Raw genomic sequence first — 110,474 nt, 5'->3', positions numbered from 1 at the left:
GACCGAGGCCGACGAGCGGCCGAACGCCGCCGATGTGCTGTTCCTGACCGACGGCGCCACCTCGACGCATCTGGACGACTACGCGCTGGTGGTCGAGCTGTTCGACGGCCGCAGCGACGAGGCCGTCACCGCCGCGCGCGGCCGCTGGAGCGCCTACAAGGGCGCCGGCCACACGCTGACCTATTGGCGCCAGGACGACCGCGGCCGCTGGAGCCAGCAGGGTTGAGGCGCGCCGTGCGGCACACGCCGGAATCGCAACGGCCCCCGTTTTGAGCGGGGGCCGTTTTGCCGAGCGGAGGCCGCGTTGTCTGACGGGTTGCGGTTCAGCGCTATTCGGCGGCGGGGAGGACGCCGTCGATGGAGGAGGAGGCGGTGTCGAAGACGGCGGCGAGGCTGTCGCCCATGGCGCCGAGTGCGGTGATGGCGGCGACGGAGACCATGGCGCCGATCAGGCCGTATTCGATGGCGGTGGCGCCGCAGTCGTCGGCGATGAAGCGGCGGGGAAGGCGGTGGCGAAGCGGGTCATGGGGTGGATCTCCTGCCTGGAGGGGGTTTCGGACCTGTTCCTGCCTGTCCGGCCCCGGTTTTGGGTTCGTCGGGGGTTTGTGTTGTCCCGTGGCAAAACCTTCGCAAAAGCGGCGGAGTTTGCAAGACAAAAGCGGAGAACCCGCTGTGAATACTATTCGATATCGAGATTTGTTTGTGGTTAATACTATGTTTCTTTACGACGCCTGCCGGCACCCCGCCTGCCCCCATAACGGCGAAGGGGGACGCCGGCATCGGCGTCCCCCTCCAGGGCAGTGAAGCGCGCGATGGAAGGCGGCGGAGGCGCCTGGCCGGGCGCCCCCGCCATCCGGTCGGGTCTACTCGCCGCCGGCAGGCAGGGCGCCGTCGACCGAGTCCGACACGGTGGTGAACAGGCTGTCCAGGCTGTCGCCCATCGCGCTCAGCGCGGTGATGGCGGCGACCGAGACCAGGGCGGCGATCAGGCCATACTCGATGGCGGTGGCGCCGTCCTCGTTGGAAAGGAAACGCTTGAAGCTGGCGAAGGCGGTCATGGTTTCAACTCCTGCCTGGTGTTGCGCCGGCCTTTGCGGCCGGTCCGGGTGAGTGAGGGTCCGTACCTCGAACCCGCCCCAAAGACATCGCAAATCCCGCCGACATTTGCAAGAGAAACCGCGCAAACAACGCTCAGTTATTGTTCGAAATCGAGCCAATTACTTCAAACATTTAGTCCCGACTTCCCATCAAACTCTTCGCAATTCCAATCCTTCCCCCAACAGACCGCAACGAAAACGGCCCGCGTTCAGGAAGCCGCCTCCAGCTCGGCCGCGATCTGCAGCCAGTGTTCCTCGGCGGCGGCGAGCGCCCGCGCCACCTCGGCCAGGGTGATCTGCAGCCGGGTCACCTTCTCCGCGTCCGCCCGGTACAGTGCGGGGTCGGCGAGCTCCTGCTCGATCGCCGCCTTGCGCGCGTGCAGCTTGTCGACCTCCTTCTCCGCGTCGCGGGCCGCCCGCCGCAGCGGCGCCACCGAGGCGCGGGCGTCGGCCGCGGCCTTGCGGGCGGCCTTGCGGTCGGCGCCGCCGTCGCCCGCAGGCTCGACCCTGGCGTCCGCCCCGCCGCGGCGCTGCGCGATCACCCGCTGGCGATAGTCGTCGAGGTCGCCGTCGAACGGCAGGCAGCGGCCGCCCTCGACCAGCCAGAAGCGGTCGACGCAGCGGTCGAGCAGCGCCGGGTCGTGGCTGACCAGGATGATCGCGCCGTCATATTGCGTCACCGCGTCGACCAGCGCCTCGCGCGCATCCATGTCGAGGTGGTTGGTCGGCTCGTCGAGCAGCAGGATGTGCGGGCTGGCCGTGCACATCAGCGCGAACAGCAGCCGGGCGCGCTCGCCGCCGGACAGGCCGGCGATTTTCGAATCGGCCAGGTTGGCGCCGATGCCGAAGCGGCCGAGGTGGCTGCGCCGCCGGGTCTCGGTCGCCATCGGCATCAGGGCGGCGACATGGTCGAGCGGGGTGCGGCCGACGTCCAGCGCCTCGGTCTGCGCCTGGGCGTAGACGCCGACCGCCAGCTTCGACGACTTGACCACGCGGCCGCCGCGCGCGGCGAGCTCGCCGCACAGCAACCGCACCAGCGTGGTCTTGCCGTTGCCATTCGCCCCCAACAGCCCGATGCGGTCGTCCATGTCGACGCGCAGGTTGAGCCGGCTGAGCACCGGCGGCCCGTCGCCGTAGCCGACGCTGGCGTCCTCGAGCGTCAGCAGCGGCGGCGACAGCGGCTCCGGCTGCGGAAAGGCGAATTCGACGCCCGCCGCCTCGCTGACCGGCGCGATCGGCTCCATCCGCTCCAGCGCCTTGATCCGGCTCTGCGCCTGGCGGGCCTTGCTGGCCTTGTAGCGGAACCGGTCGATGAACTTCTGGATGTGGGCGCGTTCGCGCTGCTGCTTGGCATAGGCGGCCGCCAGCACCGCCAGCTTCTCGCGGCGGGTGCGGTCGAAGGTGGCGAAGTTGCCGCGATACAGCGTCAGCTTCTGCCGGTCCAGGTGCAGGATGTGCGTGCACACCGCATCGAGCAGGCCGCGATCGTGGCTGATCAGCAGGAACCCGCTGCGATAGCGGGCCAGAAAGCCCTCGAGCCACAGCCGCGCCTCGAGGTCGAGGTGGTTCGACGGCTCGTCGAGCATCATCAGGTCGGACGGCGCGAACAGCGCCGCGGCGAGCGCGACGCGCATGCGCCAGCCGCCCGAATAGGCGCTGCACGGCCGCTGCTGGGCCGCGTCGTCGAAGCCGAGGCCGGCCAGGATCGCCGCCGCGCGCGCCGGCGCGCTGTACGCCTCGATGTCCTCCAGCCGGGTGTGGATCTCGGCCAGCCGGTGGCCGTCCTGGCAGCGGTCGAGCTCGGCCAGCAGCGCGGCACGCTCGCCGTCCGCGGCCAGCACCGAGTCGAGCAGACTGTCGTCGCCGTCGGGCGGGTCCTGGGCCATCGCCACCACCCGCGTGCGCGGCCCGAGCCCGACGGAACCGGCCTCCGGCGGCAGCTCGCCCCGAATCAGCCGGAACAGCGTGGACTTGCCGCTGCCATTGGCGCCGACCACGCCGACTTTCCAGCCGGCCGCGATCGACGCCGTCGCCTGCTCATAGAGCAGCCGGCCGCCCACTCGATAGCTGAGGTCGTTGATCTGCAGCATGGCGCCACCGCATAGAGCATCTCGCGCCGTTGCGGAAGGCGCTCACTGGCGGCACGCGCCCGACCGCAAGGCCCGGCCGGGGCCCCTTGCGCCGCCCCAAAGGCGCGTCTATAACGCCGCGTCCCCGCAGGAACCGGAGAATTGGAACAATGGCGGTTGAGCGCACCCTGTCGATCATCAAGCCCGATGCGACGCGCCGCAACGTGACCGGCGGCATCGTCGCGATGCTGGAAGAGGCAGGGCTTCGCGTGGTCGCCCAGCGCCGGATGAAGCTGACCCGCGAGCAGGCGGAGCAGTTCTATGCCGTGCACAGCGAGCGGTCGTTCTTCAAGGACCTGTGCGGCTACATGTGCTCCGGCCCGGTCGTGGTGCAGGTGCTGGAGGGCGAGGACGCCATCGCCCGCAACCGCGAGGTGATGGGCGCGACCAACCCGGCCAATGCGGCCGACGGCACGATCCGCGCCAAATACGGCGAGTCGATCGAGGCCAACTCGGTGCACGGCTCGGACGCGCCGGAGACGGCGGCGCAGGAAATCGCGTTCTTCTTCAGCCGGATGGAGATCGTCGGCTGATCGCCGACGTCGGGGCGGCCGGCACGGCCGACCGCCGGCAGGGACGGATCAGAGCAGGAAGATCGCCATCAGGATCAGCAGCAACGCGATCCCGATGATCGAGTTGCGGGCCACCTTGACCGTCGAATGCCACGTGTGGCGGTGGCCCTCGTCCAGCTGATTCAGATCGACCATCGTTCCGGTTCTCCGTTCGGATTTGCCGCACCTCGGCCGAGTTGTATCGCGCCCGCGGCCGCCGTCAAGACCGCGGGCGCCCGCGCGCCCAACGGTCGCAACGAAACCGCGGCGGCGACACCGTCGGAGGGACGACGATGGATCGCGTGTTCCTGTCCAACATGGCGTTCTTCGCCCGGCACGGCGTGCACGACGCCGAACGCAGCCTGGGCCAGCGATTCTTCGTCGACGTCGACTGCCTGCTCGACACGCGCCCGGCCGCGGCGAGCGACCGGCTCGCCGACGCCGTGTGCTACGACGCCGTGCACGCCGCGGTGGCTGCGGTCATGGACGGCCCCGCCGTGCGGCTGCTGGAGACGCTGGCGTCGCGGATCGCCGCAGCGGTGCTGGACGGATTCCCCACGGTCGACGGTGTCCGCGTCGCGGTGCGCAAGCCTGCGGCGCCGGTGGCCGGCGTCCTCGACCACGCCGGGGTGGAGATCGTGCGCCGGCGCGGCGGCGGCACCGATTGACCGGGCGCGCAGGCCGCCGCTAGGGTCGGTTTCCCTGATCCGCACGGCCGACCGGCATGACCGCTGACCCGCATCCCGACAGCATCGGCGCTTTCGACTACGTCATCGTCGGTGCCGGCTCGGCCGGCTGCGTGCTGGCCAACCGGCTCAGCGCCGATCCGACCGTTTCCGTTCTGCTGCTGGAGGCCGGCGGCCGCGACAACTACATCTGGATCCGGATTCCGGTCGGCTATCTCTACTGCATGGGCAACCCGCGCACCGACTGGCGGTTCAGGACCGCGGCGGAGCCGGGCCTGAACGGGCGTAGCCTGAACTACCCGCGCGGCCGCGTGCTCGGCGGCTGCTCGTCGATCAACGGCATGATCTACATGCGCGGCCAGGCCCGCGACTACGACGGCTGGCGCCAGATGGGCAACACCGGCTGGGGCTGGGACGACGTGCTGCCCTATTTCCGCAAGTCGGAGGACTTCGCCTGGGGCGAAAGCGCGTTCCACGGCGCCGGCGGCGAATGGCGGGTGGAGGCCAGCGGCTGTCGTGGGAGATCCTCGACGCCTTCCGCGAGGCCTGCGCCGAGGTCGGCATCCCGAAGACCGACGACTTCAACACCGGCGACAACCACGGCGCCGGCTATTTTCACGTCAACCAGCGCAACGGCTGGCGCTGGAACACCGTGTCGGCGTTTCTGAGGCCGGTGCGCAACCGTCCGAACCTGACCGTGCTGACCGACGCCCAGGCCCGGCGGCTGACCTTCGACGGGCAGCGCTGCAACGGGCTGGTCGTGCGGCACAACGGCGCCGACCGGCGGATCGATGCGCGCGGCGAGGTGGTGCCGCCTCCGGCGCGATCGGCTCGCCGCAGATCCTGCAGCTCTCCGGGATCGGGCCCGGCGCGCTGCTGCAGCGCCACGGCATCGCCGTGGTCCGCGACCGTGCCGGCGTCGGCGCCAACCTGCAGGACCACTTGCAGATCCGCACCGTGTTCAAGGTCTCCGGCACGCGCACGCTGAACGATCGCGCCCGCACACTGTTCGGCAAGGCCGGGATCGCGCTGGAATACGCGCTGAAGCGCAGCGGCCCGATGTCGATGGCGCCGAGCCAGCTTGGCGTGTTCGCCCGCTCGGACGCGTCCTATGACACGCCCAACATCGAGTATCACGTCCAGCCGCTGTCGCTGGACGCCTTCGGCGAGCCGCTGCACCCGTTCTCGGCCTTCACCGCCAGCGTGTGCAACCTGCGGCCGGAGAGCCGCGGCACGGTGGCCATCGCCGGCCCCGATCCGTCGACGCCGCCGGAGATCCGCCCGAACTACCTGGCGACCGCCGCCGACCGCCGGGTCGCGGCCCAGTCGATCCTGCTGACCCGGCGCATCTGTGCCGCACCGGCACTGGCCCGCTTCCGGCCGCAGGAGTTCAAGCCGGGCACCCACCTGGACAGCGAGGACGACCTCGCCCGTGCCGCCGGCGACATCGCCACCACCATCTTCCACCCGGTCGGCACCGCGCGCATGGGCATCGACGCCGACGCGGTGGTCGACCCCCGGCTCCGAGTCAACGGCGTCGAAGGCCTGCGCGTGGTCGACGCCTCGGTAATGCCGACGATCACCTCCGGCAACACCAACTCGCCGGTGATCATGATCGCCGAGAAGGCGAGCGAGATGATCCGCGAGGACGCCCGCGCCTGACCGCTTCCGCCGTCACTGCGCGGCGCGGTGCGGCAATCCGGGGCCATCGGCCAAATGGTCGAACCGGATTGCCGCGCCGCCTGTCGGCGGCTCGCAATGACGCCTTGGGGATTGCGCGCTTCGATTGGCTTGGGACGTGGTCGCGGCAGCCGGCCACGGCGCCGGTGGCAGACACTGCAGCGCCTCGTCCGGTTCCCGACGAAGGACTTGGTCGGGGGCACCAATGCGCGGTGGCGCGGAAAGCGCGCGCGTCAGGCCGGCCGTGCCGCCACCGCCTCCACTTCCAGCTTGAACTGCGGGCCGGCGAAGCCGGGGACCAGCAGCAGCGTGCTGGCCGGCGGCGGGCTGGCGACGTGGCGGTCGCGCACGGCCATGTAGGCGGCCAGGTCGGCGCGGTCGACCACATAGGCATTCAGCCGGACGACGTCCGCCATCGCCATGCCGGCTTCCGCCAGGATGCGGGCGATCGCCCGGAAGATCAGCTCGGCCTGCTCGGCGGTGTCCTCCGGCACACGGCCCGCGGCGTCGATGCCGAGCTGGCCGGAGACGAAGACCATCCGGCTGCCGGCTTCGACCTCGGCGGCATGGCTGTAGTTGGCGAATGGCGGGTGGACGCCGTCGGCATCCGCGATCTTGCGCATGGCGCCTCCGCTTGGCAAAGCGCAGGCGAGTCTGGGCGGATCGCACGCGCGGGTCAACGGCCGGTCAGAAGGCGAAGACGCCGACCAGCAGCGCAGCGTACATCAGGATGCCGCTGACAAGTTCCCAGCGCCGCGACCGATAGGTCGCGGGGTCGTAGTGCAGGTCGAATGGCATGGTGCGAACCCTTCCGGGCTGAACGACACGGCCGGCCGCAACCGGCGCGGCGCGTCTTGCATGTGCTGAAGATGGGGACGATCACGCCGCGATCAACTTAACCTTACCGCCGCGTTGTGGCGGCGGTCACTCGCCTGCGGCGCCGCTCAGTCCGGATCGAACGTCGTGCGCACCGGCTGGTGGTCGGACCCGGCAGCCTCGGCCAGCACCTCGACCCGGCGAAGGCGCGCGCCGAGGCCCGCCGTGACGAAGCAATAGTCGATGCGAATGCCGCGGCGCGTCGCGGCATCGCTGTACAGGGTGGCGCCGTCGCCGCCGACACCCGCACGGGTCCAGGCATCGGCAAAGGCGTCGGCGACCAGCCGGCCGTATTCGGGCGAATCCGGCTGCATGTTGAAGTCGCCCAGCAGCATGGCGTCGGCCGGCGGCGGCGGCGGGCTGACCGTCTCGTCCGCCCAGGCGTCCGGCGTGCGGCCGCTGTGCACCGCTCCGTCGGCATCGGCGCGCCCGTGAATGGCGAGGATGGTTTCGACCTGGCGCAGGCGCTGGGCGGCGGACAGGTGGCACAGGTGGGTCGAGTAGACGCGGATCGGACCGAACGGCGCGTCGATGGTCGCCTCCAGCGCGCCGCGCTGGATGGTGAACTTCTCCGGGTCGGTGTACTTCGGCAGCAGGTGGTTGCGCGAAGACAGGATCGGGAAGCGCGACAGGATCATGTTGCCGAACTGGCGGCGCCGGTTGTCGACCGCGGCATCGGCGCCGCGCCCGGTGCTCTTCAGCACGTCGATGGTCGGGCCGAACATCCAATAGTGGCTGGGCAAGGCATCGGCGATCACCCGGCACTGGTCCATGTCGTCGGACCGCGTCCAGAACCGCTCCACCTCCTGCAAGGCGACGACGTCGGCGTCGCGGATCGTCTCGACGATACGACCGGCGTCGAAGCGACCGTCGCGGCCCAGGCAGTACTGGATGTTGTAGGTGATCACCTCCACGGCGAAGCCCCGGCTGCGTCGCGGATCGCCAGCGCCCGGTCGGGCCAGTCGGTGGTGACGTCGTCGACGGCGTCGTTGCCGAGCCAGGCGCGCAGGTCGTCGACAGCGTTCACGGTCCACACCGCGGCGCGCAGCCCGGCGGCGCGCGCGCGCGCGATCAGCGCGGCACGCGCGGCCAGCTGGCCGGCGGCATCGTCCGGCGGCTTGCTGCCGACGCCGATCGCCGCCGCATGGGCGGCCAGCGCCTCGTCGACCAGCGCGGCCATCCGCGCTTCGGCCTCGTCGGCCTTCCAGCTGGTCAGCACGCTGTAGGCGAGCCTACGGCCGAGGCGGCCCAGCGCCGCGATCGCCGGGCGGTCGAAGCTCATGAACAGGGTGCGCCCGGTCATGCCGTGCGCGTCGGTCGCCGCAACGCTGCGGGCCACCATGTCGTCGGCGTCGGCCCCGTCCGCCACCTTGATCTCGAGCTTCAGTTCCAGCCGGGTCGGCACCAGCAGCGCCAGCACCTCGTCCAGCGTCGGCGGCGGCTCGCCGCCGGTACCGGTCAAACGGCTGCGGCGAACCGTTTCGAAGTCGAGCTCGACCAGCCGGCCGCTGCCGTCGCTGGTGCGTTCGAGCGTGTCGTCGTGGAACACCACCAGGCGGCCGTCACGGCAGGCCTGCACGTCGAGCTCGACCGCGTTCAGGCCGCGCAGTCCGACGGCGCCGCGGAACGCGGTCAGGCTGTTCTCGGGCCACAGGCCAGCACCGCCGCGATGCGCGGTGATCAGGGTCATGATTCGGGCGTCCTCCTCGCGTCGGCGCACCGGGGGCTGCGCCGATCCGCCGCCAACCTATCGCCCGCACGCATGGTGGTATAGTGACGATGCGAGCACATTCGGCCGCGCCGCCGGCGCGGGGAGGAGACCGCCATGGCCCGAGCGCCGTCGGCCCGGCGCAGCCTGTTCGTCGGCGCGCTGACCTGCGCGCTGGTGTTCGCCATCGCCGTGGTCGTCGGCCTGATCGGCTGGAGCCGCAGCGGCGCACCGGCGATCATGCTGGTCGTCCTCGGCGCCTGCGCCGCAGTCGGCCTGGCCGGCTTCTGGATCGTGATCGGGCTGCTCGACGACCATTTCGACGGGCTGGAGCGGCTGCGCGGCCGCCTGGTGATGATGCGCGCCGAGGCGGCCGGCCACGCCCGCCGCGACGCCGCCGCCGAGCCGTGGCGGCAGGATGCCGAGGGCGGGCGGCTGGCGGACGCCGCGCTGGCCCTGGCGCAGGTGTGGCAGGAAGCCCGCGCCGCACCCGACTCCCGGCTGACCGCCATGGTCGCGGCCATCCCGGACGGCATCGTCTCGGTGACGGAAACGGGACTGGTCAGCCTGGCCAACGCGCCGGCCCGGCGCCTGCTCGGCGGCGCGCGCGCCGCGCTCGGCACCAGCATCTACGCCGCGCTCGACGACCGCGATCTCGGCGAGGCCTGGCGCAGCGCCCGCGCGGACGGGCTAGCGGTCGCCCGCCGCCTGCGGCACGTCGACGGCCACACGGTGTCGGCACGGGTGATCGATCTCGGCCCGGGCCAGGGCGCCCTGATCATGATGGAACCGCCGCCGCCGCACGGCGGGGCGGCAGCGGACGACGAAGGCCTGCTCTGCGACCCGAGCCTGCACGAGGAGCCGCCGGCGCCGCTGCCGATCGGCGACGACACCCCGCTCGATGCCCTGCCCGCCTGGGTGCTGGACCTGGAGACCACCGGGCTGGACGTGCGGGCCGACCGCATCGTCTCGATCGGCGCGATCCGGCAGCACGGCGCCCGGCTGTTCCGCGGCACGGTGATCGACCAGCTGGTCAATCCCGGCCGCGCCATCCCGGCCGCATCCAGCGCCGTGCACGGCATCACCGACCGCATGGTCGAGGCCGCTCCCGGCTTCGCCGAGGCCTACGCGCGCATTGGGCCGCGGCTGGCCGGCTGCGCCCTGGTCGGGCACAACATCGGCTTCGACCTGACCGTGCTGCGCAGCGAGGCGGCGCGCTGCGGCATCGAATGGGCGGCGCCCCCCGCGCTGGATACCTTTCTGCTGGTCGCGGCGCTGGAACCGAAGCGCACCGACCTCAACCTGGAAGCGCTGGCCAGGGCCTACGCGGTGCCGCTGACCGCGCGGCACACCGCGCTGGGCGACTGCCTGACCACCGGCGAGCTCTATCTACGGCTGCTGCCGCTGCTGGCCGAACGCGGGGTGGTCACCTTTGGCGCGGCGCGCGCGTTCGCCCGGGGCGCCCGGCACGCGCTGGCCCACCAGCGCGCCGCCGGCTGGATCGAGCCATGAGCGACAGCCCATCGGCGCCCGATCACGTGCTCGACGGTTTCGCCTATCGCCGGCGCGTCGCCGACGTGATGGTCGGGCCCGTGGTCACCATCGCGCTCGGCGCAACGCTGCGCGAGGCCGCCGCCGCGTTGGGCGCGCACCGGGTCAGCGCGCTGGCGGTCACCGGCGGCGACGGACCGGTCAGCGGGATCCTCACCGAACGCGATCTCGTCCGCGCCATCGCCCGCGGCGTCGACCTCGACCGCGCGACCGTGCTGCAGGCGATGACCGCCGACGTGGCCACCATCGCACCCGACGCCTTCGTCTATGTCGCCATCGGCCGGATGCAGCGCCTCGGCATCCGCCACCTGCCGGTCGTCGACGACGGCCGGCTGGCCGGCATGGTCAGCGCCCGCGCCCTGCTCAAGCTGCGCGCCGGCCAGGCGCCGGTGATCGGCGACGCCATCGGCGCCGCGGAAACCCCACAGGAGATGGCGGAGAGCCTGGCCCAGCTGCCGGCCCTGGCCCGGGCGATGCTGGCCGACGGGTGCGGCGGCCACGAGATCGCGGCGGTCGTCGCCGGCGTGTTCCGCGACGCCACCGCGCGCGCCGTCGCCCTGGCCGAAGCGCGACTCAGCGATTCGCATCTTGGACCGCCGCCGGCCGCCTATGCCTTTCTGGTGCTCGGCTCGGCCGGACGCGGCGAAAGCCTGCTGCGCCCCGACCAGGACAACGCCATCGTCCATGCCGGCACAGTCGCGGACGACGGCTGGTTCGCCGAGCTGGGCCGCATGGCCAGCGACTTCCTCGATGCCGCCGGCATCCCCTACTGCATCGGCCACGTGATGGCGTCGGAGCCGCACTGGCGGCGGACCCTGGCGGGCTGGCGCGACGAGATCGGCCGCTGGATCGCGCGGGCCGAGGGCGAGAGCCTGCTCAACGTCGACATCTTCTTCGACTTCCAGCCGGTGCATGGCGACCGCGGCCTGGCCGGCGCGCTGCGCGCCCAGTCGCTGGCCGCCGCGGCACGCGCCCCGCTGTTCCTGCGCATGATGGCCGGCCAGCTCGACAGCCTGTCGCCGCCGTTCAACCTGTTCGGGCGGTTGCGCACCGACCCCGACAGCGGCCGCTTCGATGCCAAGATCGGTGCGTTGCTTCCCGCCGTCGCGGCGGCGCGGATCATGGCGCTGGCGACCGAGACGCCGGAGACCGGCACGGTCGGTCGGCTGCGCGCCGCGGCCGCCATCGGCGGGGCGGAGAGCGGGGCGGTGGCGGAGATCGTCGAGGCGCACGGACTGGTGCTGCGCATGCTCGCGGCCCAGCAGGTCGCCGACCGCGCCGCCGGCCAGCCGGCGACGAACTGGCTGGCAGCCCGCGAACTGCCGCGCCATGAACGCGAGGCGCTGATCGAGGCGCTGCATGCCATCGACGGCGCCAAGCTGCTCGTCCGCGACGTGCTAACCGCCCCGCGCAACGGCTCAACGCCCGCCGCGCGCTAGCAACATCGGCAGACGCCGGACCGGTGCGTCAGTCGTCGTCGGCCCGCCGACCGATGCGCAAGTCGCGGCTGACGTAGACGTTCATCACCAGTCCGATGCCGATCATCGCGGTCAGCATCGCCGTGCCGCCGTAGGAGATCAGCGGCAACGGCACGCCCACCACCGGCATCAGGCCCGAAACCATGGCGACGTTGATGAAGACATAGAGGAACAGGGTGAAGCCGACGCCGAAGCTGAGGATGCGGCCGAACTGGTTGCGCGCTCGCAGGCCGATCGCGATGCAGAAGCCGATCACCATCAGATAGAGGGTGAGCAGCGCAAGCCCGCCGACCAGCCCGAATTCCTCCGCCAGCATGGTGAAGACGAAGTCGGTCTGCTTCTCGGGCAGGAAGCTGCCGTGGCTCTGGCTGCCCTGCAGGAAACCGCGGCCGAACAGGCCGCCGGAGCCGAGCGCGATCTTGGATTGCAGGATGTGGTAGCCGGCGCCGAGCGGGTCGCTCTCCGGGTCGAGGAAGGTCATCACGCGCTGGCGCTGATAGTCGTGCAGCATGTTCCACGCCAGCGGCGCCGCCCCGGCCAGCGCGACGCCGACCACCGCGAACATCCACAGCCTGACCCCGGCGACGAAGAACACGGCGGTGGCGCCGAGCCCGAGCGTCACCGCGGTGCCGAGGTCGGGCTGCTTCATCACCAGCGCGATCGGCATCAGCGTCAGCAGCACCGGCGGCACCATCATTGTCACCCGACGCAGGTCCAGGTGGGTGCAGCCGTGAAAATAGCGGGCCAGCGCCAGCACCAGCGCCAGCTTCATCAGTTCCGACGGCTGCAGCTTGATGATGCCGAGGTCGATCCAGCGCTGGGCGCCCATGCCGATGCTGCCCATCACCTCCACGCCTATCAGCAGGGCCAGCGTCAGGAAATAGAAGACATAGGCCATGCGCAGCAGCAGGCGCAGGTCGATCACCGCCACCACCAGCATGATCGCGGTGCAGACGGCATAGCGCAGCGCATGGGCCGAAGCCCACGGATGGAAGCTGCCGTTGCCGGCGGAATAGAGCATCGCGACGCCGGTGGCGGCCAGGCCGGTGACCAGGACCAGCAGCATCCAGTTGATGCCGAGCAGCCGGCGGGTCAGGGTCAACCGTTCGACGGGCAGGGTCGAGGTCAGCGCCATCGCCGGCCGGCCTCAGCGCTGCAGCGGACCGATGTCCGCCACCTCGGCGGCACCGAACCGGCGCTGCACGTCGAGCAGCGTATCGCGCGCGATCGGCGCGGCGGTGGACGAACCGCCGCCGCCATGCTCCACGACCACGCCGCACACGAAACGCGGTGCATAGACCGGCGCATAGGCGACGAACAGCGCATGGTTGCGGTGGTGCCAGGGCCGGTCCTCGTCGCTGATGATGCCGGCCGCGCGCTCCGCCGCCGTGATGCGGCGGACCTGCACGGTGCCGGACTTGCCGCCCATCGCCAGCCGCTCGTCCTCGATCCGCGCGCGGTAGGCGGTGCCGCTCGGCGAATTGACCACCAGGCTCATGGCGTCGCGGATCCAGCCCTGCCAGATGTCGGGTATGCCCATCGACGGGAAGGTCGGCGCCGGTTCGCCCTCCAGCCGCTTGGTCAGGCGCGGGGTCACCGCATAGCCGCCGTTGACCAGCCGCGCGGTCATCACCGCCAGCTGCAGCGGCGTGCAGTTGACATAGCCCTGGCCGATGCCGGCGTTGATGGTATCGCCCGGCACCCACGGGTTGCCCAGCGTGGCCTCCTTCCAGCCCTTCGTCGGCATCAGGCCGGTGCGCTCGCCGACCAGGTCGACCCCGGTCAGGTCGCCGAAGCCATAGCGCCGCGCGAATGCGCTGAGCTTGTCGATGCCCAGTTCCAGCGCGGTCTCGTAGAAATAGACGTCGCACGACTGCTCGATCGCACTGGCCAGGTTGACGTGGCCGTGGCCGAAATGCTTCCAGCAGTGGAAGCGGTTGACGCCGTAGTCGAGGAAGCCCGGGCACCAGACCTCGCTGTTGGCGTCGATGATGCCCGCCTCCAGCGCGGCGAGCCCGACCACCATCTTGAAGGTGGAGCCGGGCGAGTAGGTGCCGGCGATCGCCTTGTCGCGCAGCGGCGCGCGCGGGTTGTCGGTCAGCGCGTTCCAGTTGGCGACCGAGATGCCGCCGATGAACTGGTTGGGGTCGTAGGCCGGCGCCGACACCATCGCCAGCACGTCGCCGGTGTGGGCGTCCATGACCACCGCGGCGCCGCTCTCCTCGCCGAAGCGCTCGACCGTGGCGCGCTGCAGGCCGGCATCGATGGTCAGCGTCAGGTCGCGGCCCGGCTGGCCTTCCTCGCGCGTCAGCTCGCGGATCACGCGGCCCAGGGCGTTGACCTCGACCTGGCTGACGCCGGCGCGCCCGCGCAGCACCTCGTCGTAGCGCCGCTCCAGTCCGCTGCGGCCCATCTGGAAATCGGGCAACTCGAGCAGCGGGTCGCCGTTCAAGTCCTCCTCCCGCGGCGGGGCGATGTAGCCGGTCAGGTGGCCCATCGCGGCGGCATTCGGATAGATGCGGCGATAGCCGAGGTCGATCGACACGCCCGGCAGGTCCGGTGCGTTGACCTCGACGCTGGCGACCTGGTTCCAGGTCAGGTTCTCCGCCACCATCACCGGCAGGAACGAGCGGCGGCGGCCGACCTCCTCCAGGATGCGCTCGATCTCGTCGGGCGCCAGCGCAACGATGCGTGCCAGCCGCGCCAGCACCACCTCCATCTCGCCGGCCTGCTCGGGCACCATCTGGACCCGGTAGTTCAGCTCGTTGACCGCGACCGGTTCGCCGTTGCGGTCGAAGATCTCGCCGCGCGGCGGCGGCAGCAGGCGCATATTGACCCGGTTGTCCTCCGCCAGCAGCGCATAGCGGTCGGCCTCCACCACCTGCAGCCCGTAAAGCCGGGCGCCGAGCACGCCGAACAGCCCGACCTGCAGGCCGCCGATCGTCAACGCGCGGCGACTGAAGCCGCGCATGCGGTCCTCGTCGCGGCGGAAGCCCGCCATGACGCGCTCGGCCGCCGCCTGCTTCTTCCGGCGCAGCCTAAGCATGGGTCAGCAACCCGCGCTGCAGCCTGGTCAGCAGCCAGGAGACGAGCGGAAAGACGCCGACGGTCAGCAGCAGTTCGAACAGCGCCGGCACCGGATCCAGCACCCGCTCCAGCCAGACGGTCATGATCAGGTAGCGCAGCAGGCCGGCGCCGGCCGCGGCACCCGCGAACATGATCCACAGGTTGACGAAGCCGCGGCCCGCGGTCAGTTGCGCGATGCGCCCGGCCACGCCGCGCAGCACCACGTAGATCAGCGCGCTGCTGCCCGGCGGCAGGCCGAGCAGCAGGTCCTGCAACAGGCCGATGACGAAGGCCGCCTGCACCGGCATCAGCTCCGGCCGCTGGACCGACCAATGGAACACGGCGATAAGCACCCAGGCCGGCGCCGCCTCGCGGAACACCGGCAGCACCGGCGGCAGCGCGGAGATCAGCACCAGCAGCAGCGTCAGCGCCACCGGCACCGACTGGCGGGCGACGGCATCGATGCGCAGCAGCAGCCGGTTCATCGCCGCGCCCCGCTCACTGCTGGTGCACCGCGGTGCCGTCGGACACCGGCGTGACCATGTTGGCCGGGCCCGGCGCCTCCGGCACGTCGGCCTCGGGCCCCGCCGGCTGGTCGGCCATCTCACCGTCGTTGTGGAAGTCGTCGATCAGGCCGGGCAGCGCGAAGTCCACCACCCGCACCAGTTCCAGCCGGTCCCAGTCGACGAACGGCTGTACGCGCACGGTGCCGTCGGTCACCGCCACCACCTCGCCGACCGCGAGGCCCGGCGGGAACACCCCGGCGTCGCCGGACGTCACCACCCGATCGCCGGGCGCCACCGAGTCGGCGCTGGGCAGGTATTGCAGCAATGGCAGGTCGGTGTTGTCGCCCAGCAGGATGGCGCGGCCCCGCGTCCGCTCCACGCGCACCGGGATGCGGGAATTGAGATCGGTGATCAGCAACACCCGCGCGGCCCGCTGGCCGACCTCGGTGATGCGCCCGACCAGCCCCTCGCCGGTCATCACCGCCTGGCCCTTGGCGACGCCGTCGACGCTGCCGACGGCCACCAGCAGGCTGCGCACGTAGACGCCGCTGCTGTCGCCGATCACTCGCGCGGCGATCTGGGCCGCCGCCGGCACGTCGACGAAGTTGGTCAGCGCGCGCAGCGCGTGGTTCTGCGCCTGCATGGCGCGCGCCGCCCGTTCCCACTCCAGCAGGCGAGCGTTCTCCTCGCGCAGCCGCGCGTTCTCCTCGCGCAGCACCGCCAGCTCGGTCAGCGAATCCATGAAGTCGGACACCGACTGCGCCGGTTCGGACGCCGCGTCGACGATGGGCGACATCATGTCGGCGACCGCGACCCGCACCCGCTCCATGAACCGGGAGTCGGCCTTGGCCAGCAGCATCAGCCCGAATGCGAGCAGCACGGTCGTCGCCAGCGCGAAGCGCTGCAACAGGACCTTCAACGGAATCGCATAGCGGACAATCGTGCTGGCCGGGGGTCGTGCCATCTGGCGTCCTTCGCCCTGTCGTCTCGGCAGCAGGCCGGCGGAACCGCGCCTCGCGCATCCGCCGCAGGGGGAATCCTACCGCAATTCGCCGGCCGGCCCAACGGCGCGTCGACGAACGTTCATCTTTGCCTGTTCCGTTCGCGTGCTACCAGTCCCGCGTTACTGGTTGATCAAGACGTGCCGCAGCGTCTTCAGCTCCTCCAGCGCCCGGCCGGTGCCCAGCGCCACGCACGACAGCGCGTCGTCGCCGATCGACACCGGCAGGCCGGTGGCGTGGCGCAGCACATAGTCCAGGTTGCCGAGCAGCGCGCCGCCCCCGGTCAGCACGATGCCCTTGTCGACGATGTCGGCCGCCAGTTCCGGCGCGGTGTGCTCCAGCGCCACCTTGACCGCCTCGACGATGGCGCTGACCGGCTCGGCCAGGCTTTCCGCCACCTGCCGCTCGGAGATGACCAGTTCCTTCGGCACGCCGTTCATCAGGTCGCGGCCCTTTATCTCCATCACCGCGCCCTCGCCGTCCTCCGGCGGGCAGGCCGAACCGATCTGCTTCTTGATCCGCTCCGCGGTGCCCTCGCCGATCAGCAGGTTATGGGTGCGGCGGATATAGCCGATGATCGCCTCGTCCATCTTGTCGCCGCCGACCCGGACCGAGCGCGAATAGACGATGCCGCCCAGCGACAGCACCGCCACCTCGGTGGTGCCGCCGCCGATGTCGACCACCATCGAGCCGGTCGGCTCGGTCACCGGCAGACCGGCGCCGATCGCCGCGGCCATAGGCTCCTCGATCAGGAACACGCGCCGCGCGCCCGCGCTCTCGGCCGATTCCTGGATCGCGCGGCGTTCCACCGCCGTCGAGCCCGACGGCACGCAGATGATCACCTGCGGGCTGGCGAAGCTGCGCCGGTTGTGCACCTTGCGGATGAAGTGCTTGATCATCTCCTCGGCGACCTCGAAGTCCGCGATGACGCCATCGCGCAGCGGCCGGATCGCCTGGATGTTGCCGGGCGTGCGGCCCAGCATCTGCTTGGCCTCCTCGCCCACCGCCAGCACCTGCTGGCGGCCGCGGACATTGGCGATGGCCACCACCGAGGGCTCGTTCAGCACGATGCCGCGACCCTTGACGTAGACCAGCGTGTTGGCCGTGCCCAGGTCGATGGCCATGTCGGCCGACATCATACCGAGGAGTTTGGACAACATGGTCCGGCTCAGGCTCCACCAATCCGTCGAGTCATGGGACGGCGCACACGCTGCCCTCTGGGCAAATCCACCGGGCCCGCCGAAAACGAACCGTCGGCGTTCAAGCCTTGGATTTTCAAGCCGTTGTCAACCGCTCTTCACAGGAAATAGCACCCGACAGGCATCGCCAGCAACTTGATTCTGCCGCCCGGCGGGGCCGCCCGGACCGCGCGGTGCCGCGGCCCGGTGCCCGTGCGTCGCCGGCTCAGTTCTTGGTCTTGTCGACCAGCCGGTGCTCCTTCAGCCACGGCATCATGCCGCGCAGCCGCTCGCCGACCTCCTCGATCGGATGCTCGGCCTCGCGGCGACGGACCGCCTTGAAGCTGGTCTGGCCGACCTGGTTTTCCAGCATCCATTCGCGCGAGAACTGGCCGGTCTGGATTTCGTTCAGGATACGCTTCATCTCGGCCTTGGTCTCGTCGGTGACGATGCGCGGGCCGCGCGTGTAGTCGCCGTATTCGGCCGTGTTCGAGATCGAATAGCGCATGTTGGCGATGCCGCCCTCGTAGATCAGGTCGACGATCAGCTTCACCTCGTGCAGCGTCTCGAAATAGGCCATTTCCGGCGCGTAGCCGGCGTCGACCAGCGTCTCGAAACCCGCCTTGATCAGCGCGGTCAGGCCGCCGCACAGCACAACCTGCTCGCCGAACAGGTCGGTCTCGACCTCCTCGCGGAAGCTGGTCTCGATGATGCCGGCGCGGCCGCCGCCGACGCCGCAGCCGTAGGACAGGCCGAGGTCGTGCACCGCGCCGGACGCGTCCTGGGCGATCGCCAGCAGGCAGGGCACGCCGCCGCCGCGCAGATACTCGGAGCGCACGGTGTGGCCCGGCCCCTTCGGTGCGATCATGAACACGTCGAGGTCGGACCGCGGTTCGATCAGGTTGAAATGGATGTTGAGGCCGTGGGCGAAGGCCAGCGCCGCGTTCTCGCGCATGTTGCCGGCCAGGTGCTCGCGGTAGATCTGGCCCTGCAGCTCGTCCGGGGCCAGCACCATCACCACGTCGGCCCACTTGGCCGCGTCCGCCGGACTCATCACCTTGAAATTGGCGCCCTCGGCCTTCTTCGCGCTCGGCGACCCCGGCCGCAGCGCGATGACGACATCCGGAACGCCGCTGTCGCGCAGGTTCATGGCATGGGCATGGCCCTGGCTGCCATAGCCGACGATGGCCACTTTTTTCGACTTGATCAGGTTCAGATCGGCGTCACGATCGTAATAGACCCGCATTACTCTCCCCTCTTCCTGGCGGTCACGCCCGCCTGGCGTTCGTTCGAATTTCGTCCTGCCGGATGACGGTGATGTCCGTGGACCGCGCAGCCGCGACCGAGGCGGCGGGCGCTTGGCGGCCGGGCGCTTCCCTGCAGGCGCGCCTTGTTACAGCCAAGCGCTGCGCAACGCAAACCCCGCAGCCTGTCACCCGTTGTGGCCGCAGTCGATGACCTGCGGGCCGCGCGCGATGGCGACGACGCCGGAGCGCACCACCTCGACCTTGCCCAGCCCGCCCATCAGTTCGACGAAGCTGTCGACCTTGTCGGGGCTGCCGGTCATCACGAAGACGAAGGATTCCAGCGTGGTGTCGGCGACGGTGGCCCGGAAGATGTCGGCGATGCGCAGCGCCTCGCGCCGCGCGGCGCCGTCGTTGGCGACCTTGACCAGCGCCAGCTCCTTGGCGACGAACGGCCCCTCGCCGGTCAGGTCGTGCACCGCGCGCACCGGCACCAGGCGCAACAGCTGCGCCTTGATCTGCTCGATCACCATCCGGGTGCCGTTGGTGACCAGGGTGATGCGCGACACGTTGTCCGCATGCTGGACCTCGGCGACGGTCAGGCTGTCGATGTTGTAGCCGCGGCCGGAAAACAGGCCGACCACGCGGGCGAGGATGCCGGGCTCGTTGTCGACGATGACGGCAAAGGTATGGCGTTCGATGGTATCGGTCACACGGATGGCTCCAGAAGAAGGCGGCGCGGGCGGATCGCGGAAGCGGCGGGATTTCCCCGCCGCCCGGCATCAGACGAGGACCATGCCCTCCACCGACACAGTCTGCTCGCTCTTGTCGCCGTTGGGCCCGAGGATCATCTCGTTGTGGGCCGCACCCGACGGGATCATCGGGAAGCAATTCTCCGCCTTGTCGACCACCATGTCGACGATCACCGGCCGGTCGACCGCGATCATCTCCTCGATCACGTCGTCGACCTCGCTCGGCTTGGTCGCGCGCAGCCCGACCGCGCCGAACGCCTCGGCCAGCTTGACGAAGTCCGGCAGCGAGGCCGAGTAGCTCTCGGAATAGCGGCCGCCATGCAGCAGCTCCTGCCACTGGCGGACCATGCCCATATACTCGTTGTTCAGGATGAACACCTTCACCGGCAGCCGGTACTGCGCCAGCGTGCTCATCTCCTGGATGTTCATCATGATCGAGGCCTCGCCGGCGATGTCGACCACCAGCGCGTCCGGATGCGCGAGTTGGACGCCCATCGCCGCCGGCAGGCCATAGCCCATGGTGCCGAGGCCGCCGGATGTCATCCAGTGGAACGGGGTCTCGAACTTGTAGAACTGCGCGGCCCACATCTGGTGCTGGCCGACCTCGGTGGTGATGAAGGTCTCGCGCGCCTTGGTCAGCTCATAGAGCCGCTTGATCGCGAATTGCGGCTTGATCACCGTCTTGGTCTGGGTGAAGCGGAAGCAGTCCTTCGCCCGCCATTTCTCGATCTTCGCCCACCAGTCGGCCAGCGCCTTGGCGTCGGCCTTGACCTTGCGGTTCTTCCACAGCGCGATCAGCTGCCGGGTCACCGCGCCGACGTCGCCGATCACCGGCACGTCGACGGCGACGTTCTTGTTGATCGACGACGGATCGATGTCGATGTGGATCTTTCTGCTGTTCGGCGAGAACGCGCTGAGCCGGCCCGTCACCCGGTCGTCGAAGCGGGCGCCGATGCAGACCATGACGTCGCATTCGTGCATGGCCAGATTCGATTCGTAGGAGCCGTGCATGCCGACCATGCCCAGCGACAGCGGATCCGACCCCGGGAAGGCGCCGAGGCCCATCAGCGTCATGGTCACCGGGAAGCCGGTCAGGCGGGCCAGCGCGGTCACCGCCTTGCAGGCCTCCGGGCCCGAGTTCACCGTGCCGCCGCCGACGTAGAGCAACGGCTTCTTCGCCTTGACCATCAGCTTGAAGGCGGCCTCGACCGCGGCGGCGTCGCCCTCCAGCTGCGGCCGGTAGGAATGATGGCGCACATTCTCCGGCCCGGTATAGGTGCCGTCCGCGAACTGAATGTCCTTCGGCAGGTCGACCACCACCGGCCCGGGCCGGCCGCTGCGCGCGACGTAGAAGGCCTCGTGGATGGTCTTCGACAGCCGGTCGACGTCCTTGACCAGGTAGTTGTGCTTGGTGCACGGCCGGGTGATGCCGGTGGTGTCGCACTCCTGGAAAGCGTCGTTGCCGATCAGGTGCGTCGGCACCTGACCGGTCAGGCAGACGATCGGCACGCTGTCCATCAGCGCGTCGGTCAGCCCGGTGACCGCATTGGTCGCGCCGGGACCCGAGGTGACCAGCACGACGCCGACCTTGCCGGTGGAGCGTGCATAGCCTTCGGCGGCATGCACGGCGGCCTGCTCGTGCCGGACCAGGATGTGGCGGATCGAGTTCTGCTTGAACAGCGCGTCGTAGATCGGCAGCACCGCGCCGCCGGGATAGCCGAAGATCACCTCCACGCCCTGGTCGACCAGCGCGCGCAGCACCATTTCGGCCCCGCTCATCCGCTGCGGTTCCGGCGCCGCGGCCTTGGCGGCCGCCTTCTTGCGCGTCCTCGTTTCGCTGGTCATGGCAACATTCTCCTCGCCCCGGCCTGCCTGCCGAAGCCTCAACCCGTCCGATTGTCACGTCGATCCGGCGCCCGCCGCCGGCCGGTCCCCGCAAGGCCGGCGGACACTATGCGGTCATTCCGGAGCGGTCAACCGAAAATGACGAATTTTCGAAAAGATTCCGGCCGTCTCTCTTTCCGAAAATTGCGCATCTATGATTTGATCCGCAATAATCTGATGCCGGAACCAGGTGCACTGACGCTTGGCGTAATTGCGCGTGGCCTGGGCCGACGCCGCGATCGCGTCGTCCAGGGACCGGCTGCCGTCGAGCACGCCGCCCAGCTCAGCAACGCCGATCGCCTTCATCACCGGCCGGTCGGCGGGCAGGCCGCGTGCCCGCAGGGCGCGGACCTCGTCCACCGCGCCGGCCTCGACCATCGCGGCAAACCGCGCGTCGCAGGCGGCGTACAGCGCCGCGCGCGGCGGCATCAGCAGCACGACGTGGAACGCCAGCCCCGGCGGCGGTGCCGGTGCCTGCGCCTGCCAGTCGGCCAGCGACCGGCCGGTGGCGTCGCGCACGGCGAGTGCGCGGACCACGCGCTGGCGGTCGGACGGCCGCAGCCGCGCGGCCATTTCGGGGTCGCACGCCGCGAGCCGGGCGTACAGCCCCGCCGCCCCGACCCGAGCGAGCTCGGCCTGCCAGCCTGCGACGATTTCGCCCGGCACGTCCGGGATCGCGGCCAGGCCGCGCATCAGCGCGCTGAGATAGAGCCCGGTGCCGCCGACGACGATGGGCAGGCGGCCGGCAGCGTGGGCGTCGCGAACCTCGGCCTCGGCCATCGCGCGCCAGCGGCCGACCGAGCACGCCTCCGCGCCGTCGAGCGTGCCGAACAGCCGGTGCGGCGCCCGGGCCGCGTCGGCCGCCGACGGGCGCGCGGTGAGCACGGCCAGGTCGCGATAGACCTGCATGCTGTCCGCGTTGATGACGGTGCCGTCCATGGCCAGCGCGATGTCCAGCGCCAGCGCCGACTTGCCGCTGGCCGTCGGGCCGGCGACGACGACGACGGGGATGCGCTCCGCCTCAGCCGGCACCGGCACACACCCCACGCGAAACTGCTCGACAGCGATCCATGGATCGGGTGTTAAAGGCGCGCCCGCAGCCAGTTCAAGCCCATCGATGCCGTCACCGACCCACCTGCTCAACCTGGTCGCAGCCGAAAGCGCTGCGCCGCTCGACGGCCGGACGCTGGCCCTGGTCGCCGCACATAACTTTCCGGTGGCGGAGCCGCGGTGGCTGTCGCCGGCACGGGCCTGCGACCTGCCGCTGGATGGCGCACCGCCGGCGGACGCCGTCGCCGGCCTGCGCGAGGCGCTGTCGGCGGCGCAGGTCGACGTAAACGCGGTCGCGGTCGCGAACCGGCGCAAGCGCCTGTTGGTGGCCGACATGGATTCGACCATGGTCGAGCAGGAAACGCTCGACGAGCTGGCCGCGGCCGTCGGCGTCAAGGATGCGGTCGCCGCGATCACCGCCCGCTCGATGGCGGGCGAGCTCGACTTCTCCGCCGCCCTGCGCGAACGCATCGCGATGATGGCCGGCACGCCGCGGGCGGCGATCGACGCGCTGGCGGCGGCGCTGACATTCGTGCCCGGCGGCGCCACGCTGGTGGCGACGATGCGCGCCAACGGCGCGCACACCGCGCTGGTCACCGGCGGCTTCGTCGAGATCGCCGGGCGGTCGGCACGCGCGCTTGGCTTCGACGACTTCCAGGCCAACCGGTTCCTGTTCGCGGACGACCGCATCGTCGGCGTGGCCGAACCGATCCTCGACCGCGATGCCAAGCTTTCCGCCCTCCAGCGGCAGGCGGCGGCACGCGGGCTGGCGCCGGCCGATGCGCTCGCCGTCGGCGACGGCGCCAACGACGTCGCCATGCTGCGCGCCGCCGGGCTCGGCGTCGCGTTCCGCGGCAAGGCCATCGTGCGCAGCCAGGTCGCCGTCCAGGTCAACCATTCCGACCTGACCGCGCTCCTGTATCTGCAGGGCTATTCCGACGCCGAATTCACGCGCCCGACTTGAGGGCGCGGATCTCGTCGGCCAGCGCGTCGCCGCCGCCCTGGGGCCGCGACGGGCGGTCGCCGTCGATGACGTAGTAGTCGCCCTTGTCGGCGACGAAGATGTCGCCGACCGTCTCCAGCCCGGTCGGCGCATCCAGCGTGCCGGCGGCAACGCTGATGTTGTCCCGGCCCACCGGTCGCCAGAACAGGCTCGATCCGCAGCGCGTGCAGAAGCCGCGCTCGGCGGTCGGCGAGGCGGCATACCAGCCCAGCCCGTCCTGCCGCGTCAGCGCGAAATTCGCCTGCGCCAGGGTGGTGTAGGCGCCGTAGTGGCCATGGAAGCGCCGGCACTGGCTGCAATGGCAGTTGATCACCGCGCGCAGCGGGCCGGTCAGCCGGTAGCGGACGGCGCCGCACAGGCAGCCGCCGTGGTGGACCGCTGCTTGCCCGCCTGCGCCCATCGCCTCTCCGCCCGGATCGAGCGTCCCGCCGCCCCGGCCGGCTCAGTTCTGCCGGCTCAGCGGCATCACCGGCTCCAGGCAGAACTGGTTCCCGTTCTGGCGGCGGACGCAGGCCGCACCCTGGGTGCCGTCCCAGCCGGCGCCGAACGCCTCGTCGCCGCCCGGGCCGGTCACCGACACGCTGCCGCCGCCGGCGGCGCCTTCGGACAGATAGGCGACCGCGGTGCCGCCGGCGTCGCGCACCACGACCAGGCCGGTTCCGCCGAGGTCGCTGGTGTTGATCGAGGCGCGCACCGATCCGCCCTGGTGCACCGAGACCTGTGCGCTGCCAGCACCGTTGCCGCCGGCGGTGACGGCCGGGCTGCCATCGGGAAAGGCGGTGTACATCACGCCCTCGCCCGCCGTGCCGATGCCGATACCGGCGACCAGGGTGCCGCCGGCCAGGAACCGCGCGCCGGCCATCTTGCCCGGTGGGACGCCGACGGACGCGACCGCCTCGCCGCCGTCGAAGATGCGCACACTGTTGCCGAACGTCGGCGAGGGCCCGGCAAAGAAGCCGTTGGTGCCGTCCTGGCTGGCATAGATCGTCGCCACGCCGTCCAGCATGTGCATGCCCGCAACCCGGTCGCCAGAGAAGATGCTGACCCGAGGCTCGCTCTCGGAATAGCCGAGGATGATGCCCTCACCGAGCTTCAGCTCCGGCTGCTCGCCTTCGCCTGGCTCGACCGAGAAGTCCAGGCCGCCTTCGCTGAGCAGGCGCAGGGCCGCGTGGCCGCCAGGGTAACCCAGGAGCTCGGCCACCGACTGGCCGCCGGCGAAGACCCGCGCCCCGATACCGCTGTTGGCGCTGTAGCCGGCATAGAAGCCGTCTTCCGCGTTCGGACCCGCAAAGAGCGTCGCGTTGCCGCCGCTCAGGTCCATGCCGGCGACACGCGCGCCGTTCGAGATGCTGATAAAGGGCTCGCTCTGGGCGTAACCGAGCGAGATGCCCTGGCCGATCCTCACCACCGGCAACCCGCCGTCCAGCGTAACGGAAAGCACCTCCCGGTTGCCTTCGGCGACCACCCGGAACGGGGCCTGCACGGTGGCGCGGTCGCCCTGCTGGCTCTTCAGGGCGGCGATCTCCTGTTGCAGCACCGGCAGCTGCGCCTCGATCGCGGCAAAGCGTACCTCCATCTCGGCGGCGGTGGCATCCATCTGCGCCAGCGCCGGGTCGGGCGCGGTCGCTAGCCCGAACGCATATCCCGCCGCCGCGGCGAACGTCACCGACGCCGCCACCGTCACTGACCGAGCACCCTTCATTTGCGCCTCCACGATCTTGACGACATATGACGCCCACGGCCGGGGGACGCTAGGCCGGCACTCCGATGCCAGCCGTCCCAGCGCTTTCGTCGTGTGCCATCAGGACTGCGAATCCCACGACGTCCAGCACCTCGACAGGACGTCCTTCCGCCGTTGGCGATGCTAACGCAGCAGCGCGCGCGCTGTCATCGCGAAACGACCTGCCGCCGGTCATGACGACGCCCTGCCAGCGAGCGAACGACAGGCCCGGCTCGGGGATGCAGAGCTGCATGCCACCGGGACGCCGGCGGGTCGCCGCGCTCAGCCGAGCTTTGCCGCCTCGCGGTAGCGGCCCAGCACCAGGACACGGCGGTCGGACGGGGCGCCCGGCCCGGCGGTCGCCTCGGCCATCTCCAGAACCTGGGCCCGCTCAGCGACGCTGCAGACCGGCACCAGCCGGCCGGCCAGCCGTTGCACCCAGCGCGGGTAGTCGGTCACGTCGCGGACCAGGAACTCGGCCTCGCCGATCAGGTCCGCCGCCTGCTTGGGCTCGACCCGGAACACCCGCTGGACGCTGCCTGACAGCGCCGCCCGATCCTCGCCGGTGATGTCGCGGTCGCAGCGGACGAACAGCAGCAGGATGCAGGTCGCGACCAGCATCGGGTCGTCGATGGCGTCGAGGCCGCGGTCGGCGAACCTGCCCTGCCAGTGCGCCCGGCGGATGCCGGCCTTGAGGTCGCGGGCGGTGTCGACCACCGTGCGCGCCGCGGTCAGATAGAGCCGGATTCGCCAGATCAGCAGGCCGGCTGCGAGCAGAATTCCCAGCGCGATGATCACGTAATGCATGCTAGTCTGCCCGTCCGTTCCAGGGTCCTGGGCGCCGCGGCCGGGCCGCATGCGCACGTCCACAGGGTAAAGCGAAATCACGATGCAAGCGATGAAAGCCGCGGCGCCGGGGCCGGTCAAGCGGTCCGGCGCGGTGCCGCGATGACGGCGGCCGCGACGATGCCTTCCGGTCCGCGCGCCACGCTGACCGGCATCGGCTGGCTCTCGCTCGGCGTCACCTGCTTTGCCGTCATCGACGCCATCGCCAAGGACCTCGGCGGGCAGATGGGCGCGATCCAGATCGCATGGGCGCGGTTCGCATTCTTCCTGATCCCGCTCGCGCTGATCACCCCGCCAGCACTCTGGCCGCGCGTGCTGCAGGGGCCCAACCTCGGGCTCAACCTGGTCCGTGGCGCGATCCCCTGCGTCGCCGGCACGCTTGCGGCCCTCGCCGTCTCGATCACGCCGCTCGACCTGTTCACCGCGGTCAGCTTCGCCGCCCCGCTGGTCGTCACTGCGCTGGCGGGCCCGATGCTGGGCGAGCATCCCGGTATCCGCCGCTGGGCCGCCGTCATCGTCGGCTTCGGCGGCATCCTGATCATCGCCCGGCCCTGGGACAGCAGCTTCGGCGCCGGCGTGCTGCTGGCGCTCGCCGTCGCGTTCGGCTTCGCCATCTACCAGCTGCTCACCCGCAAGCTGTCGCATGGCGGCCATCCGCGGGTGATGCTGATGCAGATCGCGGTCGCCGGCTTCGTCATCACCAGCCTGGCGCTGCCGTTCGACTGGACCGCGCCCGACGGCCGCGGCTGGGCGCTGATGGTGCTGTCAGGCCTGGTCCACGCCGGCAGCCATTTCAGCTTTCTCGCCGCCTTCCGGCTGGCCCCGGCCTCGACACTGGCGCCATTCATCTACGTCCAGATCGTCGGCGCCGTGGCGCTCGGCTATCTGATGTTCGGCGACGTGCCGGACCTGACCACCATCGCCGGGACCGCGGTCGTCATCGGCTGCGGCATCTACATCGTCAACCGCGAGCGCAAGGCGGTTGCCTGACGACCGTTTAAGCGTAAGCAGTGTCTTAAATTTGATTGGCGCCGGCGCCACGGTTCCGGTCAAGGTGCTTGCGCAAGCCGCAACCGCAATGCCAGGGAGAAAATCGCGATGGCCGACGTCACGCTCTATGGGCTCGCCCTCAGCACCTACACGCGCACCGTGCGGCTGGCGCTGGAAGAGAAGGGCGTGGCCTACACGCTGCAGCCGGTCGAACTGAGAAGCCCGGCCCACCTCGCGGTGCAGCCCTTCGGCAAGATCCCGGCGCTGCGCCACGGCAACGTCCACCTGTTCGAGACGCCGGCGATGCTGGGCTACATCGACGCCGCCTTCCCGGGACCGACGCTGACGCCGGCCGGCACGATGGACCGGGTCCATGCCGACCAATATGCCTCGATCTTCAACGACTATCTCTATGCCAGCGCGATCAAGAGCTTCGTGCTGCCGATGGTGTTCCCGCGGGGCGCGGACGGCAAGCCGGACATGGCCGTGGTCGAAGCCGGCCGGGCACAGACCGCCGGCCACCTCGCCATCGTCGACGCCATGCTGGCCGGTACCGCCGGCACCTACATGGTCGGCGACGCCTTCACCGCGGCCGACATGTACGCCCTGCCGATCCTGTTCTGGGTCGAGCGGATGCCCGGCGGCGAGGCGCTGCTGTCCGGCGCGCCCAGGGTCTCCGCCTGCTATCGGGTGGCGTCGGCGCGCGCCAGCGCGGCAGCCACCGTGCCGCCGATGCCGCAGGCCGCCTAGCCCGCCACCATCGGAGCGAAGCCGGGCTGGACGCGGACCCGGTCGAGCCACGCCGACACCGCCGGGAAAGCCCGCAGGTCGAAGCCGCCGTCAGCGGCGACGTGGGTGTAGGCGAACAGCGCGATGTCGGCGACCGTGAACCGGTCGCCGACCAGGAACGGATGCGCGGCCAGCCGCTGCTCCATCACGCCGAGCGCCTCCAGCCCCGCCTTGCGCTTGGCGGGCTCCGCCGCGCGGCGGGCTTCGTCGAAGCCCGCCAGCTTGGTCCAGAACCGCAGCGTCGCGATGTTGGGCTCGTGGTTGTACTGCTCGAAGAACAGCCACTGGTACACGCGGGCGCGCTCCAGCCGGTCCTCCGGCAGATAGGGCGAGCCCTCCGCGAAGTAGAGCAGGATCGCGTTTGATTCCGACAGCACCGCGCCGTCGTCCAGCACGACGATCGGGATCCGGCCGACCGGGCTGAGCGCCAGGAATTCCGGCGTCCTGCTCTGCCCCTTCATGATGTCGATGTCGACCCAGCGATAGGGCCGGCCGGTCAGGTCCAGGATCAGCTGGACCTTGTAGCAGTTGCCGGAGAACCGGTCGCCGTAGACCTGCAGCATGCCGCGGAAGCTCCTCGCCTAAGCGCGCCAGAACGGCTTGTTCAACTCGCGGCGCAAGTCCGCCTGGCTGAGACCGATGTCGCGCAGCATGCGCGAATCCAGGCCCTGCAATTCCTGGCGCTGGCGGTGACGCTCCAGCCGGCGCTCGATCCAGTCAAGCAGTGCGACCAGCCACGGGGCCGTCCGCGGTGCGTGGCTGCGCCGACCGCCGTCGAATGCGATGGGACGCTCGATGCATTGCTCGGACATGACAAACCTTCCCTACCCGCCGACGGTCCGTCCCGTCGGGACCGGCCGCCACCGATCCGTGATCGGCCCGGGTTTCTGCGCCTTTCGCGCGGTTGCGATAGACCGAACATCGGGCCGAAAGGGTCGCTTGACAAACCATCATTTCTCGGCGAATTCATTAGCAATTCTAATGCTCGGAGAAGCCATGCAGCTGCCGCCGCTTGCGCCGTTGCGTGCGTTCGAGGCCGCCGCGCGACACCTCAGCTTCACCCGCGCGGCGACCGAGCTGAACCTGACCCAGGGCGCGATCAGCCAGCAGATCAAGCAGCTGGAGCAGCAGCTGGGCTTCGCACTGTTCCTGCGCCAGACCCGCAGGCTGGCGCTGACCGAGGAGGGCCGCCAGTTCGCCAACGTGGTGCGCGAGGCCCTGACCAGCATCGGCACCGCCGCCGACGGCCTGCGCGCCGGGCTTGGCCAGGGACCGCTGACGGTCAGCGTGCTCGCCTCCTTCGCCGCGCAGTGGCTGATGGTGCGCCTGCCGCGCTTCCACGAACGGCATCCGGAGATCGACCTCAGGCTGCACACCGACGACCGTCTCGCCAATCTGCGCACGGATGGCGTCGACCTCGCCGTGCGCTTCGGCTGGGGCAACTATCCGGGCCTGGAGACCCGGCTGCTGCTGCGCGAGCGGCTGTTCCCGGTGTGCAGCCCGCAGCTGATGGCGGGGCCGCGCGCCATCCGCGCCATCGGCGACCTCGCCCAGGCGATCCTGCTGCACGACGACGACTGGCGGCACGACGAAACCAGCAACGGCTGGCCCTATTTCCTGAAGCGGTTCGGGGTGCGCCGTGCCGACCCGACGACGGGCCCCGGCTACAACCAGGGTGCGCTGATGGTCCAGGCCGCGATCCACGGGCAGGGCGTCGCGCTTGCGCGCTCGACCCTGGCCGCCATCGAGCTGGAGACGGGCCGCCTGGTGCGTCCGCTCTCGGTCTCGATCGAGTGCCCGATGTCGGTCTATACCGTGACGCTGCCGGAACGCGCCGCCCTGCCCAAGATCGTGGCGTTCCGCGACTGGATTGCGGCCGAGGCCGACGCCTTCAGCCGCAACGACCCGACCATGCGCTGAGGCCGGCTGCCCGGCCGGCCGCTACTGGATGCGGATGGCCTCGAAGCGCAGCTCGCCGCCGCGGTCGATCAGCACCAGGACGGAACGCCGCCCCACCTCCTGCGCCTCGCGCACGCGCATCGCCACTTCGCCGGGCGAGGTCACGGCCTCCTGCATGACCTCGACGATCACGTCGCCGGGCACAATGCCTTTCAGGTCGGCGGGGCCGCCGGGCTCGACCGCCACCACCACCACGCCCTCGGTGTCGACGCCGAGGTTGAACTGCTCGCGCCGCTCGCCGCTGATCGTTGCCAGCGTCAAACCGAGCTCGGCCACCGCGGCCTCGTTCTGCGACTGGTTGGGGTCCGCCGGCGGCGCCGTTCCGGCGGCGGTCTCGGTCTCGTCGAGCTCGCCGACCACCACGGTCACCGTCACCGCTTCGCCGCGGCGCCAGACCACGGCCGGCACCTCCGTCCCGATCGCCGTCTCGGCGACGATGCGCGGCAGCCGGCGCATGTCGGTCACCGGACGGCCGGCGAATTCCAGCACCACGTCGCCGGCCTCGATGCCGGCCACGTCGGCCGGGCCGTCGGTGGTGACGCTGGCGATCAGCGCGCCACGCGCATGGTCCAGGTCCAGACTTTCGGCGATCTCCGGCGTGACCTGCTGGATGCGCACGCCCAGCCAGCCGCGGCGGGTGCGGCCGTATTCGCGCAGCTGGTCGATCACCGAATGCGCGATGGTCGACGGGATGGCGAAGCCGATGCCGACGCTGCCGCCGGTCGGCGAGATGATCGCGGTGTTCACGCCGATGATCTCGCCGTCGAGATTGAACATCGGGCCGCCGGAGTTGCCGCGGTTGATGGCGGCGTCGGTCTGGATGTACTCGTCATAGGGGCCTGAATCGAGGTCGCGGGCCCGTGCCGAGATGATGCCGGCGCTGACCGAGCCACCGAGCCCGAACGGGTTGCCGATGGCGATGATCCAGTCGCCGACCCGCGACGCGTCGGAATCGCCCCACGGCGAATAGGGCAGCGGCGTCGGCGATTCCACCTTCAGTAGCGCCAGGTCGGTCTTCTGATCGGTGCCGAGCACCTCGGCGGGCAGGTTGGTGTCGTCATGCAGGATCACCCGGATCTCGTCCGCGCCCTCGATCACGTGCAGGTTCGTGACCACATAACCGGCCGGATCGACGATGAAACCGGAACCGAGCGCCGTCGCCTCGCGCGGCTGCAGGTCCGGGTTCTGGTCGTCCATGAAATCGTCGAAGAAGTCCTCGAACGGCGAGCCCTCGGGGAATTCCGGCACCGCCGGCGGGCGGCGCGTGTCGCTGCGCTGGGTGGTGGAGATGTTCACCACGCTGGGCAGCAGCTGGTCGACCAGGTCGGCGAAGCTCAGCGGCGCGCCGTCCGGCGCCTGGGCCTGCACCGGCATCGACGCCAGGCCGAGCCCGACGATCAGCACCAGCAACCGGGCGACCGCGCGCCCGGCCACGTTCGGCGTCGGCCCCGCCGCGGGCACATGTCCTGTCTGCATCGCGCTCACCCCTTGCGGATGTGCTGGTCCTGACGTTCGGTCAGTCGGCGCCGCCGTCGTCGGGATCGGTCCCGTCCTGCGGCACGTCGGCGTCCGGCGCCGCCCCGTCCACCGGGGCCTGTAAGGCATCGAGAATCTCCGGATCGTCGATCAATTGCTCGAGCGCCGGCGGCACGCCGCCGCCAGAGGCGTCTCGCGCATTCTGGCGGGCCGCCTCCTCGACGATACGGTTCAGCTCCTCGATCGCCTCCGGCGACGGCGCAACGAAGCCCTGGGTGTCGACCCCGCGCAGCAGGTCGAGGAACTCGCTGTCGGCCGACAGCACCATCTGGGTGTTGGACCCGGCCAGGGCGTCGCGGTACTGGTTCAGCCGGTAGTAGAAGGCGAAGAATTCCTCGTCGCGGCCATAGGCGGTCGACAGCACGTTGAGCGCATAGTTGTCGGCGCCGCCGCGGATCGTCTCCGCCTCGCGCCGTGCGTCGGCCATCGCCTCCGCGACCTGGCGGTCGGCGACCGCCTGGGTGATGTCGGCATCGCGCTGGCCGCGCGCCCGGATCTCCGCCGCCTCCTGCTCGCGCTCGGTACGCATGTTCTCGAGCACGGATTCGGTCACCGCCTGGGGCAGCTCCGCCTTGACGATGCGCACGTCGGCGATCTCGATGCCGTTGTCGGCAAGCTGCTCGGCGATCTGCTGGCGGATCGATTCGATGATCGGCCCGCGTTCCGGCGACAGGACGTCGGCCTGGGGGCGCAGCCGCAGCTCGGTGCGCATCGCCGCATTGGTGCGCTGGCCGATACGCGCCTCAGCCTGTTCCACCGTGGTCAGCGTTCGATAGAACTGTTCCGGGTCGACGATCCGCCACAGCACGATGGTGCTGATCTCCAGGCGCTTGGAGTCCGCCAGCGTGAACTCCTCTTCCGGCGGGCTGAAATGCAGCACCCGCTTGTCCAGCACCACCGTATCCTGGATGAACGGGGTCTTGAACTGCAGCCCGGGCGCGCGGACGACGTCGCGCACGTCGCCGAACTGCAGCACGAGCACCTGCTCGTTCTCGCGCACGGTGTAGAAGGCGCTGTTCGCCGCGAACGCGGCAACGATGACGACGCCGCCGATTGCGGCCCAGCGCGCGCGACTCATTGGTTGCCTCCCTGGCCGGCGTTGGACGTCGTCGTCGCGCCGCCCTGCTGCGAGTTGGATCGCGGCCGGTTCTGCAACTCCGACAGCGGCAGGTAAGGCACGACGGAATCGGCGATGCTGTCGCTTTCCAGGATGATCTTGTCGATGTTGGCCAACACGGTCCCCAGGGTGTCGATGTAAAGACGCTGGCGTACCACGTCCGGCGACTGCCAGTAGGCGGCCAGCACCTGATTGAAGCGCGCCGCCTGGCCGTCGGCCTCCGCCGTCACGCTTGCGGCGTAGGAGCGGGCGTCCTCCAGGATGCGCTGCACCTGGCCGCCGACCTCCTCCTTGATCCGGTTGGCGTAGGCGGTGGCCTGGTTGCGCTGGCGGTCGGCATTCTGCTCGGCGATGTCGACGTCGCGGAACGACTGGATCACCTCCGCCGGCGGGTCGCCGCCTTGCAGCAGCACGTCGCGCACGTTGATGCCCGCGCGATACTCGTCCAGCTGGCTCTGCAGCCGCGTCGTGGTGGCCAGGCGCACGGCCTCACGTGCATTCGCGCCGGCCTCTGCGCTGTCGCCGGATCGCAGGATCAGCTGCGCGATCTCGGTCTGCGCCACCGTCTCGCGCAGCGCGCTTTCCGAGATGCGCCGCACCACGTCATGCGGGTTCTCGACCTGGAACAGGAAGTCGGCGGCGTCCTTGATGTCCCACACGACGACGAAGCCCAGGTCGATCAGGTTCTCGTCGCTGGTCACCATCCGGCTCTCGCCGATCACATACTCGATCGAATCGCGCTGCGAGCCGGAGGCCACGCCGATGTTGCGCACGCCGACGACGGTCTGACGCTCTTGCAGCACGTCGACCACCTCGACCGCCTCGATCGGCGACGGCCAGTGGAAATTGAGGCCGGGACCGGTGGTGGCCACATGCTCGCCGAACCGCAACACCACCCCCTGCTCGCCCGGTTCGACCCGGTAGAAGCCGGAGCCGAACCAGATCACGATCACGGCAATGACGATCAAAATGATCCCGGCGCCGCCGAACAGGCCGCCCGGCAACAGGCGCTTCATGCGGTCCTGGCCCTGCCGGATCAGGTCGTCGAAGCCGGGCTGATTGGGCCCGCGCCCGCCGCCACCGCCGCTGCCCCAGGGACCGCCGCTGCCGCCCTGGTTGTTGTCGTTGCCGGAACCGCCGCCGCCGCCCCAGGGACCGCCTCCGTCACCGCCCCACGGGCCATTGCCGCCGCTTTGGTTCTTCCAGGGCATCAACTCCGCTCCCATGGCTGTGCCTGTCGCCCGCTCGCCTGGCTCGACGCTGCGAGCCGTCTTCATATACAACGCGTCGCTGGGATGTATATGGCGCGCCTGTAATCCGCGGCCAATGGCGCAGTTGGGGGCGACGCGCGCGACCACGGGTCAATAGTAGAGGGCGGCCACGATGGCAAGCATCGACGAGAATCGCATCCGGGCGGCGTTGAGCCGCGTGACGCTGCCCGGCGGCGGCGACATCGTCGCCGCAGGCATGGTGGGCGGCATCGCGGTGCAGGACGGCCGGGTCTCGGTCTCGCTGGAGGTCGATCCCGCCCAGGGTCCGGCATTGGAGACCGTGCGCCAGGAGACCGAGCGTGCGTTGCGCGCGCTGCCCGGCGTCACCCACGCCACTGCGGTGCTGACCGCTCAGCGCGGCGGCGCAGCGGCGAAGCCGGCCGCCGGCCGCGGCGCCGGCGCCACGCCGCCCGGTGTCGCCAGGATCATTGCTGTGGCGAGCGGCAAGGGCGGGGTCGGCAAGTCGACCGTCGCCGTCAACCTGGCGGTGGCGCTCGCCCGCGACGGCCATCGGATCGGCCTGCTCGATGCAGACGTCTACGGCCCGTCAATGCCGCGCATGTTAAACATTAATGACAGACCCGATTCGCCGGATGGGAAAAGGTTAACGCCCATTAAGAAATATAACATCAATATAATGTCGATCGGGTTTCTCGTTAACGAGTCTACGCCTATGATATGGCGTGGACCTATGGTGATGAGCGCGCTCGAACAGATGCTGCGCGACGTGGAGTGGGGGCCGTTGGATCTGCTCGTGGTAGACATGCCGCCCGGCACCGGCGATGCGCAGCTGACGCTTGCGCAGCGTACGCCGCTTTCCGGCGCGGTGATCGTGTCGACCCCGCAGGACGTCGCTCTCGCCGATGCCCGCAAGGGCATCAATATGTTCAAGCGCACCGAGGTTCCGATCCTCGGGATCATCGAGAACATGAGCACCTACGTGTGCCCGAACTGCGGCCACGAGGCGCATCTGTTCGGCCATGGCGGCGCGAAGCGGGAGGCCGAGGCGCTGGGCGTGCCCTTCCTCGGCGAGATCCCGCTGCACCTGACGATCCGCGAGAAATCCGACGCGGGCGAGCCGGTCGCGCTCGGCCCCGACGACGACCCCCACGCCGCGGCCTTCCGCACCATCGCGCGCAAGGTCTGGGATCAACTGTTCCGCGAGGACGCGAATGCACGTCAAGCCCCCCGCATCGTCGTTCAGTGACACCGCGCTCAGCCGGCGCCGGCTGTTCGGCCTCGCCAGCGCCGCCACCCTGGTTGCGGCCGCGCCGGCGCTTGCCGACGGCCCGGGCTACAACATCGAGGTCATCCGCCTGATCGAGTTGGTCAATTCGGTCCGCTCGCGCTACGGCCTGTCGCCGCTGTCGGCCGAGGCACGGCTGATGGAGGCGGCGCAGGAGCACGCGGAGGACCTGGCCTGGCAGTCGATGCGGGCGCAGCTCGCCACCTACGGCCACGGCCCCCACCGCGGCAGCGACGGCTCGATGCCGGCCGACCGGGTGCGGCGCGCCGGCTACAACTTCCAGATCGTCGGCGAGAACGTCGCCGCCGGCCGTGCGGTGCCCGAATTCACCGTGGCCGACTGGATCGAGAGCGAAGGCCACTTCCGCACCATGACCGACCGCCGCGTGCGGCAGGCCGGCGCCGGTTATGCCTTCAATCCGCAGGATCCCCAGTTCAAATACTACTGGGTGCTCGTCGTCGCCGCCTGACCGCGACCCGTTCCGCCTCCGCCCCCGAATCGCGCGACCCGCCGACTTGCGTCGGCGGGTCTTGTCTGTCAGCTTCTCGCCGCAATGCTGACCGTCATGCCGGGGGAGGAACCAGATGAAGAGCCGTGCCGCCGTCGCCACCAAGGCCGGAGCGCCGCTTGAGATCACCGAGGTGGACGTCGCCGGCCCCAATGCCGGCGAGGTGCTGGTCGAGATCAAGGCGACGGGCGTCTGCCACACCGACGCATTCACGCTGAGCGGGGCCGACCCGGAGGGCCTGTTTCCCGCGATCCTCGGCCATGAGGGCGCGGGCGTCGTCGTCGACGTCGGCGCCGGCGTGACGACACTGAGGAAGGGCGACCACGTCATCCCGCTGTACACGCCTGAATGCCGGCAGTGCGACTACTGCACCAGCGGCAAGACCAACCTGTGCCAGGCGATCCGCGTCACCCAGGGCCAGGGACTGATGCCCGACGGCTCCAGCCGCTTCTCGGCCGGCGGCGAGCGGCTCTACCACTACATGGGCACCTCGACGTTTTCCAACTACACCGTGGTGCCGGAGATCGCGCTGGCCAAGGTTCGCGACGACGCGCCGTTCGACAAGATCTGCTACATCGGCTGCGGCGTCACCACCGGCATCGGCGCGGTGATCAACACCGCGAAGGTGGAGCCGGGCGCCAACTGCGTCGTGTTCGGCCTCGGCGGCATCGGGCTCAACGTCATCCAGGGTCTCCGGCTGGTCGGGGCCGACATGATCGTCGGCGTCGACCTCAACCCGGCGCGCGAGGCGCTGGGCAAGAGGTTCGGCATGACCCATTTCGTCAACCCGAGCGAGGTCGAGGGCGACCTGGTGCCCTATCTGGTCAACCTGACCAAGGGCGGCGCCGACTACAGCTTCGAGTGCATCGGCAACGTCAAGGTCATGCGCCAGGCGCTGGAGTGCTGCCACAAGGGCTGGGGCGAGAGCATCATCATCGGCGTCGCCGGGGCCGGCCAGGAGATATCGACCCGCCCGTTCCAGCTGGTCACCGGGCGCGTGTGGCGCGGCACAGCATTCGGCGGCGCCAAGGGACGCACCGACGTGCCGAAGATCGTCGACTGGTACATGGACGGCAAGATCAACATCGACGATCTGATCACCCACACCATGCCGCTGGACAAGATCAACGACGCCTTCGACCTGATGCACGAGGGCAAGTCGATCCGCAGCGTGGTGACGTTCTAGACGCGGCGGCGACAGGCCGATGGCGCTGGAGACCCTTTCGGAACAGAAGTGCTGCGGCGGCGTCCAGGGCTTCTATCGTCACGACAGCGCGGCGACGGGCACGCCGATGCGCGTCGCCCTCTACCTGCCGCCGCAGGCCGCGGCCGGGCCGGTGCCGGCGCTCTACTATCTCGCCGGGCTGACATGCACCGAGGAGACGGCGACGATCAAGGCGAACGCCCAGCGTTTCGCCGCGGAGCACGGCCTTGCCCTGGTCTTCCCCGACACCAGCCCGCGCGGCGCCGGGCTGGCGGGCGAGGACGACGACTGGGACTTCGGCACTGGCGCCGGCTTCTATGTCGACGCGACCCGGTCGCCCTGGGCGGCGCACTATCGCATGGAGCGCTATGTCGTCGACGAGCTGCGCGCGCTGGTCGCCGCGCAGTTCCGGTGCGGCCGGACGCGATCGGCATCACCGGCCACTCGATGGGCGGCCACGGCGCGCTCACTCTCGCGCTGAAGCACCCGGACGTCTACCGCAGCGTGTCGGCGTTCGCGCCGATCTGCCATCCGGTCGACGTGCCCTGGGGCGTCAAGGCCTTCACCGGCTATCTGGGCGCCGATCGCGAGGCCTGGGCCGCGCACGACGCCACGGCGCTGGTCCGCGGCGGCGCGAGGACCGGCCATATCCTGGTCGACGTCGGCCTGTCCGACCAGTTCCTGGACGAACAGCTGCGGCCGGACGCGTTCGAGGCCGCCTGCGCTGACGCCGGCCAACCGCTGACGTTGCGCCGCCAGCCGGGATACGACCACAGCTACTATTTCATCCAGAGCTTCATCGCAGATCACATCGCCCATCACGCCGCGACACTCGCCGCATGATCGCGGAATTCCCCGTTGTCTCTCCTTATGCGGGCGTCCGGCGCGGCATTTATCACACATCCAGGTGTAAAATTCCGAACAAACAACCCGAACTTTGCGGGAAATCGGGTCGAAATAACCCGAAATAAACGAGCGTCTTGCATCCTGGCGTGCGTGCATGTCGAAGGGCGCGCGCCGGCCGAGCGCCCCAGGTCCGGCATCACAGGCTAGGTGGAGGCCGCATCCGGGCGGCGCTCCGCTTTCGGCGGGAACGGCAGGGATGCATTTTCGACTGCTTAGCGACGATGCGGCAGCGATCCTAAGCTCTGGCAGCTGGCACGGCCGCCTGTCGAGAGCCTATGAGCATTGGCGTGCCCTGCCCCGCGCGGACGGTGCGTTGCCGCGTTTCGGCAGCCTGCAGCCGTGGGCGCTGGCGCCCGACCTGCGCTTCCTGGCCAGCGTGCAAGTCGATTTCGCCGACTTCCGGTTCCACAGCGTCGGCGACGGCATCGCCGAGCATTTCGGCCCGCACCTGGCCTGCGCCTGTCTGGCGGACCTGTTCGTCGGCGCGGCGCAGATGGACCTGATCGCCGCGCATCGCGCCTGCGTCGGCGAGGCCACGCCCGTGCTGTGCGAGCTCAGCCCGGCTGAGCTCGACCTGTCGATGCGCGTGCCGTTCCAGTGCCTGCTGCTGCCCTTCGCGAACGACGGCCGCCGCGTCGACCGCATCCTCTGGGCCATGGCCTTCCCGGGATAGGCGTTCGCGCCATCGCGCAGGTTTCCGCGCCGGCGTACGTATAGAGGGGCGTCAGACGCCCAACCCAGCGCGCGCAGCCCGAAACGGCGCGCCCCAACACCGGAGCACCGCCCAATCATGTGCAGGATCCTCGGCCTGTTCGCCATCGTCGTCGCAGCCGCAGGCGCATCCCTGCCGGCGTCTGCGCAGCAGGGCACCCTGCTCGGCACCCGCGCCGTTGCCGATCACTCCGACACCGACGTGATCCAGGTGCCCGGCGGTGCCCGCTACAACGCCGTACGGCTGTGCGTCGAACAGCGCTCGGTCCACTTCCAGGACATCGACGTGCATTTCGGCAACGGCGGCAGCCAGGACGTGATCGTGCGCCTGCTGGTCAACCCGGGCGAATGTACCCGCTGGATCAATCTGAACGGTCCCAGCCGCAACATCACCCGCATCGTCCTGCACTACGACATGATCATCAATGCGGGCCAACAGGCGGTGGTGTCGGTCTACGGCTCCTGAGCGGCCCTACTCGGCCGCTGCGGCCGCCGCACCGTTGACGGTCAGGCTGGCCGCGACCGGGCTGCCCTGGGCAATGGTCTGGGCGACGACGCAGTAGCGCTCCGTCAGCTTCAGCAGCGTGGCGCGCTGGTCGTCGCTCAGCGTGCCGTCGACGTCGAAATTCAACCTGATCCGGGTGAAGCCGACCGGTGCCGCGCGATCCACGCCCAGGGTGCCCTTGAAATCGAGGTCGCCCTCGGCGTTGACCGTGCCCCCGCGCACGTCGAGCCCCATCGCGGTCGCGACCGCGGTCAGCGTCACCCCGGCACAGGCGCACAGCGCCTGCAGCAGCATGTCGCCGGAGCAGGCCTGGGTGCCGTCGCCGCCGGTGGCGGGATGCAGTCCCGCCTCGATGGCGCCGTTGTAGCCGTCGACCGCGCAGGCCAGCTTCGCCGGCTGCAGCGTGCCGCGCGCCGACAGCGTCCAGTGGGCGCTTTCGGGCCTGTCCTTGTACTGCGCCTTCAGCGGCGCCTGGGCGTCGCGCAGCGCCTGTTGCCGGTCGCTCATCCTTATCGGTCCTCTCCTGGCCCCGAGGCCAAGCGCTCGGGTTCGCTCGGTGAATTGCCCGCTCAGGCCGCGTCGTCAAGGGCGCCGCTGGCCTCGCGCAGCAGCGCCAGCGTGCGCCGCCGCAGCGCGATGAAGGCCGGGTCGTCGATATCGCGCGGACGCGGCAGGTCGACCGCGAGCTCGCAGTGGACCTGGCCGGGGTGCGGCCGCATCACCAGGATGCGGTCGCCCATGATCAGCGCTTCCTCGATGTCGTGCGTGACCACGACCATGGTCCGCCGGTCGGCTTCCCACAGTTCCAGCACATGGGCCTGCAGCTGGCTGCGGGTCAGCGCGTCGACCGCGCTGAACGGCTCGTCGAACAGCAGCACCGACGGTTCGGTCACCAGCGCCCGCGCAATGGCGGCGCGCTGGGCCTGGCCGCCGGAGAGCTGGCTGGGAAAGGCCTCGGCGCGATGGGCGATGCCGACCCGCTCCAGCGCCGCTTCGACCCGGCGCCGGCGCACGTCGGCCGGCAGGTCGCGCAGTCCGAAGGCGACGTTGTCGCGTACCTTCAGCCAAGGCATCAGGCGGGGCTCCTGGAACACGAGGCCCAGCTTCGGGTTCGGCTCGGTGATCGGCTCGCCGTCCAGCGTCGCCTCGCCGCGCGTCGGCCGGTCGAGACCGGCCAGGATGCGCAGCAGCGTGCTCTTGCCGCAGCCGGAGCCGCCGAGCACCACCAGGATCTCGCCGGCGTCGACCGCCAGGCTGACATCGTGCAGCGCCACATGCTCCTCGTCGAACACGCGGCTGAGGTGGGTCGCCTTCAGCATTGCATCAGCCCTTCTTGAAGCTGTCCTGCCAGCGCAGCAGCGGCTTGGTTGCCGAGTGCAGCAGGCTGTCGGTCAGCTTGCCGATCACCGCGAACAGCAGGATCGCGGCCAGGATCATGGCGGCGCGGCCGGTCTGCTGGCCGTCGATCAGCAGGTAGCCCAGCCCCTGGCTCGCACCCATGAATTCGGCTGCGACAACGAACATCCAGCCGAGACCGAGGCCGTTGCGCAGCGCGGTGACATAGGCCGGCAGCGAGGCCGGCAGCAGCACGCGGCCGATCAGCTGCAGCGGCGCATAGCGATAGATCCGCGCCACCTCGACCAGCTTGCGGTCGACGCCGTGCACCGCCGTCGCCAGGCCCAGGTAGACAGGGAAGAACACGCCGACCGCGATCAGCGTCACTTTCGGCACCTCGAAGATGCCGAACCACAGGATGAACAGCGGCACCCAGGCGATCGACGGGATCGACCGCAGACCCTGGATGGTCGGGTCGAGCAGGCGGTACAGCGTGGTGGAATAGCCGGTGACGGCGCCGAGCACGGTGCCGGCCGCCACCCCGAACAGGAAGCCCAGCGCCACCCGCCACAGCGTGATCCAGACGTGGCCCCACAGCGAGCCGTCGGCCGCCAACCCGCCGATCGTGCCCAGCACCGCCGACGGCGGCGGCAGGATCTTGGTGGAGATCAGATCCGCGGCGGCCAGCAGTTCCCAGCCGACCAGCGCGATGGCCGGCACGATCAGACCGACCAGCAAGCGCGGACCGACCTGGCGACGCAGCCAGCCGGCAGCCGGGCGAACCGCCCAGCTGCCGGTTGCGGCCGGCACGTCGCGATGGGTCACGTCTGTCATCACGATGTCCTCCCGTCCGGCCCTATTCGGCCGCCACCGTCTCGCCGTAGCTCGGGTTGATCAGCGCCTGGACATGGCCCGCCACGTCCACGTCGGCCTCGATGATGCCGGCGCCCTGCAGGGCGACACCGGCAGCGGTGATCGCGTCGATCTGGGTCTGGCCGATGAACGGCGCGCTCAGGTCCGTCCGCTCGGACAGCTGCCTCTCGGCCACCGCATCGGTCAGCCCGGCGGCGTCGCGCAGGATGTCGCGCAGCTCGTCCGGATGGGCGAGCGCGTATTCCCGCCCCCGCTCGTACAGCCTTATCACGCGCAGCACGATCTCCGGGTTCTCCTCGGCGAAGGCGGTGCGCACGTTGAGCGTGCCATAGGTGTTGAGGTCGGCGTTGCGGTAGAACAGCACCGCCCCGCTCTCCAGCTCCGCCGCGGCCATCATCGGATCGAGGCCGGCCCAGGCATCGACGTCGCCGCGCAGCAGCGCGTTGCCGCCGTCCGCGTGCTGCAGCAGCACCGGCTCGATGTCGGCTTCGCTGAGACCGTGCTCGGCCAGCGCACGCAGCAGGAAGATGTAAGGGTCGGTACCCCGGGTCACCGCCACGGTATGGCCCTTCAGGTCCTCCACCGTGGCAATGCCGGTGTCGGGCCGGGTGACCAGCGCGGTCCATTCCGGCTTGGAGTAGACATAGATCGACTGGATCTCGCTGCCGTTGATGTGCGCCAGCAGCGCCGCGGCACCGGCGGTCGAGCCGAAGTCCAGGCCGCCGCTGTTCAGGAACTCGATCGCCTTGTTGCTGCCATGGCTCTGGATCCAGGCGACGTCGATCCCGTCCTTGGCGAATTCCTCCTCGACCCAGCCCTTGTTCAGCAGCAGCAGGCTGACCGGGTTGTAGTAGGCCCAGTCGAGCACCACCTGCTCGGGCTGTGCCAGCGCCGGCGCGTCGGCCGCGGCGGCAAGGCCCAGCGCCAGCACGGCCCCGCCGATCAGTTTCCTGCGTCCAATATCGTGGGACATGGTCCCGTCACCTCTCGTTCAGCGCGGCCGCGGCCGCTCGGTTGCAAGAGGCGGGATTTCTTGAGTGTCGCGGACACCTGCGCCGGGCGCAGGCCGAATGCGACGGAACAAAAAACCCGCCGCAGCACACGCTGGGCGGGATCCGCCAACGCTTTAGCCGAATTTGTATAGCGCCCGCAATCTGCTGCTCAAATCGGCGCTGTGACAGGGACTATGGCGCGCTCCTTGCCTGCCGTCAACCGAAATAAAGTACGTTTCTACGTCGTATTTATTGTGAAATGAGCAGCCGACTGTCTCAGCGCGGTGCCGGCCGTCGGTCCGCGCGCGATCACAATCGTGACACATTCGACCTGCACGAAGCCATTGCGCTCATTCGCAGCGCCCGCAGCATCGAGCAAGCGGAACATCACGAAATCAGCAAAGAGACCAGGAAAGGGCACAATCATATGCGAAGCATTGCAGCCGGAATCGCCTGTGTTGTCGCAGCGCAATTGGCCACCCTCGACGCCCAGGCCGTCGATTTCAGCAGGTATTCGGAATCGGACTTCGTGTCCGCTGCCGAAGTCAACGAAGGCCAGGGCTTCCTGCTGGAGGTCGAGGGAATCGGCGTCGTGATGATCGGCGAACTGCGCAATCCGTCTGCACCCGACAAGCTGTGCCAGCTGGTCATCCCGGAATTCAAGCGGCTGCTGCAGGACATCGGCCGCGAGCAACTGGAGGTGCAGGGCGTCACCGAGGTCAAGATGGCCGCCTACGAACAGGAAGACGGCGTGACCGGCGAGATTGTGACCTACTGCATCGGGCTCGGCGACGGCTGCTCGGCAAAGGTCAGCCTGCGATAAATCATGGTGCCCCGCGCGCATCGGCGCGCGGGGCATCATGCCGCCCGCTCAACGGGACATGATGGGGCGGTACAGCCTCACAGCGGTCACATGGCCGTCGGATTCGGCCAGTCGCACCTGCATGCGGCGCTGGCCGCCGCCGTAGCGGACGACCCGCAGCACATAGCGGCGCGCGCCCTCCCCCTCGAAAGCCAGCCGCCACACCGGACGCCGGCGCGAGGCCGCCGCGAGCGCCCGCTCGATCGCCAGCCGCCGCTGGACCGGCAGCTGGTACATCATCACGCTGTGGAACACCCAGACCGGTCCGTCATCTGCAAGACCGGCCAGGACCGGCCCGACCAGGCGCGCGGCATCGCCGATGCGGATCTCGGCCGGATGGGCGATGGCGATGGCGATGGCGGCGTCGAGCGCCGCCCGCCGCCCGGGGTTGTCAGGCCAGACCAGCGCCTGCATCCAGGCCCGATCGCCGGCGTCGGCCGGATCGCTGCGCACCACGTCGATGCCGATGCGCCGTGCGAAGGCGGGCAGCGGCCCGCCGGCGGCAACCGGACCGGCGCCGTCGACGCGGCAGCCCAGGGTCAGCGGCGCATCGCGCGGCCCGAACCGTCCGTGCCGGCCGAGGTCGATGCGGAAACGGTCCCAGTTGAGATTGAGCCCGGCGCTGCAGCCGATCTCGACCAGGCCGGGCCGGGCGCCCTCGGCCGCGCCGTGCGCCGCCATCCAGCCGAAGCCCAGCCGGAGCATGATCGCGCGCCGCACCTCGTTGGTGCAGGTCACGCGCCGCGCCACGATGGCAGTGAGCGGCTCGCGGAAGCGCCGGCAGAAGTCGGCCAATGCCGGGCCTGCCTCGCCGAGCGGCCGCGGCCGCTCGACCAGGTTCGGATAGAACGCGCGCAGGTCGTGGTCGGCGCCGTCCAGCAGCAGGCGGTGAACGGCGCCGAGCAGCATGTTCGCCGGCGGCTGGCCCGGCAGCCGGTGGCGCAGGATGGCAAGCGCGTCCGGCGCCTCGGCCGCGAAGCCCGCCAGCGCGGCATAGAACGGCGACAGCCGCGGCGCCTCACGGGTGGCGAAGCGGCGAAGCCGCGCCGCATTGGCCGCGTCCGCGGCCGCGGGATCGTTCAGGCCGCCAGCTCGACCCATCGGCCGGTCCGTCCCGCCTCCAGCGCGGCATCGATGACCCGCATGTTCTTCACCGCGTCCTCCAGCGGAAACTCGCCGGAATGACCCGCGCGGAACGCCTGGGAGACCGCGCTGCCCTGCAGGCCGTACTGGTCGCAGGTGGGGAACTCCTCGACCCGCCTGCTCTGGTCGCCCAGCTTGGAGCCGTCGTCGACGAAGATCCGGCACGGCCTGTCCGGCGGCGCGTTGAACGGGATCTCGACCTCGACCCGCGCCTTCTCGCCGCAGATGTGCATGCGCTGGTAATTGGCCATCTGGGTCGACACGGTGAACGCGGCCTGGCCGGACGGGTAGTCGAGCAGCACCGAGGCCAGCCGGTCGCACTTGAAATCCGGGTCGTACTCGGTGATCGCCGCCACCCGCCGCGGTTCCTCGCCGAACACATAGCGCGAGGTGACGATCGGATAGCAGCCGATGTCGTACATGGCGCCGCCGCCGGTTTCCGGGATGTTGCGGATGTTGGCCGGGTCGCGGTTGAAATAGCAGAACAGGCCGTTGACCGACATCACCCGGCCCAGCGCGCCAGACCGCGCCAGCTCGCGGGTGCGCTGCCACTGCGGATGGTGGCGCACCATGAACGCCTCCACGCACTGCCTGCCGGTGCGGTCGCGCGCGGCGATCAGCGCCTCGAGCTCCGCGGCGTGCATCGCGATCGGTTTCTCGCACAGCACGTGCTTGCCGGCCTCCAGCGCCTGGATCGACACCGGCACGTGGTAGTTGTTCGGCAACGGGTTGTAGACCGCCTCGATCTCCGGGTCGGCCAGCATCGCTTCATAGGAGCCGTAGGCCTTGGCGATGCCCAGCTTGTCGGCCGCAGCCTTCGCCTTGTCGGCCGAGCGCGAGGCGATCGCCACGATCTCGCAATCGGGACTGGTCTGCATGCCCGGAATCACCTTGGCCGTGCCGATCAGCGCCGTGCTGATAATGCCCCACTTAATCTTCGTCATGCGTCCCTCCCTGGTGGATGCGGTTGTACCGGCCTGCGGGAACGTTAATACGGCTGCCGGTCGGCTGTAGGCGGGCCGGCCCACGCGAAGGCCGCCTCGGTGCTCGTCGCCGCGCTCGAGGGTGGAAGGTCCGGACCCGGATGACGGGCGCATCATTCTGGCCGCGGGCGCCGGCGTCAACGGGTTGCGTCGAACGGCACACCGGCTATGGTGCGACGGTCCCTTCGCCGGCAGCGCCCGCAACAGACCCGGAGAGCCCGAAACCCATGTTCAGCAAATCCGCCTCGCTTGTCCTTGTCGGCGCCGCCCTGGCCGGCCCCTTCGCGGCCAGCGCCGCATCGCAGGAGCCCTGGCCATTCGTCTCGCTGGAGGTCTTCCGCTACGCCAGCCTGGTCGACACCAACGAGGACGTGGGCATCGCCTGCTGCGCGCCGCACGTGATCCAGGCGCCGGGCTATGCGCTGATCCACGTCTCCGCCGTCATCGACGTGCCCTGGTCGGCGGAACTGGATCGCGTGTCGGTCTCGGCGTCAAAGCTGACGATGACCGTGCCGGGGGGCGAGCCGCTGGCACCGATCGGCGACTACGACCGGCGCGGCCTGTTCGAGAGCGCCGGCGGCGGCATCTCCGCCTCGCGCCCGCGCGACTGGCCGGAGAACGAAGAGCCCGAATATCTGGAGATCGAGCAGGTCTGGCTGCTGCCGGAAGACGCGATGACGGCCATCCTGATACTGGACGAGTTCTACAGCGTACCGATCGAGTTCCCGGCCGAGGTCAGCGAGCCGATCTCGCCCGCCGACACCGCCGATTTCGCGATCACCGGCTTCGCGCTGCTCGACAGCCTGAGCATGACGCACACCATCAACCGGCAGGACGTGGCCGGCACCGTCATCCCCGCGGCCGGCAGGATCCTGCGCGTCGACTTCGACATCACGCCGCTGATCGACAGCAGCGTCGGCGGCAATGCCGGCTATCTCATCTACACCCGGTACATGCAACTTGCCGGGCCCGACGGCCTGCCGCAGGTGCCGCTGGGCCAGTATCTCGGCGACGGGCTGATCACCGACACCTCCAACTCGTACTCCGGCAACGCTTTCATCGGCGCCAGCTTCGACGAGAGCTTCTACTGGCTGACCGACGGCGCCCCGGGCACCTACACGTTGTACTATTTCAACGACCCGGTCGGGCAGATCACGGTCGAGTAGAGGCCGGTCATACGGCCAGCGGAAGGAATCCGCCAATGCATCACGTGCTGCCGTTGCGCGTTGCTGCCGCCACGCTGCTGGCTGCCGCGCTTGCCGCCGGGGCCGCCGCGCAGGACCCGTGGCCGTTCCTCGCACTGGAGGTTCACCGTTACGACAGCCTGGTCGATACCCAGGCCGAGTTCGGGCTGCCCTGCTGCGTGCCGGCGGTCATCGCGGCGCCCGGACAGACCCTGGTCCACGTTTCGGCGCTGGTCGACGTGCCCTGGTCCGAGTCGCTGGACAGCGTCTCGCTTGGCGCGCGCGACCTGACGCTGACCGTGCCCGGCGGCGAGCCGCTGAGCGCGTTCGGCAGCTTCGCCTATCGCGCTGCGTTCGAAGCGGTGCCGCGCTACGTGTCCGCTCGCCGGCCGCGCGACTGGCCCGAGGAAGATGCCGACCTCGTCGTCGAGGCGGTGTGGGCGGTGCCGGAGGGCGCGACCGCGGCGACCTTGACCTTCGGCGAGTTCTTCGCCACCGAGATCGCGATTCCGGGCGCGGCCGAGGTGCCGCTCGCCCCGTCGGCGCTGGCCGCGTTCGCGATCGAGGCGCTGCACCGCGTCGACGCCGTGCCGGTGTCGGTCTACGCGGCCGGGCCCGGCGTCGCCGGATCGATGTCGGCGACAAGCGGTGCGCTGCTCCGGCTTGACGTGGCCATCACCGCGCTGGCCGGCAACCGCACCGACGGCCAGTCGGGTTTCGTCGTCGCCCCGCGCTATCTGCAACTGGTCGATCCCGACGGCCGCGTCGCCGTCAACCTCGGCCGGGCGCGGCCGGACTCGGTCACCGCCAGCACCGTGACCTATTCGGCAGACGCGTTCCCGGCCGGGCCGTTCGCCGAGAGCTACTACTTCCTCGCCAGCGGCACGCCGGGCACCTACACGCTCCATTTCCTCACCGATCCTGTCGGCGGGATCGCGCTGGAGTAGGAACCGCGCGGTCACGCGCAGTCCGGCCCCTCCCGGCATTTGCCGCTTCCCGTGCCGGTGCTATCGTCGAGCCGCGCCGCATGCCTCCGCGCGGCGCTTGCCCTGGGGAGGAGCAAATGGACATCAGCGAACTCGCCGGCCGGTTTCGGCGCGACGGCTATGTCGTCGTCGATCCGTTCTTCTCGACGCAGGAGGTCGCGGCGCTGCAGGGCGGGCTGCGGGAACTGCTCGACGCCGGCAAGCTGCACAACGTCGCCACCGATTTCGACCGGGTCACCCGCCGCAGCGACAAGCTGAACCTGCAAATCTGCCCGCTGTCCTACCATCACCCGTTCTTTGCCGCCCTGCCCTTCCACCCCAAGGTCCGCGAGCTGGTCACCGCGCTGCTGGGCGGTCCGACCTACAAGTTCCTCGACCAGATCTTCTACAAGCCGGGCCGCGTCGGCGCCGGCACCAACTGGCACCAGGACAACTACTATTTCGGCGTCGACGACCCGTTCCTCGGCCTCGGCCTGTGGATCGCGATCCACGATGCCAATGCCGCGAACGGCTGCATGCGCGTGTTGCCCGGCTACGCGGACCGGCGGATCGAGCATGTCGAGGATCCGGAAAGCGATCATCACTTCCGGATGTATCCCGCCGCGGGCGACGAGCCGGTGCTGCTGCCGGTGAAGGCCGGCGGCGTGATCGCGTTCTGCTTCAACGTGCCCCACGGCACCGCCCGCAACGACACCGACCGCGGCCGTGCGGGCCTTGCCTATCACTTCATCCGGTCCGGCACGGTCGGCGCGTGGGTCGACGAAGGCATCAACCCGCATGCGGAATTCCCGTTGTGGGGCGTCGAGGGCAGGCAGCATGGGCCGGTGATCTCCGGCCCGACCTACAGCCACGGCCAGCAGGAATACGGTCGCGACATGGAACGGGTGCTGGCCGAGGAAACCGCCCGGCTCGCCGCCGCATAGGTCGCCGCTTCGCAGACAAGCCGCGCCCGCAGCCGCAGCACAGGCGCTTTGCTCTCGCAACCGGTCAGTGCAGCGGCGGCGGCGGCCCCTTGCGGCGGTCACACAGGTTGACCAGTACGCCGTCGTCGAGCGGCGTCTCGACGCCGTTCTCGGCATAGCCGATCAGCAGCATGCCGATCCGCGCATCGCCGGCCGGCGCCGCCTTGAACAGCAGGTGGAACACGTCGCCGCCGGTTCCGGGGTGGAAGCCGTTCATGCCCAGCAGCACGATCTGCAGACGGTCCTGCCGGGTCTCCTCGTCGTACCAGACGTCCCAGCTGCCGGTCGCCCACGAGTAGCCGAACGACGCCATGCGGTCGACGACCAGGATGTGGTCGGCACGGAACTCCCAGTCCACCAGGCACGAGCCCTGCGTCCAGTCGCCACCCGCCAGGTCGTGCAGGGTCGGCCCGGACCAGACGCCGACGAAATCGTCGGCGGTCAGCGCACCGGCGCCGGCCGGTCCGGCCAGCACCGCCGATAGCAGCCAAGCCACGCACGTCGCCCCTGTTCGCATGCCACCGCCATCCAGCCCCACGTGGCCCACCGAAGGGCCGCCAGCCATCCGACCCGGCGAATGTGGCCTCGGTGCGGCGCGAGCCGGCGGCCGGCTACGGCTCGCGGCCCAGCACCTCCATCAGTTCGCGCCACTCGCGCTTGCTCAGCCCGCTGGCCTCCATGTCGACCGGCTCACCGGCCAGCATCTTGCGGACCACGGCCAATGCCGGGCCGCTGAGGCCGATCCCGCCCTGGCGATAGTCCTGGAACGCCTCGAAGGTGATCGGCACCCACAGCTTGACCAGCTCGGCAATCGCCTCGGCATAGGCCCGTATTTCATACTGTGCATGAGAATCGGCACGCAAACTGATGAAATGCAACAGATTATGCAGGTCGATCTTCCAGTACCACTGGGTGTAGACGTTGACCGGCAGCACCATGCGCGCAAGCTCGCGGGCCAGCCCGCGGCGGTCGGGATCCTTCGGTTCGCCCGCCTCGTCCTCGTTCAGCAGGTTCTCGTAGACGCCATAGGCCTGGCGCGAGATCCAGTCGATGCGCGAGACGGCATAGCGGGCGTCGTCCTGCTCCAGCGCGCCCTCGCGCCCCTGCTTGTTGGTGGTCGACTGCTCGGCCAGTTCGGCCGGTCCGGCGCCGGCGCCGCTGCCCCCGAACAGATCGCCGACCGCCTTGTCGTCGCGGCGCCGGCGCACGCTCTCCAGTTCGCTGGCCAGATGCTCGGTGTTGGGCACGTAGAACTCGCGGTCCATCCGCGAGTAGCGCGCAGAGTACTCGTTGACGTTGGCGGTACGGTGGCGGATCCACTGGCGCGCCACGAAGATCGGCAGCTTTACGTGCAGCTTGATCTCGCACATCTCGAACGGCGTGGTGTGGCGGTGGCGCAGCAGATAGCGGATCAGGCCGCGGTCGTTGGAGACCTGCTTGGTGCCGCGCCCGTAGGACACGCGGGCGGCCTGCACCACCGCGTCGTCGGAACCCATGTAGTCGACCACCCGCACGAAGCCGTGATCCAGCACCTTGACCGGCCGGTACAGCATCTCCTCCAGCGCCGGCACGGTGGCGCGGCGGGTGGTGGCGGTCAGCGACCGGGCCTCGGCGATCTCGGCTTCGCGGGCGGTCGTCTCGCTGGCTTTCTCGGCGGTCATCGGCAAAATCCGACTGGGGAGGAAACGCCGCCGCGGCTGCATCGGGCCGGCTCCGCGACGGCGGACAAGACTACCCGATTCGCCCGGTCGGCGCCGACTCCGGAATCGGCGGCGGCGGTGCGGCGGCAGTAGTGCCGGGATGCGTGCGCAACACGGGATAGGTGGTCACTGCCCGCACGCCGGGCAGCACCGCCAAGTCCGCCCGAAGGCGATCCAGATCGCGCATCGACGGGCACGCGACATCGAGGACCATGTCGATGTCGCCGCTGACGCAGCGGCCGCGCACCACATAGGGGCGGCGCATCGCCTGGGAAACCAGGCGATCGTGACTTCGGCTGTCATCGAAGCGCAGCAAGACGATCGCGCTGACACCGACAGCTTCGACCGCCGGGTCGAGCACAACCGCATAGCCCGCGATCGCACCGTTGCGTTCCAAGCGGCGGAGACGGTCGTGGGTCGCGCTACGCGAAAGGCCGGTGGCGCGCGCCAGCGCAACCAGGCTCGCGCGCGCATTTCGGCTAAGCGCCATCAGAAGCGCGCGATCCTTGTCATCGAGTTGCATTGCGGCACGCTCCATGCCTTGCTGGCAAATCGTCGGATTGCACAGCAATAAACCGGTCGCAACCGGACCGACAGCGCCGCTAGCCTTTGCGTCATCCGAAACGGCAGGAGCGCAAATGGCCATGCACCCAACAACGCCCGACCCGTTCCTGTTTCCCAGCGAGGATGAGCGCGCTGCGCTCGACACGCAACTCGGCGCTCGCCTGCGCCAGGCTCGCAGGGCGGTGAGCGGGGGCCGGGTGACGCCGAGCGGCGACAGAGCGGAGTTTCGCCGGACGCTGGCCGGCTTCGACTTCGCGCGGCCGCGTCCGCCGGCAGAAGCGGCGGCGTGGGCGATCGCGGCGCTGGAGGGCGGTCTCGTGCACATGACCCATCCGCGCTATTTCGGGCTGTTCAACCCGGCGCCCACATTCCCGGCCGAGATGGCCGACCGCATCGTGGCGGCCTTCAACCCGCAGCTGGCCGTCTGGTCGCACGCACCGGCCGCGGTCGAGATCGAGGCGCATGTGATCCGGGCCGTCGCCGCACGGGCCGGATTGCCGTCCGGGTCCGGCGGCCATTTCACCGCCGGCGGCGCCGAGGCCAACTTCACCGGCCTCATCTGTGCGCTGACTGCGGCCGAGCCCGGGTTCGGCGAGGACGGCGTTCGCGCATACACCGGCCTGCCGGTGTTCTACGCGTCGCGCGAAAGCCATCTGGCCTGGCTGAAGATCGCCCACCAGGCCGGCATCGGCCGTCAGGCGGTCCGGCTGATCGCGACGGACGGCGGCGGCCGCATGGACCCAGCCGCGCTCGAGCGGGCGATCGTCGCCGACAGGGCCGGCGGCGCGGTTCCGGTGATGGTTGCGGCCACCGCCGGCACGACCAACGCCGGCATGGTCGACCCGTTGCCGGCCTGCGCGGCGGTCGCCGCGCGCCATGGCCTGTGGTTCCACGTCGACGCGGCGTGGGCCGGCGCGCTGATCGCGTCGCCGCGGCATGCCGGGGCGCTGGCCGGGCTCGAACGCGCCGATTCCGCCACCATTGATGCGCACAAATGGTTTGCCACGACAATGGGTTGCGGGATGTTCCTGACGTCGCAGCCGCGAATTCCGGCGGACGCCTTCCAGGTGTCCACCGACTACATGCCATCCAACGAGCCGGCGACCGATCCCTATGTCGGCTCGGTGCAGTGGTCGCGCCGCTTCGTCGGCCTGCGGCTGTTCCTGTCGCTGGCCGCCGCCGGCTGGGCCGGCTACGCGACCCATGTCGAGCGTGCGATCGGGCTCGCCGCTCGTCTGGCCGACGCGCTGCGCGCCGGCGGTTGGCGCGTCGTCAACGACTCGCCCTGCGCGGTGGTGTGCGCGGTGCCGCCGACCGGCGAAGGCAGCATCGGCGCGATAGTCGACCGCGTCGTCGCGTCGGGCGAGGCCTGGGTCTCGGCGACGCGGCTGGAAGGCCGCGCCGTGCTGCGCGCCTGCATCACGCATGGCGAGACCGCGGCTGAAGATGTCGATAGGCTCGCAGCCATGCTCAACGCGCAGGAACAGGCGATCGCTTGAACGCCGCACACGGAGGCCGATGGACCGCATCCTGATCAGCGCGTGCCTGCTCGGCCGGCCGGTCCGATACGACGGCCGCGGCCGTGCGCTCGCCGACCCCCTGCTCGCCCGATGGATGGCCGAGGGGCGGCTGGTACCGCTGTGCCCCGAGGTGGCGGCGGGCCTGCCAACGCCGCGGCCGGCGGCGGAGATCGAACCCGGCGGCGATGCCGATGCCGTGCTGGCGGGCGCAGCAACGGTGCGCGACGGCGCGGGCAGCGACGTCGGCGAGGCCTTTCGCCGAGGCGCCGCGATCGCGCTCGCCACCGCCCGCGCCGAGGCGTGCCGCTTTGCCTTGCTGACCGACGGCAGCCCGTCCTGCGGCACCGCCTTCGTCCATGACGGCCGCTTCGCCGGCACCCGGGTGCCCGGCCGCGGGGTGGTGGCCGCGCTGCTGGCGGCCGATGGCATCCGCGTGTTCGCCGAGACCGAGATTGCCACGCTGGCCAAGGCGCTGGACCGCAGCTAACGCCGGTTCTGCCGTTCCGGCAAGCGGGCATGTGACCATGCGCACCCCCGGGCCGATTTCGCCACATTTCGGCCGGCCCAGCGCCCCACTCGGCTCCCAACTGCGGCTGCGGAGCACGACCGACCACGTCCGCAACCGGTTTCCAGGGGAGCAGCGCAGCCAATGCTCAGCATCGCGACCACGTTCGAGAACCAGCTCACCGGCACCCAGCAGAACAGCTTCCTCGGCGGCTACGTCTTTCCGCCGACGACCGTCGTCCTCAACGTCGACGATGTGATCGCCAACCCGGGCGCCGGCGACGAGTCGCTGTTCGGCCTCTACGGCAACGACACCATCGACGGCCTCGACGGCAACGACTCGCTCTACGGCGGCTACGGCAACGACACTCTGCGCGGCGGCGATGGCGAGGACTGGTTGTTCGGCGAGGATGGCGACGATCTCGCCTATGGCGGCGACCACAGCGACCACGTCTACGGCGGCGCCGGCAACGACATCGTGCTCGGGGGCAACGGCGACGACTGGCTGTACGGCGGCGACGGCAACGACACGCTGTTTGGCGGCGAAGGCGACGACACGGTCGACGGCGAGGACGGCACCGACGTCATCTATGGCGGCGCCGGCAACGACTTCATCAACGGCGGCTGGGAATACACCAACTGGGGTGACACCATCTACGGCGAGGATGGCGACGACCGCCTGATGGTGTGGTCCGGCGACAGCCACCTCTATGGCGGCAACGGCCGCGACCGGGTTTCCGGCGGCATCGGCGACGACTATCTGTCCGGCGGCGCCGAGTCCGATGAGGTCGGCGGCGACGACGGTAACGACATCGTCGAAGGCGACGCCGACAACGACGTCCTCCACGGCGGCAACGGCGACGATATCGTACGCGGCGACTTCGGCGCCAGCGACGGCGGCCGCGACATGGTCTATGGCGATGCCGGCGCCGATACGCTGTTCGGCGGCTACGGCAACGACACGCTGTTCGGCGGCATGGACGTCGACACTCTGACCGGCGGACACGGCGCCGACGCCTTCTACTTCGATGCCCTGTCATCCCAGGGCGACATCGTGACCGACTTCCAGGTCGGTCCCGGCGGCGACCACCTCTACATCCAGGCTGCCGCCTACGGCGTCGACGTTGCCAACGCCATGCTGAAGATGCGGATCGACCAGGTCGGCGCCGACGTGTCGATCTCCATCGATCCCGACCAGAATTCGGCCAACGGCGTCAATTACGTGGCGACGTTGCTGAATACCAACGCCGCCGACATCGACGCCAGCGTCATCACCATCTACTGACCGACCAGCCGGCGCGGGTGCGTCCACCGGGGCGCGCCTGCGCACCCGGCCACGCCAAGGTGCGCGTCACCCAGCCAGACACTCAGCGGCCACGATCATGCGCGGCCAGTCGCCCAGGCCGCTCCGAGACGGCTCGCCCGCCATCCCCACCTTCGCAACACCAGCTCGACTGCGTCGCTGGCACGACGATGGCCGCACCCGCGTCACGGCACAGCCGCGGCAGGCAGGCCCGTCAAGCAACCGGGGCGGAGGCCGGCATCGGGTCGCCGATCCGCATCCTGCAATGGCATGCCGGATTGCTTCTCGCATCGGCTTCGCATGAGGTCAGCTCCGGCGGCCGCATTGCCCGACTGCGTGTCGGACCGGCGAATTTTGGTGTCCCGCGATGGAAGTCACATCCGGCAACGCGCCCGCTGCCCCACCCTGACTGAAGCGCGCATGAAGCAGTTCGCGACGTGCGCCCCACGATCCTGTGGCTCCGTGCATAATTTGACAATGAACTTGTCAAATCATATATGACATTCTACTTGTCATGATAGGCCAACAGCGTCGGACGCCATGGATGGATCGCGAGCAGATCGAGGCACTTCAGCCGCTGACGCGGGCAATCCGGCGGCTTTTCCACCATCTCGCCAATGCCGCCACGGCGCTGCATGGTGACACCGGCTTGACGGTGGGCATGCGCGCGGTGCTGGAGAGCGTCATCGAGGCCGGCCCGCAGACGGTGCCGCGGATGGCGCGCACCCGCCCCGTCACGCGCCAGCACATCCAGGGCCTGGTCAATGCCCTGGTCGAAGCCGGCCATGTCGAGCTGGTCGACAACCCGGCGCACAGGCGCTCGCGACTGGTCAGCCCCACCGCGCGCGGCCGGCAGACATTCGCCGACCTGCGGCAGCGCGAGGATCTCGCGTTGCGCATGCTGCCGCTGGCGGCCACGCCGGACCAGCTCGCCGCGGCCGCCGACGTGCTTCGCGCCCTGGTCGCCGCCTTCGACGGCCCGGAATGGCGGGCCGTGCTCGCCCGCTTCGCACCGCCTATGGAGACCGAGACCGATGACGACGAATGAGATCGCCAAGACCGAGGCGCCGCGGCCGCGTCGACCTTCCGCGATCGCGCGGGCCTGGCGCCGCTACGTCTACGCGCAGTTCGGCAACCCCCACGGCCCGGTCGGCCTGCTCGCCGGCCGCATCATGCTCCGCAAGCAGTCGAACGTGCGGCGCAACCTGTGGACGGTCGACCTGCTGGCGCTGCGGCGAGGCATGCACGTGCTGGAGATCGGCCACGGCCCCGGCTTCGCGCTGCAGCAGGTCTGCGCCCGCCTCGGCGACGACGGCAGCGCGGTCGGCTTCGACCGCTCCGCCGCCATGACCGGCATGGCGCGACGCCGCAACCGCGCCGCCGTCGCCGCCGGCCGGCTCCGCCTGCTGACCGGCACGGTCGAGCCCGACCAGATGGGACGTTTCGGGGCGCTGGACGGGCCGTTCGACCGCATCTATGCGGTCAACGTCGTGCATTTCTGGACGGATCCGATTGCGGTTCTGTGCAACCTCGCCCAGCGGCTGGCGCCGTCCGGGCGGCTGCTGATCACCCTGCAGCCGCGCAGCGGCGACCGCAGCGAGGACGGCGTGCGGGCAGCGGGCGCTCTACTCGCCGAGCGGTTGCGTGCTGCCGGCCTTGCCGACGTGCGCGTCGACCTGCTGCAGTCGGTGACGCCGATGGCGGTATGCGTCAGCGGTGGACGCAGCGACAACGCCGGCTGAGAAGGCCGTGTCCGGTCGCGCCACGCACAGGCCCCGCCCGCAGCGAGAATCTTTGAAATCCGGGCGCTCCGTCCCTATATTGGAGCTGTCGGGTCGCACCCGACTATGGCGATAAACGGCCTGTGCAATAAGCGATGCGGACCCGGGGGCGGTACCCGGCGCCTCCACCACAAGCCGCCGGTTCGTACCGGCGGTTTCTGTGGGGGCGAAACAGGATCGACGCGCGTGTAAAGACAAGCCTTTTGCTCGGCATGGTACCACCGTTATCGGGCCGCTTGATAAGTGCAAACGACAACGAGGTTGCACTCGCTGCCTAACAGGTCTCACGACTTGTGGTAAGCGCGGCCTTGGGGGGCGCCGGGCAACAGAAGCCCCCCAACCGTATTCGGCCGGCATTCGCTGGCCGATTGTATGTCGGCGGCCGGCCAGCGGGTGCATCCGGGCCGGCGGCGGCGAGGAGCGGGGAAGAATGGGCGGACCCCTTCGCTACGAACAGTTCGTCGAGGATGCGCTGCGCGGCGTGGTCCGGCGGGCGCTGGAGACCGTGTCCGAGACCGGTCTGCCCGGAAACCACCACCTGTACATCACCTTCCTGACCCGCCACGACGGCGTCGACATCCCGGACTATCTCGCCGCCCAGTATCCCGAGGAGATGACCATCGTCCTGCAGCACCAGTATTGGGGGCTGGAGATCGATGCGGTGCGCTTCTCGATCACCCTGAGCTTCAACAAGGTCCATGAGCGGCTGACGGTGCCGTTCGCCGCGATCACCGCCTTTGCCGACCCGTCGGTGAACTTCGGCCTGCAATTCAAGGCCGCGGCGCTGCTGGCGGCGGCCCGTACCGACGGCAAGGCCGCGCCGCTGGCGGGCGAGGCGCGCCGACCGCCGCGCCCTTCTCGCAAGACCGACATGCGACTGGCTTCCGGCGGCAAGGCCGAAGCCGCCGACGCCACCGCGGCGGAGACGGCGGCCGAGGACAGCGAACACGGCGAAGGCGACGACAACGTCGTCGCGCTCGACGCCTTCCGCAAGAAATAGCCGGCGCAGCGGAACCCTCGGCCGATGGCAGACGACGGGTTCGTGGCGCATTGCCTGGAGTTGCTGGCCTCGATCGCCGACGCCCGCGCCCGCCGCATGTTCGGCGGCCACGGCATCTACAGTGGCGACGTGATGTTCGGCCTGATCGCATACGACACCCTGTATCTGCGCGTCGACGACCAGGTCCGCGACGCCTTTGCCGAGGCCGGCGGCGAGCCCTTCGTTTATGACGGCAAGACCGGCGGCAAGCCGGTGACGATGCCCTACGTCACGGTGCCGCTCGACGCGATGGACGACCCGTCGGCGATGGCGCCATGGGCCGAACGCGCGCTGGCGGCTGCGCTGCGCGCCAGGGCCGCGAAGGGCCCGGCGAGGTCGCGCGGCCCGAAGACCGCGAAGAAGCCGACACGGGGGAAGGAAGCACCACGATGAAGCTCTGCCATGCGCCGGCGTCGCCCTTCGCGCGAAAGGTTCGGGTTTGCGCCGAGGAACTCGGCATTCCGCTGACCCTGGAGACGGTGCAGGTGGCGCCGACCCAGCCGAACCGCGATTTCGCCGATGCGGTCAACCCGTTGCGCAAGATCCCCGCACTGGTCACCGACGACGGCGAGGCGCTCTACGACTCCACCGTGATCTGCCTCTATCTCGACGCCAGGGCGGGAGGCGGCAAGTTGTTGCCTGCCGAAGGTCCCGGGCGCTGGCGGATGCTGACCGCCCATGCCCTGGCCAACGGCATGACCGAGGCCGCGGTGACGATCCGCTACGAGTCCGTCGTGCGACCGGAGCCGCAGCGCTGGCAGGCCTGGATCGACGATCAGATGGACCGGATCTGGGCCGGCCTCGACTGGTTCGAACGCCACCCAGAGGCGCGTGCCGGCGCGACGCCGGACCTGGCGCAGATCGCGCTCGGCTGCCTGCTCGGCTATCTCGATTTCCGCTTCGCCGATTGCGGCTGGCGCGCGCGCTGCCCGGCCGTGGCGGACTGGTACGCGACGATGCGGACTCGGCCCTCGTTCCAACGGTCAGAGCCCGGTGGCTGACCCGTCGCTGCTGTTCGACGAGCCGGCCAGTGCCGATGCGCTGCTGGTGCTGGCCCACGGCGCCGGCGCGCCGATGGACACGCCGTTCATGTCCGGGATGGCCGCTCGCCTGGCTGCGCGCGGCATCGCGGTCGCCCGCTTCGATTTCCCCTACATGGCCACCCGGCGCAGCGAGGGGCGGCGCCGGCCGCCGGACCGCGAACCGGCGCTGCGCGCCGCATTCTGGGCGGCGATCGAGGCGGCGCGCACGGACCGGTCGAGGCGGCGGCTGCTGGTCGGCGGCAAGTCGATGGGCGGCCGCATCGCCTCGATGATCGCCGACGAGGGGCAGGCCCGCGGCGTTCCGGTCGACGGCGTGGCGTGCCTCGGCTATCCGTTCCATCCGCCGGGTCGACCAGAGAAGGTCCGCACCGGCCACCTGGAAAACCAGCGCACCCCGACCCTGATCGTGCAGGGCACGCGCGACAGTTTCGGCGTGCCGGCGGAGGTGGCCGGCTATGCGCTGTCGCCAGCGGTGCAACTGCACTGGATCGAAGGCGGCGACCACAGCCTCGACCCGCTCAAGCGCTCGGGTCGAACGGCCGATGCGTGCCGGGACGAAGCCGCCGACGCGGTCGCCGGGTTCGTACGCGCGCTCTAACCGACGCTCATCGCCAGCGTGCGGCTGATCTGCGTGAGCCCGCGCCCGCTTTCGTCCATCCAGCGATTGAATGCCGCCTGCACCGCCGCCATGTCGCGGCGCGACGAAGGCGTCTTGTCGACCACGCCTTCGCGCACCAGCGCCGCGCAGACGTCGCGCGACAGGATGAAGCTGTCCTTGCCGATGAAGCGGACGGCATACTGGCCGGTGCTTCCGCCCAGCCGGCTGCCGCGCGCCTTCAGCAGGTCCAGCAGCCCGACGTGGTCGGTCGCAGGCCAGGCGGCGAGATGGCGCCCGGCCGCGCCGTGCTCGGCGGCCAGCCCCTGCAGGAATACCGCATTCTCGCGCACCGACATCAGCTTCCTGGCGTGGCGCACCACCCGCTTGTCCTTCAGCAGCCGGTCGATGTCATCGTCGGACAGCATGGCGCAACGGCCGGTGTCGAAACCATCGAACGCCTCTTCGAAGCCCGGCCACTTCGCCTCGATCACCTTCCAGTTGAAGCCGGCGTTGAACACGCAGCGCGTCATGATCGACAGCCAGCGGTCGTCACCGAGCGCGGCGAGCTCGGCTGGCGGCAATGGCTGTGGCAGCAGGGCCTCGAGCGCGTCGGGGCCGCCCCTGCGGGCGGCCCCCATGGCAAGGCTCTCGGCGCACGCACGCCTCGGGCGGTCGCTCACCGGCGCGGCGGCGGCGGAGGCCCGCTGGGTCCGGGCGGACCACCGGGGCCGCCGGGACCGCCCGGGCCACCGGGCCCGCCGGGACCACCCGGTCCTCCTGGACCGCCCTGGCCCGCACCCATCATGGGCCTGAAGCTGGGGTCGGGCGTGCCGGCGAAGCAGCGCGGGATGAAGGGATAGCGGTCGGTCAGGAAGTAGGCATAGGTGCCGGAAGGGAACTCCGGCGTGACGGCAACCCTGCCGTTGCACGCGTCGAGGTCGCCGAGTCCGGCGACATACTCGTAGTCCTGGACGAAGGTTCCGTCATAGGCGCCGCCCGGCCCGCCGTTGCGCGCACCGGAACGCACCCGGTAGCTGCTTTGCAGCGCCTCTGTGCCGCTGCCCGAACCGGCCGGATCGACATAGCCGTAGGTGGCATAGATCGGGAATCCGTCCGCAGCCCAGCCGACCAACGCGGAATGGCCGTCGGCCTGGCGGCCGGCCAACGGTGCCGGGATACCGTGGTAGTGATAGGCGCCGGAAGGCTGGACATGGGCATTGGCCATGTCGACGCCGAGGTCGATCGCGCCCGACAGCGGCTCGTACTGCCAGCCGGAATTCATGTCGCGGTTCCAGAATTCCGCCGCGAACGGGTCGAACGGGACGCCGTTGACCGCCACGCCGAACGGGCCCATGCCCAGGGCGGTCGGCGTCGCGGCGACATGCGGGTTCAGCGGCATGCGGTAGTGATAGGACTGGGCGGCGATGCTGTTCGGGTTGTGCGGGTTCGGAAAGCTGCCCGTCGCGTGGTCGGGAATGCCGTTGGCTGCCACGTAGCGGTACTGCGCGTCGGTGGTCATGCTGACCTGTCCGGCGGCACCGATCGGCACGGCCGGCACGGCCAGCGCACAAACCGCCGCCGCGCCTGCAAGCCATCGGATGCGAAGGTTCATCGGCGCGTTCCTTCATCTGTGTGTGCGCGCCGCGGCGTGGCACGACGCGCCATGGCAGATACGTCGGTGGCCGCGGAACCCTTCGCGCCCGCCGAAAGGAATGGCGAAGCGGCGCCACCTGCGGTGGCGCCGGCAGCGGGCGATCGGGTCAGCGCGTGCGGATCAGGCCGCCTCGATCCGGGTCCACGCGGACTCGATGTACTGGCCGTGCTCCTGGCCGAGGAACAGCGGGAACTCGCAATTGGCCAGCACCTCGTCCGGCGGGAAGATCGTCGGGTTGTCGAGATATTCCGCCGGCATCAGCGCCTTCGCGGCACCGTTCGGCGTCGCGTAGTTGATGAAGCTGGCGATCGCCGCGTTGATCTCCGGCTCGTTGACGAAGTTGATGAAGGCGTGCGCGTTGTCGGGGTTCGGCGCGTCCTTGGGAATGCACATGCAATCCTGCCACAGCATGCCGCCTTCCTTCGGAACGACGTAAGAGATCTCCTCGTCCTCCGCCATCACCTGCTGGATGTCGCCGTTCCACTCCATCACCAGGTCGACCTCGCCGGACAGCAGCAGGTCCTGGCCGTTGTCGGGCGCGAACGCCTTGATGTGGCGCTTGGCCTGGATCAGCAGCTCTGTCGCCTCGTCGATCTCGGCGGTGTTGGTCGAGTTCAGCGAGTAGCCCAGATACTTCATCACCAGCCCGATCACCGTCGTCGGCTCGGACAGAATCGCGATCCGGCCGGAATAAGCGTCGGAATCGAACAGCCACTTCCAGCTGTCCGGCACGCCCTCCACCTCGGGCACGCGATAGCCGATGCCGATGGTGCCCCACATGTAGGGGATGCTGTACTTGCGGCCGGGGTCGAAGGTGGCATCCTGGAACACCGGCTCGATGTTGGCGAAGTTCGGGATCTTGCCGTGGTCCAGTTCCTGCAGCATCCCGGCGACGATCATGCGCTCGACGTAGTCGTTGGTCGGCACGATCACGTCATAGCCCGGATTGCCTTCGCGGAAGCGGGCGAACAGCTCGGCGTTGTCGGCGAACAGGTCGTAGTTGACGGTGACACCGGTCGCATCCTCGAAGTCGGCGATCGTGTCCTCGCCGATATAGGTGTCCCAGTTGTAGACGTTGACCTGGCCCTCGGCGCGCGCGCTGCGCGACCACGCCGGCAGCGTGATGCCGATGGCGGCCACGCCCTGCATGAACTGTCGCCGGTTGGGGCGCAGCCCGGCGCGCCGTGCCGCGCGCCCGTTGTTCGAAGTCGTCATACACCCATGCTCCATGTTCAGCGCCGGTTGGCCCGGCTGGCTAACATTGCCGCGATGCAATCATCGCACCCGAAGCTTTGTCAACGCATCATCCGCCCCACACCCGCGGGGACCGTACGGCTCCTAGAGCACGGCGCGGGCGGTCGCATCCAGGGCCGCGGCAAACAGCTCGACCATGCGGTCGACCTCGTCGCGGCTGATCGTGAAAGGCGGCGCGAACAGCATGGTGTCGCGGGTCGCCCGCATGATCAGGCCGGAGTTGATGCAGTGGTCGCGGCACAGCGTGCCGACCCGGCCGCGGTCGACGAAGAAGCGGCGCGCCTGCTTGTCGGCCACCAGTTCGACCGCGCCGATCAGACCGATGCTGCGCACCTCGCCGACCAGCGGGTGGTCCGCCAGCGCGCCCATCCGTTCGGCCAGATAGGGCCCGATGTCGGTCCGTACGCGCTCGACCAGCCGCTCGTCGTGCAGGATGCGGATGTTCTCGGCGGCCACCGCACAGGCTACCGGATGGCCGGAATAGGTGAAACCGTGGGCGAATTCATCCGGATCGGCGAACAGCGCCTCATAGACCCGCGGCCCGACGGCGACGGCGGAGATCGGCTGGTAGCCCGACGACATGCCCTTGGCCATCGGCATCAGGTCGGGCTCGATGGCGAAGGTGTCGCTGCCGAACCAGTTGCCGGTGCGTCCGAACCCGCAGATGACCTCGTCGACGATCAGCAGGATGCCGTATTTGCGGCAGATCCGCTGCACCGCCGGCCAGTATGTGGCAGGGGGGATCAATACGCCGCCGGCGCCCTGCAGCGGTTCGGCGATGAACGCGGCCACAAGGTCCGGTCCGATCGCCTCGATCTTCGCCTCCAGCCAGCCGGCTGCGACCTCGCCGAACGCCTCCGGCGTCAGATCGCCGCCGTGTTCGTACCAGTAGGGGGGTCGATATGGGCGAAGCCCGGCAGCGGCAGGTCGGCGATCGCGTGCATCGCCGCCATGCCGCCCAGGCTGGCGGAAGCCATCGTCGAGCCGTGATAACCCCAGCGCCGGCCGATGAACACCTTGCGATTGGTCTCGCCGCGCAGGTTCCAGTAGTGGCGCACCATGCGCACGATGGTGTCGTTGGCTTCCGAACCGGAGTTGGCGAAGAAGAAATGGTCGAGCCCGGCCGGGGTGATCGCCGCCAGCCGCTCGGACAGCTGCGCAACGGCCGGCGTCGTGGTCTTGAAGAAGGTGTTGTAGTAGGGCAGCTCCAGCATCTGGCGATGCGCCGCGTCGGCCAGTTCGCGCCGGCCATAGCCGACGTTCACGCACCACAGGCCGGCCATGCCGTCGAGATAGCGGTTGCCGTCGCTGTCCCACAGCCAAACCCCTTCGCCGCGCGTGATCACCCGCACCTTCTCCTTGGCCAGGCCGGAAAAGTGGGTGAACGGATGCATGTGGTGGGCAGCATCGAGCCGGTTCCAACGGCTCTGGTCGGTGGGCACGATGGGCATCCTCGGCTGTTGCAGCTGCCGGACACCATAAGAGGGCTGACCGGGGATGCCCAGCCACGGCGGCGCAAATGCAACGGTCGGTCGCAGCGCCCGCGCCGGCGGCGCACGCCGCGACCGACCGTCGGCCGCTACAGCAGGATCGCCAGGATGATGATCACCGACAGCGGCACGCCGAGCAGCCACAGGATCAGGTAAGCCATCGTCGTCTCCACATTCGGTTGGTCGGGATGCCGCAAAGGCCAGCGTCAGCGCCAGCGGACCCAGCGGCCGAAATCGGTGCCCTCGTCGCGATGGCGCCCGCCCACGCCGGCGGCCCACCAAGCGGCGGCCGCGCCGATCAGCAGCGAGGCGGCGATCATGAAGGCGCCGAGCACGCCGACGCGCCGCGCCACGTCCGCCGCCTGCGCCGCATCCTGGGCGGCGGCCTGCAGCCGGCCGGTCACGTCGGCAAGACGGGCGCGGGCCTCGTCCTCGCCGATGGCAGTGCGGGCGCTCACCTGCTCGATCAAGAAGGCTTCGTCCGCGGGATCAAGGGCGCCTTCGCCATCGACGGCGGCCAGGATACGGCCGGTCTCGTCGCGCAGGGCCACGGAGGCGCCGGCGCCATCGGTGCTGCGATACAGGCGGTCGACCAGATATGCGATGGCGGGACCGTCGATCGCTTCGACCGCCGCCTCGCCCGCCGCAGCCACGGCCTGAGCGCCAACCCGCGCGGTGCCGGCAACAGCGGAGGCAGCCAGCATCGCGCCCAACAGCGCGGCCGTGCCCCACATGATCAAACCGTGCAGGCCGTCGCGCACCTCGACCTCATGCTGGCTCGCGCCAGCCAGCGGCCTGCGCAACCGCCCGGTGACATAGCCGCCGGCGAGGAAACTGCTGATCGCCACCCAGGCCACCCAGAGCCCGATCGCGATGGTGGCCCAGACCGCCGACCCGCCGCCGGCCAGCAGCTCCGCCAGCGACAACCCGATCGCGGCACCGAAGCTGGTGAACAGGAAGGCGACCGCGGCGGCGAATACCGCCCCTGCGAACACGGCGGGCCAGTCGACGAGTGGCCGGCGGGCGATCGCCTCGGCCGGCGTTACGGCCACCGGGGGTGGCACGGTTGTATCTGCCATGCGTCAAGTCCTCGAAACGGGGTCGGGGGATGGCGCAGCGGGCACGGCCCGTGCGCCGATGCGGCGCCGGGCGTCAGTGGAGGCCGAGCAGCGACAGGATCGCCAAAACGATCACCACCAGGCCGACGAGATAGATGATTGCGTTCATGCGAACGTCTCCCAGCTTGCAATGGCTGGAAGAACCGCCGACCCGGAGAAAGGTTCCGTCGGGCGCCCGGCGCGGACAGACGCGGTCAGACGTTCAGCAGCAGGTGCTCGCGCTCCCAGGGGCTGATCACCGCCTGATAGGCGCTCCACTCCTCGCGCTTGACGTCGATCAGGGCGTCGACGAAGCGGTCGCCCAGCAGCTCGCGCATCGGCCGCGACGCGGACATCTTCGACAGTGCATCGGGCAGGTGCTGCGGCAGGTTGTAGGCCAGCCGGTAGGCGCTGCCGGTCACCGCCGGCTTCGGCTTCATCTTGCCGGTCATGCCGAGATAGCCGCAGGCCAGCGATGCGGCGATGGCGAGGTAGGGATTGACGTCGGCGCCGGCAACCCGGTTCTCCACCCGGCGGGATTCACCGGCCGAGATCGGCACGCGCAGGCCGCAGGTGCGGTTGTCCTGGCCCCAGTGGGTGTTGATCGGTGCGTCCGAATGCCGCCGCAGCCGGCGATAGCTGTTCGGGTTGGGCGCGAAAACCGGCATCACCGTCGGGATGAACTTCTGCAGGCCGGCGATGTGGCTGCGGAACAGCGCCGAATCCAGCCCGGTCGCGGTCGCGAACAGGTTGCGGCCGCTGTCGGCGTCGACCACGGACTGATGGATGTGCATGGCGCTGCCGGGCTCGTCCTGCATCGGCTTGGCCATGAAGGTGGCATAGACCTTGTGCTTGTTCGCCGCCTGCCGCAGCGTCCGCTTGAATACGAAGACCTGGTCGGCGAGGTCCAGCGCGTCGCCGTGCTGGAAGTTGATCTCCATCTGCGCGGCGCCGGCCTCGTGGTTGATGGTGTCGACCTCCAGCCCCTGCGCCTCGCAATAGTCGTAGAGGTCCTCGACGATCGGATCGAACTCGTTGGCCGCCTCGATGCCATAGGCCTGGCGCCCGGTCTCCATGCGCCCGGAACGGCCGATCGGCGGCTCCAGCGGGTAGTCCGGGTCGGCGTTGACCTTGACCAGGAAGAACTCGATCTCCGGGGCCACCACCGGCCGCCAGCCGCGCTCGGCATAGAGCGCGAGCACGCGCTGCAGCACATAGCGCGGCGCCAGGTCGACCACCGAGCCGTCGGCATAGAAGGCATCGCAGATCACCTGAGCCGTCGGCTCCTCGTACCACGGCACCGGTCGGATCGTGCTGGCGTCGGGCACCAGGTAGACGTCGGAGTTTGTGTCGCTGGTGGCCGCGCTGTCGGCGAACTCGCCGGTCACCGTCTGCACGAAGATTGCCTCGGGCAGGCGCAGGCCGCGGTCGGTCAGGCTGTCCTTGAACTTGCTGGCGGGCAGGATCTTGCCGCGGGCAATGCCCGAGATGTCCGGCACCAGGCATTCGACCTCGGTCGCCCGGTGCCGCGTAATCCACTCGATGAGATCCGACATGGGAAGGGACCGTCGGTTGCGGGTGACGGTAGCGCTAACACCCGCTCCGGCCGACTGCAAGGCCGCACCGTTGCGGCCGCCGGTCACGTCGCCGCAATGGGACCCTCTGCCGAGGCCGCCGGCAGCACGATCTCGACCGCGGTGCCGGCGCCGGGCGTGCTGGCGATGGCGAAGGTGCCGCTCATCAGCTCGACCAGCTGCTTGGCGATCGGCAGGCCCAGACCGTGGCCCTTGGCCCTCCGCACCAGGGGGTTCGCGGCCTGGGCGAACGGCTCGATCACATGCGGCAGGTCGGCCGGATCGATGCCGACGCCGGAGTCACGCACGGTGACGGCCACGGCGCGGTCGCGCGGGCATGCCACCGAGACGGCGACCTCGCCGCCGCGCTCGGTGAACTTGATGGCATTGGAGATCAGGTTGAGCATGACCTGGGTCAGCATGCGCCGATCCCCGGCAATGGCGCACGCCGCAGAAACCGGGTCGAACGACAGCGTGACGCCGGCCGCCGACGCCATCCCCTCGGTCAGGGTGCGGCACTCGGCCAGCAGGTCGTCGACCCCGACCGGCTCGATCTCGACCGTCACCCGGCGCGCCTCGATGCGCGACAGGTCGAGGATGTCGTCGATCAACTTCAGCAGCAGTCGCCCGCTCATCAGGATCGAATCGATATAGTCGGCAACGCGATCCGGGCGCCTGGCGACCACGCCCGGATGCTGCAGCAGCTCGGCAAAGCCGATGATGGCGTTCAGCGGCGTGCGCAGTTCGTGGCTGACATTGGCGAGGAATCCGGACTTGGCCAGGCTCGCGGCCTCGGCGTCGCGCTTGGCCTGTTCCAGTTCGTAGGTGGGGCGCCGCACCGCCTGCTCCAGGTCGTCGGCCACACGCTCCAGCGCCCGGCGTGCGTCCACCCGTTCGCTGACGTCGGATTCCGTCACCACGACGCAGGCGGCACCGGTCAGCGGGTCGCGGCCGCGGCAGGCGACCATCCGGTGCCAGCGCGTGCCCTCGCGGGTGCGCACGCGGTAGTCGCCCTCGGCCTCGCCCTCGGATAGCGCGCGCGCCATCAGCGCCGCCGCCTCGCCGCGGTCGGCGAAACGTTCCATCCAGGCGTCGTCTGCGCTTTCGACCCCGCCGCCCAGTCTGCCATAGGCCTGCAACGACGCCGGATTCTGCGACAGCAGCTCGCCGGTGGCAGCGATGGTCGACACCATCAGCGGCGTATAGCGGGTGGCTTCGGACAGCCGCATCAGCTCCGGGTCGTCGCCGGCCGGCGCGCCGGAGGCCGCCGTGATCAGCACGCCCTCGCGGTCGGGCGCCAGCAGCACCGGCGCCAGCGTCAGGTGCATGGAGACGGGCTGACCCAGCGGATACAGCGTCCACACGTCCTCGATCGCGCCGCCCGGCGGTGCCGTGGCCAGCACCTGGCGCAGCCGCGCGTTGACCGTCGGCGAGTCGGACGAGAAGTCGCGGCGGACGAGTTCGTCGACGCTGTCGGCCTGCCACAGCGCGAGCGCGCGCGCATTGGCCCACCACATGCAGTGGCGGGTCACGTCGAACACCCATATCGGCGCGCCCACCAGTTCCAGGGCAGCAAGCTCGCCAGGGTCGTTGAAGCGGGCTCGGCCATCGCAGCGGTCGGCCGCCCGCATCGTCTTGAGCATCGTCAGGAAATGCCTTTGTGGCCCGGGGCCGGGCCGAATACTGCACACGGATCCGCCTGCGCCCGCGCAGCCGCCCGGCACCGGCTCGCCCCACCGGTATTCCCGGACGCCCGTCGAAGACGGCGATGCCTTCGCGTCAGGCCGCCGATTTCTAGCCGGAAAGCTGCGACCGCCGCAACCGCGATGCGCGCCCCGAGCGCGCCGCGTGCGGCGATCGCGGGTCTTGGCCTAGTCGGGGCAGGAGCCGGTCGAATACTCGCCGATCGGGCAGATGATCGCCTCGGACAGTTCCCAGTAGTTGTCGCCGTAGTCGGTGTGGCTCGATCCGTACATGCAGATCACATATTCGCCCGCCACATAGGACGACAGACTGCCGAGCAGTCCGGTGGCGCCGTCGTTGTTGGCCGCCACATAGTCGATCGACGACCCGCTGTGCAGATAGCTGCCGCTCGGCGTCCCCGGGTTGGCCGAGAAATTCGACGTATCCCAGCAGCCGAGGTCCGAGGCCGCCGCCGGGCCGGCGACCGCGAGAGCGGCCAGGCCCATTGCCAGTGTCTTCATGACGCGTCTCCCTGACGACGTAGTCGACCGGCCGTGGACATCGCGTCGCCGGCCGGACCCGGGTGCAGCCGTCGCCATGCCGGCCCCTTGCCGCGCAGGCGGCCGCACCCGGCAACAGGCTAGTCGCCAAGTGTTAATGCCGCGTTTACTTGTGGCATGCGCAGCCTTTGCCCCGATCGATCAACCGGGTGATAGCCGGTGCGCGCCCCGGCTGCGGACAGGCCGTCAGCTGCAGCCGCCGTTGGCGACGCGCGTCAGCTGGCAGATCACCACCGTGGCCAGTTGCCAGACCTTCTTGTTGTTCACCCTTACCGAATTGCCGTCCATGCACACGGCGAAGGCCTGGGTGGCGTAGTTCGGCAGGCTGGCCATCAGTTTGGCGACGCCGGCGTCGGATGTTTCGATGTAGTCGACCGTGCTGGACGCCGTGTTCTTCCACGTTCCGGCCGGCGTGCTGTTGGTCTTGATTGACTGGGTGGCCCAGCAGCCGAGGCTGCCGGCCATGGCCGGCGCGGCCTGCGCCGCAACCAAAGCCGCACAAACGAGGATTGCCTTCATCTTGCGTCTCCTGACTGCAAGCGGCGCCGCCACGAGCGCGAGCGCCCACAACGATCCTCCGGATACTCTTTGCCGTCTCGGTGCCGACGCCCCTGCAACCTCGTCATGCCCCGACGCGCATCGCGCCGAAGTTGAGACATATTCGACACCAATTCCTTTCCGGAACGTGAAGCCGCGGCCGCGGCACCACCGGGCGGTCAGATGCCGAGCGCGCTCTCAGGCGTGATACTGGTCAGGCCATGCGCCTCCGCCACGGCCGCCTGGGTCAGCTGCCGGTCGATCACGTTCAGCCCGCGCCGCAGGTGGACATTGTCGGCGAGGGCCTTGCCATAGCCCTTGTCCGCCAGCATCAGCACGAAGGGCAGCGTCGCGTTGTTCAGCGCCCGCGTGCTGGTCGCCGGCACCGCCGCGGGCATGTTGGCGACGCAGTAGTGGACGACGCCGTCGACCACATAGGTCGGGTCGCCGTGCGTGGTCGCGCGCGACGTCTCGAAGCAGCCGCCCTGGTCGATGGCGATGTCGACCATTACGGCACCCGGCCGCATGCGCCGGACCATGTCGCGCGTGACCAGCTTCGGCGCCTCCGCGCCGGGCACCAGCACCGCGCCGACGACGAGGTGGGCATTGGTGACGGCGGTTTCGATCGCGTCGACGGTGGAATACAGCGTGTTCAGGGTCGGGCCGAACTGCAGGTCGAGCGCATAGAGCCGGTCGAGGGACTTCTCGATAACCGTGACCCGCGCCTCCAGCCCCATCGCCATCCGCGCCGCATTGGTCCCGGCGACCCCGCCGCCGATGATGACGACGTCGGCGGCCGGCACGCCGGGAACGCCGCCCAGCAGCATGCCGGCCCCGCCCTGGTGGCTTTCCAGGCAGTGGGCGCCGACCTGGATCGACAGCCGGCCGGCGACCTCGCTCATCGGTGCCAGCAGCGGCAGGCCGCCGCGGGCGTCGGTGACGGTCTCGTAGGCGATGCCGACGCAGCCGCTGTCGCGCACCCGCTCGGTCAGCAGCTGGTCGGCGGCGAGGTGCAGATAGGTGAACAGCAGCTGCCCGGGCCGCAGCATCGCGATCTCGGCCGGCTGCGGCTCCTTCACCTTGACCACCATCTCGGCCTCGCCGAACACGGCGGCAGCGTCGGGCACGATCCGGGCGCCCGCGGCGGCATAGACGGAATCGGCGATGTGAATGCCGGCACCCGCCCCGGCTTGCACCAGCACCGTGTGGCCGTGGTGGACCAGTTCGCGCACGCTGGCCGGGACCAGCCCGACCCGGTTCTCCTGCGCCTTGATCTCCGTGGGGACGCCGACCTTCATTCCGATTCCTCCCGCCCGCTGCCGCAGGTCATTCCGCCTGGTTCAGGATCGACCGCAGCGTCTCTACGATCCGGTCGATCTGGGCCTTCTCGATGATCAGCGGCGGCGAGAGGGCGATGATGTCGCCGGTGGTGCGGATCAGCACGCCCTGCTCATAGGCCTTCAGGAACGCCGAGAAGGCGCGCTTGGTCGGCGCGCCGGCGATCGGCTCGAGCTCGATGCCGCCGACCAGCCCGATCGTGCGCACGTCGATGACGTTGCGGGCGTCGCGCAGCGAATGCAGGCCGTCGGCGAAATAGGACTCCAGCTCGGCGGCGCGCTGGAACAGCGCATCCTCGCGATAGAGCTCCAGCGTCGCCAGCGCGGCGGCGCAGGCCAGCGGGTGGGCGGAGTAGGTATAGCCGTGGAACAGCTCGATCGTGCCCTCCGGCGAGCCGTCGACGATGGTGTCGTAGATCTCCTGCCGGCAGGCGACCGCACCCATCGGCACCGTGCCGTTGGTCACGCCCTTGGCCATGGTGATCATGTCGGGCGTGACGCCGAAGCGCTCGGCCGCGAACGGGGCACCGAGGCGGCCGAAGCCGGTGATGACTTCGTCGAAGATCAGAAGAATGCCGTGGCGGTCGCAGATCTCGCGCAGGCGCTTGAGATAGCCGACCGGCGGAAGCAGCACGCCGGCCGACCCTGCGACCGGCTCGACGATCACCGCGGCGATGGTCGAGGCATCGTGCAGCGCCACCAGGCGCTCCAGGTCGTCGGCCAGCTCGGCGCCGTGGGCCGGTTCGCCGCGCGAGAAAGCGTTGCGCGCGAGATCGTGGGTGTGACGCAGATGATCGACCCCGGCCAGCAGCGAGCCGAAATACATCCGGTTCTTGACGATGCCGCCGACCGAGATGCCGCCGAAGCCGACGCCGTGATAGCCGCGCTCGCGGCCGATCAGCCGGGTGCGCGAGGCCTGGCCGCGGGCCCGCTGGTAGCACAGCGCGATCTTCAGCGCGCTGTCGACCGCCTCCGAGCCGGAGTTGGCGAAGAAGATGCGATTGAGTCCCTCGGGTGCCAGGTCGGCGATCCGGGTGGCTGCCTCGAACGCCATCGGGTGGCCCATCTGGAACGCCGGCGCATAGTCCATGCGGCCGGCCTGCTCCTGGATCGCCTGCACGATCTTCTGGCGGCCATGCCCGGCGTTGACGCACCACAGCCCCGCGGTGCCGTCCAGGATCTGGCGGCCGTCATGGGCGGTGTAGTGCATGTCTTTGGCGCCGACCAGCAGGCGGGGCGCCGACTTGAACTGGCGGTTGGCGGTGAAAGGCATCCAGAACGACGACAGGTCGTTGGGAATGCTCGTGGCGGCGCGTGCGTCGTCCGGTGCGACCATGGCACCATCCTCCCTCGGATCGATGATCGGTTGCCGGGCAGGATGCGCCAACCAGTGGCGGAAAAAAAGCGGGGAAAAATCCGGCGGGCCGCGGCGCGGCGGCCAGACCTGTCGGCGGCCCGTCTGCCGCGCGTGCCGCGCCGTCAGCGCGCGGCCGGCACGACCACGTGCACCGGGGTCTGGTCCTCCTCGGCCGCAGCCGGCCGCGGCGTGCCCTCGAACGAGATCGACGAGGCCGCGATCAGTGCCACGATGGCCAGCGCGATCAGCCCGACGCCGATCGGCTCGGCGGCGCCCGCGCTCCGCAGCGGCCGGTGCTCGATCGTCTCGTTGCGGTTGCGTCCGTGCTTCATGGCCCTGCCCCCTTGGCGCCGTCGGAACTGTCGTCCCGTCGAACATGGGCTGGCCGGATGGCCGGTCATGTGACTGCAGTCACGCGCCGGTCGTGCACGGCGGCCGGCGCTGTGACAGCGCGCACGGGCGCCGGAGGCTACTGGCGCGCGGTGATCAGCCGGCGCACGGCGGTCGTCGCCGGCGGCGCATCGGTGCGGAACATGCCGGCGATATCGTCGCCCAGCCGGTCCAGCACCGTCCCGCCGTCGGCGACCGCCTCCGCATCCAGCGCCGTATCGGCCGGCGGCGGTGCCTCGGCATCCGCCAGCATCTCGTCGACCAGGGCGGGGTCGACCAGGCCGTTGTCGACCAGGGCGTCCAGCGCATCCTGGTCGATCACGCCGGCGTCGATGAGATCGGCGAGCGCCTCGTCGTCGAGCAGACCGGACTCGACGAGGTCGTCGACCATGTCGTCGGTGACGACGCCGGCCTCCGCCAGGGCATCGATCTCGTCGGCATCGAGCCTGCCGTCGGCCAGCGCGTCGGCCAGCTCCTCCGGCAACGGCGGCAGCGCATCGGCCAGCGGCGTCTCCGCCGTCTCGGCCGTCGGGTCGTCGGCCAGCGCGGCCTCTTCGATGTCCTCGTCGAGCGGTGTCGCGGTCGGATCCGCCAGGTCCTCGTCCAGCGCGGCCAGCTCTATCGGCCCGCCCTCCTCCACCGCCGCGTCGGCAACCGCTTCCGGCGTCTCCGCCGCCGCCGCATCGATCTCGGCCGCGTCGCTCTCCGTCGTGTCGACCGCCGCATCGACGGCGGCGTCGGCAACGGCTTCCGGCGCGACGTCCGCCTCGCCCGTCGCAGCTTCGGCGATGGCGTCGGGCGCCGCCGCCACGGCTGGCGACGCCGTCTCCTCGGGCTCGGCCGCACCGCCCTCGGCGACATCCGTCGTGCGGTCGTCCGCGGCCACGACGGCCGCATCGGCGGCGGCGGCCGCGCCGGCATGTTTCGCCATCCTGGCCGGCGGCCGCAGCATCGTCGCCGCGGGCGCCGGGCAGCGGCACCTCCGGCGCCGACCCGTCGGCGACCGCGGCCGGCCCCGCGCCATCCTGCTGACCGGCGCGCCCGGGCACGGCGCCCGGTGCGGCGACGTCGCCGGCGCGTTCCGGCGCCTGGCCCGGGGCATTCAAGGCGGCGTCGCGGTCGGGTTCATAGCCGGGCGCGGCCGTCTGGCCGGCCGGCCCCGCAGGCGCCGGCGCCTGTGCGCCGGCATCGGCGACCTGGGCGCCGGACTGGCCCGCCTCGCGCGACCGCAGCGTCTCCAGGACCGAGGCCAGCGCGCCCTGCGCGTCGGCATCGTCCTGGCCGGCCGCCAGCCGGTACCACATCGCCGCCCGGGCCAGGCTCGGCGGCACGCCCTCGCCATGTTCGAACATGCGGCCGACCCAGAACTGCGCCCGCGCATCGCCCTGGTCGGCCAGCGGCCGGAACAGGTCCATCGCCCGCGCGTAGTCGCCGGCGTCGTAGGCGGCGATCGCATCGTCGATGTCGGCCAGCGCCGGGCCGGCGGCCGCGGCGCTCAGGGCCACGATCAGGGCGGTTCTGGCAACCGCGCTCAGCAGGTTCGTCTTCATGCTCATGGCTTCGCTCCCGTCGGCCGCGCGTCGGAGGGTCGAAGTCTGACTAAGGCTTAATTGCGCAAAAACTAAGGCGCCGCCCTAGGCTGCGCCCACGACACGGCGAAGGCCGAGTCGAGCCGCAGGCGGCCCGGACTGCCCGGGCTTTGATACGATTTCGAACAAGATTGGAATTGAATTTGCGCAGTCGTCAGCCGTAGATTGACCTCGGCAGTGATTCGGGGGTCTTCCTAACGGTTGTGGCGCGGGGTGGTGCGTGGCATGTACGCACGTGCGTCGCAGGAGACGGGGATGAATTCGAGGAACGAGCAGAACAGCGCGAATCATCGCAGCAACCCGGGCAATCCCGGTTCGGACGGTCAGCCGTCGCCCTCTCTTTTCTCGCGCCGCCGCATGTTGACGGCGGTCGCCGGCGCCGCCGCGGTCGGCGTGGCGGCCGGGCCCGCACGGGCGGCCATCGGCATCATGCCGACGGACGAGGTGTTCGACTGGCGGCAGGCGATGATGATCCGCCAGGCGCAGACGGTGAACACTTCGGCGTCGCGCCGCGCCGAGTATGAACTCTATTACAATCCGAACCCCAACGCGCCGGCCTTCGATGCTGCACAGAACAACGATCGGCTGATTCCGTTCACGCCCGGCGAACGTTTTCTTACGCTCGACAACCGGCGCGGCGACGTGTTCAGCGGCGTCTACTTCCGCGACGGCACCTATGTGCAGAGCGCGCTGCAGCAGATCTCCTATCTTTTTCGCGACCGGCGCAGCAACGAGGTGCGGCGCATCGACCCCAAGCTGATGGACGTGATCTACAGCGTGGTGAAGATGTTGGACACGCGCGAGCCGGTGCAGATCATCTCCGGCTACCGCACCGCGGCGACCAATGCGATGCTGGCGGAGCAGTCCAGCCGGGTGGCGCGCAACAGCTACCACATCCGGGGCATGGCCGCCGATATCCGCATTTCCGGCCGCAACACGATGGGCATCCGCTCGGCCGCGCTGAGCATGCATACCGGCGGCATCGGCATCTATCCGGGCTCCGACTTCGTGCACCTCGACACCGGCCCGTTCCGGACCTGGTAGGCCGTCAGCGGACGTCGCAAGGAAGGCCGGCTCACGCCGGCCTTTTTCATTGGTGCGGGCCGCGTTCGACGCCGCATTTCGGTGCGGTTGAATGGCGCAGACAAACAGTGCCGCGCCGGCACGCAGCGGCTTGACCTCTCCTGCGCCACTCTACAGACTATGCCCACGTCGAATTCGACCGCCGCGCCCGGCCTCGCCGGGCGCAAGGCGTTGTGCACATCAAGCAGCTGGCGCGCCAAAGCGTCGCCACAGGCAACGAGGGAGGAGCGAATGCCCACCGTATCGATGACGGTGAACGGGAAGGCCGTGTCGGCCGATGTCGAAGAACGGACGCTGCTGGTCGCCTACCTCCGCGAGGCGCTGGGCCTGACCGGCACCCACGTCGGCTGCGACACCAGCCAGTGCGGGGCCTGCGTCGTGCACGTCAACGGCGATTCCATCAAGTCGTGCACCCTGCTGGCGGTCCAGGCCGAGGGCGCGAACGTGACCACCATCGAGGGCCTGGCCAAGGACGGCGAGCTGCACCCGATGCAGAAGGCGTTCCGCGAGAACCATGGCCTGCAGTGCGGCTTCTGCACCCCCGGCATGGTGATGAGCGCGGTCGACCTGCTGCAGAAGAAGAACAACCCCAGCGAGCACGACATCCGTGAGTGGCTGGAGGGCAACATCTGCCGCTGCACCGGCTACCACAATATCGTCAAGGCGATCCAGCAGGCGGCTGGAGGCATGTGATGACAGCCCAAGGCATCGGCGCGCGGGTCGCGCGCCTTGAAGATCCGCGGTTCCTCACCGGCCGCGGCAACTATGTCGACGACGTCAACCGGCCGGGCCAGACCTATGCCTGGATCCTGCGCTCGCCGCACGCGCATGCGCGGATCGCGCGCATCGACACCGCCGCGGCCAAGGCCATGCCGGGCGTCGTCGCGATCTTCACCGGCGACGACATGGAGGTCGGCAGCCTGCCGTGCGGCTGGCAGATCCACAACAAGGACGGCAGCCCGATGGCGGAGCCGCCGCACCCGCCGCTGGCCAAGGGCAAGGTGCGCCATGTCGGCGACCAGGTCGCGGTCGCCATCGCCGAGACCAAGGCGCAGGCGCGCGACGCCGCCGAGGCGATCGTGGTCGACTACGAGGTCTTGCCCGCCGCGGTGACGATGGACCAGGCGCTGGCCTCCGGCGCGCCGCTGGTGCACGACGAGGCCGCCGGCAACCTCTGCTACGACTGGGAACTCGGCGACAAGGCCGCGGCCGACGCCGCGTTCGCCGGGGCGGCGCGCGTGGTCAAGTTCGACCTGGTGCAGAACCGTCTGATTCCGAACGCGATGGAGCCGCGAGCGGCCGTCGGCGACTACGAGCCGGCCAGCGGGAAGTACACGCTCTACACCACCAGCCAGAACCCGCACGTGATCCGGCTGCTGATGGGCGCCTTCGTACTGTCGATCCCGGAGCACAAGCTGCGGGTGGTGGCACCGGACGTCGGTGGCGGCTTCGGCTCGAAGATCTATCACTATGCCGAGGAGGCGATCGCCACCTGGGCCGCGGGCAAGATCAAGCGCCCGGTGAAGTGGACCGCCGAACGCAGCGAGAGCTTCCTCACCGACGCCCACGGCCGCGACCACATCACCCACGCCGAGCTGGCGATGGACGGCGACGGCAACTTCCTCGGGCTCAAGGTCGCGACCAAGGCCAACATGGGCGCCTATCTGTCGACCTTCGCGCCGTGCATCCCGACCTATCTCTACGCCACGCTGCTGGCCGGCGTGTACAAGACCCCGGTCGTCCATGTCGAGGTGAAGGCGATCTTCACCAACACCGTGCCCGTCGACGCCTATCGCGGTGCCGGCCGGCCGGAGGCGAGCTACCTGCTCGAGCGGCTGGTGACCGAGGCGGCCAAGCAGTCGGGCATCGACCAGGTCGAGCTGCGACGCCGCAACATGATCAAGCCGGACCAGTTCCCCTACCAGACCCCGGTGGCGCTGCAGTACGACGTCGGCAACTATCCGGCAGTGCTGGACGCCGGCCTCAAGGCGGCCGACTGGAGCGGCTTCGCCGCCCGGCGCAGCGCGTCGGAGGCAAAGGGCAAGCGGCGCGGCATCGGGCTTTCGACCTACATCGAGGCCTGCGGCATCGCACCATCGGCGGTGGTCGGCTCGCTCGGCGCCCGTGCCGGGCTTTACGAGTCGGCGACCGTGCGCGTGAACCCGACCGGCTCGGTCGTGGTGCACACCGGCCTGCACAGCCACGGCCAGGGCCACGAGACCGTGTTCGCCCAGATCGTGCACGAGATGCTGGGCGTCGACCTCGACCAGGTTGCCATCGTCCATGGCGACACCGACGAGGTGCAGTTCGGCATGGGCACCTATGGCTCGCGCTCGGCGCCGGTCGGCGGCGCGGCGCTGGTCAAGGCGCTGGAAAAGGTCGTCGACAAGGCGAAGAAGATCGCCGCTCACCTGATGGAGGCGTCAACCGCCGACATCGAGTTCAAGGACGGCAACTTCACCATCGCCGGCACCGACAAGTCGGTGCCGTTCGGCCAGGTCGCGCTGACCGCCTATGTGCCGCACAACTACCCGATCACCGAGCTCGAGCCCGGGCTGGAGGAGAAGGCGTTCTACGACCCGCTCAACTTCTCCTATCCGATGGGCTGCCACGTCTGCGAGGTCGAGGTCGACCCCGACACCGGCAAGGTCGACGTGGTGTCGTTCACCACGGTCGACGACGTCGGCCGGGTGCTGAACCCGATGATCGTCGAGGGCCAGGTCCATGGCGGGCTGGCGCAGGGCATCGGCCAGGCGCTGCTCGAGCAGTGCGTCTACGACGCCGACGGGCAGCTGGTGACCGGGTCATACATGGATTACACCATGCCGCGCGCGGACGACGTGCCGTCGTACAAGACCGCGAACATGGAAATCCTTGGCGCCTCGAACCCACTCGAGGTCAAGGGCGTCGGCGAGACCGGCGCCATCGGCTCGCCGCCCGCGGTCATCAACGCGGTGCTGGATGCGCTGGCGCCGCTCGGCGTCACCAAGATCGAAATGCCGGCGACCCCGCTCAAGGTCTGGCAGGCCATCCAGGCCGCCCGGATCCCGGCGGCGGCCGAGTAAGGGAGGACATTCGACAATGTACAACTTCGCATATCATCGGCCGTCCTCGCTTGCGGAAGCGGCGTCGGCGATTTCCGGCGCGTCGGACGGCAAGCTGCTGGCAGGCGGCATGACGCTGATCCCGACCATGAAGCAGCGGCTGGCCGAGCCGTCCGATCTGGTCGACCTGGGCGCGATCCGCGACCTGGCCGGTATCAGCGCATCCGGCGACGGACTGAAGATCGGGGCGATGACCACCCACGCGGCGGTCGCCGCCTCGGCCGACGTCAAGGCGGCCATCCCGGCGCTCGCAAGCCTGGCCGACGGCATCGGCGACCCGCAGGTTCGCAACCGCGGCACCATCGGCGGATCGATCGCCAACAACGACCCGGCCGCCGACTACCCGGGTGCGGTGCTGGCGCTGAACGCGACCGTGCACACCAACAAGCGCACGATCGCGGCCGACGCCTTCTTCACCGGCATGTTCGAGACGGCGCTGGAAGACGGCGAGATCATCACCGCGGTCACCTTTCCGAAGCCGGCGAAAGCGGCCTACGTCAAGTTCCCCAACCCGGCGTCGCGCTATGCGCTGGTCGGCGTGTTCGTCGCGCAGACCGGCGGCGGCGTGCGGGTGGCGGTGACCGGAGCGGCGCCCTGCGCCTATCGGGCGAGCGAGCTGGAAGCGGCGCTGGCCGGCAGCTTTTCGGCGGCGGCCCTCGACGGCGTCACGATCGACGCCGGTGGCCTGAACGGCGACATTCACGCCACGCCGGAATATCGCGCACACCTGATCAAGGTGCTGGCGAAGCGCGCGGTCGCCGCCGCCGGCTGACAGGCGGCGTCAACGCCGGAATGCGACATCGGGCCGGGAGCTGTTCCCGGCCCGATGTGTTTCCGGGCCGCGTCGCTGCAGCGCCGCGGCCCATTGTCCCCCCAACGCGCCGGATCGGGCTTGCAGGCGATCAGGGCCAGTAGGGGCTGACGCCGTAATGCTGATGCACCCGGCTTTCCCATTCCCGGTTGGACCACACCTCGTCGTCGGTCGCATAGACCGGCGCGGTCTTGACCTGGTCGGCCGTCACGTTCGCGATGTAGCCGTTCAGCCGGGTGTCGTAGCGCAGGGTCGCCCACGGCAGCGGGTACTCCTCCTCGCCGAAGCCCAGGAAGCCCCCGAACGTCATCACCGCATAGGTCACCTTGCCCGACGTCTTCTCGATCATCACCCGATCGATCTTCCCGATCTTTTCGCCGTCGGGCCCATAGACGTCGGTGCCTTCGACCTGATCGGACGAAATCTGCGTGCCGATATTCGCCATAATGCTTTCCTCCATGGCTGCGATACCGCTGAAACACGCGCAGGCCGCGCACCGTTCCCTCCGTGCGACGGCGCGACAGCTGTGTGGCGGCGATGTAATCGACTACCCATGTGCAGCATGGAAGGAGCGCAGGCGGCGTGACCAGGATCGCACCCGACGACGATCAGGCGGTGGCACGGATGCTCGGGGTCGGCCGGTCCTCGGCGCGGCGCCGGGCGTTGCGATGGACAGTGGCGGTGCTGGCGCTTGGCGCGCTCGCCGCCGGCGTGACCTACTGGCTGCGCGGCGCGGCCAACCCGGCGCTGGACTACCGCACCGAGGCCGTGCGCCAGGACGACCTCGTCGTCACCGTCACCGCCACCGGCACGCTGCAGCCGCGCAACCAGGTCGACGTCGGCAGCGAGATATCGGGCCGGGTCAGCCGGGTGCTGGTCGACTACAACGACACCGTCGGCGCCGGCCAGGTGCTGGCCGAGCTCAACACCGAGCAACTCGACGCCCAGGTGCTGAAGTCGGAAGCGGCGCTGGCCTCCGCGCAGGCGACCGTCCGCGAGGCGGAGGCGACGCTGGCCGAGATGCGCGCCAACGCCAGCCGGATGGAGACGCTGGCCCAGCGCAACATCGCCTCCACGCAGGAACTGGACGCCGCGCGCGCGGCCGCGGCGCGGGCCGAGGCCTCCGTCGCCATCGCCCGTGCCCAGGTCAGCCTGGCCGAGGCCGCGCTCGAGCTCGACATCGCCAACCGCGGCAAGGCGGTGATCCGCTCGCCCATCGACGGGCTGGTGATCTCGCGAGCGGTGGAGGTCGGGCAGACCGTGGTCGCCTCGCTGCAGGCGCCGGTGCTGTTCACCCTGGCCGAGGACCTGGCCAAGATGGAACTGCATCTCGACGTCGACGAGGCCGACATCGGTCAGGTGCTGGAGGGCCAGTCGGCCACGTTCGGCGTCGACGCCTATCCCAACCGGCGCTTCGATGCGACCCTGACTTCGGTTCGCTTCGCGCCGCAGACCATCCAGGGTGTCGTCACCTACGAGGCGCTGCTCTCGGTCGACAATCCGGACCTGCTGCTGCGGCCGGGCATGACCGCCACAGCCGACATCGCCACCACAACCCGGCCGGCTGCCGTGCTGATCCCGAACGGTGCCCTGCGCTTCACTCCGCCGGAGCCGATCGACGCGCAGGCCGTGCCGGCGACGGCGGCGGACGAGCGTGTTGTCTGGGCCCTCGACGGCGGCACGGCGGCGCCGCTGGTTGTGCGCGTCGGCATCAGCGACGGGCTGTGGACCGAGGTGCTGGACGGGCCGGTCGAGCCGGGCGATCCGCTGATCGTGGATATCGTCAGGCCCGAGTGATGGCGGATGCGCGCCAACCGCTGGTCCGCCTGAGCGGCGTCACCAAGGTCTACGGAGCCGGCCACACCGCGATCAACGCGCTGGCCGGGGTCGACCTGACCATCGAGCGCGGCGAGTTCGTCGCGGTCATGGGACCCAGCGGGTCGGGCAAGTCGACCTGCCTGAACCTGCTCGGCTGCCTCGACACCCCGACTGCGGGCGACTACCAGTTCCGCGGCGTCGCGGTCGGCGAGCTCAGCCGCGACCAGCGCGCCCTGCTGCGCCGCTTCTTCCTCGGCTTCGTGTTCCAGGGCTTCAATCTGCTCAAGCGCACCTCGGCCCTGGAGAATGTGGAGCTGCCCCTGCTCTACCGCGGCATGGGCCGGCGCGAGCGCCGCGTCCTCGCCTATCGCGCGCTGGAGGCGGTCGGCCTCGCCGACCGCGGCAATGCGACCGCGTCGGAGCTTTCCGGCGGCCAGCAGCAGCGCGTCGCCATCGCCCGCGCCATCGCCACCGAGCCCGACCTGCTGCTGGCCGACGAGCCGACCGGCAACCTGGACAGCGCGCGCAGCCGCGAGATCATGGAACTCCTGCAGGCGTTCAACCGCGACCAGGGCATCACCATCGTCATGGTCACCCACGAGGCCGACATGGCCGCCTATGCAGGCCGCCAGATCCGGTTCCTCGACGGGCTGATCGCCAGCGACGAAGCCACGGGCGCCACCTGATGCTGTTCAACGCGATCATGCTGGCCCTGCGCGAGATCCGGCGCAACGTGCTGCGCTCGACACTGACCATGCTGGGCATCGTGATCGGCGTCGCCTCGGTGGTGGCGCTGGTGACGCTCGGCGGCGGCGCCACCGCCAGCGTCACCGCCGACATCGCCAACCTGGGCCGCAATCTGGTCGTCGTCACGCCGGGCGCCGCCCGCGCGCCGGGGCAGCCCGCGGCCGCAATTCCGTTCCGCGAGGAGGACGCACGGGCGATGGCGCGGGAGGTTCCCGGCATCGCCGGGATCGCCGCCGTGTCGATGAGCAGCGAATTGGCCGTGGTCGCCAACCGCAACTGGACCACGACGGTGATCGGCACCGACACCGGCTATTTCGACGTGCGCATCTGGCCGACCGAGATCGGCCGTCCGTTCGATGCGACCGAGGTGCGCGCCGGCAAGTCGCTGTGCGTGATCGGCCGGACCATCAGGCGCGAGCTGTTCGGCCGCCAGGATCCGCTCGGCGCCCAGGTGCGCATCGGGCGGATGTCGTGCCAGGTCGTCGGCGTACTGAGCGCGAAGGGCCAGTCCACCTTCGGCCAGGACCAGGATGACCTGATCCTGATGCCGCTGACCACCTTCCAGCGGCGCATCTCCGGCAACCAGGACATCAACGTGATCCTGATCTCGGCGGCCACGGCGGAGGCGACCGGCGCCGTGGTCGAGCGCGCCACGGCGCTGCTGCGCGAACGCCGCCACCTGCTTGCCAACGAGGCCAACGACTTCCAGGTGCAGGACATCGAGGAGATCAGCAAGACCGTGGAGCAGGTCACCGGTGTGCTGACAGCGCTGCTCGGTGCGATCGCGGCGATCAGCCTGCTGGTCGGCGGCATCGGCATCATGAACATCATGCTGGTGTCGGTGACCGAGCGGACCCGCGAGATCGGCACCCGGCTGGCGATCGGCGCGCTGGAGCGCGAGGTGCTGGCGCAATTCCTGATCGAGTCCGCCGCGCTGTCGTCGATCGGCGGGCTGGCCGGTGCCGCGCTCGGGCTCGGCGGGTCCTACCTCGGCGCAAGGCCGCTCGGCATTCCCTTCGTCTTCGAACCGACCATCGTCATCGTCGCGCTGCTGTTCGCCGCCCTGGTCGGCATCGCCTTCGGCTACCTGCCGGCGCGCCGGGCCGCGCGCATGGACCCGATCGAGGCGCTGCGCCACGAATGACGCGCACCGGCGCTTTCCTTTTGGCCGCGGCTATATTACCTCCACCGCATCGGCCGCGCGCAACGCGGTGCCGATCGGCGTGTCCCATGAACAATCACAGCGCGAGGGAGAATCCATGACGATCCAGGTTGGTGACAAGGTGCCGGCGGCGACCTTCAAGGTGAAGGGGCCGGACGGCCTGATGGACGTCTCGAGCGACGAGCTTTTCGGCGGCAAGACGATCGCCCTGTTCTCGGTGCCCGGCGCATACACGCCGACCTGCACCGCCAAGCACGTGCCGAGCTATCGCGACAATGCCGACGCGCTGAAGGCCAAGGGCGTGGACGAGATCATCTGCATTTCGGTCAACGACCCGTTCGTCATGGCCGCCTGGGGCGATTCCCTGCATGCCGAAGGCAAGGTGCGCATGGTCGGCGACTGGAACGCCAGCTTCACCAAGGCGCTTGGCCTGGAATTCGATGCCAGCGGCGCCGGCCTCGGCGCGCGCGGCAAGCGCTTCTCCATGCTGGTCAAGGACGGCAAGGTCGCCAGCCTGCATGTCGAGGAAGCGCCCGGCGAGATGGCCGTTTCCGATGCGGGGACGATGCTGAACGACCTCTGACGATCGCCGCGTCCGCATCAAAATAAAGGGGGCCGCGAGGCCCCCTTCGTTTTTCCTGCGCGCCGGCGGCCGCGCGCTATTCGACGAAGCAGTTGCGCAACGCGCTGCGCAGGGAGCGGGCGGAGCCGATCAGCGTGTAGTTCACCGTCTCGGAATTCAGCCGCACCTGCATCTCGAGGCCGACGATCAGTTCGCGCACCAGCGGGGCGGTGGCCGGGCCCTGCGGCGCGCCGCCGGCACCCATGGCCATGTCGACCCTGAACCAGCGCACGTTGTCGATGATGACATCGGCGGTCATCGTCGCGCCGGTCGGATAGGGATAGCCGGTCAGGTAGATGAACGGCGTCTGGTTGTCGTAGCAGTACAGCCCGACACCGTAGGTCGCGCCCGCGCGTCGCGTCTCGACCTGGGCCGCGGTCGCGCCAGTCACGCCCGCCTTGACGAACCAGGCTGCCTGCGCGCTCGCCGCGCTGGCCAGCAGGATGAACAGGGCACCGATCAGGATACGCATGGCTTTCCTCGCTGAGGGGGGTTCGACCGTCCGCCGGGCGCCATCATAGGCGATTCGGCGGCAGTGTCCTCATTGCACCGCATTCAGGGCCGGCCTTTCGGGCGAAATTATGGGATCAGCCATAGGTCTCTGCGGTATCCATGAATGCGATGGTGCTCGGCAGATCGACGATGCCGGCATCGGAGCCGAGCCCGGTGGCCACCAGCGCGCTCGCTGCGGTGCCCAGCCGGCAGGCGCGCTCGGGCTCCCAGCCCTGGGCCAAGCCAGCAATGAAACCGGCGCAATAGGCATCGCCGCAGCCGGTGGTGTCGGACACCTTGACCTTGAATGCGGGCATCTGCTCCGCCTTCGCCGGCGTGACGTAGTAGGAGCCGTTGGCGCCCCACTTGAAGACGCAGGCCGACGCGCCGAGGTCGAGGAAGAACGCCGCGATCGCGGCCGGATCGTCGAGGCCGGAAATGAACGCCGCTTCCTCCATCGACGGCATGAAATAATCGACATGGGGCAGGCACTGCTTCAGCAGCTCGAAGGTGCCGGCGTTCGGCGCGATCAGGTCGAACGTCACCGTGGTGCCGCGCTCCTTCGCCGCGCGCAGCAGGGCGGCGGTCGGAAAACCGTCCATCATCTGCAGCAGCCCGGTGCCGCCCATGTGCAGGAACGGGCCGTCGCAGACCCGGTCGTAGTCCTCCGCGGTCACCCGCAGGTGGTCGGAGGCGCCGCGCACGTGCAGCGCCGGCCGGTCGCCGTTCGGCCGCACGTTCAGGATCGTCGCCGAGGTCGGCGCGGCGTCGGTGCGCTGCATCGCCGACACGTCGATGCCGTGGCGGCGACAGGTATCGATGACGAAGTCGCCCTTCTCGTCATTGCCGACCGCGCCGACCGCCAGCGCCCGCAGGCCAAGCTTGGCGCAGTCGACCACCGTGCCACCAGCGGTGCCGGCCACGGTCAGCCGGATCTCTTCGATGAAGGCGACGTTGCCGCCGTCGGGTATCCGCTCGACCGGCCGGCCCAGCACATCGAGGATCATCAGGCCGACGACCGCGACGTCGTGACTCATGGGTGGCGCTTCCTGCTTATCTGTTCGTTCCGGGACGGGGACAGCGCGGGGGAGGGCTCGGCGGGCGGGTGCGGTAGGGGCAGGTGGGAAGCCGCATGACGGACCGCAATGCGGCTTCCCAGGGCGTTGGGCCGCGCGGCCTATTCGGCGGCGATGCGCCCGGCAAGCGCCTCGCTGGGCGGCGCCTTGTGGAAGCTGCCGTCCTTCATGATGGCCAGCAGGTTGTCCTTGTCACGCAGGATGCCGACATTCTGCGCCGGATTGCCGTCGACCAGCAGGATGTCGGCCAGGTAGCCGGTCTTGATCTGGCCCAGCTCGTCGCCTTTCATCATGATCTCGCCGCCCAGCTTGGTCGCCGAATGGATCGCCTCGAGCGGCGTGTAGCCCAGCATGTCGACGAAATACTCGAGGTCGCGCGCATTGGCGCCGACCGGATTCCAGGCGAAGCCGTAGTCGCCGCCCGGCAGCACCCGCACGCCGCGGCGCTTCAGCTCCTTCATCACCGGGATGGCGTGCTCCAGCTCGCGCTTGAGCCCGAGCTGCTCGCCGATCTCCGGCGTGATGCCCCAGCCGCCGGCCTCGTAGAGGGTGGTATAGGTGACGCCCAGCGTGGGGGCGACGAAGATGCGATCCTTCTGCGCCACCATCATGTCGATCGCTTCCTCGTCGGCGAAGGTCGCGTGATAGATGATCTCGCAGCCGTGGCGCAGGCTCATCTTCACGGACTCGGCACTGCGCGCATGGGTCGCGGTGCGCTTGTCGCGCGAGCGCGCGACCTCGCACACGGCCGCCACCTCGTCGTCGTTCATCACCGTCTGCTGTGCCCGGGCATAGGGCACGAACTCGTCGCCCGACGGGTTGATCTTCAGTGTGTCGACCCCCTCGCGGCACATCTCGCGCGCGCAGCGGCGGAATTCGTCGGCCCCGTCGCAGATGATGGCGAAGGTGTCGCGGTGCAGGTGATACAGGCGCACATCGCCCAGGCCGCCGCTGACCGTCAGCTCCGGGCTCGCCGCCAACATGCGCGGGCCGGGAATGTCGCCGGCATTGATCGCGTTGCGGATGACGATATCGAGGCGCGGTTTCGCCGCGGCAGCGCAGTTCAGCGACGTGAAGCCCTGGTCGAGCATGATCCTGACGTGCTTCATCGCCAACAGCGTGTGCTCTTCCGGCGGGATGTCGCCCAGCGAGTGCAGGTCGGCGGTGTTGCCGAAGCTGGGGTGGGCGTGGGCCTCGACCAGGCCCGGCATCAGCGTCGCGCCGCCGCCGTCGACGATGCTGGCATTGTCGTGATCGACCCGCTCGTTCGCCTTGGCGACCGCCTTGATGCGGTTGCCCTGCACCAGCACCTGGCCGGCGAACGGTTCGGCGCCGGAACCGTCGATGATGGAAACGTTGGTGAAAAGCGTCTGCGGCATGTCTGTCCCTCCCCACGAGAGACCGCCGGTGTCGCGCAACGGTGTACCCGGCGGCCCGCCCTGGTTATCCGTGCTGGCTTTCTAGATAGGCAGAGTAAAGTTCGGCCGAACCTAGGGCAAGCAGGATCACCACGCCCAGGATGACGAGCACGATGATCCCGGTCTTGATCACGCCGCGCAGTTTCCGGCCCGGCTGCGCCATCGGCACCATGTTGAATGCCAGCCCGCCCAGGATCACCAGCCCGGCGCCGACCGAATAGAGCGGCTCGATGTTCGGCTGGAAGATCATCACCAGCGCCGCGCCGCACAGCAGGATGATCGCCCGCACGATGGCGCGGGCGTGCCCGACCTTCATCCCGCCCTCGACCCCGCCGAACACGGCGATCGCGTTCAGACGCCGGTCGAAGGCCGGCGCCAGCACCAGGAACACTGCGGCGAGCAGGGCGACGATCGCCGACACGACGACGCGCGTGTCGCCGAAGGCGACCAGCGCCTCGTTCGACGCGACGATCTCGTCGAAATGCGCGCGCAGCGGCTCCAGCCCGCTCAACCCGGGCAGCGGCGGCTCCAGCCGGTCGCGCCCGCGCATCTCCTCCACCTTTGCGGAGAGCTCGACGATGGCCTCATCCATGCTGGCGACGATCGTCGCGGTTTCGTCGTCCATCGAGCCGGCGCGCAAGAGCGTGGTCAGCTCGGTCAGCGTGTCGACGACCTTGGCGACGTCGCGCTTCTTGTACTCGGTCTCGCCGGCCAGCGACTGCGCCTGGTCGATCAGGGCGGCCGCCTCGCGCGGGCTCTCGTCGACGAACCAGCGCTCCGGCGCCGGCACCAGCATCGAGATCACCGCCAGCAGCAGCACCCAGCCGGCAATGCGGCTGGCCCGCGACACCGGCACGTCGGAGGCCCGCACGACGTCCGGCTCGTGCATCTGCGCATCGGCGTCGAAGGCCGGGTTGTGAGCGTGGCTGGTCATTGCGAGAACACCCGTGCGCCGTTGGCGTCGAACACGTGCAGCTGGCCCGGGCGGATGCGCACCCGGATGGCGTCGCCGGGGCTGACCGGCACCAGGTGGTCGAACACGACCCGCACGTCGGTCGTGCCGCGCACGGCGTGCACCAGCGTCTCCGCACCCATCGGCTCGACCAGGTCGATCTCGGCGCCCAGCGTCTCGTTCGAGCTTTCGCCGGTCGGCTCGAAGGCGCGCGGCCGGATGCCCAGCGTCACCGCCCGGCTGTCGGCCAGACGTTCCACCGCGGGGTCGACCGGCGCTTCGAATTCCTGGTCCATCAGCCGGAAGCGCGCACGACCGGCCTGGTAGTGCAGGATCTCGGCCGGCAGCAGGTTCATCTGCGGCGTGCCGATGAAACCGGCGACGAACAGGTTGTTCGGCCGCGCGAAGATGCCGTGCGGGCTGTCGACCTGCTCGATGATGCCGTCGCGCATCACGGCGATGCGGTCCGCCATGGTCAGCGCCTCGATCTGGTCGTGGGTGACGATAACGGTCGCCTTCTCCAGGCCGCTCAGCACCTCCTTGATCTGGCCGCGCATGGTCTGGCGCAGCTGGATGTCGAGGCGCGACAGCGGCTCGTCGAACAGGAAGCAGGTCGGGTCGCGCACGATGGCGCGACCCACGGCAACTCGCTGCTTCTCGCCCTCGGCGATGCGCCCGGGAATCCGGTCCATCACCGCCTCCAGCTGCAGCACGCGCGCGACCCGTTCCACCCGCGCCCGGACCTCGGCGCCGCTCAGCTTCTCCGCGTGCAGCGGATAGGCCAGGTTCTCCGCCACGGTCAGGCTGGGATAGAGCGCGTAGAACTGGAACACCATGGCGATGTCGCGCTCGGCCGGCGACAGCGCGTTGACCCGCTTGCCGGCGATGTAGACATCGCCGTCGGTGACCGACTCCAGCCCGGCGATCATGCGCAGCGTGGTGGTCTTGCCGCAGCCGGACGGGCCGAGCAGGCACAGCACCTCGCCCGCAGCCACCTCGAGGTTGGCCTTGTTGACCGCGACCAGGTCGCCGTAGCGCTTGGTCAGGTCGGTGAGCTTGATGTCGGACATCGGGCCTACTTCTTGATCGTGCCGAAGGTGACGCCGCGCAACAGCTGGTTCTGCAGCACGAAGGTGACGACCAGCACCGGGATCAGGAACAGCGTGACGATGGCGGCGAGCAGGCCGTAGTCGGCGCCGACCTCGCCGCCCAGCGTGCGCACCATCGCCGGCGGGATCGTCCGGGTCTCGTTGCTGGTCAGCAGCAGGGCGAAGAACAGCTCGTTCCAGGTGAGGATCAACCCGAACACGGCCGTCGCCGCCATGCCGGCCTTCACCTGCGGCAGGCAGATCTTGAAGAACACCCGCGTCTCGCTGCTGCCGTCCATCCGCGCGGCATCCTCCACGTCGGGCGACAGCTCCTCGAAGAAGCTCTTCATCATCCACACGGTGAAGGCCAGGTTGAAGGCGGTATAGAGCGCGATGATGCCGGGGTAGCCGCCGGCCAGCCCGGTCACCTGGAACATGATGAAGATCGGGATGGTGACCACGATCGGCGGCAGCATGCGCGTGGTCAGGATGATGAACATGTAGGTGTCGTTGCCGCGCAGCGGGAAGCGGGCGAAGCCGTAGGCCGCCAGCGTGCCGATCACCAGCGCCAGGATCACCGAGATGCCGGCGATACCGATCGAGTTGGCGAAGTAGAGCGGGAAATCGGTCTCGGTCGCCGAGGCCGCGCCCTCGCCGGCCTGGATGATGTTGGCGCGGACGAACACGTTCTCGAAGTTGGTCCACGTCGGGTCGAACGAAAAGACCGAGTCCAGGAAGCTGCCGAAGCTGCTGGCGCTGACGCCCAGGATGTCGTTGCGGCCCTGGAAGGCGTACATGATGATGATCAGCACCGGCAGGAAGTACAGCAGGCTGACGAAGCCGGCGGCGACGGTGCGGCCCCAGCCGGCATGGCCGATCGGTTTGCGGTTCCTGGCCATGCTATTGCTCCTGCTCGCGCTGCTTGACCATGAACAGGTACAGGTTGGTCAGCACGATGACGATGAACAGGATGATGTAGGCGATCGCCGAGGACTCGCCGGTACGGAAATCCTGGAAGCTGACCCGGTAGAGATAATGCACGATCACCTTGGTCGCCGTGCCCGGCCCGCCGTCGGTGACGATGTAGACGGTGTCGAACAGCTTGAACGTCTCGATCGTTCGGAACAGCAGCGCCAGCAGCAGCAGGCTGCGGACATAGGGGAAGGTGATGGTCATGAAGCGGCGGAACGGCGAGGCGCGGTCGATCTGGCTCGCCTCGTAGAGGTACTTCGGCACGCTGACCAGCCCCGCCAGCACCAGCAGCATGACGAAGGGCGACCACATCCAGGCGTCGGCCAGCACGATGCCGATGATCGCGCCCAGCGGATCGCCGAGGATGTTCGGCGGCGTGCCCTGGAACACCTGGATCAGCTTGCTGATCAGGCCGAAATCCGGGTTGTAGAACAGCTTGAAGAAAACGCCGACCGCCACGTAGGACAGCATCATCGGCGCCAGCACCAGCATCAGCAGGATGCGCCGGCCCGGGAAGATCGGCTGGAACAGCATCGCCATGAAAAAGCCGACGATCATCTGCAGCCCGACCGAACCGAACACGATCAGTGCCGTGGTCTGCAGGCTTTCCCAGATCGCCGGGTCGGTCAGCGCCTTGGCGTAGTTGTCGAGCCAGACGAACTCCGGCAGGTCCTGGCGGGTCAGCCGGTAGTTGTAGAAGCTGAGGCCGAACGACCACATCAGCGGGAAGATGTTCATCACGAACAGGGTCACCAGCGCCGGCGTCACCAGCAAAGGCCCTCTGTTCCGGTCGACGAACGAGCGGCGACGCCCGGCGGCCGCCGTCCCCCCCGTGTCCGCGGGCCCCGACAGGGCCGTTGCTTCGCTTGCCTGCGTCACTTCCCCAACTGCTCCCCGGCGCCGCTGCCTGCCGCGCCGAATGTGCCTGCCGCCGCGGCCGTCTCTCAAAAAAACGCGGCGCCGGACCTGCCGGCGCCGCGCCTTGGTTCAGGTGCGATCAGTTGCACTCAGCGGAGTCGGGCGCCACGATGCGGCCGGCCTCGGAGAGGACCTCCTGCTGCTGGGCCGCGACCAGGTCCAGCGCTTCCTTGGCGCCGATCTGGCCGGTGATGGCCCGGTCGAACTGGTCCTGCTGGTAGGTCAGCAGCTCGAAGAACTCCGGAATGTGCCAGACGTCACGCTGCCACTCCATCATCTCCACATGGGCGCGGTTGAACGGCCCGAGGTCGTTGTAGCCGTCCTTCTGCATGATCGAGACCCGGCCCGACTGGCCGCCGGCCGCGGTGAACGCCCATTGCACGTCGTCGCTGAGCCAGAACTTGATGAAGTTCACGGCTTCCTCGATCTCGACGTCGGTGCTCCAGGTGGTGACCACGAACGGCTGGCCGCCCTGGTTGCCGAAGCGCGAGATGCTGCCGTCGTCCAGCCGCAGGCCCGGGGCCGGCGCGAAGCCCGAGACCTCGGACACCTTGCTGGTCGCCGGGTCCATGACCGGGGCGCCGAGGCCGACCCAGTTGATCTCCGACGCCACCTTGCCCTGCGCATAGAGGTCGTTGAGGACGAAGATGTCCATCTGGCCGGTGTGCACGGCGGCCGGCATGTACTGCAGCAGGTCGAGATAGTGCTCGAACGCCTCGACGGCGATGTCGGAGTTGACCACGCCCTCGGCCTGGGCGCACGGCTGGCCGGACTCGTTCCAGATGCTGCCGCCGTACTGCCAGATGAAGGCATTGATGGCCATCGACGAGAAGTCGTAGCCCTTGCCCGCCTGGTAGCCGATGCCGGCGAAGTCCTCGGTCAGCGTCTCGCCGGCCAGGGTCTCGCCCGCCGAGCGCTGGAAGAACTCGCCGATGTCGGCATACTTGTCCCAGTCGACGTCTTCCCAGTCCTCATAGGTGCACGGCAGGTTGTAGCCGTACTCTTCCTGGAACGCCGCGCCCTCTTCCTCGTTGCAGAACAGGTCGGTGCGATAATAGGTGATGTAGGTATCCGGGAACTGCGGGAACCCGTAGTAGTGCGCGTCCGGATGCGGGAAGGGGTGCTCGCGGATCTGGTCCGGGGTCAAGTAGGGATAGGCCGAATAGGCCGAGACCAGGGCCGGGTGCAGGTCGGCGACCAGGGCCGACAGCTCCGGATCCGCCAGGATCTCCTGGGTCATCTCGCGGTAGTAGCCGCCCTCGATGAACGCGCCCAGCCACTGGCTGTCGGTGATCACCATGTTGTACTTCTGCTCGCCAGAGGTCAGCGAGGCGGCGACACGCTCGTAGAACGTCGGCCACGGAATGAAATCGAGCTCGACCGTGACGTTGCGGCCCGACGGCGACACGTAGTTGGCGTTCGCATATTCCTGCAGGAAGCGGGTCGGCGGCCAGTCCGGCGCGGCCATCACCAGCTTGACCGAGTCCTGCGCGGAAACGGGCGCGACGAACGCGGACGCGACCAGTGCGACCGCCGCCGTTCCACCCAGCGCAGACGTCATTGCCAAAATTCGCTTCATCGTGGTCTTTCCTCCCTCGCTTTTCAGCTCTTGCCGCCCTGTCCGGCGACTTTCCTGCCAGACACCGACCCGTCGCTTTCTTTTCCGCGACCGAGTCAGCGTATCGCAGTTCCCGTTTGCTGCGCAAACACATGCGTATGGCTGGGTTCGAACTCCAGCCGCACTTCGGTACCGACCGGATAGGCCAGCGCCTCCTCTTCGGGCAGCACGATTTTGAACACCGTGTCCGCTGCCTGCATATCGAGCACCGTGACGTCGCCCAGCGGTTCGGTCAGGTGCACCTTTGCCGAAAAATTGGGCCCGCGCGGGTCGCCGCTGACCGGTTTCAGGTCATGCGGCCGGATGCCGAACCAGACCGCCTCGCCCTGCGCGAAATTGCCGAGCGCCTGCGCCCAGGGTCCGTCCGCGACCTCTGCGAACGGCAGCGACACGGCAGCGCGGCCGCCGTCGAGCTTGAGCCTGCCCTGCAGCATGTTCATCGGCGGGTCGCCGACCATCGTCGCCACATAGTCGTCGCCGGGACGCCGGTACAGCTCGGCCGGCGTGCCGACCTGCACGATCCGCCCATCGCGCAACACGCCGACCCGCTGGCCCATGCTGAGCGCCTCCAGCTGGTCCGGCGTGACATACAGCATGGTCGCGCCGATCTCGCGATGCAGGCGCTTGAATTCGGCCCGGGTGTCGTGCCGCAGCTTGGCGTCCAGGTTGGTCAGCGGCTCGTCGAGCAGCAACAGCTTCGGCTTGCGCACCAGCGCCCGGCCGATCGCCACCCGCTGCTGCTCGCCGCCGGACGCGGTGCCCGGCTTGCGCTTCAGCGTGTGCGACAGCCGCAGCATCTCGGCCACCTCGCCGACCCGCTGCCGCACCTCGCGGGCGCCGAGCCCGGCCTCGCGCAGCGGGTAGGCGAGGTTGTCGAAGATCGACATATGCGGGTAGAGCGCGAAGGTCTGGAACACCATCGCCATCTGGCGCTGCTGCACCGGCTCGCCCGTCACGTCCCGGCCGGCGAACAACACGCGGCCGGCATCGGGCGCCTCGATGCCGGCGATGCAGCGCAGGGTTGTGGTCTTGCCGGAGGCACTGGGGCCGAGAATCGCGAAGAACTCACCCGCGTCGATGTCGAGGTCGACGCCACGCAGCGCGGTGACCCGGCCGAACGACTTGCTCAATCCACGCAGCTTGAGATCGGTCACGTTTCCCACCCGACACGCGGCCGAAAGCCTGCCTGGCCGCCAGAATCCAGTTTCCGCGCCAGCTTCCGTGCGGCGCGCTTTTTTCTTCGCATAGCCTGCGACGGCCCGGAAGGCAATACGTCCATTGCCGTTTTGCAACCGATCGGGAATGGCAGGGGCGCCGGGGCCCTCGGGTCGCCGGGCTGCAATCGTTTACCAGCATGCCGCACCCGCCGCCTGTCAAAAGACGCTTGACACGAACAAATGTTGCGCCCTCACATGCCGGAGTTCCCGCGGTCAATTCAAAGGAGTGTCAATTCGATCCCGCAAACTGCGGATCGGGCCCGTAAATCAGCCGAACAACCAACGGGCCCGGCGCCGAATTGCGGACGGTCGGGATCATCAGCGCAGACCGCGGTTTGGAATCCCTGGGGAGGAGACGACCGATGTTCAAAGTGCCAGACAAGCCGCTGTACAAGAGCGTCAGCCGGCGGAAATTTCTCGAATTGGGCGGCGGTGCCGCCACGGCGCTCGGCGCAGGTTCGCTGGCCGTCGGTCTGAACTCCGTGATCGCACGGCGCCCGGTCTACGCCCAGTCGTCGGACGATGCGAAGTGGCGCCAGTACGAGGGCTCCAAGCTGGTGTTCATGTCGGAGAACACCCCGCCCTCCTTCGCCATCCGCGACACCATCCAGACCTTCTACGACCTGACCGGGATCGAGGTGGAAATCCTCACCGACGACCTGCCGGTGGTGCAGCAGAAGGTCGGCATCGACCTGCGCTCGGGCTCGTCCGACTTCCACCTGAACTACGTGCAGGACAAGCCCATCGGCTCGCCCTTCGCGGACTATTATGCGGACCTCAACCAGTGGCTCGGCGACGACACCCTTCCCCAGGACCCCGAGGGCTACGGTGAGGACGTCTGGTTCGAGAACTTCCTGAAGGCCTGCGGCTGGTTCTACGACAGCTCGCGGCTGGTCGCCTTCCCCTACGATGCGGCGGTGGCCTGCACCTTCTACCGGCAGGATCTGTATGAGAAGTACAGCCCGCAGTTCGAGGCGGAATACGGCTACCGGCTCGAGTTCACCCAGGACACGACCTGGAAGCAGGTGACCGACTTCGCCAAGTTCTTCAAGGCCCTGCGCGAGGGCGGCGAGGACGTGCCGTACGGCTATGCCCAGCACCAGGGCTCGTTCGCCTGGACCACCCAGCTCGACATCCAGCGCCTGCTTTTCGCGCACGGCCGCTGGGTCGACTTCAACATCGACGACAAGCTGGGCTCGAAGGAGCCGGGGCCGACCAACTGGGGCGACGCGCAGTCGATCCGCGCCATGGAGGCGTACAAGGAGCAGGCCGACGCCAGCCACCCGGACAACCTGGCCAACGGCACGCTGGAGCTGAACACGGTCTACCAGGCCGGCCAGATCGCGATGCAGGTGCAGTACCACGAGTTCGCGGCCTCGATCGAGGACCAGAACACGTCGGTGGCGTCCGGCGGCAAGACCGCCTACGCCCCCTGCCCGAAGGGCGCGCCGGAATACCTGGTCGGCGACGGCGAACTGGTCAACGGCTGCAACTGCGGCATCGGCGGCATCGGCATCAATGGCAATGCGTCCGAGGATCTGCAGCGCGCCGCCTACATCTTCGCGATCTGGGCGACGTCGGCCAACATCCAGTACGACGTGCTGAAGGGCCTGGGCGGCACGCCGACCCGCAAGTCGGTGCTGGAGCGTCCCGATGTGGTGGCGGCCCGCAACCGGCCGACCGACATGCCGAACGCGCTGACCTTCGAGGCGGTCTACGACATCGGCATCCGCGACCCGCACTTCGTGCTCGGGCCGAAGATCCCGGAAGCGAACGAGTACCACAACATCATCGCTTCCGAGTGCCAGGCCTGCGTCGCCGGCAGCGCGACGCCGGAGGAAGCCTGCGCCAACATCAAGGAACGGCTGGACGACCTGCACGACATCTAGTCGATCGGACCGGCGGCCCCGGAACGCGCACCTGCGCGGCTCCGGGGCCATCGGCCTGCGGCGCTCGGTCCCCGTGGACGCAAGGAAAGACATGTCCGTCAGCACGAACGGGCCTGACCGATCGGTGACGCCGCGATGACAGCGGCCACGGAGGCAGGCGAGCACAGGCGCAGCGTCGTTGCCGCCCGGCCGGGCGACCGTGCGCCCGACTGGGGCGCGTTCCGCGTCGACGGCACGCCGGCCAACCTGAACAAGGAACCGTCGAAGGCGTTCTACTGGTACCTGATGCTGCCGGCGATCGTCCTGCTGGCCTGCATCAGCCTCTATCCGTTCTTCTGGCTGATCTACATGAGCCTGCATTCCGTCGGCGATGCGGGCGACATCAACAAGTGGAACGACTTCAAGAATTTCACCCGGCTGGTCCGGGACGACGAGTATCTCAACGGCTGGTGGCTGCTGATCAAATACTCCGCCATGTGCATGGTGCTGGAAGTGGCGATCGGCGTGTTCCTGGCGGTGGTGCTGAACGGCAGCCGCATGGAAAAGTGGCTGGTCACCCTGTTCCTGATGCCGATGATGATGGCGCCGGTGATCGCGGGCACCGTCTGGTACTTCCTCTACAACGGCACCTTCGGCTGGTACCACTGGCTGTTCCAGAGCCTGGGCATCCTCGACGCCAAGTCGATCCTGGGCGACCCGTCGACGGCGATGTTCGGCATCGTGCTGGTCGACGTGTGGCAGTGGACGCCGCTGATCACCCTGATCACGCTGGCCGGCATGAAGCGCGTGCCGCAGGACCAGGCCGAGGCGAATCTCGTCGACGGCGCCGGCCCGCTGAAGAACTTCCTGCAGATCACCCTGCCGAACCTGTACCCGTTCCTGCTGATCGCCATCCTGCTGCGGTTCATGGACAATTTCCGCTTCATCGATGCGATCCTGGTGCTGACCGGCGGCGGGCCGGCCGACGCGACCAAGATCCTGCCGGTCTACCTGTTCGACGTGTCCTTCTCGTTCTTCAAGCTGGACCGGGGCGCGGCGATCGCCTTCACCCTGCTGCTGGTCACGATCATCCTCGGCATGCTGCTGGTCAGGGTGTTCGAGGATCCGTCCCAGAAGCGCGCCCACGGCGCGCCGGCCGAAGGATAGCCGCGCCATGGCCTCGCGCGAGATCGTCCAGTACCGGTCGCCGGCACGCACCGCCTTCGCGGTGTTCTCAGTGGCGTTCCTGATCTTCTATCTGGTCTGGAGCCTGCTGCCGATCTTCATCATGTTCGTCTCGTCGATCAAGGATCTGCTGGAGGCGTTCCAACTGCCGGCAGTCGGCGATTGGGGCGACGCCCTGCCCACCTTCTTCAACTTCACGCCGACCTTCGCCCACTACGAGAACCTGTTCGTGCAGGAAAGCTTCTCGACCTACCTGGTCAACAGCCTGGTCGCGGCGGCGGGTTCGGCGGCGATCTCGGTGGTGCTGGGCGCGATGGCGGCCTACAGCCTCAGCCGCATGGACTTCCGCGGCAAGAAGGACCTGTTCTTCTGGATCATCTCCACCCGCATGGCGCCGGTGGTGGCGGTGATCGTGCCGCTGTGGGCGATCTTCCGCAGCCTCGACCTGGTCGGCACGCTGCCCGGCCTGATCATCGCCTACACCACCTTCAACCTGCCCTTCGCGATCTGGATCCTGAAGGGCTTCTTCGACAACGTGCCCTACGCCATCGAGGAAGCGGCGATGTGCGACGGCTGCACCCGGCTGCAGGCCCTGCGCGAGATCCTGCCGCTGGTCGCCCCCGGCGTCGGCGCGTTCCTGGTGCTGTGCGTGCTGTTCGCCTGGAACGACTATCTGTTCGCCTCGATCATCGGATCCGGCGGCGCCAAGACCCTGCCGGTCGCCACCCGCGGGCTGGTGCAGCCGCAGAACATCCAGTGGGGCAGCATCATGGCCGCCGGCGTGGTGACGACCGTGCCGATGATGTTCCTCGGGCTTCTGATCCGCCGCTATCTGGTGGCCGGTCTGACGATGGGCGCGGTGCGCGAATGACGCAGCGGCGCGCGAATACGGAAGGATAGTCGCGGCAATGGCCGAAATCCGCATCGACCACGTCTGGAAATATTACGGCAAGACCGTCGCGGTGAAGGACCTGAACCTGGTCTGCGCCGATGGCGAGTTCCTTTCGGTGCTGGGGCCTTCGGGCTGCGGCAAGTCGTCGACGCTGCGCATGCTGGCCGGGCTCGAGCACATCTCGGCCGGCGACGTCAGCTTCGGCGGCAAGCGGGTCAACGAACTGCCGCCGAAGGACCGCGACATCGCGATGGTGTTCGAGAACTACGCGCTCTATCCGCACAAGACCGTGTTCAACAACATCGCCAACGCGCTGAAGCTGCGCAACGTCGACAAGCCGACCATCGACAAGAAGGTGCGTCAGGCCGCCGAGCTGCTGGAGATCGGCCATTTGCTCGACCGCCGCCCGCAGGAACTGTCCGGCGGCCAGAAGCAGCGCGTGGCCATCGGGCGCGCCATCGTGCGCGAGCCGCAGCTGTTCCTGTTCGATGAGCCGATCGCGCATCTGGACGCCAAGCTCAGGGCCCACATGCGCGGCGAGCTGAAGCACATGCAGCGCACGCTCGGCACCTCGATGATCTATGTCACCCACGACCAGCTCGAGGCGCTGTCGATGGCCGACAAGATCGCGGTGATGCACGAGGGCGTGCTGCAGCAATACGGCACGCCGGCCGAGATCTACGACCATCCGGTCAACGAGTGGGTCGCGGGCTTCGTCGGCGAGCCGCCGATGAACTTCGTCGATTGCGAGCTCAGGGGCGACGGCGGCGCGGTGCTGGTCACCCACCCGTCCTTCGCGGTGCCGATGACCGCGGCGCAGGCCGCCGGGCTCGACGGCGTCGCCGGTGGCGCCGCCCGGATGGGCGTCCGGCCCGACGACGTTGCCATCGCGATGGAGGCGAGCGGTCCGCACAGCTTCCAGGCCAAGGTGTTCGTCACCGAGCCGATCGGCGGCGACATGCTGGTCGACACCGAGCTGGCCGACGGCCGGCGCGTGCTGGTCCGCACCAAGCCGGGCTTCACCGGCAAGGCCGGCGAGACCTGCTGGCTGACATTCAACGCCAACCGCTGGCACCTATTTTCCAGCGCGGACGGGCGTGCTTATTATTGACCACCGGCCGCGGCGGGGCGGACCGCCGGGGCAGAAAACGACAACCGCCGGCCCCGTCCGTTACGGGAAGACAGCTAGGGGAGGAGCCATATGCTGCAATTGAGCCGCGATGAGTTGATCCAGGCCTACACGCGGATGAAAACCATCCGCGACTTCGAGGAGCGCCTGCACGTCGAGTTCGGCAATGGCGAGATTCCCGGCTTCGTCCACCTGTACGCGGGTGAGGAAGCGAGCGGCGTCGGCGTCTGCCAGCACCTCAGCGAAGGGGTCGACTACATCGCCAGCACCCACCGCGGCCACGGCCACTGCATCGCCAAGGGCTGCGACGTCAACGCCATGATGCGCGAGATCTTCGGCAAGGAAGGCGGGCTCTGCAACGGCAAGGGCGGCTCGATGCACATCGCCGACCTCGACAAGGGCATGATGGGGGCCAACGGCATCGTCGGCGGCGGCCCGCCTCTGGTCTGCGGCGCGGCGCTGGCGGCGAAGACCCTCGGCACCGGCGGCGTCGCGGTCGCCTTCGTCGGCGACGGCGGCTCCAACCAGGGCACCACCTTCGAATCGATGAACCTGGCAACGGTCTGGAAGCTGCCGGTGATCTTCGTGTTCGAGAACAATGGCTACGCCGAGTCCACGCCCTCCTACTGGTCGGTGTCGAGCGGCGACATCGTCAAGCGGGCCGAGGCGTTCGGCATGCCCGGCGTCCAGGTCGACGGCTTCGACTTCTTCGCCGTCTACGAGGCGGCCGGCGAAGCGATCGAGCGGGCCCGCAAAGGTGGCGGTCCGACGCTGATGGAGGTCAAGCTCACCCGCTTCTACGGCCACTTCGAAGGCGACGCGATGACCTATCGCGGCAAGGGCGAGGTGGAGAAGTTCCGCGAGAGCAAGGACTGCCTGAACATCTTCCGCCAGAAGGTCACCGAGACCGGCCTGCTGGAGGCCAAGGTCATGGACGAGATCGATGCTGAGGTCGCCAAGCTGGTCGACGGTGCGGTCGCCGACGCCAAGTCGGCCCCCGACCCGCCGGACAGCGAGCTGCTGACCGACGTTTACGTCTCCTACTGACCGTCAGCGCAGAAAAGCGAGGGGAAAGCCATGGCTCGCAAGCTCTCATTCCGTGGCGCCATCAACGAGGCGCTGCGGCAGGAAATGGAACGCGACAAGACCGTCGTGATCATGGGCGAGGACATCGCCGGCGGCACCGAGGCCCCCGGCGAGCAGGACGCGTGGGGCGGCCCGCTCGGCGTGACCAAGGGGTTGCAGCCGATCTTCGGCCCGACCCGGGTGCTGGACACGCCGATCTCGGAAAGCGCCTTCGTCGGCGCCGCGATCGGCGCGGCCACCTCCGGCCTCAGGCCGGTGGCCGAGCTGATGTTCGTCGACTTCATGGGGGTCTGCTTCGACCAGATCTTCAACCAGGCGGCCAAGTTCCGCTACATGTTCGGCGGCAAGGCCGAGACGCCGGTGGTGATCCGCTGCATGATCGGCGCCGGCTTCCGGGCGGCGGCACAGCATTCGCAGTGCCTGTACCCGCTGTTCACCCACATCCCCGGCCTGAAGTGCGTCGTGCCGTCGTCGCCCTATGAGGCCAAGGGCCTGCTGACGGCAGCGATCCGCGACAACGACCCGGTGATGTTCTTCGAGCACAAGCTGCTCTACGACATCGAGGAGGACGTGCCGGAGGATCCGTACACGATCCCGATGGGCGAGGCGAACCTGGTCCGCGAGGGCGACGACGTCACCATCGTCACCCTGGGCCGCATGGTCGGCCTGTCGAAGGACGCCGCAGACGCGCTGTCGAAGGACGGCATCGAGTGCGACGTGATCGACCTGCGCACCACCTCGCCGATCGACATGGATACGGTGCTGGAGAGCGTCGAGAACACCGGCCGGTTGGTGGTGGTGGACGAGGCGCACCCGCGCTGCAACATCGCCACCGACGTTTCGGCGGTGGTGGCGCAGGAGGCGTTCGGCGCGCTGAAGGCGCCGATCAGGATGGTGACGGCGCCCCATGCGCCGGTGCCATTCTCGCCCGCGCTGGAGGACATCTACATTCCCTCCGCCGACAAGATCGCCGCAGCCGTGCGCGCAGTCCACGGCCACGCCTGAGCGCGGCCCCGATGCCCGGTCGACGGCGCCGCGCGTAGCTGCGCGCGGCGCCGTCGCCGCACCGACACCAAGCACCCGAACGAGCCGTGGCGCCGGATGGCGACCGGGGCCTGCCATCATCGACCTGCGCCGGACCGGACCAGACAGGGGGACCGCCTGGCGCAAGCGGGGACGATGCCCCAGGGATTGAGATCATGAGCGAAGCGATTCAAGCCGTGGTGATGCCGAAATGGGGCCTCGCCATGCAGGAAGGCACCCTGACCGACTGGCACGTTGCCGAAGGCGACAGCATCGCGCCGGGCAAGGAAATCTGCGACATCGAGACGTCGAAGATCGCCAACGCGCTGGAGGCGACGATCAGCGGCACCGTCAAGCGCCTGGTGGCCAAGCCCGGCGAGACGCTGCCGGTGGGCGCGCTGATGGCGGTGGTGGTCAACGGCGCGGCGTCGGACGCCGACATCGACGCCTTCGTCAAGAAGTTCGAGGACGAGTTCGCCGAGCTGATGGCGGCGGCCGAAGCGGCCGCGCCGAAGGCGCAGAGCGCCGAGATCGACGGCCGCAAGATCAACTACCTGCAGGTGGGCCAGGACGGTCCGGCCGTGGTGTTCATCCACGGCTTCGGCGGCGACCTGAACAACTGGATGTTCAACCAGCCGGTGCTGGCCTCCAATCACCGCACCTTCGCGCTCGACCTGCCCGGCCACGGCGCCTCGTCGAAGAGCGTCGGCGACGGTTCGTTCCAGATGCTGGTCGACACGGTCGCCAAGTTCCTCGACGTGATCGACGTCGACAAGGCGCATCTGGTCGGCCACTCGCTCGGCGGCGCGATCGCGATCGCGGTCGCCGCGGCGGCGCCCGGCAAGGTCGCCTCGCTGACCCTGGTCAGCCCGGCCGGCCTCGGCGGCGAGATCAACATGGACTACATCAACGGCTTCATCGGCGCGCAGCGGCGCAACGACATGAAGCCGGTGTTGCAGATGCTGTTCGGCGTGCCCGAGCTGGTGACCCGCGACATGGTCAACGAGGTGCTGAAGTTCAAGCGTCTCGACGGGGTCGAGGGCGCGCTGAAGACGATCAGCGGCGCGGTGTTCGCCGGCGGCAAGCAGGCCGCGCAGCTGCGCGACCAACTGGCCGGACTGGCAGTGCCGGTGCGCATCATCTGGGGCGAGCTGGACCGGATCCTGCCGCCCGGCCACGGCGACGGCCTCGCCGGCAACGTCAAGGTGACCAAGGTCGGCAAGGTCGGCCACATGGCCCACATGGAGGTTGCCGCCGACGTCAACAAGATGGTCGAGGAAGCCACCGCCTGACCCGGCGCCGGATCGCGCGGATACGGAAAAGGGGCCCCGCCGCGGGCCCCTTTCTCGTTTCCGACCGCAAGGCCATATCGGGAGCGGTTACGCGCCGTCCCGCGCGGCACGACCGAGTTCCGCGCCGAGCCGCGCCGGGTCCAGCCCTTGGGCCAGGTCCTCATAGGCACGCACCATCAGGAAGCGCACGTTGTTGACGATGGTGGTCTCGTCGTGGCGCCGCATGTCCGGGTGGATCGGCATCAGGGCATAGATGCGGCCGCCGGCGCGGACCGCGATCTCATGCACCCTGCGTGGCGGCGCCATGGCCGCGCGATCGAGGCTGAGACGGATGGCGGCGACCTCCGGCGCGACCGCGACGCCGGCCTGCGCCAGCCGCGGCTCCGCGCCCAGCACCTCAGCGGCCACGTCGCCCAGCGCAGCCGGCTGCGGCGCGCACCCGCCGGCCCTGATCGCGACGTCGCAGACCAATGCCAGATCGGCCAGTGCGGCGACATAGGCCTGCCAGCGGCCGCGCTCCAGGCCGGCGACGAAGTCGGCCTCGAGCATCAGCTTGTCCCACATCACGCCGGCGCGGGCCCGGCAGTACTCGAACATCGCCTTCTGCGACACGAACGCGGCCCGTCCGGCCATGAACGCGCATAGGTCGGCGCGCGACTCGACCTTCAGTGGAGTGCCGAGCAGCCCTTCAACCATGCGGCGCAGCATTTCACGGACCTGTCATAGGTCTTGTCGAGACTCCGACGATACGGGTATGAGTGTTTCGCTTGGTCAACAAGCGAATTCGTCATTGCGGGAGAGACGGACGGCCCTCAGGCGGACCCCTCGGCAAGGCGGGACGGAAGAGCATCGACGATCGGCCTGGTTTGCCGACGGGACTGCCATCCAAGAATCCGGAACGTGCCCAACAGCGGTGCTGGCACCGATGCGTGCAGGAGGTTCTAGGGAATGGCGGACACTGGAATAGCGCCGGAGGTTGCCCGGCGCCACTGGCAGCGGACCAAGAACTTGATGTGGGTCACGCTGCTGATCTGGCTGATCTTCAGCTTCGTCATCCATTTCTTCGTGGATGCGCTCAACGACATCGTAATTCTCGGATTCCCGCTCGGCTGGTACTTCGCCGCGCAAGGCTCGCTCATCGTGTTCGTGATCCTCTGCTTCTGGTTCTCCGCCCGGCAGAACCGGATCGACGAGGAATGCGGGCTGTCGGAAGACTGAGGCGGGGAGCGCAGTCATGAGAGGCGATTTCACCCAGAATCTGGGCCGGATCTACGGTATCTATACCGGCGGTTTTGCGGCCTTCGTCATCCTGCTGGCCGTCCTCGAACAGGTCGGCCTGCCCAACGACATCATCGGCTACCTGTTCGTCTTCTTCACCATCGCGGTCTATGCCGGCATCGGCATTCTATCGCGCACCATGCAGGTGTCGGAATACTATGTCGCCGGCCGCAAGGTCCCGGCGCTGTACAACGGCATGGCGACCGCTGCGGACTGGATGTCGGCGGCCTCGTTCATCGCCATGGCCGGCGGGCTCTACAATGCCGGCTACAGCTATCTCGCCTTCGTGCTCGGCTGGACCGGCGGCTATGTGCTGGTGGCGGTGCTGATCGCGCCCTATCTGCGGAAGTTCGGCGCCTACACGGTGCCCGATTTCCTCGGCGCCCGCTATGGCGGCAACGTCGCCCGGCTGATCGGCATCATCGTGCTGTTCTGCTGCTCGTTCACCTACATCCTCGGCCAGATCACCGGCACCGGCGAGATCGCGTCGCGCTTCCTCGACATGGATTTTTCGGTCGCGGTCTACGTCGGCCTGCTCGGCATTCTGGTCTGCTCGATGCTCGGCGGGATGCGCGCGGTGACCTGGACCCAGGTCGCCCAGTACATCGTGCTGATCGTCGCCTATCTGGTGCCTGTGGTGATCCTGTCGGCCCAGCAGACCGGCGTGCCGCTGCCGCAGATCATGTACGGTCAGGTGCTGCAGCAGATCCAGGAACTGGAGGCGACCAAGCCGGCCCTGGCCGGCGCCAAGCCATTCATCCAGACGCCGCAGAACTTCACCGAGGCGCTGAATTTCTTCGCGCTGATCGTCTGCCTGATGATCGGCACCGCCTCGCTGCCGCACGTGCTGATGCGGTTCTTCACCACGCCCAGCGTGCGCGACGCGCGCAAGTCGGTCGGCTGGTCGCTGCTGTTCATCTTCCTGCTCTACTTCACCGCGCCGGCCTATGCCTCCTTCGCCAAGCTCGAGGTCTACCAGAACGTGCTCGGCGCCAGCGTGGCCAGCGTCGACGACGTGCAGGCACTGCTGGCCAGCAACAGCTGGATCCAGTCCTTCGGCGACCTCGGACGCGTCAGCGTCTGCGGCTTCACCGGCAACAAGGCGGCCGACATCGCGATGACCGCACAGGCCATCTACGAAGCCTGCCAGGCCGGCGGGATCACCGAACTGGTCCATTCCGCCTTCGCCATCCAGACCGACGTGGTCGTGATCGCGACGCCGGAGATCGCGGGCCTGCCCTATGTCATCGCCGGGCTGGTCGCCGCCGGCGGTCTCGCCGCCGCCCTGTCGACGGCCGACGGCCTGCTGCTGGCCATCGCCAACGCGCTCAGCCACGACATCTACTACCGGATGATCGACCCGCATGCCTCGACCCGCCGCCGCCTGGTGGTGGCACGCGTGCTGCTGGTCATCGTCGCGGTGGCGGGTGCCAGCGCGGTCGCCTTCCTCGACATGGGCAACATCCTGGCGCTGGTCGCCTGGGCGTTCAGCCTCGCTGCCGCCGGCCTGTTCCCGGCCCTGGTGCTGGGCGTTTGGTGGAAGCGCACCACCAAGGCCGGCGCCGTCTGGGGCATGATCGCCGGTTTCGGCGTCACGCTGGCCTACCTGATCTACACCCATGCCGGCGTCGGCTTCGGGGCGGAGCCGATCTGGGGGATCAGCAACATCTCCGCCGGAATCTTCGGCATCCCGATCGGCTTCCTGGTGACCTACGTCGTCAGCCTGATGACGCCGGCACCGTCGCAGGAGATGCAGGACTTCATCGAGGCCCTGCGCATTCCCAAGGGCGAGGCGCTGATGGACCGCGAGACCGAGGCCAAGCAGGCCTGACGCCTCGCCGATCCGGCCGTCGGCCGTACGATGCGAAGGGGCGCAGCCATGCGCCCCTTCTTTCGCTAAGCTTGCCGCCGGGGACTCGCCCCGCTGCGCAAGGAAGCGGCCGCACCGGCATGGACACCAGCTTCTGGGACTACTGGTACTTCCACCTGCCCAACTATGCGCTGGCGGTGCTGATCTACACCATGCTGGCGCGTGTGCTGCTCGGCCTGTTCGTGCCGCCGGCGTGGGACAATTACATCTGGCGCGCCTTCCAGCGGCTGACCGACCCCGTGCTGGCCACCTTCGGGACCCTCACGCCGCGCAGCGTGCCGCGGCCCCTGCTGATCGGCTTCACCGTGGTCTGGCTGATGCTGCTGCGGGTCGCCCTGTTCGTGCTGTTCCTCGAGCTCGGCATCGCGCCCGGCATCGAGATCCCGGCCACGCAGGGCTGACCGGCATGGACAAGGACTTCGTCATCTTCCTGCTGGTCGGCGTGTGCATCGTCAACGGCATCTTCTCGCCCGCCGTGTTCTACGTCTGGGGCTATGCGCTGGCCTGGTATCCCGGTTTCCTGCCGTTCACGCCCGAGCTCAGCTTCTATCTGACCTCGCTGATCACCGCGACGCTGACCCTGATGCTGAGCGGCGTGGTCGCGGCGCTGTTCGAGCGCCTGACCCGGCGCGCGACGACCGACAAGACCAGCCTTTGGGTCTGGTTCGCCGCCGCCGCCGCGCTGAGCATTCCCGCGCTGGACAACGCCGTCGGCTGATCGCCGCACCCGGCCCGGCCGTCACCGACGCCGGCGCGACACGGGGTGTTGATTGGCCGCCGGGCCGGCATTGGGCAATCGTAAAGGCTTACGAGTGCGGACCGAGCCATGGACACCATTCCGCGCCTTGCCCTGATCAGCGTTTCCCGCGCCTGCGGCTTTGTCGGGCTCGGCATCATGTGCGTGATGGTCGGCCTGTCGTTCGACCCCTATCTGTGCGCCAAGTCGGGCGCCATCCTGTTCTCGATCCTGGCGCTGGTGCTGCGCTACCGCGCCATGCGCGCCCATCGCATGAACCACCGCAACACCGAGGTCTGGGTGATGCTGGACACGGACGACCTGCCACGCGGCGACTACGCCGCCCGGCTGGTCGCCAACGCCTATCGCGACGCGTTCCTGCGCTGCGGCGACTACGTGCTGTGGATCGCCGGCGCCCTTTGGGCGATTGCCATGGCCCTGTGGCTCTGGGCATAGTGGACGCCCGCCACCGCACACCAGCTGCCGAGACCAGACCATGATCGACCAGGCCCGCCTCAACGCGCTCGCCGCCTATGACACGCCGACGATCTGCAATGCGCTGGAGGTGGCGCGGCCCGAGCGGCGCGGCTTCGGCTTCACCGTGCGCACGCTGATCGCCCCGTTCCCGGAGCTGAAGCCGATGGTCGGCTACGCCCGCACCGCCACCATACGCAGCGCCCGCCCGCCAGCCGGCGATCCGGCCGCGGTCCGCGCCCAGCGCATGGCTTACTACCGCTACGTTGCCGCCGGCGACGGCCCGCACATCTCGCTGATCCAGGATGTCGACGACACGCCCGGCCTCGGCTCGTTCTGGGGCGAGGTCAATTCGGCGATCCACAAGGCGTGCGGCTGCCTCGGCGTGGTCACCAACGGCGCCATCCGCGACCTCGACGCGATCGCGCCGGATTTCGCGATGCTGTCCGGCACCGTGGTGCCGTCGCACATCTGGGCGCATCTGGTCGACTTCGGCTGCGAGGTCGCCATCGCCGGCATGGTCGCCCAGCACGACGACCTGATCCATGCCGACCGCCACGGCGCGGTGATCGTGCCCAAGGATGCGGTGGACGCGGTGCTGGCCGCGGCCGACCTGGTCACCCGCAAGGAGGCGCCGATCCTCGCCTGCGCCCGCAGCGCCGACTTCAGTCTCGACAAGCTCGAAGCCGCGTTCGGCCAGTCCGACGACATCCACTGAGCCGCCGGGCAGCCGGCCCGGCTCGGTTCAGCTCAGCAGAGCGCGCGCCTGGGCGACACAGCGGGCGAAGGCGTCCAGCGCGGTGAAGCGCGCGTCCGGCGGCGCTTGCGTCACCTCCACCGTCGCGCCCGAAGCCGCCACCGCACCGTGCATCATCAGGTTGTCGGCCATGCCGAATTCCTCGATCGCCATGCCGTCGGCGTCGCTGGCGCCGGGCGCGATGTCCAGGCAGGCCCGGGTGCGCTCCGCGAAACCCCGCCCGTCGTTGCTGTAGCCCAGCACCAGCCGGCCGAGGGCGCGCATGAAGCCCATCTCGAAGGCGGTGCCCACGTCCATGCTGGGGCCGCGGAACGGCGTCATGTTGGCGATGATCAGGTCGCAGCCGCGCATCAGCTGCTCGTTGGCGGCCGAGATGCGCCAACCGGCCTCGAACGGTGCGAGGCCGCCCAGGTCCAGCGACTTGTCGAGCGGAAACACGCCGACGAAACCATGGCGGGCGCAGATGGCCTTCTTGGCCGCCGCAGCCGCCATCGGATCGGGCAAGAACACCTCCGGGCCGGCCAGATAGATGCGCTCGTCGGCCATGCAAATCCCCCATCCTGCGCATGGCCGGACCAATAGGCGACCAATCGGCCGCCAACGGTACGGAATCGGCCCGAACCGGTTCGTTGCGCTTGATCTTCTCGCGGCCAGTCGCCACCCTGCCAGCGGGTCAGCGGATTGGCAAGGTTACGGCCGCGCATACCATGGCAATACTCGAGGTGCGCAACCTGAGCCGTCGGTTCGGCGGGCTGATGGCCGTCGCAGACGTCAGCTTCATGATCGAGGAAGGCACCATTCACGGCCTGATCGGGCCCAACGGCGCCGGCAAGACCACCACCTTCAACGTCGTTTCCGGCTACTACAAGCCGACGTCAGGCCGCGTGCTCTATCGCGGCGCCGACATCGGCGGGCTGTCGACCGCGCAGATCGCGCGGCGCGGCCTGATCCGCACCTTCCAGTCGACCACGCTGTTTCGCGAGATGACGGTGCTGGAGAATGTGCTGGTCGGCCGGCACATGCACGCCCATGCCTCGTTCCTGCGCCAGGTGCTGGGTCTGACCGGCGCGGTCGAAGCCGGCGCGCGGCGCGCGGCAGAGGACATCCTCGCGTTCGTCGGCCTGGCCGGGCGGGCGCACGATACGGCCGGATCGCTCAGCCACGGCATGCAGCGGGCGCTCGGCATCGCCGTCGCCCTCGCCGCCGAGCCGACGGTGCTGCTGCTGGACGAGCCGTTCACCGGCATGAATCCGGAGGAGACCGGCACGATGATGACGCTGATGCGCAAGGTGCGCGACCGCGGCGTCACCATGCTGCTGGTCGAGCACGACATGCAGGCGGTGATGGGCCTGTGCGAGCGCATCACCGTGCTCAGCTTCGGCCGCCTGCTTGCCGAGGGCGGGCCGGACGAGATCCGCAGCAATCCGGCCGTGATCGAAGCCTATCTGGGAGCCAGCCTGGATGCGGCTTGAGATCAGGGACGCGGTCGTCCACTACAGCAGCGTTGCCGCGCTGAAGGGCGTCAGCATGACCGTGCCGGAGGGCGGCATCGTCACCATCATCGGCGCCAACGGTGCCGGCAAGAGCACCACGCTGCGCTCGATCTCCGGCCTCAACCGGCTGTCGCAGGGCGAGATCCGCTTCGGCGACGAACGGATCGACCGGCTGCCGGCCGAGAAGATCGTCGCCCGTGGCATTGCCCACGTGCCGGAGGGCCGGCGCGTGTTTCCCGACCTGACGGTGCTTGAGAATCTGCGCACCGGTGCCTTCCTCCGCCACGACCGTCATGCGGTGGCCAACGATCTCGACGACGTGTTCGAGCGGTTCCCCCGGCTGAAGGAGCGGCGCGGCCAGTGGGCCAAGACCCTGTCCGGCGGCGAGCAGCAGATGCTGGCGATCGGACGCGCGCTGATGGCCAAGCCGAAGCTGCTGCTGCTGGACGAGCCGTCGATGGGGCTGGCGCCGGTGGTGGTGCAGGAGATCGCCCGCATCATCCGCGTCCTGGCCGAGCGCGGCATCACCATCGTGCTGGTCGAGCAGAACGCCGAGCTGGCGCTGAAGCTCGCGCACTATGCCTACGTGCTGGAGACCGGCAGCGTCGCGCTCGAGGGGCCGGCCAACGACCTGCACGAGAACGACCATGTCCGCCGCGCCTATCTCGGCGGCTGAGGAAGACATAGCCGAGCCGGTCCGCGCCGCGCTTGCCCGCGCCGGCTGGCCGGTCGAGGCCTGGACCTGGGAACGGGCGATGGCAGCGGCTCTCGCCGCGCTCGCGGGTGGCCACGCGGCGGCCGCCCGGACCGCGCTGGCAGGCGCCGCGGCGCTGGCCGAGACCCACTTCGCGGCCGACGACCTGCGCCGGGTCACCGCCTCGGCCGATCTCGCAGCGCTGGACGGCGACACGGCAGCGCTGGACAGGCTTGCCGAACGCTGGATGGCCGGCGAGGCCTGGGCCACGGCCTGCAGCCGGCCGTCGGCGCGCGCAGTTCCACCTTCCACCTGCGGCTCAGGCAGCGCGATGCGGCGGGGTTCGAGTCGGTCGGCCGGCGCCGGCTCGCGGCGCTGTGGGCCGAGGGCCGCGACCGGCTGGCGGCGTTGCGGGAGAGGCCCGGCCTAGCGGGGCTGCAGTCCGGGCCGGCGTTGGCGGCCTGGCAAAGCACGGCCGCGCGGCTGGCATTCGGCGACGAGCGCAGGCTCGCCGGCGCGGCCCGGCTGCTGCTCGATGCCCGGACCTGACTCCGCTCGGGCGGGATCGGCCCTCAATCGAAGACGTCGTAGCCCTTCGGCAGCTGCGCCTTTGCACGCTGTTCGCGGCGATAGCCGACATAGGCGATGGCCGCCCCGATCGGCACGGCAAGGCCGAACAGCAGGGCAAGCGTCCCGGCCTGCGCCCAAACCAGGGTCGCCAGGTTGGCCACGCCGGCCACGGTGGCAACGATCAGGCCGGGAACCACACGGCGGGTCGCGAATACGACAAAGGCCGCGCCGAGAATGACGATCAGCAGCAGGTTCTGCGGCAGGCGCAGCCGGTTCGTCGCCTCGATCTCGACCGCCAGCGACTGCATGCGTTCGATGTCGCTCTCAAACAGATCGAGGACTTCCGGCGAATAATCGCTGCCCTGGCGCAGCCGCTCCAGTTCGCCCGGCATCAACGCGACATTCTCGATGTCGATCGCACCGATTTCCTGCAGCAGCTGCATGGCCTCGTCGTTGCCCCGGCTGGCCTGACCCATCAGGCTGTTCTCGGTGAGGACGGGCATCATCGCCTGCCCGGCGAGCTGGCTGAGGCTCGCCGTGGAGAGCTTGACCGCAAAAAGGATGGCGCCCAGCACGAGCACCACCGTTCCCCACACACGCATCGCTGCCTCCCGCCAAACAAGCGGGTCCATTCCGGCGCATCCGGGACCCGCTGTCCAGCGTTCCGGTTGCACCGGCCAGGCCGGTGCGTTGCGTCTCGCCGGCGGATACGGAAATACGGAACAAAAAAACGGCCCGGCGAAGCCGCCGGGCCGTCTACCGGATACGCTTGTGCGACGGGTCAGGCCGCGGATTGGCTCTGCTTCGACCCGAGCGCGGCCAGCACGCCGCCGACCGCCACGACGATCGCGACGATCCAGCTGATCGCATGGTCCGACGCCATGATGAAGGCAATCACGGTCAAGGCTATGCCGACAAGGGTCAGCAGCCCCGGCATCGCCATGCCGGTTCCCTTGATCGACAGGAAGCCGAGGATGACGGCGATCACCCCGCCGATGATGGCGATGTAGAACCAGGTCATGTAGTCGCCGACCGCGCCCATGCCCTCTTCCAGCTGGGTCGCCATCGTCTCGAGCTGCGTGATCATCGCCTGGTCGGCGCCTTCTGTGCCGCGCAGTTCCTCGATTTTCGCCCGGATCGCGCCGACGAAGTCATCGCCTTCCACCTGGATGCCTGCGCCTTCCAGCATGGCCGTGATCTGCTCGGTCGCCTCGCTCGAGGCGCCCGACCCCTGGACCACGTTGATGATACCGATCACGGCGAGGACGGCGCCCGCGATCAGGCCGATTAGACCACCGACGAGCTTCATGATGCTCTGCCTCCATTTACCAGATGAACTGTGCGCAATCCTGCCGCCCGTTGGTGACAATCGTCGTTGTCCTTCATCGGGGAATCGCTGCCGGGCTGCTTGTCGCCGACGGTCGATCGGATGCGTCTTGCCGAAAGGAAGACCGCGAAACGGGAGCAGAAACCCGTGGGGTATCCGCTCCCGCAGTCGCGCAAGGGCTGCGGCTCAGGCAGCAGCCATGCCGCTGTCTTTCTTGGCCCCCATGTAGCCGAGCACGCCGGCAAGGATGATCAGGCCATTCCAGATGATCGGCAGAAGCACGTCGCCGCCCTGGATCAACGACAGCACGAGCAGCACGATGCCGATGATGGCGACGATGATGCCGTTGACCGGGTTCTTGCTCGCGCAGATCATGATTCCGAGCACAACCACGATGATCGAAACGATGAGCGCGACCCAGGCGACCCAGCCCAGGGTGCTGACCACTTCGGAGGTCATCGCAGCGGCGGCTTCCGCATCCCCGCCGGCAGCGTCGGCGATCGCCTGCTGACCCTCCGCGCTTTGCATCGCCTCATCGATCATCTGCGTGCCGAAGACCAGCAAAGCCGTCAAGATCGTCTGAATGATGCCGACGATGATGGCAATGACGCCACCTGCTATCCGCATATTGTCTGCCTCCTTTGATGTTTCGACGCGACGGCCCGGAAAGGCGAATTCGTTGCGAATCGCCGCGCTTCTCCCGCTGAGGGAATGTGAGTCTAACAGGGAATGCAAGCATTCAACAAGTTCTGGGCACGGGAATGGCACATCTATGACGTGCCCGTGCCGAACGGCAGGCCGTTTTTTGGCATCCGTACGTTGATCACACCGGCTCGACTGCATATCGACAGTCGCCGATGCGCCGGCACCTTAGTGCCTCGATTGCTCCGCCGCGGTCTTGCCTTTGCCGCGGCGCCGCCAGGTCCAGGCTCCCTCCAGGCCCCGCGGCAGGAACAGCACGCTGAGAATCAGAATGCCACCGTAGAAGGCCGGGCGCAACGCCTCCACGTCCAGTTCGCGCAACACCACCTCGTTCAGGATGGTCAACGCAATCACGCCG

General features: G+C 69.2%; 113 protein-coding genes, 1 other RNA gene and 3 pseudogenes (2 of these 117 cut by a window edge). 55 read left to right on the top strand and 62 right to left on the bottom strand.

The features are described 5' to 3' along the window. A protein-coding gene (locus R3F55_06900; GenBank protein MEZ5667147.1) for a DNA polymerase III subunit chi crosses the window boundary here: on the top strand, window positions 1-226 show its 3' portion. It extends 227 nt beyond the left edge of the window; the window shows 226 of its 453 coding nt (coding positions 228-453); the start codon falls outside the window, past its left edge; the stop codon is at window positions 224-226. A 103-nt stretch (window positions 227-329) separates the two neighbouring features. Here the strand turns inward: R3F55_06900 and R3F55_06895 are convergent, their stop codons facing one another. The 3 genes from R3F55_06895 to R3F55_06885 form a co-directional block, all read right to left on the bottom strand. Continuing rightward, window positions 330-656, bottom strand: coding sequence for a Flp family type IVb pilin (locus tag R3F55_06895; GenBank protein MEZ5667146.1), 327 nt, complete (start codon window positions 654-656; stop codon window positions 330-332). Window positions 657-863: 207 nt separating this feature from the next. Then, window positions 864-1,058, bottom strand: a complete 195-nt coding sequence (locus R3F55_06890) for a Flp family type IVb pilin (protein MEZ5667145.1) — start codon at window positions 1,056-1,058, stop codon at window positions 864-866. 248 nt (window positions 1,059-1,306) lie between these two features. Continuing rightward, entirely contained in the window at window positions 1,307-3,187 is a 1,881-nt protein-coding gene (locus R3F55_06885; protein MEZ5667144.1) for an ABC-F family ATP-binding cassette domain-containing protein, read from the bottom strand. A 149-nt stretch (window positions 3,188-3,336) separates the two neighbouring features. On the opposite strand from R3F55_06885, the gene ndk reads away from it, so the two are divergent. Beyond that, window positions 3,337-3,759, top strand: coding sequence for a nucleoside-diphosphate kinase (gene ndk / locus R3F55_06880; protein ID MEZ5667143.1), 423 nt, complete (start codon window positions 3,337-3,339; stop codon window positions 3,757-3,759). Between the two features lie 48 nt (window positions 3,760-3,807). Here ndk and R3F55_06875 read toward each other — a convergent pair whose 3' ends face one another. Further along, complete coding sequence (locus R3F55_06875; protein ID MEZ5667142.1) at window positions 3,808-3,933, bottom strand: aa3-type cytochrome c oxidase subunit IV; 126 nt, start codon at window positions 3,931-3,933, stop codon at window positions 3,808-3,810. Window positions 3,934-4,070: 137 nt separating this feature from the next. Between R3F55_06875 and folB the strand changes: the two genes are divergently transcribed. Then, entirely contained in the window at window positions 4,071-4,445 is a 375-nt protein-coding gene (folB, locus tag R3F55_06870) for a dihydroneopterin aldolase (protein MEZ5667141.1), read from the top strand. 56 nt (window positions 4,446-4,501) lie between these two features. After that, window positions 4,502-6,125 (top strand): annotated as a pseudogene (locus R3F55_06865) (GMC family oxidoreductase N-terminal domain-containing protein). A 251-nt stretch (window positions 6,126-6,376) separates the two neighbouring features. Here R3F55_06865 and R3F55_06860 read toward each other — a convergent pair. The 3 genes from R3F55_06860 to R3F55_06850 form a co-directional block, all read right to left on the bottom strand. Continuing rightward, window positions 6,377-6,766: a RidA family protein gene (locus tag R3F55_06860; protein MEZ5667140.1), complete on the bottom strand. Its 390-nt coding sequence runs from the start codon at window positions 6,764-6,766 to the stop codon at window positions 6,377-6,379. Between the two features lie 321 nt (window positions 6,767-7,087). Next, a complete protein-coding gene (locus R3F55_06855) occupies window positions 7,088-7,933 on the bottom strand; it encodes an endonuclease/exonuclease/phosphatase family protein (GenBank protein ID MEZ5667139.1) in 846 nt (281 codons plus the stop codon). Then, window positions 7,924-8,709 (bottom strand): glycerophosphodiester phosphodiesterase family protein, encoded by a 786-nt coding sequence (locus tag R3F55_06850; protein MEZ5667138.1) that lies wholly within the window; start codon window positions 8,707-8,709, stop codon window positions 7,924-7,926. The genes R3F55_06855 and R3F55_06850 overlap by 10 nt, the downstream gene beginning before the upstream one ends. 135 nt (window positions 8,710-8,844) lie before the next feature. On the opposite strand from R3F55_06850, the gene R3F55_06845 reads away from it, so the two are divergent. Further along, window positions 8,845-10,239 (top strand): exonuclease domain-containing protein, encoded by a 1,395-nt coding sequence (locus tag R3F55_06845; GenBank protein ID MEZ5667137.1) that lies wholly within the window; start codon window positions 8,845-8,847, stop codon window positions 10,237-10,239. Further along, a complete protein-coding gene (locus R3F55_06840; protein MEZ5667136.1) occupies window positions 10,236-11,717 on the top strand; it encodes a DUF294 nucleotidyltransferase-like domain-containing protein in 1,482 nt (493 codons plus the stop codon). The genes R3F55_06845 and R3F55_06840 overlap by 4 nt, the downstream gene beginning before the upstream one ends. 28 nt (window positions 11,718-11,745) lie before the next feature. Here R3F55_06840 and rodA read toward each other — a convergent pair whose 3' ends face one another. The 9 genes from rodA to miaA form a co-directional block, all read right to left on the bottom strand. Then, the gene (gene rodA / locus R3F55_06835) at window positions 11,746-12,891 is read right to left on the bottom strand and encodes a rod shape-determining protein RodA (GenBank protein ID MEZ5667135.1); all 1,146 of its coding nucleotides are present in this window, start codon (window positions 12,889-12,891) and stop codon (window positions 11,746-11,748) included. A 12-nt stretch (window positions 12,892-12,903) separates the two neighbouring features. Beyond that, window positions 12,904-14,802 (bottom strand): penicillin-binding protein 2, encoded by a 1,899-nt coding sequence (mrdA, locus tag R3F55_06830; protein ID MEZ5667134.1) that lies wholly within the window; start codon window positions 14,800-14,802, stop codon window positions 12,904-12,906. Next, window positions 14,795-15,307 (bottom strand): rod shape-determining protein MreD, encoded by a 513-nt coding sequence (gene mreD / locus R3F55_06825; GenBank protein MEZ5667133.1) that lies wholly within the window; start codon window positions 15,305-15,307, stop codon window positions 14,795-14,797. The genes mrdA and mreD overlap by 8 nt, the downstream gene beginning before the upstream one ends. Window positions 15,308-15,320: 13 nt before the next feature. After that, window positions 15,321-16,292, bottom strand: coding sequence for a rod shape-determining protein MreC (gene mreC, locus R3F55_06820; protein MEZ5667132.1), 972 nt, complete (start codon window positions 16,290-16,292; stop codon window positions 15,321-15,323). Between the two features lie 159 nt (window positions 16,293-16,451). Next, on the bottom strand, window positions 16,452-17,489 hold the full coding sequence (locus R3F55_06815; GenBank protein MEZ5667131.1) for a rod shape-determining protein: 1,038 nt from the start codon (window positions 17,487-17,489) through the stop codon (window positions 16,452-16,454). Between the two features lie 244 nt (window positions 17,490-17,733). Then, window positions 17,734-18,843, bottom strand: coding sequence for a ketol-acid reductoisomerase (ilvC, locus tag R3F55_06810; protein MEZ5667130.1), 1,110 nt, complete (start codon window positions 18,841-18,843; stop codon window positions 17,734-17,736). A 96-nt stretch (window positions 18,844-18,939) separates the two neighbouring features. Then, the gene (gene ilvN / locus R3F55_06805; protein ID MEZ5667129.1) at window positions 18,940-19,464 is read right to left on the bottom strand and encodes an acetolactate synthase small subunit; all 525 of its coding nucleotides are present in this window, start codon (window positions 19,462-19,464) and stop codon (window positions 18,940-18,942) included. Window positions 19,465-19,533: 69 nt separating this feature from the next. Continuing rightward, window positions 19,534-21,348, bottom strand: coding sequence for an acetolactate synthase 3 large subunit (locus tag R3F55_06800; protein ID MEZ5667128.1), 1,815 nt, complete (start codon window positions 21,346-21,348; stop codon window positions 19,534-19,536). 114 nt (window positions 21,349-21,462) lie between these two features. Continuing rightward, complete coding sequence (gene miaA, locus R3F55_06795) at window positions 21,463-22,530, bottom strand: tRNA (adenosine(37)-N6)-dimethylallyltransferase MiaA (GenBank protein ID MEZ5667127.1); 1,068 nt, start codon at window positions 22,528-22,530, stop codon at window positions 21,463-21,465. On the opposite strand from miaA, the gene serB reads away from it, so the two are divergent. Continuing rightward, window positions 22,505-23,401 carry a phosphoserine phosphatase SerB gene (serB, locus tag R3F55_06790; GenBank protein ID MEZ5667126.1) on the top strand — a complete coding sequence of 299 codons (897 nt, stop codon included), beginning with the start codon at window positions 22,505-22,507 and terminating at the stop codon, window positions 23,399-23,401. The two genes, miaA and serB, sit on opposite strands and share 26 nt — an antisense overlap. On the opposite strand, the gene R3F55_06785 is transcribed toward serB, so the two are convergent. The 3 genes from R3F55_06785 to R3F55_06775 all read right to left on the bottom strand — a co-directional run bounded on the left by R3F55_06785 (window position 23,385) and on the right by R3F55_06775 (window position 25,967). After that, window positions 23,385-23,840: a GFA family protein gene (locus tag R3F55_06785; GenBank protein ID MEZ5667125.1), complete on the bottom strand. Its 456-nt coding sequence runs from the start codon at window positions 23,838-23,840 to the stop codon at window positions 23,385-23,387. The two genes, serB and R3F55_06785, sit on opposite strands and share 17 nt — an antisense overlap. Window positions 23,841-23,882: 42 nt before the next feature. Then, a complete protein-coding gene (locus R3F55_06780) occupies window positions 23,883-25,142 on the bottom strand; it encodes a hypothetical protein (protein MEZ5667124.1) in 1,260 nt (419 codons plus the stop codon). Between the two features lie 300 nt (window positions 25,143-25,442). Further along, window positions 25,443-25,967: a TerB family tellurite resistance protein gene (locus R3F55_06775; GenBank protein MEZ5667123.1), complete on the bottom strand. Its 525-nt coding sequence runs from the start codon at window positions 25,965-25,967 to the stop codon at window positions 25,443-25,445. A gap of 159 nt (window positions 25,968-26,126) precedes the next feature. Between R3F55_06775 and R3F55_06770 the strand changes: the two genes are divergently transcribed. Beyond that, window positions 26,127-26,996, top strand: coding sequence for a DMT family transporter (locus R3F55_06770; GenBank protein MEZ5667122.1), 870 nt, complete (start codon window positions 26,127-26,129; stop codon window positions 26,994-26,996). Window positions 26,997-27,104: 108 nt separating this feature from the next. Beyond that, on the top strand, window positions 27,105-27,746 hold the full coding sequence (locus tag R3F55_06765) for a glutathione S-transferase family protein (GenBank protein MEZ5667121.1): 642 nt from the start codon (window positions 27,105-27,107) through the stop codon (window positions 27,744-27,746). Here R3F55_06765 and R3F55_06760 read toward each other — a convergent pair. Continuing rightward, window positions 27,743-28,348, bottom strand: coding sequence for a glutathione S-transferase family protein (locus R3F55_06760; GenBank protein MEZ5667120.1), 606 nt, complete (start codon window positions 28,346-28,348; stop codon window positions 27,743-27,745). The genes R3F55_06765 and R3F55_06760 overlap by 4 nt on opposite strands. 18 nt (window positions 28,349-28,366) lie before the next feature. Continuing rightward, window positions 28,367-28,597, bottom strand: coding sequence for a DUF1127 domain-containing protein (locus R3F55_06755; protein ID MEZ5667119.1), 231 nt, complete (start codon window positions 28,595-28,597; stop codon window positions 28,367-28,369). Between the two features lie 184 nt (window positions 28,598-28,781). On the opposite strand from R3F55_06755, the gene gcvA reads away from it, so the two are divergent. Next, window positions 28,782-29,705 (top strand): transcriptional regulator GcvA, encoded by a 924-nt coding sequence (gcvA, locus tag R3F55_06750; protein ID MEZ5667118.1) that lies wholly within the window; start codon window positions 28,782-28,784, stop codon window positions 29,703-29,705. Window positions 29,706-29,726: 21 nt separating this feature from the next. Here gcvA and R3F55_06745 read toward each other — a convergent pair whose 3' ends face one another. Genes R3F55_06745 through hflK form a run of 3 tightly spaced genes read right to left on the bottom strand, consistent with a single transcriptional unit; the run spans window position 29,727 to window position 33,608 of the window. Further along, on the bottom strand, window positions 29,727-31,220 hold the full coding sequence (locus R3F55_06745) for a Do family serine endopeptidase (GenBank protein ID MEZ5667117.1): 1,494 nt from the start codon (window positions 31,218-31,220) through the stop codon (window positions 29,727-29,729). Window positions 31,221-31,260: 40 nt separating this feature from the next. Beyond that, window positions 31,261-32,358 (bottom strand): protease modulator HflC, encoded by a 1,098-nt coding sequence (locus tag R3F55_06740; protein MEZ5667116.1) that lies wholly within the window; start codon window positions 32,356-32,358, stop codon window positions 31,261-31,263. Further along, window positions 32,355-33,608, bottom strand: coding sequence for an FtsH protease activity modulator HflK (gene hflK, locus R3F55_06735; protein ID MEZ5667115.1), 1,254 nt, complete (start codon window positions 33,606-33,608; stop codon window positions 32,355-32,357). The genes R3F55_06740 and hflK overlap by 4 nt, the downstream gene beginning before the upstream one ends. A gap of 172 nt (window positions 33,609-33,780) precedes the next feature. Between hflK and apbC the strand changes: the two genes are divergently transcribed. The 6 genes and pseudogenes from apbC (at window position 33,781) to R3F55_06705 (ending at window position 38,709) form a co-directional block, all read left to right on the top strand. Continuing rightward, entirely contained in the window at window positions 33,781-34,875 is a 1,095-nt protein-coding gene (gene apbC, locus R3F55_06730) for an iron-sulfur cluster carrier protein ApbC (protein MEZ5667114.1), read from the top strand. Next, on the top strand, window positions 34,841-35,383 hold the full coding sequence (locus R3F55_06725; protein MEZ5667113.1) for a CAP domain-containing protein: 543 nt from the start codon (window positions 34,841-34,843) through the stop codon (window positions 35,381-35,383). The genes apbC and R3F55_06725 overlap by 35 nt, the downstream gene beginning before the upstream one ends. 115 nt (window positions 35,384-35,498) lie before the next feature. After that, window positions 35,499-36,608 carry an S-(hydroxymethyl)glutathione dehydrogenase/class III alcohol dehydrogenase gene (locus R3F55_06720; GenBank protein MEZ5667112.1) on the top strand — a complete coding sequence of 370 codons (1,110 nt, stop codon included), beginning with the start codon at window positions 35,499-35,501 and terminating at the stop codon, window positions 36,606-36,608. 19 nt (window positions 36,609-36,627) lie between these two features. After that, window positions 36,628-37,469: pseudogene (fghA, locus tag R3F55_06715) on the top strand (S-formylglutathione hydrolase). A gap of 157 nt (window positions 37,470-37,626) precedes the next feature. Then, complete coding sequence (locus R3F55_06710) at window positions 37,627-38,205, top strand: PAS domain-containing protein (protein MEZ5667111.1); 579 nt, start codon at window positions 37,627-37,629, stop codon at window positions 38,203-38,205. A 117-nt stretch (window positions 38,206-38,322) separates the two neighbouring features. Beyond that, a complete protein-coding gene (locus tag R3F55_06705; protein ID MEZ5667110.1) occupies window positions 38,323-38,709 on the top strand; it encodes a DUF2541 family protein in 387 nt (128 codons plus the stop codon). Between the two features lie 6 nt (window positions 38,710-38,715). On the opposite strand, the gene R3F55_06700 is transcribed toward R3F55_06705, so the two are convergent. The 4 genes from R3F55_06700 to R3F55_06685 all read right to left on the bottom strand — a co-directional run bounded on the left by R3F55_06700 (window position 38,716) and on the right by R3F55_06685 (window position 41,929). Continuing rightward, window positions 38,716-39,255, bottom strand: coding sequence for an OsmC family protein (locus R3F55_06700; protein ID MEZ5667109.1), 540 nt, complete (start codon window positions 39,253-39,255; stop codon window positions 38,716-38,718). A 62-nt stretch (window positions 39,256-39,317) separates the two neighbouring features. Beyond that, window positions 39,318-40,067 (bottom strand): ABC transporter ATP-binding protein, encoded by a 750-nt coding sequence (locus R3F55_06695; GenBank protein MEZ5667108.1) that lies wholly within the window; start codon window positions 40,065-40,067, stop codon window positions 39,318-39,320. Between the two features lie 4 nt (window positions 40,068-40,071). Then, entirely contained in the window at window positions 40,072-40,917 is an 846-nt protein-coding gene (locus R3F55_06690; protein MEZ5667107.1) for an ABC transporter permease, read from the bottom strand. 22 nt (window positions 40,918-40,939) lie between these two features. Further along, window positions 40,940-41,929, bottom strand: coding sequence for an aliphatic sulfonate ABC transporter substrate-binding protein (locus R3F55_06685; protein MEZ5667106.1), 990 nt, complete (start codon window positions 41,927-41,929; stop codon window positions 40,940-40,942). A 278-nt stretch (window positions 41,930-42,207) separates the two neighbouring features. Between R3F55_06685 and R3F55_06680 the strand changes: the two genes are divergently transcribed. After that, window positions 42,208-42,771, top strand: a complete 564-nt coding sequence (locus tag R3F55_06680; protein MEZ5667105.1) for a hypothetical protein — start codon at window positions 42,208-42,210, stop codon at window positions 42,769-42,771. Between the two features lie 48 nt (window positions 42,772-42,819). On the opposite strand, the gene R3F55_06675 is transcribed toward R3F55_06680, so the two are convergent. Further along, complete coding sequence (locus R3F55_06675; protein ID MEZ5667104.1) at window positions 42,820-43,911, bottom strand: DUF2332 domain-containing protein; 1,092 nt, start codon at window positions 43,909-43,911, stop codon at window positions 42,820-42,822. Next, window positions 43,890-44,897: a Gfo/Idh/MocA family oxidoreductase gene (locus R3F55_06670; GenBank protein MEZ5667103.1), complete on the bottom strand. Its 1,008-nt coding sequence runs from the start codon at window positions 44,895-44,897 to the stop codon at window positions 43,890-43,892. Before R3F55_06670 ends, R3F55_06675 begins: the two co-directional genes overlap by 22 nt. Window positions 44,898-45,163: 266 nt before the next feature. Between R3F55_06670 and R3F55_06665 the strand changes: the two genes are divergently transcribed. The 3 genes from R3F55_06665 to R3F55_06655 all read left to right on the top strand — a co-directional run bounded on the left by R3F55_06665 (window position 45,164) and on the right by R3F55_06655 (window position 48,029). Continuing rightward, the gene (locus R3F55_06665; protein MEZ5667102.1) at window positions 45,164-46,102 is read left to right on the top strand and encodes a hypothetical protein; all 939 of its coding nucleotides are present in this window, start codon (window positions 45,164-45,166) and stop codon (window positions 46,100-46,102) included. A gap of 35 nt (window positions 46,103-46,137) precedes the next feature. After that, window positions 46,138-47,067 (top strand): hypothetical protein, encoded by a 930-nt coding sequence (locus tag R3F55_06660; GenBank protein MEZ5667101.1) that lies wholly within the window; start codon window positions 46,138-46,140, stop codon window positions 47,065-47,067. Between the two features lie 116 nt (window positions 47,068-47,183). Further along, entirely contained in the window at window positions 47,184-48,029 is an 846-nt protein-coding gene (locus R3F55_06655) for a phytanoyl-CoA dioxygenase family protein (GenBank protein MEZ5667100.1), read from the top strand. A gap of 64 nt (window positions 48,030-48,093) precedes the next feature. Here R3F55_06655 and R3F55_06650 read toward each other — a convergent pair whose 3' ends face one another. The 3 genes from R3F55_06650 to R3F55_06640 all read right to left on the bottom strand — a co-directional run bounded on the left by R3F55_06650 (window position 48,094) and on the right by R3F55_06640 (window position 50,165). Continuing rightward, window positions 48,094-48,564 carry a hypothetical protein gene (locus R3F55_06650; protein MEZ5667099.1) on the bottom strand — a complete coding sequence of 157 codons (471 nt, stop codon included), beginning with the start codon at window positions 48,562-48,564 and terminating at the stop codon, window positions 48,094-48,096. Window positions 48,565-48,679: 115 nt separating this feature from the next. Beyond that, window positions 48,680-49,729, bottom strand: a complete 1,050-nt coding sequence (thyX, locus tag R3F55_06645; protein MEZ5667098.1) for an FAD-dependent thymidylate synthase — start codon at window positions 49,727-49,729, stop codon at window positions 48,680-48,682. Between the two features lie 70 nt (window positions 49,730-49,799). Beyond that, window positions 49,800-50,165, bottom strand: a complete 366-nt coding sequence (locus R3F55_06640) for an Lrp/AsnC family transcriptional regulator (GenBank protein MEZ5667097.1) — start codon at window positions 50,163-50,165, stop codon at window positions 49,800-49,802. 40 nt (window positions 50,166-50,205) lie between these two features. Here R3F55_06640 and R3F55_06635 point away from each other — a divergent pair, with 40 nt between their 5' ends. The 10 genes from R3F55_06635 to R3F55_06590 all read left to right on the top strand — a co-directional run bounded on the left by R3F55_06635 (window position 50,206) and on the right by R3F55_06590 (window position 58,120). Beyond that, a complete protein-coding gene (locus tag R3F55_06635) occupies window positions 50,206-51,831 on the top strand; it encodes a pyridoxal-dependent decarboxylase (GenBank protein ID MEZ5667096.1) in 1,626 nt (541 codons plus the stop codon). Between the two features lie 19 nt (window positions 51,832-51,850). Further along, window positions 51,851-52,339 carry a DUF523 domain-containing protein gene (locus R3F55_06630; protein MEZ5667095.1) on the top strand — a complete coding sequence of 163 codons (489 nt, stop codon included), beginning with the start codon at window positions 51,851-51,853 and terminating at the stop codon, window positions 52,337-52,339. Window positions 52,340-52,501: 162 nt separating this feature from the next. After that, window positions 52,502-53,641 (top strand): calcium-binding protein, encoded by a 1,140-nt coding sequence (locus R3F55_06625; GenBank protein ID MEZ5667094.1) that lies wholly within the window; start codon window positions 52,502-52,504, stop codon window positions 53,639-53,641. Between the two features lie 562 nt (window positions 53,642-54,203). Then, the gene (locus tag R3F55_06620) at window positions 54,204-54,707 is read left to right on the top strand and encodes a MarR family winged helix-turn-helix transcriptional regulator (GenBank protein ID MEZ5667093.1); all 504 of its coding nucleotides are present in this window, start codon (window positions 54,204-54,206) and stop codon (window positions 54,705-54,707) included. Continuing rightward, complete coding sequence (locus tag R3F55_06615) at window positions 54,694-55,401, top strand: methyltransferase domain-containing protein (protein MEZ5667092.1); 708 nt, start codon at window positions 54,694-54,696, stop codon at window positions 55,399-55,401. The genes R3F55_06620 and R3F55_06615 overlap by 14 nt, the downstream gene beginning before the upstream one ends. A 48-nt stretch (window positions 55,402-55,449) precedes the next feature. Continuing rightward, window positions 55,450-55,781, top strand: a transfer-messenger RNA (tmRNA) gene (gene ssrA / locus R3F55_06610). Between the two features lie 89 nt (window positions 55,782-55,870). Further along, window positions 55,871-56,440 (top strand): ClpXP protease specificity-enhancing factor SspB, encoded by a 570-nt coding sequence (locus R3F55_06605; protein MEZ5667091.1) that lies wholly within the window; start codon window positions 55,871-55,873, stop codon window positions 56,438-56,440. A 24-nt stretch (window positions 56,441-56,464) separates the two neighbouring features. Next, window positions 56,465-56,872 carry a TfoX/Sxy family protein gene (locus R3F55_06600; protein ID MEZ5667090.1) on the top strand — a complete coding sequence of 136 codons (408 nt, stop codon included), beginning with the start codon at window positions 56,465-56,467 and terminating at the stop codon, window positions 56,870-56,872. After that, window positions 56,869-57,480, top strand: a complete 612-nt coding sequence (locus tag R3F55_06595) for a glutathione S-transferase (protein MEZ5667089.1) — start codon at window positions 56,869-56,871, stop codon at window positions 57,478-57,480. Before R3F55_06600 ends, R3F55_06595 begins: the two co-directional genes overlap by 4 nt. Continuing rightward, window positions 57,473-58,120, top strand: coding sequence for an alpha/beta fold hydrolase (locus tag R3F55_06590; GenBank protein ID MEZ5667088.1), 648 nt, complete (start codon window positions 57,473-57,475; stop codon window positions 58,118-58,120). The genes R3F55_06595 and R3F55_06590 overlap by 8 nt, the downstream gene beginning before the upstream one ends. On the opposite strand, the gene R3F55_06585 is transcribed toward R3F55_06590, so the two are convergent. The 13 genes and pseudogenes from R3F55_06585 to R3F55_06525 form a co-directional block, all read right to left on the bottom strand. Continuing rightward, window positions 58,117-58,758 carry a DNA-3-methyladenine glycosylase I gene (locus R3F55_06585; protein ID MEZ5667087.1) on the bottom strand — a complete coding sequence of 214 codons (642 nt, stop codon included), beginning with the start codon at window positions 58,756-58,758 and terminating at the stop codon, window positions 58,117-58,119. The two genes, R3F55_06590 and R3F55_06585, sit on opposite strands and share 4 nt — an antisense overlap. A gap of 38 nt (window positions 58,759-58,796) precedes the next feature. Beyond that, on the bottom strand, window positions 58,797-59,732 hold the full coding sequence (locus R3F55_06580; protein ID MEZ5667086.1) for a YHYH protein: 936 nt from the start codon (window positions 59,730-59,732) through the stop codon (window positions 58,797-58,799). 162 nt (window positions 59,733-59,894) lie between these two features. Then, a complete protein-coding gene (locus tag R3F55_06575; GenBank protein MEZ5667085.1) occupies window positions 59,895-60,989 on the bottom strand; it encodes a spermidine/putrescine ABC transporter substrate-binding protein in 1,095 nt (364 codons plus the stop codon). A 123-nt stretch (window positions 60,990-61,112) separates the two neighbouring features. Continuing rightward, window positions 61,113-62,479: pseudogene (locus R3F55_06570) on the bottom strand (aspartate aminotransferase family protein). Between the two features lie 245 nt (window positions 62,480-62,724). Further along, window positions 62,725-63,444, bottom strand: coding sequence for a hypothetical protein (locus tag R3F55_06565; protein MEZ5667084.1), 720 nt, complete (start codon window positions 63,442-63,444; stop codon window positions 62,725-62,727). 386 nt (window positions 63,445-63,830) lie between these two features. Next, window positions 63,831-65,171: a glutamine synthetase family protein gene (locus R3F55_06560; protein MEZ5667083.1), complete on the bottom strand. Its 1,341-nt coding sequence runs from the start codon at window positions 65,169-65,171 to the stop codon at window positions 63,831-63,833. An 83-nt stretch (window positions 65,172-65,254) separates the two neighbouring features. Next, window positions 65,255-66,832: an ATP-binding protein gene (locus R3F55_06555; protein MEZ5667082.1), complete on the bottom strand. Its 1,578-nt coding sequence runs from the start codon at window positions 66,830-66,832 to the stop codon at window positions 65,255-65,257. A 228-nt stretch (window positions 66,833-67,060) separates the two neighbouring features. Continuing rightward, a complete protein-coding gene (locus R3F55_06550; GenBank protein MEZ5667081.1) occupies window positions 67,061-67,393 on the bottom strand; it encodes a hypothetical protein in 333 nt (110 codons plus the stop codon). Between the two features lie 225 nt (window positions 67,394-67,618). After that, window positions 67,619-68,002, bottom strand: coding sequence for a hypothetical protein (locus tag R3F55_06545; protein ID MEZ5667080.1), 384 nt, complete (start codon window positions 68,000-68,002; stop codon window positions 67,619-67,621). Window positions 68,003-68,148: 146 nt separating this feature from the next. Beyond that, window positions 68,149-69,267 carry an alanine dehydrogenase gene (gene ald / locus R3F55_06540; GenBank protein MEZ5667079.1) on the bottom strand — a complete coding sequence of 373 codons (1,119 nt, stop codon included), beginning with the start codon at window positions 69,265-69,267 and terminating at the stop codon, window positions 68,149-68,151. 28 nt (window positions 69,268-69,295) lie between these two features. Further along, a complete protein-coding gene (locus R3F55_06535; protein ID MEZ5667078.1) occupies window positions 69,296-70,642 on the bottom strand; it encodes an aspartate aminotransferase family protein in 1,347 nt (448 codons plus the stop codon). Between the two features lie 143 nt (window positions 70,643-70,785). Beyond that, window positions 70,786-70,995 (bottom strand): hypothetical protein, encoded by a 210-nt coding sequence (locus tag R3F55_06530; protein ID MEZ5667077.1) that lies wholly within the window; start codon window positions 70,993-70,995, stop codon window positions 70,786-70,788. A 137-nt stretch (window positions 70,996-71,132) separates the two neighbouring features. Continuing rightward, window positions 71,133-71,939, bottom strand: coding sequence for a hypothetical protein (locus R3F55_06525; GenBank protein MEZ5667076.1), 807 nt, complete (start codon window positions 71,937-71,939; stop codon window positions 71,133-71,135). On the opposite strand from R3F55_06525, the gene R3F55_06520 reads away from it, so the two are divergent. The 5 genes from R3F55_06520 (at window position 71,920) to R3F55_06500 (ending at window position 77,601) form a co-directional block, all read left to right on the top strand. Continuing rightward, window positions 71,920-72,663: a hypothetical protein gene (locus tag R3F55_06520; GenBank protein MEZ5667075.1), complete on the top strand. Its 744-nt coding sequence runs from the start codon at window positions 71,920-71,922 to the stop codon at window positions 72,661-72,663. The two genes, R3F55_06525 and R3F55_06520, sit on opposite strands and share 20 nt — an antisense overlap. Window positions 72,664-72,999: 336 nt before the next feature. Next, window positions 73,000-73,686, top strand: a complete 687-nt coding sequence (locus R3F55_06515; GenBank protein ID MEZ5667074.1) for a DUF882 domain-containing protein — start codon at window positions 73,000-73,002, stop codon at window positions 73,684-73,686. Window positions 73,687-73,956: 270 nt separating this feature from the next. Next, window positions 73,957-74,418, top strand: a complete 462-nt coding sequence (locus R3F55_06510) for a (2Fe-2S)-binding protein (protein ID MEZ5667073.1) — start codon at window positions 73,957-73,959, stop codon at window positions 74,416-74,418. After that, the gene (locus tag R3F55_06505) at window positions 74,418-76,790 is read left to right on the top strand and encodes a xanthine dehydrogenase family protein molybdopterin-binding subunit (protein MEZ5667072.1); all 2,373 of its coding nucleotides are present in this window, start codon (window positions 74,418-74,420) and stop codon (window positions 76,788-76,790) included. The genes R3F55_06510 and R3F55_06505 overlap by 1 nt, the downstream gene beginning before the upstream one ends. Before the next feature lie 16 nt (window positions 76,791-76,806). Next, window positions 76,807-77,601, top strand: a complete 795-nt coding sequence (locus R3F55_06500; GenBank protein MEZ5667071.1) for a xanthine dehydrogenase family protein subunit M — start codon at window positions 76,807-76,809, stop codon at window positions 77,599-77,601. 130 nt (window positions 77,602-77,731) lie between these two features. Here the strand turns inward: R3F55_06500 and R3F55_06495 are convergent, their stop codons facing one another. Continuing rightward, entirely contained in the window at window positions 77,732-78,085 is a 354-nt protein-coding gene (locus R3F55_06495; protein MEZ5667070.1) for a PRC-barrel domain-containing protein, read from the bottom strand. Between the two features lie 137 nt (window positions 78,086-78,222). Between R3F55_06495 and R3F55_06490 the strand changes: the two genes are divergently transcribed. The 4 genes from R3F55_06490 (at window position 78,223) to R3F55_06475 (ending at window position 81,950) form a co-directional block, all read left to right on the top strand. Next, window positions 78,223-79,437, top strand: a complete 1,215-nt coding sequence (locus R3F55_06490; GenBank protein ID MEZ5667069.1) for an efflux RND transporter periplasmic adaptor subunit — start codon at window positions 78,223-78,225, stop codon at window positions 79,435-79,437. After that, window positions 79,437-80,144: an ABC transporter ATP-binding protein gene (locus tag R3F55_06485; protein MEZ5667068.1), complete on the top strand. Its 708-nt coding sequence runs from the start codon at window positions 79,437-79,439 to the stop codon at window positions 80,142-80,144. Before R3F55_06490 ends, R3F55_06485 begins: the two co-directional genes overlap by 1 nt. Next, window positions 80,144-81,349 carry an ABC transporter permease gene (locus R3F55_06480; GenBank protein ID MEZ5667067.1) on the top strand — a complete coding sequence of 402 codons (1,206 nt, stop codon included), beginning with the start codon at window positions 80,144-80,146 and terminating at the stop codon, window positions 81,347-81,349. Before R3F55_06485 ends, R3F55_06480 begins: the two co-directional genes overlap by 1 nt. Window positions 81,350-81,464: 115 nt before the next feature. Further along, entirely contained in the window at window positions 81,465-81,950 is a 486-nt protein-coding gene (locus tag R3F55_06475) for a peroxiredoxin (GenBank protein MEZ5667066.1), read from the top strand. 76 nt (window positions 81,951-82,026) lie between these two features. On the opposite strand, the gene R3F55_06470 is transcribed toward R3F55_06475, so the two are convergent. The 9 genes from R3F55_06470 to R3F55_06430 all read right to left on the bottom strand — a co-directional run bounded on the left by R3F55_06470 (window position 82,027) and on the right by R3F55_06430 (window position 91,677). Then, window positions 82,027-82,461 carry a hypothetical protein gene (locus R3F55_06470; protein ID MEZ5667065.1) on the bottom strand — a complete coding sequence of 145 codons (435 nt, stop codon included), beginning with the start codon at window positions 82,459-82,461 and terminating at the stop codon, window positions 82,027-82,029. Window positions 82,462-82,576: 115 nt separating this feature from the next. Further along, window positions 82,577-83,518, bottom strand: coding sequence for a sugar kinase (locus tag R3F55_06465; GenBank protein MEZ5667064.1), 942 nt, complete (start codon window positions 83,516-83,518; stop codon window positions 82,577-82,579). Between the two features lie 140 nt (window positions 83,519-83,658). Further along, on the bottom strand, window positions 83,659-84,936 hold the full coding sequence (locus R3F55_06460; protein MEZ5667063.1) for an amidohydrolase family protein: 1,278 nt from the start codon (window positions 84,934-84,936) through the stop codon (window positions 83,659-83,661). A 64-nt stretch (window positions 84,937-85,000) separates the two neighbouring features. Further along, on the bottom strand, window positions 85,001-85,909 hold the full coding sequence (locus R3F55_06455; protein ID MEZ5667062.1) for a hypothetical protein: 909 nt from the start codon (window positions 85,907-85,909) through the stop codon (window positions 85,001-85,003). Further along, a complete protein-coding gene (locus tag R3F55_06450) occupies window positions 85,906-86,997 on the bottom strand; it encodes an ABC transporter ATP-binding protein (protein MEZ5667061.1) in 1,092 nt (363 codons plus the stop codon). Before R3F55_06450 ends, R3F55_06455 begins: the two co-directional genes overlap by 4 nt. A 5-nt stretch (window positions 86,998-87,002) precedes the next feature. Next, window positions 87,003-87,914 carry a carbohydrate ABC transporter permease gene (locus tag R3F55_06445; GenBank protein ID MEZ5667060.1) on the bottom strand — a complete coding sequence of 304 codons (912 nt, stop codon included), beginning with the start codon at window positions 87,912-87,914 and terminating at the stop codon, window positions 87,003-87,005. Window position 87,915: 1 nt separating this feature from the next. After that, window positions 87,916-88,755, bottom strand: a complete 840-nt coding sequence (locus R3F55_06440) for a sugar ABC transporter permease (protein ID MEZ5667059.1) — start codon at window positions 88,753-88,755, stop codon at window positions 87,916-87,918. 229 nt (window positions 88,756-88,984) lie between these two features. Beyond that, entirely contained in the window at window positions 88,985-90,466 is a 1,482-nt protein-coding gene (locus tag R3F55_06435; protein MEZ5667058.1) for an ABC transporter substrate-binding protein, read from the bottom strand. Window positions 90,467-90,579: 113 nt separating this feature from the next. Continuing rightward, window positions 90,580-91,677: an ABC transporter ATP-binding protein gene (locus tag R3F55_06430; GenBank protein ID MEZ5667057.1), complete on the bottom strand. Its 1,098-nt coding sequence runs from the start codon at window positions 91,675-91,677 to the stop codon at window positions 90,580-90,582. Between the two features lie 425 nt (window positions 91,678-92,102). Here R3F55_06430 and R3F55_06425 point away from each other — a divergent pair, with 425 nt between their 5' ends. The 7 genes from R3F55_06425 to R3F55_06395 all read left to right on the top strand — a co-directional run bounded on the left by R3F55_06425 (window position 92,103) and on the right by R3F55_06395 (window position 100,215). Continuing rightward, window positions 92,103-93,629 carry an ABC transporter substrate-binding protein gene (locus R3F55_06425; GenBank protein ID MEZ5667056.1) on the top strand — a complete coding sequence of 509 codons (1,527 nt, stop codon included), beginning with the start codon at window positions 92,103-92,105 and terminating at the stop codon, window positions 93,627-93,629. Window positions 93,630-93,764: 135 nt separating this feature from the next. Further along, on the top strand, window positions 93,765-94,775 hold the full coding sequence (locus R3F55_06420) for a sugar ABC transporter permease (protein MEZ5667055.1): 1,011 nt from the start codon (window positions 93,765-93,767) through the stop codon (window positions 94,773-94,775). A gap of 7 nt (window positions 94,776-94,782) precedes the next feature. After that, a complete protein-coding gene (locus R3F55_06415) occupies window positions 94,783-95,664 on the top strand; it encodes a carbohydrate ABC transporter permease (GenBank protein ID MEZ5667054.1) in 882 nt (293 codons plus the stop codon). Window positions 95,665-95,701: 37 nt separating this feature from the next. Then, window positions 95,702-96,796 carry an ABC transporter ATP-binding protein gene (locus tag R3F55_06410; protein ID MEZ5667053.1) on the top strand — a complete coding sequence of 365 codons (1,095 nt, stop codon included), beginning with the start codon at window positions 95,702-95,704 and terminating at the stop codon, window positions 96,794-96,796. 90 nt (window positions 96,797-96,886) lie between these two features. After that, the gene (locus R3F55_06405) at window positions 96,887-97,861 is read left to right on the top strand and encodes a thiamine pyrophosphate-dependent dehydrogenase E1 component subunit alpha (protein ID MEZ5667052.1); all 975 of its coding nucleotides are present in this window, start codon (window positions 96,887-96,889) and stop codon (window positions 97,859-97,861) included. A 30-nt stretch (window positions 97,862-97,891) separates the two neighbouring features. Then, a complete protein-coding gene (locus R3F55_06400) occupies window positions 97,892-98,905 on the top strand; it encodes an alpha-ketoacid dehydrogenase subunit beta (GenBank protein ID MEZ5667051.1) in 1,014 nt (337 codons plus the stop codon). Window positions 98,906-99,099: 194 nt separating this feature from the next. After that, a complete protein-coding gene (locus R3F55_06395) occupies window positions 99,100-100,215 on the top strand; it encodes an acetoin dehydrogenase dihydrolipoyllysine-residue acetyltransferase subunit (GenBank protein MEZ5667050.1) in 1,116 nt (371 codons plus the stop codon). An 87-nt stretch (window positions 100,216-100,302) separates the two neighbouring features. Here the strand turns inward: R3F55_06395 and R3F55_06390 are convergent, their stop codons facing one another. Then, entirely contained in the window at window positions 100,303-100,911 is a 609-nt protein-coding gene (locus R3F55_06390) for a hypothetical protein (GenBank protein MEZ5667049.1), read from the bottom strand. A gap of 252 nt (window positions 100,912-101,163) precedes the next feature. Here R3F55_06390 and R3F55_06385 point away from each other — a divergent pair, with 252 nt between their 5' ends. The 6 genes from R3F55_06385 (at window position 101,164) to R3F55_06360 (ending at window position 105,291) form a co-directional block, all read left to right on the top strand. Next, window positions 101,164-101,433, top strand: coding sequence for a DUF4212 domain-containing protein (locus tag R3F55_06385; GenBank protein ID MEZ5667048.1), 270 nt, complete (start codon window positions 101,164-101,166; stop codon window positions 101,431-101,433). A gap of 16 nt (window positions 101,434-101,449) precedes the next feature. Then, the gene (locus tag R3F55_06380) at window positions 101,450-103,324 is read left to right on the top strand and encodes a sodium:solute symporter family protein (GenBank protein ID MEZ5667047.1); all 1,875 of its coding nucleotides are present in this window, start codon (window positions 101,450-101,452) and stop codon (window positions 103,322-103,324) included. Between the two features lie 119 nt (window positions 103,325-103,443). After that, complete coding sequence (locus R3F55_06375; GenBank protein ID MEZ5667046.1) at window positions 103,444-103,764, top strand: YggT family protein; 321 nt, start codon at window positions 103,444-103,446, stop codon at window positions 103,762-103,764. Window positions 103,765-103,769: 5 nt separating this feature from the next. After that, entirely contained in the window at window positions 103,770-104,081 is a 312-nt protein-coding gene (locus R3F55_06370; GenBank protein MEZ5667045.1) for a hypothetical protein, read from the top strand. A gap of 108 nt (window positions 104,082-104,189) precedes the next feature. Further along, complete coding sequence (locus tag R3F55_06365) at window positions 104,190-104,555, top strand: hypothetical protein (protein ID MEZ5667044.1); 366 nt, start codon at window positions 104,190-104,192, stop codon at window positions 104,553-104,555. A 40-nt stretch (window positions 104,556-104,595) separates the two neighbouring features. Beyond that, a complete protein-coding gene (locus R3F55_06360) occupies window positions 104,596-105,291 on the top strand; it encodes an RraA family protein (protein ID MEZ5667043.1) in 696 nt (231 codons plus the stop codon). Window positions 105,292-105,318: 27 nt separating this feature from the next. Here the strand turns inward: R3F55_06360 and R3F55_06355 are convergent, their stop codons facing one another. Next, window positions 105,319-105,876 carry a nucleoside 2-deoxyribosyltransferase gene (locus R3F55_06355; GenBank protein MEZ5667042.1) on the bottom strand — a complete coding sequence of 186 codons (558 nt, stop codon included), beginning with the start codon at window positions 105,874-105,876 and terminating at the stop codon, window positions 105,319-105,321. Between the two features lie 161 nt (window positions 105,877-106,037). Here R3F55_06355 and R3F55_06350 point away from each other — a divergent pair, with 161 nt between their 5' ends. From R3F55_06350 to R3F55_06340, 3 genes are read left to right on the top strand one after another with little or no spacing between them, the layout of a single operon-like run. Then, complete coding sequence (locus tag R3F55_06350) at window positions 106,038-106,802, top strand: ABC transporter ATP-binding protein (GenBank protein MEZ5667041.1); 765 nt, start codon at window positions 106,038-106,040, stop codon at window positions 106,800-106,802. After that, window positions 106,792-107,499 (top strand): ABC transporter ATP-binding protein, encoded by a 708-nt coding sequence (locus R3F55_06345; GenBank protein MEZ5667040.1) that lies wholly within the window; start codon window positions 106,792-106,794, stop codon window positions 107,497-107,499. Before R3F55_06350 ends, R3F55_06345 begins: the two co-directional genes overlap by 11 nt. Continuing rightward, window positions 107,471-107,947 (top strand): hypothetical protein, encoded by a 477-nt coding sequence (locus tag R3F55_06340; GenBank protein ID MEZ5667039.1) that lies wholly within the window; start codon window positions 107,471-107,473, stop codon window positions 107,945-107,947. The genes R3F55_06345 and R3F55_06340 overlap by 29 nt, the downstream gene beginning before the upstream one ends. Before the next feature lie 142 nt (window positions 107,948-108,089). Here the strand turns inward: R3F55_06340 and R3F55_06335 are convergent, their stop codons facing one another. The 4 genes from R3F55_06335 to R3F55_06320 form a co-directional block, all read right to left on the bottom strand. After that, the gene (locus R3F55_06335; GenBank protein MEZ5667038.1) at window positions 108,090-108,719 is read right to left on the bottom strand and encodes a hypothetical protein; all 630 of its coding nucleotides are present in this window, start codon (window positions 108,717-108,719) and stop codon (window positions 108,090-108,092) included. Between the two features lie 149 nt (window positions 108,720-108,868). After that, window positions 108,869-109,456 carry a hypothetical protein gene (locus R3F55_06330; protein ID MEZ5667037.1) on the bottom strand — a complete coding sequence of 196 codons (588 nt, stop codon included), beginning with the start codon at window positions 109,454-109,456 and terminating at the stop codon, window positions 108,869-108,871. A 144-nt stretch (window positions 109,457-109,600) separates the two neighbouring features. Beyond that, window positions 109,601-110,041: a hypothetical protein gene (locus R3F55_06325; GenBank protein ID MEZ5667036.1), complete on the bottom strand. Its 441-nt coding sequence runs from the start codon at window positions 110,039-110,041 to the stop codon at window positions 109,601-109,603. 243 nt (window positions 110,042-110,284) lie between these two features. After that, window positions 110,285-110,474, bottom strand: the 3' end of a protein-coding gene (locus R3F55_06320; protein ID MEZ5667035.1) for a branched-chain amino acid ABC transporter permease. Its footprint extends 941 nt past the window's final position; only the last 190 of its 1,131 coding nucleotides appear in the window; its start codon lies off the right edge, out of view — the gene reads right to left on this strand; it ends in the stop codon at window positions 110,285-110,287.

This window comes from Alphaproteobacteria bacterium (genome assembly GCA_041396705.1).
Classification (GTDB): domain Bacteria; phylum Pseudomonadota; class Alphaproteobacteria; order CALKHQ01; family CALKHQ01; genus CALKHQ01.
The sequence above is the reverse complement of the archived record's forward strand: the minus strand, read 5'-3'. Positions and strand labels throughout refer to the sequence as shown.

What these genes read in the sequence shown, in the direction of transcription:
- mreD (MEZ5667133.1), bottom strand. Translation starts at nt 15,307, where the DNA reads ATGAACCGGCTGCTGCTGCGCATCGATGCCGTCGCCCGCCAGTCGGTG.
- R3F55_06755 (MEZ5667119.1), bottom strand. Translation starts at nt 28,597, where the DNA reads ATGTCCGAGCAATGCATCGAGCGTCCCATCGCATTCGACGGCGGTCGG.
- R3F55_06760 (MEZ5667120.1), bottom strand. Translation starts at nt 28,348, where the DNA reads ATGCTGCAGGTCTACGGCGACCGGTTCTCCGGCAACTGCTACAAGGTC.
- R3F55_06400 (MEZ5667051.1), top strand. Translation starts at nt 97,892, where the DNA reads ATGGCTCGCAAGCTCTCATTCCGTGGCGCCATCAACGAGGCGCTGCGG.
- R3F55_06775 (MEZ5667123.1), bottom strand. Translation starts at nt 25,967, where the DNA reads ATGCATTACGTGATCATCGCGCTGGGAATTCTGCTCGCAGCCGGCCTG.
- R3F55_06550 (MEZ5667081.1), bottom strand. Translation starts at nt 67,393, where the DNA reads ATGAAGACACTGGCAATGGGCCTGGCCGCTCTCGCGGTCGCCGGCCCG.
- R3F55_06625 (MEZ5667094.1), top strand. Translation starts at nt 52,502, where the DNA reads ATGCTCAGCATCGCGACCACGTTCGAGAACCAGCTCACCGGCACCCAG.
- R3F55_06335 (MEZ5667038.1), bottom strand. Translation starts at nt 108,719, where the DNA reads ATGGACCCGCTTGTTTGGCGGGAGGCAGCGATGCGTGTGTGGGGAACG.
- R3F55_06720 (MEZ5667112.1), top strand. Translation starts at nt 35,499, where the DNA reads ATGAAGAGCCGTGCCGCCGTCGCCACCAAGGCCGGAGCGCCGCTTGAG.
- R3F55_06345 (MEZ5667040.1), top strand. Translation starts at nt 106,792, where the DNA reads ATGCGGCTTGAGATCAGGGACGCGGTCGTCCACTACAGCAGCGTTGCC.
- R3F55_06470 (MEZ5667065.1), bottom strand. Translation starts at nt 82,461, where the DNA reads ATGCGTATCCTGATCGGTGCCCTGTTCATCCTGCTGGCCAGCGCGGCG.
- mrdA (MEZ5667134.1), bottom strand. Translation starts at nt 14,802, where the DNA reads ATGCTTAGGCTGCGCCGGAAGAAGCAGGCGGCGGCCGAGCGCGTCATG.
- R3F55_06405 (MEZ5667052.1), top strand. Translation starts at nt 96,887, where the DNA reads ATGCTGCAATTGAGCCGCGATGAGTTGATCCAGGCCTACACGCGGATG.
- R3F55_06500 (MEZ5667071.1), top strand. Translation starts at nt 76,807, where the DNA reads ATGTACAACTTCGCATATCATCGGCCGTCCTCGCTTGCGGAAGCGGCG.
- R3F55_06485 (MEZ5667068.1), top strand. Translation starts at nt 79,437, where the DNA reads ATGGCGGATGCGCGCCAACCGCTGGTCCGCCTGAGCGGCGTCACCAAG.
- rodA (MEZ5667135.1), bottom strand. Translation starts at nt 12,891, where the DNA reads ATGGCGCTGACCTCGACCCTGCCCGTCGAACGGTTGACCCTGACCCGC.
- R3F55_06885 (MEZ5667144.1), bottom strand. Translation starts at nt 3,187, where the DNA reads ATGCTGCAGATCAACGACCTCAGCTATCGAGTGGGCGGCCGGCTGCTC.
- R3F55_06740 (MEZ5667116.1), bottom strand. Translation starts at nt 32,358, where the DNA reads ATGAGTCGCGCGCGCTGGGCCGCAATCGGCGGCGTCGTCATCGTTGCC.
- R3F55_06515 (MEZ5667074.1), top strand. Translation starts at nt 73,000, where the DNA reads ATGTTGACGGCGGTCGCCGGCGCCGCCGCGGTCGGCGTGGCGGCCGGG.
- R3F55_06765 (MEZ5667121.1), top strand. Translation starts at nt 27,105, where the DNA reads ATGGCCGACGTCACGCTCTATGGGCTCGCCCTCAGCACCTACACGCGC.
- hflK (MEZ5667115.1), bottom strand. Translation starts at nt 33,608, where the DNA reads ATGCCCTGGAAGAACCAAAGCGGCGGCAATGGCCCGTGGGGCGGTGAC.
- R3F55_06410 (MEZ5667053.1), top strand. Translation starts at nt 95,702, where the DNA reads ATGGCCGAAATCCGCATCGACCACGTCTGGAAATATTACGGCAAGACC.
- R3F55_06460 (MEZ5667063.1), bottom strand. Translation starts at nt 84,936, where the DNA reads ATGCCGCAGACGCTTTTCACCAACGTTTCCATCATCGACGGTTCCGGC.
- R3F55_06505 (MEZ5667072.1), top strand. Translation starts at nt 74,418, where the DNA reads ATGACAGCCCAAGGCATCGGCGCGCGGGTCGCGCGCCTTGAAGATCCG.
- R3F55_06325 (MEZ5667036.1), bottom strand. Translation starts at nt 110,041, where the DNA reads ATGCGGATAGCAGGTGGCGTCATTGCCATCATCGTCGGCATCATTCAG.
- R3F55_06530 (MEZ5667077.1), bottom strand. Translation starts at nt 70,995, where the DNA reads ATGAAGCACGGACGCAACCGCAACGAGACGATCGAGCACCGGCCGCTG.
- R3F55_06450 (MEZ5667061.1), bottom strand. Translation starts at nt 86,997, where the DNA reads ATGTCCGACATCAAGCTCACCGACCTGACCAAGCGCTACGGCGACCTG.
- R3F55_06605 (MEZ5667091.1), top strand. Translation starts at nt 55,871, where the DNA reads ATGGGCGGACCCCTTCGCTACGAACAGTTCGTCGAGGATGCGCTGCGC.
- R3F55_06375 (MEZ5667046.1), top strand. Translation starts at nt 103,444, where the DNA reads ATGGACACCAGCTTCTGGGACTACTGGTACTTCCACCTGCCCAACTAT.
- R3F55_06785 (MEZ5667125.1), bottom strand. Translation starts at nt 23,840, where the DNA reads ATGGGCGCAGGCGGGCAAGCAGCGGTCCACCACGGCGGCTGCCTGTGC.
- R3F55_06350 (MEZ5667041.1), top strand. Translation starts at nt 106,038, where the DNA reads ATGGCAATACTCGAGGTGCGCAACCTGAGCCGTCGGTTCGGCGGGCTG.
- R3F55_06360 (MEZ5667043.1), top strand. Translation starts at nt 104,596, where the DNA reads ATGATCGACCAGGCCCGCCTCAACGCGCTCGCCGCCTATGACACGCCG.
- R3F55_06475 (MEZ5667066.1), top strand. Translation starts at nt 81,465, where the DNA reads ATGACGATCCAGGTTGGTGACAAGGTGCCGGCGGCGACCTTCAAGGTG.
- R3F55_06800 (MEZ5667128.1), bottom strand. Translation starts at nt 21,348, where the DNA reads ATGACCAGCGAAACGAGGACGCGCAAGAAGGCGGCCGCCAAGGCCGCG.
- R3F55_06435 (MEZ5667058.1), bottom strand. Translation starts at nt 90,466, where the DNA reads ATGACGTCTGCGCTGGGTGGAACGGCGGCGGTCGCACTGGTCGCGTCC.
- R3F55_06685 (MEZ5667106.1), bottom strand. Translation starts at nt 41,929, where the DNA reads ATGTCCCACGATATTGGACGCAGGAAACTGATCGGCGGGGCCGTGCTG.
- R3F55_06815 (MEZ5667131.1), bottom strand. Translation starts at nt 17,489, where the DNA reads ATGTTGTCCAAACTCCTCGGTATGATGTCGGCCGACATGGCCATCGAC.
- R3F55_06850 (MEZ5667138.1), bottom strand. Translation starts at nt 8,709, where the DNA reads ATGACCCTGATCACCGCGCATCGCGGCGGTGCTGGCCTGTGGCCCGAG.
- R3F55_06840 (MEZ5667136.1), top strand. Translation starts at nt 10,236, where the DNA reads ATGAGCGACAGCCCATCGGCGCCCGATCACGTGCTCGACGGTTTCGCC.
- thyX (MEZ5667098.1), bottom strand. Translation starts at nt 49,729, where the DNA reads ATGACCGCCGAGAAAGCCAGCGAGACGACCGCCCGCGAAGCCGAGATC.
- R3F55_06390 (MEZ5667049.1), bottom strand. Translation starts at nt 100,911, where the DNA reads ATGGTTGAAGGGCTGCTCGGCACTCCACTGAAGGTCGAGTCGCGCGCC.
- R3F55_06455 (MEZ5667062.1), bottom strand. Translation starts at nt 85,909, where the DNA reads ATGACCAGCCACGCTCACAACCCGGCCTTCGACGCCGATGCGCAGATG.
- R3F55_06670 (MEZ5667103.1), bottom strand. Translation starts at nt 44,897, where the DNA reads ATGACGAAGATTAAGTGGGGCATTATCAGCACGGCGCTGATCGGCACG.
- R3F55_06580 (MEZ5667086.1), bottom strand. Translation starts at nt 59,732, where the DNA reads ATGAACCTTCGCATCCGATGGCTTGCAGGCGCGGCGGCGGTTTGTGCG.
- R3F55_06665 (MEZ5667102.1), top strand. Translation starts at nt 45,164, where the DNA reads ATGTTCAGCAAATCCGCCTCGCTTGTCCTTGTCGGCGCCGCCCTGGCC.
- R3F55_06380 (MEZ5667047.1), top strand. Translation starts at nt 101,450, where the DNA reads ATGAGAGGCGATTTCACCCAGAATCTGGGCCGGATCTACGGTATCTAT.
- R3F55_06495 (MEZ5667070.1), bottom strand. Translation starts at nt 78,085, where the DNA reads ATGGCGAATATCGGCACGCAGATTTCGTCCGATCAGGTCGAAGGCACC.
- R3F55_06560 (MEZ5667083.1), bottom strand. Translation starts at nt 65,171, where the DNA reads ATGTCGGATCTCATCGAGTGGATTACGCGGCACCGGGCGACCGAGGTC.
- mreC (MEZ5667132.1), bottom strand. Translation starts at nt 16,292, where the DNA reads ATGGCACGACCCCCGGCCAGCACGATTGTCCGCTATGCGATTCCGTTG.
- R3F55_06630 (MEZ5667095.1), top strand. Translation starts at nt 51,851, where the DNA reads ATGGACCGCATCCTGATCAGCGCGTGCCTGCTCGGCCGGCCGGTCCGA.
- R3F55_06600 (MEZ5667090.1), top strand. Translation starts at nt 56,465, where the DNA reads ATGGCAGACGACGGGTTCGTGGCGCATTGCCTGGAGTTGCTGGCCTCG.
- R3F55_06370 (MEZ5667045.1), top strand. Translation starts at nt 103,770, where the DNA reads ATGGACAAGGACTTCGTCATCTTCCTGCTGGTCGGCGTGTGCATCGTC.
- R3F55_06445 (MEZ5667060.1), bottom strand. Translation starts at nt 87,914, where the DNA reads ATGGCCAGGAACCGCAAACCGATCGGCCATGCCGGCTGGGGCCGCACC.
- R3F55_06385 (MEZ5667048.1), top strand. Translation starts at nt 101,164, where the DNA reads ATGGCGGACACTGGAATAGCGCCGGAGGTTGCCCGGCGCCACTGGCAG.
- folB (MEZ5667141.1), top strand. Translation starts at nt 4,071, where the DNA reads ATGGATCGCGTGTTCCTGTCCAACATGGCGTTCTTCGCCCGGCACGGC.
- R3F55_06890 (MEZ5667145.1), bottom strand. Translation starts at nt 1,058, where the DNA reads ATGACCGCCTTCGCCAGCTTCAAGCGTTTCCTTTCCAACGAGGACGGC.
- R3F55_06655 (MEZ5667100.1), top strand. Translation starts at nt 47,184, where the DNA reads ATGGACATCAGCGAACTCGCCGGCCGGTTTCGGCGCGACGGCTATGTC.
- R3F55_06365 (MEZ5667044.1), top strand. Translation starts at nt 104,190, where the DNA reads ATGGACACCATTCCGCGCCTTGCCCTGATCAGCGTTTCCCGCGCCTGC.
- R3F55_06725 (MEZ5667113.1), top strand. Translation starts at nt 34,841, where the DNA reads ATGCACGTCAAGCCCCCCGCATCGTCGTTCAGTGACACCGCGCTCAGC.
- R3F55_06860 (MEZ5667140.1), bottom strand. Translation starts at nt 6,766, where the DNA reads ATGCGCAAGATCGCGGATGCCGACGGCGTCCACCCGCCATTCGCCAAC.
- R3F55_06340 (MEZ5667039.1), top strand. Translation starts at nt 107,471, where the DNA reads ATGTCCGCCGCGCCTATCTCGGCGGCTGAGGAAGACATAGCCGAGCCG.
- R3F55_06395 (MEZ5667050.1), top strand. Translation starts at nt 99,100, where the DNA reads ATGAGCGAAGCGATTCAAGCCGTGGTGATGCCGAAATGGGGCCTCGCC.
- R3F55_06465 (MEZ5667064.1), bottom strand. Translation starts at nt 83,518, where the DNA reads ATGAGTCACGACGTCGCGGTCGTCGGCCTGATGATCCTCGATGTGCTG.
- R3F55_06420 (MEZ5667055.1), top strand. Translation starts at nt 93,765, where the DNA reads ATGACAGCGGCCACGGAGGCAGGCGAGCACAGGCGCAGCGTCGTTGCC.
- R3F55_06415 (MEZ5667054.1), top strand. Translation starts at nt 94,783, where the DNA reads ATGGCCTCGCGCGAGATCGTCCAGTACCGGTCGCCGGCACGCACCGCC.
- gcvA (MEZ5667118.1), top strand. Translation starts at nt 28,782, where the DNA reads ATGCAGCTGCCGCCGCTTGCGCCGTTGCGTGCGTTCGAGGCCGCCGCG.
- R3F55_06675 (MEZ5667104.1), bottom strand. Translation starts at nt 43,911, where the DNA reads ATGGGTCGAGCTGGCGGCCTGAACGATCCCGCGGCCGCGGACGCGGCC.
- R3F55_06620 (MEZ5667093.1), top strand. Translation starts at nt 54,204, where the DNA reads ATGGATCGCGAGCAGATCGAGGCACTTCAGCCGCTGACGCGGGCAATC.
- R3F55_06710 (MEZ5667111.1), top strand. Translation starts at nt 37,627, where the DNA reads ATGTCGAAGGGCGCGCGCCGGCCGAGCGCCCCAGGTCCGGCATCACAG.
- ald (MEZ5667079.1), bottom strand. Translation starts at nt 69,267, where the DNA reads ATGAAGGTCGGCGTCCCCACGGAGATCAAGGCGCAGGAGAACCGGGTC.
- R3F55_06555 (MEZ5667082.1), bottom strand. Translation starts at nt 66,832, where the DNA reads ATGCTCAAGACGATGCGGGCGGCCGACCGCTGCGATGGCCGAGCCCGC.
- R3F55_06595 (MEZ5667089.1), top strand. Translation starts at nt 56,869, where the DNA reads ATGAAGCTCTGCCATGCGCCGGCGTCGCCCTTCGCGCGAAAGGTTCGG.
- serB (MEZ5667126.1), top strand. Translation starts at nt 22,505, where the DNA reads ATGCCGTCACCGACCCACCTGCTCAACCTGGTCGCAGCCGAAAGCGCT.
- R3F55_06510 (MEZ5667073.1), top strand. Translation starts at nt 73,957, where the DNA reads ATGCCCACCGTATCGATGACGGTGAACGGGAAGGCCGTGTCGGCCGAT.
- ndk (MEZ5667143.1), top strand. Translation starts at nt 3,337, where the DNA reads ATGGCGGTTGAGCGCACCCTGTCGATCATCAAGCCCGATGCGACGCGC.
- R3F55_06425 (MEZ5667056.1), top strand. Translation starts at nt 92,103, where the DNA reads ATGTTCAAAGTGCCAGACAAGCCGCTGTACAAGAGCGTCAGCCGGCGG.
- apbC (MEZ5667114.1), top strand. Translation starts at nt 33,781, where the DNA reads ATGGCAAGCATCGACGAGAATCGCATCCGGGCGGCGTTGAGCCGCGTG.
- R3F55_06575 (MEZ5667085.1), bottom strand. Translation starts at nt 60,989, where the DNA reads ATGACGACTTCGAACAACGGGCGCGCGGCACGGCGCGCCGGGCTGCGC.
- R3F55_06615 (MEZ5667092.1), top strand. Translation starts at nt 54,694, where the DNA reads ATGACGACGAATGAGATCGCCAAGACCGAGGCGCCGCGGCCGCGTCGA.
- R3F55_06875 (MEZ5667142.1), bottom strand. Translation starts at nt 3,933, where the DNA reads ATGGTCGATCTGAATCAGCTGGACGAGGGCCACCGCCACACGTGGCAT.
- R3F55_06695 (MEZ5667108.1), bottom strand. Translation starts at nt 40,067, where the DNA reads ATGCTGAAGGCGACCCACCTCAGCCGCGTGTTCGACGAGGAGCATGTG.
- R3F55_06480 (MEZ5667067.1), top strand. Translation starts at nt 80,144, where the DNA reads ATGCTGTTCAACGCGATCATGCTGGCCCTGCGCGAGATCCGGCGCAAC.
- R3F55_06355 (MEZ5667042.1), bottom strand. Translation starts at nt 105,876, where the DNA reads ATGGCCGACGAGCGCATCTATCTGGCCGGCCCGGAGGTGTTCTTGCCC.
- R3F55_06745 (MEZ5667117.1), bottom strand. Translation starts at nt 31,220, where the DNA reads ATGCAGACAGGACATGTGCCCGCGGCGGGGCCGACGCCGAACGTGGCC.
- R3F55_06700 (MEZ5667109.1), bottom strand. Translation starts at nt 39,255, where the DNA reads ATGAGCGACCGGCAACAGGCGCTGCGCGACGCCCAGGCGCCGCTGAAG.
- R3F55_06690 (MEZ5667107.1), bottom strand. Translation starts at nt 40,917, where the DNA reads ATGACAGACGTGACCCATCGCGACGTGCCGGCCGCAACCGGCAGCTGG.
- R3F55_06705 (MEZ5667110.1), top strand. Translation starts at nt 38,323, where the DNA reads ATGTGCAGGATCCTCGGCCTGTTCGCCATCGTCGTCGCAGCCGCAGGC.
- R3F55_06770 (MEZ5667122.1), top strand. Translation starts at nt 26,127, where the DNA reads ATGCCTTCCGGTCCGCGCGCCACGCTGACCGGCATCGGCTGGCTCTCG.
- R3F55_06680 (MEZ5667105.1), top strand. Translation starts at nt 42,208, where the DNA reads ATGAGCAGCCGACTGTCTCAGCGCGGTGCCGGCCGTCGGTCCGCGCGC.
- R3F55_06845 (MEZ5667137.1), top strand. Translation starts at nt 8,845, where the DNA reads ATGGCCCGAGCGCCGTCGGCCCGGCGCAGCCTGTTCGTCGGCGCGCTG.
- R3F55_06660 (MEZ5667101.1), top strand. Translation starts at nt 46,138, where the DNA reads ATGCATCACGTGCTGCCGTTGCGCGTTGCTGCCGCCACGCTGCTGGCT.
- R3F55_06585 (MEZ5667087.1), bottom strand. Translation starts at nt 58,758, where the DNA reads ATGGGGGCCGCCCGCAGGGGCGGCCCCGACGCGCTCGAGGCCCTGCTG.
- R3F55_06780 (MEZ5667124.1), bottom strand. Translation starts at nt 25,142, where the DNA reads ATGAAGGGTGCTCGGTCAGTGACGGTGGCGGCGTCGGTGACGTTCGCC.
- R3F55_06535 (MEZ5667078.1), bottom strand. Translation starts at nt 70,642, where the DNA reads ATGGTCGCACCGGACGACGCACGCGCCGCCACGAGCATTCCCAACGAC.